The organism is Microbispora amethystogenes (genome assembly GCF_016863015.1).
Classification (GTDB): Bacteria; Actinomycetota; Actinomycetes; order Streptosporangiales; family Streptosporangiaceae; genus Microbispora; species Microbispora amethystogenes.
The window spans coordinates 1-112,113 of sequence record NZ_BOOB01000009.1; the positions used below are offsets into that span (position 1 = coordinate 1).

104 protein-coding genes, 3 tRNA genes and 2 pseudogenes (1 of these 109 only partly in view) are annotated in these 112,113 nt (G+C 71.9%); 61 read left to right on the plus strand and 48 right to left on the minus strand.

Features of this window, described 5'->3' with window-relative positions:
- On the minus strand, window positions 1-436 hold a 436-nt coding region (locus Mam01_RS05810; protein ID WP_204284395.1), incomplete at its 3' end, for an RNA-guided endonuclease InsQ/TnpB family protein.
- A 60-nt stretch (window positions 437-496) separates the two neighbouring features.
- On the opposite strand from Mam01_RS05810, the gene tnpA reads away from it, so the two are divergent.
- The 4 genes from tnpA to nhaA all read left to right on the plus strand — a co-directional run bounded on the left by tnpA (window position 497) and on the right by nhaA (window position 4,127).
- On the plus strand, window positions 497-1,012 hold the full coding sequence (gene tnpA, locus Mam01_RS05815; protein WP_204284396.1) for an IS200/IS605 family transposase: 516 nt from the start codon (window positions 497-499) through the stop codon (window positions 1,010-1,012).
- 863 nt (window positions 1,013-1,875) lie between these two features.
- A complete protein-coding gene (locus Mam01_RS05820; protein WP_204284397.1) occupies window positions 1,876-2,448 on the plus strand; it encodes a hypothetical protein in 573 nt (190 codons plus the stop codon).
- A 73-nt stretch (window positions 2,449-2,521) separates the two neighbouring features.
- A tRNA-Lys gene (locus Mam01_RS05825) sits at window positions 2,522-2,595 on the plus strand.
- A gap of 161 nt (window positions 2,596-2,756) precedes the next feature.
- Window positions 2,757-4,127, plus strand: coding sequence for a Na+/H+ antiporter NhaA (gene nhaA / locus Mam01_RS05830; protein WP_204284398.1), 1,371 nt, complete (start codon window positions 2,757-2,759; stop codon window positions 4,125-4,127).
- A gap of 38 nt (window positions 4,128-4,165) precedes the next feature.
- On the opposite strand, the gene Mam01_RS05835 is transcribed toward nhaA, so the two are convergent.
- Window positions 4,166-5,341, minus strand: a complete 1,176-nt coding sequence (locus Mam01_RS05835) for a cytochrome P450 (RefSeq protein ID WP_204284399.1) — start codon at window positions 5,339-5,341, stop codon at window positions 4,166-4,168.
- 476 nt (window positions 5,342-5,817) lie between these two features.
- Between Mam01_RS05835 and Mam01_RS37225 the strand changes: the two genes are divergently transcribed.
- The 3 genes from Mam01_RS37225 to Mam01_RS05845 all read left to right on the plus strand — a co-directional run bounded on the left by Mam01_RS37225 (window position 5,818) and on the right by Mam01_RS05845 (window position 7,914).
- Entirely contained in the window at window positions 5,818-5,952 is a 135-nt protein-coding gene (locus tag Mam01_RS37225; RefSeq protein ID WP_275408904.1) for a hypothetical protein, read from the plus strand.
- A gap of 153 nt (window positions 5,953-6,105) precedes the next feature.
- Window positions 6,106-7,104 (plus strand): aldose 1-epimerase family protein, encoded by a 999-nt coding sequence (locus Mam01_RS05840; protein ID WP_204284400.1) that lies wholly within the window; start codon window positions 6,106-6,108, stop codon window positions 7,102-7,104.
- 342 nt (window positions 7,105-7,446) lie between these two features.
- The gene (locus Mam01_RS05845; RefSeq protein WP_204284401.1) at window positions 7,447-7,914 is read left to right on the plus strand and encodes an ATP-binding protein; all 468 of its coding nucleotides are present in this window, start codon (window positions 7,447-7,449) and stop codon (window positions 7,912-7,914) included.
- Window positions 7,915-7,938: 24 nt separating this feature from the next.
- Here the strand turns inward: Mam01_RS05845 and Mam01_RS05850 are convergent, their stop codons facing one another.
- Entirely contained in the window at window positions 7,939-8,481 is a 543-nt protein-coding gene (locus Mam01_RS05850; RefSeq protein ID WP_204284402.1) for a shikimate kinase, read from the minus strand.
- Window positions 8,482-8,566: 85 nt separating this feature from the next.
- Here Mam01_RS05850 and Mam01_RS05855 point away from each other — a divergent pair, with 85 nt between their 5' ends.
- Together Mam01_RS05855 and Mam01_RS05860 are read left to right on the plus strand one after the other, a co-directional pair.
- Entirely contained in the window at window positions 8,567-8,824 is a 258-nt protein-coding gene (locus Mam01_RS05855) for a DUF6458 family protein (protein ID WP_150935397.1), read from the plus strand.
- 54 nt (window positions 8,825-8,878) lie between these two features.
- Window positions 8,879-9,271: a ChaB family protein gene (locus tag Mam01_RS05860; protein ID WP_150935396.1), complete on the plus strand. Its 393-nt coding sequence runs from the start codon at window positions 8,879-8,881 to the stop codon at window positions 9,269-9,271.
- Between the two features lie 203 nt (window positions 9,272-9,474).
- On the opposite strand, the gene Mam01_RS05865 is transcribed toward Mam01_RS05860, so the two are convergent.
- The 4 genes from Mam01_RS05865 to rfaE2 form a co-directional block, all read right to left on the minus strand.
- Complete coding sequence (locus Mam01_RS05865) at window positions 9,475-11,304, minus strand: transketolase (protein ID WP_204284403.1); 1,830 nt, start codon at window positions 11,302-11,304, stop codon at window positions 9,475-9,477.
- A 73-nt stretch (window positions 11,305-11,377) separates the two neighbouring features.
- Complete coding sequence (locus Mam01_RS05870) at window positions 11,378-12,370, minus strand: SDR family oxidoreductase (RefSeq protein WP_204284679.1); 993 nt, start codon at window positions 12,368-12,370, stop codon at window positions 11,378-11,380.
- Between the two features lie 10 nt (window positions 12,371-12,380).
- The gene (locus Mam01_RS05875) at window positions 12,381-12,629 is read right to left on the minus strand and encodes a hypothetical protein (RefSeq protein WP_204284404.1); all 249 of its coding nucleotides are present in this window, start codon (window positions 12,627-12,629) and stop codon (window positions 12,381-12,383) included.
- A gap of 10 nt (window positions 12,630-12,639) precedes the next feature.
- Window positions 12,640-14,085, minus strand: coding sequence for a D-glycero-beta-D-manno-heptose 1-phosphate adenylyltransferase (gene rfaE2, locus Mam01_RS05880; protein ID WP_204284405.1), 1,446 nt, complete (start codon window positions 14,083-14,085; stop codon window positions 12,640-12,642).
- A gap of 204 nt (window positions 14,086-14,289) precedes the next feature.
- On the opposite strand from rfaE2, the gene Mam01_RS05885 reads away from it, so the two are divergent.
- Window positions 14,290-15,339, plus strand: a complete 1,050-nt coding sequence (locus Mam01_RS05885; protein ID WP_204284406.1) for a glycosyltransferase family 9 protein — start codon at window positions 14,290-14,292, stop codon at window positions 15,337-15,339.
- The gene (locus Mam01_RS05890; RefSeq protein WP_204284407.1) at window positions 15,336-16,439 is read left to right on the plus strand and encodes a DNA topoisomerase IB; all 1,104 of its coding nucleotides are present in this window, start codon (window positions 15,336-15,338) and stop codon (window positions 16,437-16,439) included. Before Mam01_RS05885 ends, Mam01_RS05890 begins: the two co-directional genes overlap by 4 nt.
- A 121-nt stretch (window positions 16,440-16,560) precedes the next feature.
- Here Mam01_RS05890 and Mam01_RS05895 read toward each other — a convergent pair whose 3' ends face one another.
- Window positions 16,561-17,475, minus strand: a complete 915-nt coding sequence (locus Mam01_RS05895) for a glycosyltransferase family 9 protein (protein WP_204284408.1) — start codon at window positions 17,473-17,475, stop codon at window positions 16,561-16,563.
- Window positions 17,476-17,502: 27 nt separating this feature from the next.
- Window positions 17,503-18,726 (minus strand): glycosyltransferase, encoded by a 1,224-nt coding sequence (locus Mam01_RS05900; protein WP_239101061.1) that lies wholly within the window; start codon window positions 18,724-18,726, stop codon window positions 17,503-17,505.
- Window positions 18,727-19,208: 482 nt separating this feature from the next.
- Between Mam01_RS05900 and Mam01_RS05905 the strand changes: the two genes are divergently transcribed.
- Both Mam01_RS05905 and Mam01_RS05910 read left to right on the plus strand, forming a co-directional pair.
- Window positions 19,209-19,454 carry a BON domain-containing protein gene (locus Mam01_RS05905; protein WP_150935389.1) on the plus strand — a complete coding sequence of 82 codons (246 nt, stop codon included), beginning with the start codon at window positions 19,209-19,211 and terminating at the stop codon, window positions 19,452-19,454.
- Window positions 19,451-20,179, plus strand: a complete 729-nt coding sequence (locus Mam01_RS05910; RefSeq protein WP_204284409.1) for a metallophosphoesterase family protein — start codon at window positions 19,451-19,453, stop codon at window positions 20,177-20,179. The genes Mam01_RS05905 and Mam01_RS05910 overlap by 4 nt, the downstream gene beginning before the upstream one ends.
- Before the next feature lie 137 nt (window positions 20,180-20,316).
- Here the strand turns inward: Mam01_RS05910 and Mam01_RS05915 are convergent, their stop codons facing one another.
- Window positions 20,317-20,466 carry a GPGG-motif small membrane protein gene (locus tag Mam01_RS05915; RefSeq protein WP_165900798.1) on the minus strand — a complete coding sequence of 50 codons (150 nt, stop codon included), beginning with the start codon at window positions 20,464-20,466 and terminating at the stop codon, window positions 20,317-20,319.
- A gap of 120 nt (window positions 20,467-20,586) precedes the next feature.
- Between Mam01_RS05915 and Mam01_RS05920 the strand changes: the two are divergent.
- Window positions 20,587-20,960, plus strand: a pseudogene (locus Mam01_RS05920) (LLM class flavin-dependent oxidoreductase); the annotation flags it as partial.
- A 323-nt stretch (window positions 20,961-21,283) separates the two neighbouring features.
- On the opposite strand, the gene Mam01_RS05925 reads toward Mam01_RS05920, so the two are convergent.
- Together Mam01_RS05925 and Mam01_RS05930 are read right to left on the minus strand one after the other, a co-directional pair.
- Window positions 21,284-21,775, minus strand: coding sequence for a DUF6328 family protein (locus Mam01_RS05925; protein ID WP_204284410.1), 492 nt, complete (start codon window positions 21,773-21,775; stop codon window positions 21,284-21,286).
- A 79-nt stretch (window positions 21,776-21,854) separates the two neighbouring features.
- The gene (locus Mam01_RS05930) at window positions 21,855-22,355 is read right to left on the minus strand and encodes a DUF1360 domain-containing protein (RefSeq protein WP_150935387.1); all 501 of its coding nucleotides are present in this window, start codon (window positions 22,353-22,355) and stop codon (window positions 21,855-21,857) included.
- Between the two features lie 55 nt (window positions 22,356-22,410).
- Between Mam01_RS05930 and Mam01_RS05935 the strand changes: the two genes are divergently transcribed.
- Window positions 22,411-23,007 (plus strand): nucleotidyltransferase, encoded by a 597-nt coding sequence (locus Mam01_RS05935; protein WP_150935386.1) that lies wholly within the window; start codon window positions 22,411-22,413, stop codon window positions 23,005-23,007.
- 128 nt (window positions 23,008-23,135) lie between these two features.
- On the opposite strand, the gene Mam01_RS05940 is transcribed toward Mam01_RS05935, so the two are convergent.
- The gene (locus Mam01_RS05940; protein WP_150935385.1) at window positions 23,136-23,498 is read right to left on the minus strand and encodes a PRC-barrel domain-containing protein; all 363 of its coding nucleotides are present in this window, start codon (window positions 23,496-23,498) and stop codon (window positions 23,136-23,138) included.
- Window positions 23,499-23,634: 136 nt separating this feature from the next.
- Here Mam01_RS05940 and Mam01_RS05945 point away from each other — a divergent pair.
- A tRNA-Lys gene (locus tag Mam01_RS05945) sits at window positions 23,635-23,711 on the plus strand.
- A 128-nt stretch (window positions 23,712-23,839) separates the two neighbouring features.
- Here Mam01_RS05945 and Mam01_RS05950 read toward each other — a convergent pair.
- Window positions 23,840-26,194 (minus strand): M48 family metalloprotease, encoded by a 2,355-nt coding sequence (locus tag Mam01_RS05950; protein WP_204284411.1) that lies wholly within the window; start codon window positions 26,192-26,194, stop codon window positions 23,840-23,842.
- Window positions 26,195-26,453: 259 nt separating this feature from the next.
- Between Mam01_RS05950 and Mam01_RS05955 the strand changes: the two genes are divergently transcribed.
- The 7 genes from Mam01_RS05955 to Mam01_RS05985 all read left to right on the plus strand — a co-directional run bounded on the left by Mam01_RS05955 (window position 26,454) and on the right by Mam01_RS05985 (window position 36,589).
- Window positions 26,454-27,101, plus strand: coding sequence for a Crp/Fnr family transcriptional regulator (locus tag Mam01_RS05955; protein WP_204284412.1), 648 nt, complete (start codon window positions 26,454-26,456; stop codon window positions 27,099-27,101).
- Window positions 27,102-27,141: 40 nt separating this feature from the next.
- Entirely contained in the window at window positions 27,142-27,699 is a 558-nt protein-coding gene (locus Mam01_RS05960; RefSeq protein WP_204284413.1) for a hypothetical protein, read from the plus strand.
- Window positions 27,696-30,635: a CHAT domain-containing protein gene (locus Mam01_RS05965; RefSeq protein ID WP_204284414.1), complete on the plus strand. Its 2,940-nt coding sequence runs from the start codon at window positions 27,696-27,698 to the stop codon at window positions 30,633-30,635. Before Mam01_RS05960 ends, Mam01_RS05965 begins: the two co-directional genes overlap by 4 nt.
- A complete protein-coding gene (locus tag Mam01_RS05970) occupies window positions 30,632-32,113 on the plus strand; it encodes a hypothetical protein (protein WP_204284415.1) in 1,482 nt (493 codons plus the stop codon). Before Mam01_RS05965 ends, Mam01_RS05970 begins: the two co-directional genes overlap by 4 nt.
- 151 nt (window positions 32,114-32,264) lie before the next feature.
- Complete coding sequence (locus Mam01_RS05975; RefSeq protein WP_204284416.1) at window positions 32,265-32,465, plus strand: hypothetical protein; 201 nt, start codon at window positions 32,265-32,267, stop codon at window positions 32,463-32,465.
- 299 nt (window positions 32,466-32,764) lie between these two features.
- Window positions 32,765-33,283, plus strand: a complete 519-nt coding sequence (locus Mam01_RS05980) for an RICIN domain-containing protein (protein ID WP_204284417.1) — start codon at window positions 32,765-32,767, stop codon at window positions 33,281-33,283.
- A 93-nt stretch (window positions 33,284-33,376) separates the two neighbouring features.
- On the plus strand, window positions 33,377-36,589 hold the full coding sequence (locus Mam01_RS05985) for an FG-GAP-like repeat-containing protein (RefSeq protein WP_204284418.1): 3,213 nt from the start codon (window positions 33,377-33,379) through the stop codon (window positions 36,587-36,589).
- 406 nt (window positions 36,590-36,995) lie between these two features.
- Here the strand turns inward: Mam01_RS05985 and Mam01_RS05990 are convergent, their stop codons facing one another.
- Genes Mam01_RS05990 through Mam01_RS06015 form a run of 6 tightly spaced genes read right to left on the minus strand, consistent with a single transcriptional unit; the run spans window position 36,996 to window position 42,066 of the window.
- A complete protein-coding gene (locus tag Mam01_RS05990) occupies window positions 36,996-37,616 on the minus strand; it encodes a hypothetical protein (protein ID WP_204284419.1) in 621 nt (206 codons plus the stop codon).
- A gap of 12 nt (window positions 37,617-37,628) precedes the next feature.
- On the minus strand, window positions 37,629-38,678 hold the full coding sequence (locus Mam01_RS05995) for a DUF475 domain-containing protein (RefSeq protein WP_204284420.1): 1,050 nt from the start codon (window positions 38,676-38,678) through the stop codon (window positions 37,629-37,631).
- On the minus strand, window positions 38,675-39,235 hold the full coding sequence (locus Mam01_RS06000) for a TerD family protein (protein ID WP_204284421.1): 561 nt from the start codon (window positions 39,233-39,235) through the stop codon (window positions 38,675-38,677). Before Mam01_RS06000 ends, Mam01_RS05995 begins: the two co-directional genes overlap by 4 nt.
- Window positions 39,236-39,245: 10 nt before the next feature.
- The gene (locus Mam01_RS06005) at window positions 39,246-40,511 is read right to left on the minus strand and encodes a hypothetical protein (RefSeq protein WP_204284422.1); all 1,266 of its coding nucleotides are present in this window, start codon (window positions 40,509-40,511) and stop codon (window positions 39,246-39,248) included.
- 32 nt (window positions 40,512-40,543) lie between these two features.
- Window positions 40,544-41,266: a hypothetical protein gene (locus Mam01_RS06010; protein WP_204284423.1), complete on the minus strand. Its 723-nt coding sequence runs from the start codon at window positions 41,264-41,266 to the stop codon at window positions 40,544-40,546.
- Window positions 41,267-41,271: 5 nt separating this feature from the next.
- Window positions 41,272-42,066 carry a hypothetical protein gene (locus tag Mam01_RS06015; protein ID WP_204284424.1) on the minus strand — a complete coding sequence of 265 codons (795 nt, stop codon included), beginning with the start codon at window positions 42,064-42,066 and terminating at the stop codon, window positions 41,272-41,274.
- Window positions 42,067-42,333: 267 nt separating this feature from the next.
- Between Mam01_RS06015 and Mam01_RS06020 the strand changes: the two genes are divergently transcribed.
- On the plus strand, window positions 42,334-43,092 hold the full coding sequence (locus Mam01_RS06020; protein WP_204284425.1) for a hypothetical protein: 759 nt from the start codon (window positions 42,334-42,336) through the stop codon (window positions 43,090-43,092).
- 54 nt (window positions 43,093-43,146) lie between these two features.
- On the opposite strand, the gene Mam01_RS06025 is transcribed toward Mam01_RS06020, so the two are convergent.
- Together Mam01_RS06025 and Mam01_RS06030 are read right to left on the minus strand one after the other, a co-directional pair.
- A complete protein-coding gene (locus Mam01_RS06025; RefSeq protein WP_150935369.1) occupies window positions 43,147-43,344 on the minus strand; it encodes a hypothetical protein in 198 nt (65 codons plus the stop codon).
- Between the two features lie 128 nt (window positions 43,345-43,472).
- Window positions 43,473-43,850, minus strand: coding sequence for a hypothetical protein (locus Mam01_RS06030; protein ID WP_204284426.1), 378 nt, complete (start codon window positions 43,848-43,850; stop codon window positions 43,473-43,475).
- Window positions 43,851-44,365: 515 nt separating this feature from the next.
- Here Mam01_RS06030 and Mam01_RS06035 point away from each other — a divergent pair.
- The gene (locus Mam01_RS06035; protein WP_204284427.1) at window positions 44,366-45,019 is read left to right on the plus strand and encodes an HAD family hydrolase; all 654 of its coding nucleotides are present in this window, start codon (window positions 44,366-44,368) and stop codon (window positions 45,017-45,019) included.
- A gap of 4 nt (window positions 45,020-45,023) precedes the next feature.
- On the opposite strand, the gene Mam01_RS06040 is transcribed toward Mam01_RS06035, so the two are convergent.
- Window positions 45,024-45,926, minus strand: a complete 903-nt coding sequence (locus Mam01_RS06040) for a LysR family transcriptional regulator (RefSeq protein WP_204284428.1) — start codon at window positions 45,924-45,926, stop codon at window positions 45,024-45,026.
- Between the two features lie 98 nt (window positions 45,927-46,024).
- Between Mam01_RS06040 and Mam01_RS06045 the strand changes: the two genes are divergently transcribed.
- Window positions 46,025-46,873 (plus strand): oxidoreductase, encoded by an 849-nt coding sequence (locus tag Mam01_RS06045; protein ID WP_204284429.1) that lies wholly within the window; start codon window positions 46,025-46,027, stop codon window positions 46,871-46,873.
- Between the two features lie 22 nt (window positions 46,874-46,895).
- On the opposite strand, the gene Mam01_RS06050 is transcribed toward Mam01_RS06045, so the two are convergent.
- Window positions 46,896-48,236: a helix-turn-helix domain-containing protein gene (locus tag Mam01_RS06050; protein ID WP_204284430.1), complete on the minus strand. Its 1,341-nt coding sequence runs from the start codon at window positions 48,234-48,236 to the stop codon at window positions 46,896-46,898.
- 196 nt (window positions 48,237-48,432) lie between these two features.
- Here Mam01_RS06050 and Mam01_RS06055 point away from each other — a divergent pair, with 196 nt between their 5' ends.
- The 5 genes from Mam01_RS06055 (at window position 48,433) to mgrA (ending at window position 52,372) form a co-directional block, all read left to right on the plus strand.
- A complete protein-coding gene (locus Mam01_RS06055; protein WP_204284431.1) occupies window positions 48,433-48,681 on the plus strand; it encodes a hypothetical protein in 249 nt (82 codons plus the stop codon).
- Between the two features lie 470 nt (window positions 48,682-49,151).
- Window positions 49,152-49,784, plus strand: coding sequence for a hypothetical protein (locus Mam01_RS06060; RefSeq protein WP_204284432.1), 633 nt, complete (start codon window positions 49,152-49,154; stop codon window positions 49,782-49,784).
- Between the two features lie 29 nt (window positions 49,785-49,813).
- On the plus strand, window positions 49,814-50,440 hold the full coding sequence (locus Mam01_RS06065) for an alpha-ketoglutarate-dependent dioxygenase AlkB (protein ID WP_204284433.1): 627 nt from the start codon (window positions 49,814-49,816) through the stop codon (window positions 50,438-50,440).
- Window positions 50,441-50,486: 46 nt separating this feature from the next.
- Window positions 50,487-51,263, plus strand: coding sequence for an aminotransferase class IV (locus Mam01_RS06070; protein WP_204284434.1), 777 nt, complete (start codon window positions 50,487-50,489; stop codon window positions 51,261-51,263).
- A gap of 110 nt (window positions 51,264-51,373) precedes the next feature.
- Window positions 51,374-52,372, plus strand: coding sequence for an L-glyceraldehyde 3-phosphate reductase (mgrA, locus tag Mam01_RS06075; RefSeq protein WP_204284435.1), 999 nt, complete (start codon window positions 51,374-51,376; stop codon window positions 52,370-52,372).
- Here the strand turns inward: mgrA and Mam01_RS06080 are convergent.
- The 3 genes from Mam01_RS06080 to Mam01_RS06090 are packed head-to-tail and all read right to left on the minus strand — an operon-like array spanning window position 52,369 to window position 56,410.
- The gene (locus Mam01_RS06080; RefSeq protein WP_191910251.1) at window positions 52,369-53,232 is read right to left on the minus strand and encodes an NAD(+)/NADH kinase; all 864 of its coding nucleotides are present in this window, start codon (window positions 53,230-53,232) and stop codon (window positions 52,369-52,371) included. The genes mgrA and Mam01_RS06080 overlap by 4 nt on opposite strands.
- A 29-nt stretch (window positions 53,233-53,261) precedes the next feature.
- Entirely contained in the window at window positions 53,262-54,755 is a 1,494-nt protein-coding gene (locus Mam01_RS06085; protein ID WP_239101063.1) for an ATP-binding protein, read from the minus strand.
- A complete protein-coding gene (locus Mam01_RS06090) occupies window positions 54,752-56,410 on the minus strand; it encodes an NAD(P)/FAD-dependent oxidoreductase (RefSeq protein WP_239101064.1) in 1,659 nt (552 codons plus the stop codon). Before Mam01_RS06090 ends, Mam01_RS06085 begins: the two co-directional genes overlap by 4 nt.
- A gap of 136 nt (window positions 56,411-56,546) precedes the next feature.
- On the opposite strand from Mam01_RS06090, the gene Mam01_RS06095 reads away from it, so the two are divergent.
- Window positions 56,547-57,212, plus strand: a complete 666-nt coding sequence (locus tag Mam01_RS06095) for a CBS domain-containing protein (RefSeq protein ID WP_204284437.1) — start codon at window positions 56,547-56,549, stop codon at window positions 57,210-57,212.
- Here Mam01_RS06095 and Mam01_RS06100 read toward each other — a convergent pair.
- The gene (locus tag Mam01_RS06100; RefSeq protein WP_204284438.1) at window positions 57,199-58,203 is read right to left on the minus strand and encodes a zinc-dependent alcohol dehydrogenase family protein; all 1,005 of its coding nucleotides are present in this window, start codon (window positions 58,201-58,203) and stop codon (window positions 57,199-57,201) included. The two genes, Mam01_RS06095 and Mam01_RS06100, sit on opposite strands and share 14 nt — an antisense overlap.
- Window positions 58,204-58,205: 2 nt before the next feature.
- Window positions 58,206-58,631: a pyridoxamine 5'-phosphate oxidase family protein gene (locus Mam01_RS06105; protein ID WP_204284439.1), complete on the minus strand. Its 426-nt coding sequence runs from the start codon at window positions 58,629-58,631 to the stop codon at window positions 58,206-58,208.
- A gap of 333 nt (window positions 58,632-58,964) precedes the next feature.
- Between Mam01_RS06105 and Mam01_RS06110 the strand changes: the two genes are divergently transcribed.
- Both Mam01_RS06110 and Mam01_RS06115 read left to right on the plus strand, forming a co-directional pair.
- On the plus strand, window positions 58,965-59,369 hold the full coding sequence (locus Mam01_RS06110) for a VOC family protein (protein ID WP_204284440.1): 405 nt from the start codon (window positions 58,965-58,967) through the stop codon (window positions 59,367-59,369).
- A gap of 94 nt (window positions 59,370-59,463) precedes the next feature.
- A complete protein-coding gene (locus Mam01_RS06115; protein ID WP_204284441.1) occupies window positions 59,464-60,843 on the plus strand; it encodes a lanthionine synthetase LanC family protein in 1,380 nt (459 codons plus the stop codon).
- Between the two features lie 2 nt (window positions 60,844-60,845).
- On the opposite strand, the gene Mam01_RS06120 is transcribed toward Mam01_RS06115, so the two are convergent.
- Entirely contained in the window at window positions 60,846-61,730 is an 885-nt protein-coding gene (locus Mam01_RS06120) for a fructosamine kinase family protein (protein ID WP_204284442.1), read from the minus strand.
- Between the two features lie 420 nt (window positions 61,731-62,150).
- On the opposite strand from Mam01_RS06120, the pseudogene Mam01_RS36370 reads away from it, so the two are divergent.
- From Mam01_RS36370 to Mam01_RS36380, 3 genes and pseudogenes are all read left to right on the plus strand, one after another.
- A pseudogene (locus Mam01_RS36370) lies at window positions 62,151-62,351 on the plus strand (cellulose binding domain-containing protein); the annotation flags it as partial.
- A 252-nt stretch (window positions 62,352-62,603) separates the two neighbouring features.
- On the plus strand, window positions 62,604-63,614 hold the full coding sequence (locus tag Mam01_RS36375) for a glycoside hydrolase family 5 protein (RefSeq protein WP_239101116.1): 1,011 nt from the start codon (window positions 62,604-62,606) through the stop codon (window positions 63,612-63,614).
- A gap of 329 nt (window positions 63,615-63,943) precedes the next feature.
- A complete protein-coding gene (locus tag Mam01_RS36380; protein WP_239101065.1) occupies window positions 63,944-64,819 on the plus strand; it encodes a hypothetical protein in 876 nt (291 codons plus the stop codon).
- 24 nt (window positions 64,820-64,843) lie between these two features.
- On the opposite strand, the gene secA2 is transcribed toward Mam01_RS36380, so the two are convergent.
- Entirely contained in the window at window positions 64,844-67,126 is a 2,283-nt protein-coding gene (secA2, locus tag Mam01_RS06135; protein WP_239101066.1) for an accessory Sec system translocase SecA2, read from the minus strand.
- Window positions 67,127-67,251: 125 nt separating this feature from the next.
- Between secA2 and Mam01_RS06140 the strand changes: the two genes are divergently transcribed.
- The 3 genes from Mam01_RS06140 (at window position 67,252) to Mam01_RS06150 (ending at window position 69,624) form a co-directional block, all read left to right on the plus strand.
- The gene (locus tag Mam01_RS06140; protein ID WP_204284445.1) at window positions 67,252-67,608 is read left to right on the plus strand and encodes a VOC family protein; all 357 of its coding nucleotides are present in this window, start codon (window positions 67,252-67,254) and stop codon (window positions 67,606-67,608) included.
- 149 nt (window positions 67,609-67,757) lie between these two features.
- Window positions 67,758-68,567 carry a hypothetical protein gene (locus Mam01_RS06145; protein ID WP_204284446.1) on the plus strand — a complete coding sequence of 270 codons (810 nt, stop codon included), beginning with the start codon at window positions 67,758-67,760 and terminating at the stop codon, window positions 68,565-68,567.
- A gap of 163 nt (window positions 68,568-68,730) precedes the next feature.
- The gene (locus tag Mam01_RS06150; protein WP_239101067.1) at window positions 68,731-69,624 is read left to right on the plus strand and encodes a DMT family transporter; all 894 of its coding nucleotides are present in this window, start codon (window positions 68,731-68,733) and stop codon (window positions 69,622-69,624) included.
- 17 nt (window positions 69,625-69,641) lie between these two features.
- Here Mam01_RS06150 and Mam01_RS06155 read toward each other — a convergent pair whose 3' ends face one another.
- Window positions 69,642-70,805, minus strand: coding sequence for an FAD-dependent monooxygenase (locus Mam01_RS06155; protein WP_204284447.1), 1,164 nt, complete (start codon window positions 70,803-70,805; stop codon window positions 69,642-69,644).
- A gap of 70 nt (window positions 70,806-70,875) precedes the next feature.
- Between Mam01_RS06155 and Mam01_RS06160 the strand changes: the two genes are divergently transcribed.
- Window positions 70,876-71,451 carry a TetR/AcrR family transcriptional regulator gene (locus Mam01_RS06160; RefSeq protein ID WP_204284448.1) on the plus strand — a complete coding sequence of 192 codons (576 nt, stop codon included), beginning with the start codon at window positions 70,876-70,878 and terminating at the stop codon, window positions 71,449-71,451.
- Here Mam01_RS06160 and Mam01_RS06165 read toward each other — a convergent pair.
- Window positions 71,426-72,133, minus strand: a complete 708-nt coding sequence (locus tag Mam01_RS06165) for a GNAT family N-acetyltransferase (RefSeq protein WP_239101068.1) — start codon at window positions 72,131-72,133, stop codon at window positions 71,426-71,428. The two genes, Mam01_RS06160 and Mam01_RS06165, sit on opposite strands and share 26 nt — an antisense overlap.
- Window positions 72,134-72,158: 25 nt before the next feature.
- On the opposite strand from Mam01_RS06165, the gene Mam01_RS06170 reads away from it, so the two are divergent.
- Genes Mam01_RS06170 through Mam01_RS06185 form a run of 4 tightly spaced genes read left to right on the plus strand, consistent with a single transcriptional unit; the run spans window position 72,159 to window position 76,727 of the window.
- Window positions 72,159-73,154: a phosphotransferase family protein gene (locus tag Mam01_RS06170; protein WP_239101069.1), complete on the plus strand. Its 996-nt coding sequence runs from the start codon at window positions 72,159-72,161 to the stop codon at window positions 73,152-73,154.
- Window positions 73,155-74,372, plus strand: a complete 1,218-nt coding sequence (locus Mam01_RS06175) for an acyl-CoA dehydrogenase family protein (protein ID WP_204284451.1) — start codon at window positions 73,155-73,157, stop codon at window positions 74,370-74,372.
- A gap of 7 nt (window positions 74,373-74,379) precedes the next feature.
- A complete protein-coding gene (locus Mam01_RS06180) occupies window positions 74,380-75,552 on the plus strand; it encodes an acyl-CoA dehydrogenase family protein (protein ID WP_204284452.1) in 1,173 nt (390 codons plus the stop codon).
- On the plus strand, window positions 75,549-76,727 hold the full coding sequence (locus Mam01_RS06185; RefSeq protein ID WP_204284682.1) for an acyl-CoA dehydrogenase family protein: 1,179 nt from the start codon (window positions 75,549-75,551) through the stop codon (window positions 76,725-76,727). The genes Mam01_RS06180 and Mam01_RS06185 overlap by 4 nt, the downstream gene beginning before the upstream one ends.
- Window positions 76,728-76,768: 41 nt before the next feature.
- Here Mam01_RS06185 and Mam01_RS06190 read toward each other — a convergent pair whose 3' ends face one another.
- Window positions 76,769-77,392: a TetR/AcrR family transcriptional regulator gene (locus tag Mam01_RS06190; protein ID WP_150935567.1), complete on the minus strand. Its 624-nt coding sequence runs from the start codon at window positions 77,390-77,392 to the stop codon at window positions 76,769-76,771.
- Between the two features lie 206 nt (window positions 77,393-77,598).
- Between Mam01_RS06190 and Mam01_RS06195 the strand changes: the two genes are divergently transcribed.
- The 3 genes from Mam01_RS06195 (at window position 77,599) to Mam01_RS06205 (ending at window position 79,997) form a co-directional block, all read left to right on the plus strand.
- Window positions 77,599-78,345, plus strand: a complete 747-nt coding sequence (locus Mam01_RS06195) for a nuclease-related domain-containing protein (RefSeq protein ID WP_239101070.1) — start codon at window positions 77,599-77,601, stop codon at window positions 78,343-78,345.
- A gap of 82 nt (window positions 78,346-78,427) precedes the next feature.
- Window positions 78,428-78,501: transfer RNA gene (locus tag Mam01_RS06200), tRNA-Lys, on the plus strand.
- 191 nt (window positions 78,502-78,692) lie between these two features.
- Window positions 78,693-79,997 carry an alpha/beta hydrolase family protein gene (locus Mam01_RS06205; RefSeq protein WP_204284454.1) on the plus strand — a complete coding sequence of 435 codons (1,305 nt, stop codon included), beginning with the start codon at window positions 78,693-78,695 and terminating at the stop codon, window positions 79,995-79,997.
- Window positions 79,998-80,043: 46 nt separating this feature from the next.
- Here Mam01_RS06205 and Mam01_RS06210 read toward each other — a convergent pair whose 3' ends face one another.
- Together Mam01_RS06210 and Mam01_RS06215 are read right to left on the minus strand one after the other, a co-directional pair.
- A complete protein-coding gene (locus tag Mam01_RS06210; RefSeq protein ID WP_239101071.1) occupies window positions 80,044-81,309 on the minus strand; it encodes an RNA-guided endonuclease InsQ/TnpB family protein in 1,266 nt (421 codons plus the stop codon).
- Between the two features lie 452 nt (window positions 81,310-81,761).
- The gene (locus tag Mam01_RS06215; RefSeq protein ID WP_204284455.1) at window positions 81,762-82,649 is read right to left on the minus strand and encodes a helix-turn-helix transcriptional regulator; all 888 of its coding nucleotides are present in this window, start codon (window positions 82,647-82,649) and stop codon (window positions 81,762-81,764) included.
- A 101-nt stretch (window positions 82,650-82,750) separates the two neighbouring features.
- On the opposite strand from Mam01_RS06215, the gene Mam01_RS06220 reads away from it, so the two are divergent.
- Window positions 82,751-83,671 carry an oxidoreductase gene (locus Mam01_RS06220; protein ID WP_204284456.1) on the plus strand — a complete coding sequence of 307 codons (921 nt, stop codon included), beginning with the start codon at window positions 82,751-82,753 and terminating at the stop codon, window positions 83,669-83,671.
- Window positions 83,672-83,819: 148 nt separating this feature from the next.
- Here the strand turns inward: Mam01_RS06220 and Mam01_RS37845 are convergent, their stop codons facing one another.
- Complete coding sequence (locus Mam01_RS37845) at window positions 83,820-84,161, minus strand: hypothetical protein (RefSeq protein WP_425563115.1); 342 nt, start codon at window positions 84,159-84,161, stop codon at window positions 83,820-83,822.
- A 38-nt stretch (window positions 84,162-84,199) separates the two neighbouring features.
- Here Mam01_RS37845 and Mam01_RS06230 point away from each other — a divergent pair, with 38 nt between their 5' ends.
- Complete coding sequence (locus Mam01_RS06230) at window positions 84,200-84,508, plus strand: helix-turn-helix domain-containing protein (protein ID WP_204284457.1); 309 nt, start codon at window positions 84,200-84,202, stop codon at window positions 84,506-84,508.
- A gap of 141 nt (window positions 84,509-84,649) precedes the next feature.
- Here the strand turns inward: Mam01_RS06230 and Mam01_RS06235 are convergent, their stop codons facing one another.
- The 3 genes from Mam01_RS06235 to Mam01_RS06245 form a co-directional block, all read right to left on the minus strand.
- Complete coding sequence (locus Mam01_RS06235) at window positions 84,650-84,790, minus strand: hypothetical protein (RefSeq protein WP_191910249.1); 141 nt, start codon at window positions 84,788-84,790, stop codon at window positions 84,650-84,652.
- 8 nt (window positions 84,791-84,798) lie between these two features.
- Entirely contained in the window at window positions 84,799-85,059 is a 261-nt protein-coding gene (locus Mam01_RS06240; protein ID WP_204284458.1) for a hypothetical protein, read from the minus strand.
- A 276-nt stretch (window positions 85,060-85,335) separates the two neighbouring features.
- Window positions 85,336-86,586, minus strand: a complete 1,251-nt coding sequence (locus tag Mam01_RS06245; protein WP_204284459.1) for an endonuclease Q family protein — start codon at window positions 86,584-86,586, stop codon at window positions 85,336-85,338.
- Window positions 86,587-86,742: 156 nt separating this feature from the next.
- Here Mam01_RS06245 and Mam01_RS06250 point away from each other — a divergent pair, with 156 nt between their 5' ends.
- Together Mam01_RS06250 and Mam01_RS06255 are read left to right on the plus strand one after the other, a co-directional pair.
- A complete protein-coding gene (locus tag Mam01_RS06250) occupies window positions 86,743-87,771 on the plus strand; it encodes an SIS domain-containing protein (protein ID WP_204284460.1) in 1,029 nt (342 codons plus the stop codon).
- A 48-nt stretch (window positions 87,772-87,819) separates the two neighbouring features.
- Window positions 87,820-88,938 carry a LacI family DNA-binding transcriptional regulator gene (locus Mam01_RS06255; protein WP_204284461.1) on the plus strand — a complete coding sequence of 373 codons (1,119 nt, stop codon included), beginning with the start codon at window positions 87,820-87,822 and terminating at the stop codon, window positions 88,936-88,938.
- Between the two features lie 45 nt (window positions 88,939-88,983).
- Here the strand turns inward: Mam01_RS06255 and Mam01_RS06260 are convergent, their stop codons facing one another.
- Entirely contained in the window at window positions 88,984-89,943 is a 960-nt protein-coding gene (locus tag Mam01_RS06260; protein ID WP_204284462.1) for an SMI1/KNR4 family protein, read from the minus strand.
- A gap of 100 nt (window positions 89,944-90,043) precedes the next feature.
- Here Mam01_RS06260 and Mam01_RS06265 point away from each other — a divergent pair, with 100 nt between their 5' ends.
- Together Mam01_RS06265 and Mam01_RS06270 are read left to right on the plus strand one after the other, a co-directional pair.
- The gene (locus Mam01_RS06265; RefSeq protein ID WP_204284463.1) at window positions 90,044-91,027 is read left to right on the plus strand and encodes a DUF2332 domain-containing protein; all 984 of its coding nucleotides are present in this window, start codon (window positions 90,044-90,046) and stop codon (window positions 91,025-91,027) included.
- Between the two features lie 36 nt (window positions 91,028-91,063).
- On the plus strand, window positions 91,064-91,804 hold the full coding sequence (locus tag Mam01_RS06270) for a class I SAM-dependent methyltransferase (protein WP_204284464.1): 741 nt from the start codon (window positions 91,064-91,066) through the stop codon (window positions 91,802-91,804).
- Between the two features lie 63 nt (window positions 91,805-91,867).
- Here Mam01_RS06270 and Mam01_RS06275 read toward each other — a convergent pair whose 3' ends face one another.
- Window positions 91,868-97,402, minus strand: a complete 5,535-nt coding sequence (locus Mam01_RS06275) for a non-ribosomal peptide synthetase/MFS transporter (protein WP_204284465.1) — start codon at window positions 97,400-97,402, stop codon at window positions 91,868-91,870.
- 500 nt (window positions 97,403-97,902) lie between these two features.
- Between Mam01_RS06275 and Mam01_RS06280 the strand changes: the two genes are divergently transcribed.
- From Mam01_RS06280 to Mam01_RS06295, 4 genes are all read left to right on the plus strand, one after another.
- A complete protein-coding gene (locus Mam01_RS06280; protein WP_150935327.1) occupies window positions 97,903-98,826 on the plus strand; it encodes a TauD/TfdA family dioxygenase in 924 nt (307 codons plus the stop codon).
- 103 nt (window positions 98,827-98,929) lie between these two features.
- Window positions 98,930-101,056, plus strand: a complete 2,127-nt coding sequence (locus Mam01_RS06285) for an HAD-IIIC family phosphatase (protein ID WP_204284466.1) — start codon at window positions 98,930-98,932, stop codon at window positions 101,054-101,056.
- A gap of 5 nt (window positions 101,057-101,061) precedes the next feature.
- Window positions 101,062-102,336, plus strand: a complete 1,275-nt coding sequence (locus Mam01_RS06290) for a glycosyltransferase (RefSeq protein ID WP_150935325.1) — start codon at window positions 101,062-101,064, stop codon at window positions 102,334-102,336.
- Window positions 102,337-102,415: 79 nt separating this feature from the next.
- Window positions 102,416-103,240: an SDR family oxidoreductase gene (locus tag Mam01_RS06295; RefSeq protein ID WP_204284467.1), complete on the plus strand. Its 825-nt coding sequence runs from the start codon at window positions 102,416-102,418 to the stop codon at window positions 103,238-103,240.
- A gap of 10 nt (window positions 103,241-103,250) precedes the next feature.
- On the opposite strand, the gene Mam01_RS06300 is transcribed toward Mam01_RS06295, so the two are convergent.
- Together Mam01_RS06300 and Mam01_RS06305 are read right to left on the minus strand one after the other, a co-directional pair.
- On the minus strand, window positions 103,251-104,405 hold the full coding sequence (locus tag Mam01_RS06300) for a geranylgeranyl reductase family protein (protein WP_239101073.1): 1,155 nt from the start codon (window positions 104,403-104,405) through the stop codon (window positions 103,251-103,253).
- A gap of 2 nt (window positions 104,406-104,407) precedes the next feature.
- A complete protein-coding gene (locus tag Mam01_RS06305; RefSeq protein ID WP_204284469.1) occupies window positions 104,408-105,673 on the minus strand; it encodes a serine hydrolase domain-containing protein in 1,266 nt (421 codons plus the stop codon).
- Between the two features lie 259 nt (window positions 105,674-105,932).
- Here Mam01_RS06305 and Mam01_RS06310 point away from each other — a divergent pair, with 259 nt between their 5' ends.
- Window positions 105,933-106,928 carry a Fic family protein gene (locus Mam01_RS06310; protein WP_239101074.1) on the plus strand — a complete coding sequence of 332 codons (996 nt, stop codon included), beginning with the start codon at window positions 105,933-105,935 and terminating at the stop codon, window positions 106,926-106,928.
- A gap of 60 nt (window positions 106,929-106,988) precedes the next feature.
- On the opposite strand, the gene Mam01_RS06315 is transcribed toward Mam01_RS06310, so the two are convergent.
- Window positions 106,989-108,545 (minus strand): pectate lyase family protein, encoded by a 1,557-nt coding sequence (locus Mam01_RS06315; protein WP_239101075.1) that lies wholly within the window; start codon window positions 108,543-108,545, stop codon window positions 106,989-106,991.
- Window positions 108,546-108,783: 238 nt separating this feature from the next.
- On the opposite strand from Mam01_RS06315, the gene Mam01_RS06320 reads away from it, so the two are divergent.
- The gene (locus tag Mam01_RS06320) at window positions 108,784-109,422 is read left to right on the plus strand and encodes a TenA family protein (RefSeq protein ID WP_239101076.1); all 639 of its coding nucleotides are present in this window, start codon (window positions 108,784-108,786) and stop codon (window positions 109,420-109,422) included.
- Window positions 109,423-109,462: 40 nt separating this feature from the next.
- On the opposite strand, the gene Mam01_RS06325 is transcribed toward Mam01_RS06320, so the two are convergent.
- The 3 genes from Mam01_RS06325 to Mam01_RS06335 all read right to left on the minus strand — a co-directional run bounded on the left by Mam01_RS06325 (window position 109,463) and on the right by Mam01_RS06335 (window position 111,766).
- Window positions 109,463-109,906: an SRPBCC family protein gene (locus Mam01_RS06325; RefSeq protein ID WP_150935320.1), complete on the minus strand. Its 444-nt coding sequence runs from the start codon at window positions 109,904-109,906 to the stop codon at window positions 109,463-109,465.
- An 8-nt stretch (window positions 109,907-109,914) separates the two neighbouring features.
- Complete coding sequence (locus Mam01_RS06330; protein ID WP_239101077.1) at window positions 109,915-111,072, minus strand: winged helix DNA-binding domain-containing protein; 1,158 nt, start codon at window positions 111,070-111,072, stop codon at window positions 109,915-109,917.
- A gap of 109 nt (window positions 111,073-111,181) precedes the next feature.
- Window positions 111,182-111,766, minus strand: coding sequence for a Dps family protein (locus tag Mam01_RS06335; protein ID WP_150935319.1), 585 nt, complete (start codon window positions 111,764-111,766; stop codon window positions 111,182-111,184).
- Window positions 111,767-111,893: 127 nt separating this feature from the next.
- Here Mam01_RS06335 and Mam01_RS06340 point away from each other — a divergent pair, with 127 nt between their 5' ends.
- On the plus strand, window positions 111,894-112,113 hold the 5' portion of the coding sequence (locus Mam01_RS06340) for a hypothetical protein (RefSeq protein WP_204284472.1). It continues 191 nt past the right edge of the window; only the first 220 of its 411 coding nucleotides appear in the window; its start codon is at window positions 111,894-111,896; its stop codon lies beyond the right edge, outside the window.

The window sequence follows — 112,113 nt, forward strand, 5'->3', positions numbered from 1 at the left end:
CCGGCACGTCACCGATCTTCGGCAGGCGAAGCCTCCTACGCTCGGTGATGGAGAACCGGGCGTTCTTGGTGAAGCGGATCGCCTGCCGGTTGTCCTTCTTCGACCGGAACCGGGGCGGGGCGACCTTCGGCCCCTTCCGCTTGCCCGTGACCGAGTCGAAGAAGTTCCGGTACGCCTTGTTCAGGTCGGCGAGCGCCTGCTGTAACACCACGGCGGACACCTCGCCAAGCCAGGAACGCTCGGGGGTCTTCTTCGCGTCAGTGATGACCCGCTTGGACAACTCGCCATCGGAGACGTATGGCAGCCCGGCCGCCTGGGCGTCGGTTCGTGCGCGCAGGCCGTCGTTGTAAACGACCCGTGCGCACCCGAACGCCCGTGCCAGCGCGGCACGCTGACCCGGCGTCGGGTGGAGACGGAAGTTGTACCTGAGCTGCACACCATGCTATTACCGAAAGTGCATGAATGATTACAGCGAGACATCGGAACGCTTGGTTTCGTGACAGAGTTCCGGCATCGGGTGTTCACCGGTGCTCACCTGGAGTGCATGGAGCAGACCATGCGGGGCGTCTGCGCCGACTTCGAGTGCGAACTGGCGCAGTTCAACGGCGCGGCCACCAATGTGCATCTGCTGGTGAACTTCCCGCCCAAGGTCGCCCTTTCCCGGTTCGTCAACAGTATCGAAGGCGTCTCCGCCCGCCGGATGCGAACCGAGTTCCCCGAGGCTGGCCCGCCCCATTGCAGGGCGAACAAGCTACGGTCGGGCTCCTACTTCGCCGGGAGTGGGGGCGGCGCACCGATCAGCGTCCTGTGCCGGTTACATCGACCAACACAACCGCCCTGGCTGATCTGCCAAGGCACCGATCCGCCTGGCGGCGGGATCGGCTTTCCCTGCCCCGCTACCCGGGAGAGCCCGCTTCACGCCCGGCCTGAAGCCGGAGCACTGCGGACGAATCCGGTAGCACGGGCGGGCGGGGCCCGCCCGGATGCAGGCCGAAAGCCGACCTGCTTATGACGACTTCATGGCAAGCGGGCTTGTACTGTTGAAGCAGGTCCTCGGGAGAGGGCGAGAGACTTTTTCGATAAGGACGCGGATGGGGGAACCGCGTCCGGAAAGCGGGGGACCCGCCGGTGCCTTTGGGGAGGGCATTCCTGGCGGAACCGCTTTGATCCGGAGCCGGGCAGTTGGGGGACTGCCCGGCTCCGGCATGTTCCGGCCCAGTCTGTCCGGCCTGTCCGACGGAAGACCGCCCCTTCCCCGCACGCCTCCGCCGCGACCCTCCGCGTACGCCGCCGACCGCTTCGCCGACGGGTCGGGCCGCCTCACCTGTGGGTCCGCCCGGTCGTTCGTCGTGCGGACTGTCGCCTGCCCTCCATGACCGTCGGCTCGTGCGCGCCTGCGCTCCTCCGCTCCGCCGCCTCGCGACGGGCGCGCCTCGCCGGGCGGGGATCGCGGCGCTTTACCTTCATGAAGAAGCGCCCGCGGCGGATCGCCCGGGATGCCCGGCGTCGCCGACGTCGCCGCCGACTAAACAAGCGGACACGTAGATCTTCCGCGTGGTATGCCGGGTTTACTTTGCTTCGTCCTGACTCGTCCTGTAGTGTCCTATTTGTTGCCGCCGACCGGTGGCTGGATTGGACTTGGGGAGGAGATCACGGTGGGCGACCCCGCCCGGATCTCCGGCCCAGGACGCTTCGGATCCCACGTCTGACTCACGACGGCCTTCCGGCCGATCGCCATAGCTTCAGCGCACACGCCTCCGGGTGGTCGATCTGTCCCGCCCGGACACGTGGCCCGTCACCGTGACCCGCCGTAGCGCGGCTCCCTTGATGACGCTTGGCCATCCACTGTCGTCTCACGAAAGATCCCCAGCCTTGATGAAGACTCTGTCCGACCTGCGTGGCAAGCGACGGGTCACCGCCGTGGCCACGCTCGCCGGCGCCGCGGTGCTGGTCACGTCCCTCGTGGCCGCCGCCCCCGCGCCCGCGGAGCCGCCGGTCGGGGAAGCCGTCAACCTCTCCAGCATCGTCCCCATGCACGAGGAGGTCCTGTACGCGGGGGCCACCACGGGTTCGTACTTCTGGGACGACGCGTCGGGCCGCCAGGGAGACACCGGATTGCCGGCGATCGGCAAGCCGATGCAGAAGGGCCTGTTCGCCAGCCCGAGCTGGCCGCTCGGCACCGAGGGCTACATCATGTACAAGGGCCGCAAGGCCAAGTTCTTCATCGGCGACCGCGGGCCGGGCATCCCCTCCGAGAGCGGCGTTATGCTGGACATCGACGGCAAGACCTTCGCCGAGCTCACCGGCACCACCTGGAACGAGAACACGCTGACCGTCAGCGGCAGCGCGGGCCACATCCCGATCCAGTACGTCATCACGAAGTGGGGCGACGGGCCCGGCCTGCGCGGCGAGCCCGCTCCCTTCTCCAGCGGCGCCTGGCGGGGCTGAGCGGCCCGGGTGATCCCCGCATCCGGCGATGTGCGCGACCTGCGCGGGACTGCTAAGGTTACGGACATCGCGGGCGCCGCTAGCTCAGTTGGTTAGAGCAGCTGACTCTTAATCAGCGGGTCCGGGGTTCGAGTCCCTGGCGGCGCACAAGATGTGATCAGGCCCGGCATCCGGTATGGATGCCGGGCCTGATTCGTTCCGCGCTCCGGGCCGGTGTCCGCACGGGTTGCCCGGTTTGTCTAAGATGCGTATGGGGTGCCGGGAAGTCTGGTCGGCTGTCGCCGACCCGACCCCGGAAACGGAGCCTCATGAGCGCGCCCCGCCGTACCCCTCTCCGCCGCACCCCTCTCCGCCGCACCCCTCTTCTCGGCCCCGGGTCCTGGACCGAGACCCGCCGGATCGCCGACATCCTGCGGCAGGAGACCATCGGCGGCGCGCTGCTGCTGGTGGCCGCGCTCGCGGCCCTCGTGTGGGCCAACTCGCCCTGGTCGGCCGGATACGAGACGCTGCGGTCGGTCCGGGTGGGGCCCGGGGCGCTGCACCTCGACCTCAGCCTCGCGACCTGGGCCGCCGACGGGCTCCTGGCGATCTTCTTCTTCGTCGCCGGGCTGGAACTGAAGCGCGAGTTCGTCGCGGGCGACCTGCGCGATCCCCGGCGGGCCGCGGTGCCGGTCGTGGCGGCGGTCGGCGGCGTGGTCGTGCCCGCGTTGCTGTACCTGCTGGTGAACACGCTGCTCAACCCCGGCATGGATGGCGCGCTGCGGGGCTGGGCGGTGCCGACCGCCACCGACATCGCCTTCGCGTTGGCGGTGCTCGCCGTGGTGGGCAGGAACCTCCCGTCGGCCCTGCGCACGTTCCTCCTCACCCTCGCGGTCGTCGACGACCTGCTCGCCATCGCGATCATCGCGGTCTTCTACACCTCGCACCTGGCGCCGCTCCCGCTGCTCGCGGCGCTGCTCCCGCTGGGCCTGTTCGCCGTGCTCGTACGGCGCGGGGTGCGCGCGTGGTGGCTGCTGGCGCCGCTCGCCGCGGTCACCTGGGCCCTGGTGCACGCGTCGGGCGTACACGCCACGGTGGCCGGCGTGCTGCTCGCCTTCACCGTCCCCGTCCATCGGGCCACCGGAGATGCCACCGGCAAGGGTCCCGGGGAAGGCGCAGGGGAGAGCTCGGGGGAGGGCGCGGGCCCGGCCGAGCACTTCGAGCACCGGTTCCGGCCGCTCTCCGCCGGAGTGGCGGTGCCGCTGTTCGCCTTCCTGTCGGCCGGGGTGGCGCTCGGAGGCCCCGGCGGCCTGCCGGGACTGCTCACCGACGGCGTGCCTCTCGGCGTCGTCGCCGGGCTCGTCGCCGGCAAGCCGCTCGGCATCACGGCGGCCACGTGGCTCGTCGCGCGGTTCACCCGGGCCGACATCGACGACGGTCTGGCCTGGGTGGACATCGTGGGCGTGGCGATCCTGTCCGGCATCGGGTTCACGGTGTCGCTGCTCATCGGCGAGCTCGCGTTCGGCGCCGGACCCACGTGGGACGGCCAGGTCAAGGTCGCGGTGCTGACCGGGTCCCTGGCCGCGGCGCTGCTGGCCACGGTGATCCTTCGCCTGCGCGACCGCGTCTACCGCCGGATCGCCGAAACCGAAGCCCGGGCCGAGGCGGAGGCACGGGCCGCCGCCGCGCCCACCGGGTGACGGGTCACCACACGAAACGGCTCACCAGGTGCAACGGGTCACCAGGTGACGGGGAGCGCCTCGATCCCTCCGGTCAGTGTGCCGCTCCGCGCCTCCAGTTCCTCGTACGGCGCGGCGAGCGCGAGTGTGGGGAAGCGCGCGAACAGGGCGCCGAAGACGGCGTTGAGCTCGATCCGCGCCAGGCCCGACCCCAGGCAGTGGTGCGGGCCGTGGCCGAAGCCGATGTGCGGCCGCGGATCACGCCGGCGGATGTCGAACTTCTCCGGGTCGGGGTAGACGCGCTCGTCCCGGTTGGCCGCGTGGATCGCCAGCGCCACCAGCTCACCCTCGCGGATGCGCACCCCGCCGACCTCGACGTCCGCGTGCGCGTAACGGATCAGGCCGTGCTGGCTCGGCGCGCCGAACCGCATGATCTCCTCGACGGCGGCGTCGAGGAGGGAGGGATCCCGTAGCAGCGCGTCGCGCTCGGCGGGGTTGCGCAGGAACAGCAGGACGCCGTAGTCGATCTGGTTGACCGTGGTCTCGTGGCCGGCGAACAGCAGGCCGCCCGCGATCCTGGCGATGTCCTCCTCCGGCAGCGAGGCGTTCGCCAGGTCGGTGTAGACGTCCTCGCCGGGGTTCTCGCGCTTGGCCTTCACGATCTCGTAGGTGTAGGCGTTCAGCTCCATCTGCGCGTCGGCGGAGCGGGCGAGGTCGGTGAGGTCGGTCATCGCCTCGGCCACGGCCCGGAACCTGTCCCGATCCTCGTACGGCACGCCGAGAAGCTCGCAGATCACCTGGATGGGGAGCGGGAGCGACAGCCCCGCGTGCAGGTCGGCCGGCGGACCCTGCTCGGCGAGCGCGTCGAGGAGGTTCCCGACGAGCGCCCGCACGCCGTCCGACAGGGCGCGCATGCGCCGGGCCGAGAACGCGGGGGACAGCAGGCGCCGCATCTCCTTGTGGATGATCCGCTCGGTGGCGTAGTCGCCGGTCGGGCCGCCGAGCAGGACGTTGTTGGACATCCGGGCCGCCGTCTCGGGGGCGGGGTGGGAGCGGCCGAGCCTGTCGTCGCCGAACACCTGCCGGATCTCGTCGTAGCCGGTGACGAGCCACGCCTCGTCCCCGGTGTGGGTTCGGACCCTGGCGATCGGCGCGCTGGCGCGCAGCTCGCCGAAATACGGAGAAATATCCAGTATGTCCGGCCGATCGAACGGCAGTCGTGGCAGTTCGGGCATGGGCGGCCTTCCCTTCGGCATGGGCGTGGACCACTCGAATCTCCCCCCTGACCGCATGATTGACAAGGTAGTAAAAGCGTGTCCGGTGTGACAGGAGAGCGGACGTTTGCCTCAGGCCACATCCCGTTCCTCCGGGTTCCGCCGCAGAACGTCAGCGCGGAACGTCAGCGTCGCGCCCGGGCGAGGCATGGGACGGATGGGACGGGAGGAACCGGGATCAGGTGGTGGTGAAGTCACCGCAGCCCGGGGGGAGATCTTCGCCCGGGCCGCGGTGGCGGGCCCTCCGGATGGGGGAGATGGCCTCTCACTACCAATCGTGTCCGGATGAGCACATCGTTGTCTCCCGGCACCGAGCCTGGAGGTGGTGACGAGTGCGGTTCTCCGCCGAGGACGCTGCGTACAGACAACTGAGCAGCGAGTACGCCGGCCGCTGGTCGGTCTGGAGAAGCGACGCCGGCCGTTGGTACGCGACCCGCATGACGCGGTCGCTGTCCAGAATCGAGATGGACCGCGGCCTGATCATGACCGCCTGCGGAGAGAGCGCGGAGGAACTGCGCGCGCTTCTCATGGTCCAGGAAGGACTGGCGGGCCAGCCGCTCCCCTCCTCCTGACAGCCGCGACAGCCGCGCCGCCGGCGATGGACCGGGCGCGGTGCGGGCAGGGCGCGGGGCGGGGGTGGGCAGGGGGTGGGCAGGGTGCGGACGCGCGCGGGCAGGTGCCGGTAAGGCGGGATTAGCGGGAAAACAGGTGGGAAGATCGGGTTCATGACTGAACCGGAGGCCCGCCGACCCGTCCCCCCGACCGGTGCGGAGCACGTCATCGCCGCGCACGGCTACCGGGCGGTCGTCACCGAGGTGGGCGCGGGCATGCGTGCTCTCACGTTTCGGGACCGGCCGCTGGTCATGTCGTACCCGGAGGGCAAGCCACCCGTGGGCGGCGCCGGGCAGTTGCTGCTCCCGTGGCCGAACCGGGTCAGGAACGGCCGGTACGACGCGGACGGCGAGACGAGGCAGCTCGCGATCACCGAGCCGCGGACCGGCAACGCCGCGCACGGCTTCACCCGCGTGCTGCCCTGGACGGTCCTGGACGCCGCCGACGATTCGGTCAGGCTCGGGCTGCGGCTGTTCCCCCAGCCCGGCTATCCGCACGTGCTCGACCTCACGGCGTCGTACGCGCTGGGCGAGGCGGGCCTGGAGGTCGAGGTGTCGGCGGTCAACGTGGGGGAGGGCGTCGCGCCGTACGGCATGGGCGCGCATCCCTACCTCACGCTCGGCGAGGACGCCGCGCCGGAAACCGGGCACGGCACCGAGCACGGCACCGGACACGGCGCCGTGGACGAGGCGGTGCTGGAACTGCCCGCGGCCGAGTGGGCGCCGGTGGACGAGCAGCAGATCCCGGTCGGCCGCCGGACGGTCGAGGGCACCGAGTACGACTTCCGGGCGGGACGCCGCATCGGCGGCGTCGTGCTCGACACCCCCTTCACGAACCTGGAGCGCGACTCCGGAGGCCGGGTGCGGGCGCGTCTCAGGACCGCCGACGGCTCCCGGGGCGTGGAGCTGTGGGGCGGGCCGGGCATCGAGTGGCTCCAGGTCTTCACCGGAGACACGCTCGCCGCGCCGTACCGGCGTTCGGGGGTCGCGGTCGAGCCGATGAGCTGCCCGCCGAACGCCTTCGCGACCGGGGAGTGCCTGCTGCGCCTGGCGCCGGGCGAGCGGGCCGCGCACCGGTGGGGGATCACCGCCCTGCCCGCGGACGGGGCCTGACCAGCCGTCCGGAGAGGCCCTGCGCTTTCCAAGTGGGCACGGCGGATTCCGGTCCGCGCCAAACGGAAGAGACGGATGTGGTTGATTTCAGCTACTTTCATGGCCACTCGTGCGGCCGGTGAGGACGCCGGCGCGGCGCCGGGCCGCCCCGCGTTCCTGTGATCCACACCCCTAGCTGCGGCGACGGCGTCCGGAGGCCGGTCGTGCCGCCGCCGCGATCTCCGTGCGCATCACAGATCGGGCATTGACCGGAAACAATCTTGTTTCTTTGAATTCACATGACCACGTTGCGTACCGTATCTTGAGTCGTGGGAGCGCTCCCATAGCCTTAAGGAGGCGCGCGTGTCTCTCCCCTTCGGTGCCGCGCCGGTTGACCCGGCCCCCGTCTGGACCGCCGAGTGCCTCCTGCCCGCCGTCGGCGCGAGTGTGGCGACCGCGCGTTCCCTCGTACGTCGTGAGCTCGGCCGATGGGGCCTGGACGCGCTGGTCGACGACTGCTGCCTGATCGTGAGCGAGCTCGCCTCCAACGTCGTACGGCACGGCGGCAACGTCTTCACTCTCCGGCTCGGCAGCAACGGCTGCTGGGTGTACGGCGAGGTGTTCGACCAGGGCGACGGAGTGCCGTCCCAGCGCGACGCCGACCCCGAGTCGGTGAGCGGCCGCGGGCTGCTCATCGTGGACGAGCTCGCCGACGACTGGGGCGTGGCCGCCTCGGGCCGGGGCGGCAAGACCGTCTGGTTCCTGGCCGGGACGGGCAGCCGGTCGCTGCTGCCCGTCGTTCCGCACCAGTCGCGCATCGCCGTCTGCTGACGAGCGGCCGCCTCGCCGCCCTCCTCACCGTCCCTCGGGCGCTCCTCCGGAGACCCGCGCCCCGTCCAGGTGGGCCAGCACCGCGTTCGTGAGCTCCTCCGGGGTGTGCGCCGCGGGGTCCAGGGTCAGGTCCGCCACCTCCTGGAAGCCCGGCAGCCGCAGGTCGCGCTGCTCGGTCAGCATGCGCACCAGGTCGGGCTTGAAATGCGGCCGGTGGGGGCTCGACTTCATCCGCTCGGCGAGGACCTCCGGCGGGCCGTCGAGGAACACCACGAACGCTGGGGCCAGCGCCTTGCGCGTCTCGGGGTCCTCGACCGTGCTGGCCGCGGCGGCGATCACCGGCGAGCGGTCGTCCGTCAGCGCGTCGCGCAGCACCAGTGCCTCGCGCGCGTGCAACTCGTCGGGGCCCAGATCCGCCGCGATCACGGCGGCGGTCGTGCCGTACCTGGCTTCGAGATCGGCGTCGCTGTCGCGCATGGGGCGGTCGAGGGCGGCGGCGAGCAGCCGTGCGACGGTGCTTTTGCCCGCGCCCATGAGTCCCATGACCACGACGGGGGTATCGGTCATGTTCGCCATGCTGCCCCATACTCCCGCTGGCATGCGACGTTTGGAATCCGTGGAGAGGATAGAGCAGAAGGCGAAGGAGGAAGCCATGACCATCGCCGGAAGCATCATCCTCATCATGTTGGGGGCCATCCTCACCTGGGCGGTCGACTTCACGCTCGCGGGTCTCGACATCCAGGTCATCGGAGTGATCCTGATGGTGGGCGGCCTCGCCGGGCTGCTCTTCGGGATCTGGCGCATGACGACGCTGCGCCGCCGGACCACCGTCACCGCCGCCGCCCCCGTCGACGTCACCGCCACCCATCGCCGGGTGTACGAGGAGCGGCGCTACGACGACCCCATCTAAGACTCCATCTGACCCCTCCGCCCGACTTCTGCTGGTCTGAAGGGAGGCCTGGACATGCCGGGACGTAAGGAACTGCCCTCGACCCTGGAGCGCTCGCCGAAGGAGGCCCAGGAGACCTGGATCAAGGCGCACGACTCCGCCGTCGAGACGTATGGCGAGGGCGAGCGTGCCCACCGCACGGCGTTCTCCGCGCTCAAGCACTCCTTCGAGAAGGTGGGCGACCACTGGGAGAAGAAGAAGGGGCGCGGGCCGTCGGACGAGCAGGCGAAGAAGAGCACCCCCAAGCCGGGCAAGACGGCCGAGGGCGTCGACGCGAACGCCTCCAAGCAGCACCTGTACGACGTCGCCACCCGTCTCGGCATCCCGGGCCGCTCCAAGATGACCAAGGACGAACTCGTGGACGCCATCAAGAAGGCCAACCGCAGGGCGACCGCCAAGGCGCGCTGACCTCTGCCGTGCGCCGCCGGCCGCCCCTGGGAAGGGGCCGCCGGCGGCGCTCTCACGTGTACGGCGCCAGGTCGGGGTCGCGTTCCCCGCGGGGGTGATGTGCCGGCCCGTCTCCGGGCTCGCCCGCGACACGGCAGGCGCGTCGCGGACCACCCGCCCGGACGCCGACGGCCCGCGCCCTCGCCGCCCACCGCTGACGTCGTTCAGGGGAGCAGGGCGAGAACGGCATCCCGGATGGCGGTCCTGTCGATGCCCGCGTCCCGGAGCTGGTCGGCGAAGCCCGCGCTTCCGGGCATCCGCGCCACGGCCAGCTTGCGCACCGGCACCGGGTTCTCCGCGAGGGCCGAGAGCACGGCGTCGCCCAGGCCGCCCTCCGGCCAGTGGTCCTCCACCGTGACGACCCTGCCCGTGGCGGTGGCCATCGCGACGAGTTCGGGCGAGTCGAGCGGCTTGACGGAGTAGGCGTCGATGACGGTGACGGAGACGCCGTCCCCGGCGAGCAGGTCGGCCGCGGCCAGGGCCTCGTGCACGGTGACGCCCGCGGCCACGATCGTCGCCTGGCCGCCGGTGCGCAGGACCTTGCACCCGCCCACGGGGAACTCCTCGTCGGGGCCGTAGATCACCGGGGTCTCACCCCTGGTGGTGCGCAGGTAGCGGATGCCCTCCAGACCGGCCATGTCCGCGACCAGCCGGGCCGTCTGGTTCGCGTCGCACGGATACAGCACGGTGCTGCCGTGCACCGCGCGGAAGGCCGCGAGGTCCTCCAGGCCCATCTGGGAGGGGCCGTCCTCGCCGATGGACACGCCGCCGTGCGAGCCGACGAGGCAGAGCCCGGCCCGGCTCACCGCGGCCATCCGGACGAAGTCGTACGCTCTGGTCAGAAAGGCGGCGAAGGTCGCGACGTACGGGGTCCAGCCGCGTGCCTGCATGCCCGTCGCGGCGGCCACCATCTGCTGCTCGGCGATGTAGAACTCGAAGAAGCGCTCCGGATGCGCCTTGGCGAACGTCTCCAGCTTCGTCGAGTCGGCCACCTCGCCGTCGAGCGCGACCACGTCACCCCGGGCCGTGCCGAGCGCGGCCAGGGCCTCGCCGAAGGCGGTCCGCGTCGCCACCTCGTCGCCGAGCTCGTACTTCGGCAGGACGAGCGGGCCGCCGGCGTACCGGTACGGCGCGCCCTGGGAGGCGGGCGGGGTCATCGGCACGGTCAGCGGCGAGCGGGGGCCGCCGAGCTCGCCGAGCGCCTGCTCGGCGTCGGCCAGCGGCTTGCCGTGCTTGCCCTCGCGGTCCTCGACGGCCGACACCCCGCGGCCCTTGCAGGTCCTGGCGATGATCGCCGTGGGGCGGCGCCGGGTGGCCCGGGCGTCCGCGAGCGCGTAGTCGATCTGGCCGGGGTCGTGGCCGTCGATCTCGATGGTGTGCCAGCCGAAGGCGCCGAGCCTGGCGGCGTACGCGCCGAGGTCCCAGCCGTGCCGGGTGGGACCGCGCTGGCCGAGCCGGTTCACGTCGACGATCACGGTGAGGTTGTTCAGCCCCTCGTGCCCGGCGTGCTCGAAGGCCTCCCACATCGATCCCTCGGCGAGCTCGCTGTCGCCGCACAGCACCCACACGTGGTTCGGGAGGCGGTCCAGCCGGCGCGCGGTCAGCGCCAGCCCCACGCCGACGGGCAGGCCGAATCCCAGCGAACCGGTGGCCACGTCGACGAACGGCACATCCGGCGTCGGATGCCCCTCCAGACGGCTGCCGCGCCTGCGGAAGGTCAGCAGCTCCTCGTCGGACACGACGCCCATGGCCTTGAGCATGGCGTACAGGAGGGGGGAGGCGTGCCCCTTGGAGAAGACCAGGTGGTCGTTGGCCGGATCGGCCGGGTTCTCGACGTTCACGCGGAGCTGCCGCGCGAGCAGCACGGCCATCAGCTCGGCGGCCGACATCGAGGACGTGGGGTGCCCCGAGCCGGCGGCAGCGGCGGCCCGCACCGAGTCCACCCGGAGCTGGGACGCGAGTTCGCACAGGAACCGGTAGTCAAGCTCGTCCATCGTCCTCGACTACCCGGGTACGCCCCTTCATATCGCCAGAAATGGGGCGTACCCGATATATCAGTGCTTCCCGTCAGCGGCGGCTCAGGCCGACACCGGCGACGGCGGCGGCCCCGAGGGCGGCGACCGCGACCAGGCCGCGGTGCTGCGACATCCACACCTGGACGCTCCGGCTGTGCGAACGCCGGTCGAAACCGCCGTGCGCACCGTAGTCCTTGTCCTCGTCGGCGGGCTCCCACAGGTTGGAGATGCCGGTCGGCGCCTTGTCGGAGGTGAGCTGCGACTTCACGCCGGTCCTGGCGAGGTAGCGGTCGAGCAGGGCGGGCACCGCCCGCTGCCCCATGATCGTGGCCGCGGTCATCCCGCCGACCCAGTACTCCTTCCGCTCCGGGTGCTCGGCGGCGTGGACGATCGCCCGCGCCGCCACCTCCGGCTGGTAGATCGGCGGCACCGGCTGGGCGTGGCGCCGCATGCGGTTCAGCCCCCAGTCGAACTGCGGGGTGTTCAGCGCCGGCAGCTGCACCATCGTGATCTTCACGCCGGAGTCCTCGGCGAGCAGCTCCGTCCGCACCGACTCGGTGAAGCCGCTGATGGCGTGCTTGGCCCCGCAGTACGCCGACTGCAGCGGGATCGACCGGTAGGCGAGGGCCGAACCCGCCTGCACGATCGCGCCCTTGTCCCGCGGCTTCATCAGCTCCAGAGCCACCCGGGTGCCCCACACGTAGCCGAGATAGGTCACCTTGGTCTCGCGTTCGTACTCCTCCGGGGTGATCTGGAGGAACGGCGCGAAGACCGTCGTGAAGGCGATGTTGATCCAGACGTCGATCGGCCCGAGCTCGGCCTCGGCCTGCTGGGCGGCCGCGCGGACCTGGTCGTAGTCGGAGACGTCGGCGGCGAAGACCTTCCCGGTTCCGCCCTCGGCTCCGACGTCGACGGCGGCGCCCGCCAGGCCCGCCTCCCCGCGCGCGATGAGGGCCACCTTCGCGCCCTCGGCTCCGAGCTCCCTGACCACGGCGCGGCCCACCCCGCCGCTCGCCCCGGTCACCACCACGACCTTGTCCCGCAGGCTCACCTCGTCATCCTCTCGATTGCGGCCCGCCGCCGAGTTTCCTCTGCCTGCGCACGGCGAAGAGCATGACGGCCCCGGTGGCCGCCATGATCGCCAGGACGACCCCCGTCAGCCACCACAGGCGGCCGACGAAGGAGAGCACCAGTACGGCGAAGCAGAAGACCAGAGCGAACGACCCGATGCGGACGTAGATGACGTCCATCGGGGTCGCCTCGACCATGGGCTTTCCGGTCGGCGAACGTTGTTCTTCGGTCATGAACGGCCCCCTACCCTCGAATCCTGTTCACTATCGCGGTCGTCGACCTGTCCGGGACGTACCCGAGCACCCGCACCTCGCCGCCGAGCTCCCTGACCAGGTCGGCCTCGGGCAGCAGGTCGGGGTGGTAGTCGCCGCCCTTGACGTACACGTCGGGCCGGACCATCCGCAGCAGCTCGACCGGGCTGTCCTCGTCGAAGACGGTGATGTAGTCGACGCAGCCCATCGCGGCGAGCACCGCGACCCGGTCCTCGCAGCGGTTGATCGGCCGTCCCGGCCCTTTCAGCCGGGCCACCCCGGCGTCGCCGTTGACCGCCACGACCAGCACGTCGCCCAGCCGGGCGGCCTCCTCCAGGCAGGCCACGTGGCCGCGGTGCAGCACGTCGAAGCAGCCGTTGGTGAACACGACGCGCCGGCCCTCGGCTCGGTCGCGCTCCAGGCAGGCGGCCAGCCGCCCGGGCGGCAGCGCGACGTCGGGCCGCAGCGCCTGGGCCAGGTCCTCGCGGGTGCACACGGCCGTGCCCGGACGGCGCACCACCACGCTCGCGGCCGCCTGCGCGATGTCCGCGGCCCGCTCCGGGACGGCGCCGGCCGCGAGGCCCAGGGAGAACGCGGCGGTGAACGTGTCGCCCGCGCCGATGCTCATCGTGTCGGGCGCGGGGCTCGCGAACGTGCGGTGCGGCTCGCGGCCGCGCCGGTGCAGGAGCGTCCCCTGGCCGTCCAGAGTGGTGACCACCAGTTCCGCGCCGGTGGCCTCGACGATCTCCTCCGACCGCGCGGACAGGAAGGCGACCCGGTCGTGGTCACCGCCCTCGCCGAGCAGCCGCACGACCTCGCCGTAGTTGGGCAGCACGGCCTTCGGGCGGCACTCCCGCCAGGCCGCGACGTCGTGGGCGTCCACCACGAGGACCGGCGCCCCCCGGGAGCCGTCGCTCTGCTCGACGCTGAGGTCGCACAGCAGCCGGCGTACGGCCGGGGTGCAGACGCCGCCGCCGTAGTCGCAGGCGACGATGACGTCCGCGTGCGCCGCCAGCCGGGTGATCTGGTCGAGGAGCTCGCGCTCGGCCGCCTCGGGCAGCGGCGCGTCGTCCTCCTCGTCGTACCGGGCCACGATCTGGCCGTCGGTCAGCACCCGGCGCTTGACGGGCGTGCGCAGGCTCCGCACGATGACCAGGCCCTCGATGTCGAGCCGTCCCAGGGTCGCGTTGAGCGTCGCTCCCGCGGGGTCGGCTCCGGTGACGCCGACCATGTGGACCCGTGCGCCGAGAGCGGCGAGGTTCACGGCCGTGTTGGCGGCGCCGCCCGGCTGGTCCTCGATCCGCTCGATGGTCACGACCGGGACCGGGGCCTCCTGGGCCATCCGCTTGGTGCGCCCCCGCAGCCACGAGTCGAGCATCACGTCCCCGACGACGACGGCTGTGACTTCACCGAAGCGGCCCAGCGTCTCTTCCGTCATACCAGGGCGGCTACCCCGGCGGACGCAGGGAAAACAACAGTCACGCCAGGCCCGGCCGGCCGGTTTGGCAGGCCGGCACGAGGGTAACCGGGAGCAGACCGCTCCACACGAGCGCCCCGCCGGTGGTCAGCCGGCGGGCCGGACGGAACGGGGGTGTCTTATGGACGAGGAGAGGACGCGGGAAACCAGAGGCGGTCCGTGCCCATGAGCGCGTTGCTCGTCGAAGGCGTCGAGCGGATCGCCGTGCTGCGGGCCAACGCGCTCGGCGACCTGCTGCTGGCCCTGCCCGCGATCGGGGCGCTGCGCCGGGCGTACCCGGCGGCGAAGATCACCCTGCTGGGGCGCGAGTGGCACGCGAAGTTCCTCCGGGGCCGCCCCGGCCCGGTGGACGAGGTCGTGCCCCTGCCGCCCATCTCCGGCGTCTCCTCCCCGGCGGACGGGACCGCCGCCCCCGAGGAGCTGTACGAGGACCTCCGCGAGCGCAGGTTCGACCTGGCCGTCCAGATGCACGGCGGCGGACGCAACTCCAACCCGTTCATCCGCCGCCTCGGCGCGCGGCTGACGGCCGGGCTGCGCACCCCCGACGCCGAACCGCTCGACCGCTGGGTGCCGTACGTCCACTACCAGCACGAGACGCTGCGCTACCTGGAGGTCGCGGGCCTGCTCGGCGCGGCGACCAGCGAGATCGAACCGACGGTCGAGGTCGTCAGGGAGGACTGGGCCGAGCTCAACCGCACGCTGGGAAAGGTGCCGCGGGGCCTGGTGGCGATCCATCCCGGCGCGCGCGACCGGCGCAGGCGCTGGCCGCCGGAGAGGTTCGCGGAGGTCGCCGACCGGCTCGGGCGGCCCGTGGTGGTGACGGGCGTCGAGGAGGAGCGCGAGCTCGTCGAGAAGGTCGTCGCCCAGATGCAGGCGCCGGCGAGAGCCGTGATCGGGGAGCTGTCCCTCGGCGGGCTCACCGCGTTGTACGCCGCCTGCGACCTGCTCGTCTCCAACGACACCGGGCCACGGCACCTGGCCGCGGCGACCGGCACGCCCACGGTCGGCGTCTACTGGTGCGGCAACATGATCAACTGGGGTCCGCTGAGCAGGGGCCATCACCGGCCGCTCATCTCCTGGACGTCGCGTTGCCCGGTCTGCGGCGCGGGCGCGACCAAGGACGGCATGCGGGAATGCGGCCACCGGGACGTCTCCTGGGTCGCCGACGTCGGCGTCGACGACGTGCTCGAACAGGCTTGGGACCTGCTGCGATGAGCACGGCCGCGGCCGAGGTGCTCCAGGCGCCGCCCGTCGAGCTGCGGCCCAGCGACCCGGCCGAGCCGGGCATCAGGCGCCGTCGCCGGGGGCGCGGGTTCAGCTACATCTGGGCCTCCGGCCGGCCCGTGCGCGACCGCGCCGCGCTGCTCCGGATCAGGGCCCTCGCGATACCGCCGGCCTGGACCGACGTCTGGATCTGCGCCCGTCCGGACGGCCACCTGCAGGCGGTGGGGACCGACTCCGCCGGCCGGCGGCAGTACCGCTACCACGACGAGTGGCGCAGGCAGCAGGACGAGGCCAAGTTCGACCACGTGCTGGAGATCGCCGAGCGGCTCCCCGAGTTCCGGGAACGGGTCGCGCGGGACCTGCGCGGCGAGGGGCTGGGCCGCGAACGGGTGCTGGCCACGGCCGCCCGGATGCTCGACATCGGCTTCTTCCGGGTCGGCGGCGAGGAGTACACCGACTCCTACGGCCTGGCCACGCTCAAGACCTCGCACGTGAAGTGCGGAGACGGCAGGGTCGTGTGCCGCTATCTCGCCAAGGGCCGCAAGGAGCGGGAACAGGTGCTCGACGACGCCGAGGTCTGCGGGGTCCTGACCGCGCTGTCGAAGGGACACCGTGGCGAACTGCTGCGCTACCGGGCCGGCGAGACGGGCGGTGAGGCGGGCGGGGGAGCCTGGGTCGACGTGCGCAGCGCCGACATCAACGCCTATCTCAAGGACGCCTTCGGCACCGACGTGTCGGCCAAGGACTTCCGCACCTGGCACGCCACCGTGCTCGCGGCCGTGGGGCTCGCCGTCTCCCGGCCGGTGCGCAGCGGCGCCGGTCGCAAGCGCGCGGTGTCCAGGGTCATGAAGGAGGTGTCGGAGTATCTCGGCAACACCCCGTCGGTGTGCCGCGCCTCCTACGTGGACCCGCGTCTCGTCGCGCTGTACGAGAGGGGCCGGACCATCCCGCTCGAACGGCTGGCCGAGGACGCCGAAGGCGGGCTCGCCACCCACGGACCGGTCGAGCGGGCCGTCATCGAGCTCCTGCGCAAGGCGCCGTCCCGGCGGTCGGCCCGGCGCCGGCGCCGTACGGGCCGCCGGGCCGCCTGATCGCCGGTCACTTCGCGGAGCGGCCTCGGACAGGGCCGCCTCGACAGGGCCGCCTCCACCGTTCTGTTCGGGGCCGCCTCGCACGTCGTCGGGCGAGGCGGCACGTCGAGCGGGGCGGCGGTCAGCGGACCCCCGCCCCGAGGGCTCGTACGGCGGCGTCGATGACCTGGCCGGCCGAGATCACGCCGGCGTCGCCGGATTCATGCAGCACCGGGTGCCGGCGGCCGTCCGGAGGCGACACCAGCACCGAGGGCGTCCGGTAGGCCGCGGCGAGCCGCGTCAGCGCGACGTCGCCGCTGATCACCAGCCGGGCCCCGGCGACCAGGGCGCACAGCTGCCGCAGCGACGTGCGGCCCGCCAGCACGATCTGCGGCGGCAGCACCGCCCGGGTCGCCACGAGCAGCGCCATCGGCCGCTCGCGCAGGCTCCCCGTGATGACGACGGGCAGGCCGTCCTCCGACAGTCGCCGCGCCACCGTGGCGAAGCGCTCCGCGGGCCAGCGCAGCGACGTGCCGCCCGCTCCCGGATGGATCACGACGGCCCCCGGCGCCGGGCTGGCCGTCAGCGGCGTGGGCAGGGTCGTGTCCTCCGGGTCGGCCGGCACGCCGTACCACCGCAGCAGACGGCACCAGCGCAGCACCTCGTGCTCGCCCGGTTGCCACCACGGCCCCCTGACCCAGGGCACGTCCCGGTTCGCGTACGCCCACAGGCGGTCGACGCCCCTGCCCTCGTGCCGCAGGTTCAGCAGGACGCGGTGACTGCGCGGTCCCCGGCCGTGCAGGTTCACGGCGAGGTCGGGCAGGAGCGGGGGATGCGCGGCGTCCTCCTCGCCCGGCCCGGGCCACGTCAGCGGCGCGAGCCCGCGGGCGGGCAGGATGCGGTCCACGGCGCCGGTGAGCGCCGCCAGCTCGCTCAGCTCCGGCGGGCAGGCGAGGACGACCCGCAGCCCGTGCCGGCGCAGGGCGCGCAGCGCCGGCACCACGCTGAGCAGACCTTCGATCCCGTCCGAGCGCAGCACGAGGGCCGTGGACGTCACCGGCTCACCTCCGGGGGGCGACGCGGCTCACGACGCGCTCCGGTCGAGGTGACGGGCGGGCAGCACCTGGTCGTAGGCGGCCAGCGTCTCTCCGGCGATCCGGCTCCAGTTGTACCTGGCCCGGGCGCGGTCCGCCCCGGCGATGCCGTACGCCGTGCGCCGCACCGGGTCGTCGATCAGCCGGCGCAGCGCCCTGGCCAGCACGGTGGGGCGGCGGGGCGGCACGAGGACGCCGGTCACGTTGTTGACGACGGTCTCCCGCTGCCCGCCGACGGCCGAGGCGACGACCGGGACGCCGCAGGCCATGGCCTCCAGCGCCACCATGCCGAACGGCTCGTACCACGGGACGGACACGACCGCGGTGGCCGAGCGCATCAGCGCGGGAAGCTTCTCCCGCTCGACCCGGCCGAGGAAGCGGACCCGGTCGGAGACCCCCGCCTGGGCGGCGAGCCAGCGCAGCCGGGTGACCTCGGGGTCGCGGTGCAGTTCGGCCGCCGGCGGGCCGCCCGCGACGACCAGTTCGGCGTCCCTGAGGTACTGCAGGGCGAGGATCGTCGTCTCCACACCCTTGCGCGGCACCAGCCTGCCCACCGACAGCAGGCGCGGGCGGCCCGGCCGCTCCAGCGGCCGCACGTGGGGGTTGAAGGCGGTCACGTCGACGCCGCAGGGGACCACCCGGGCGGTCCGGCGCGGCACCCGCAGGCGGATCAGCTCGTCCACCTCGTCGCCGCAGGTCGCGATGACGGCGTCCACGCGCCGCCCGATCTCGGCCTCCGCTTCCACGCGGTCGCGCGGGCTCGTGTCGGCGGGGCCCTGGTGGCGCCGCTTGACGCTGCCGAGCGCGTGGTAGGTGTGCACGACGGGGATCCGCAGCTTCTCCGCCGCCGCGAGCGCGGCGAGGCCGCTCATCCAGAAGTGGCTGTGCACGACGTCGGGCCGGTCGAACAGCCACCGGTCGTGCAGCCATTTTCCGAAGTGGGGAACCCACGGAAGGATCTCGTCCTTCGGGAGCTCGGAGGCGGGGCCGGCGGGAACGTGGACGACGTCCACACCGGGGGCGAAGGCGACGGTCTCCGCGAGGTCCTCGCGGTCCCTGCGCGTGTAGACGGTGACCTCGTGGCCGGCTCGGGCGAGCTCGCGGGCGAGCGCGGCGACGTGCACGTTCTGGCCGCCCGCGTCGACCCCGCCGAGCGTGGCGAGTGGGCTGGCATGCTCCGAGACCATGGCGATCTTCACTGGGGGTTCCTCCATGAGCGGCAGTGGCGGGTACCCGGCTCGGGAGTCAAGGAGTCCAGGTGAACGGGCCCGGCGACCGGCGGCGCGTCAGGAAGCGGTCGCGTACGGCGGGCCCTTGCGGGCGAGGGGCGGAGGGCGGGCCCTGGGCCCGTGAGCGGCAGAGCGCACGCTGGATGTGCGGCGCCGGGGGCGGCCGTCAGGAAGGCCGCGGCGTGGGAGCCGTCGGAGAGGCGGGGGAGCCAGGTGCCGACACCGATGTGTTCCGTGCCCGCGGCGGTTCTTTCAGGGCGGGGGGAAGACGGGTCGCACGGTCCCAAGACGGTCCTCCAACATGGCATGCTCACGCCAAGGAGGTACCTGCGTCTTAGGCACCAGGAATATCGACAACCATAACCCCTCGGGGGCCCGCCAAACCAGTGCTTGCGCCGAGGAAGGCCAGTGGGTTTCGCCGGAGGAGGCCAGGGCAGCGCTCATCTAAAAGGCTTAGGGGGTCGGAAATGGAGACGCCGCACTACGTCGCGGCCCGCGTGCAGCGGGCTCTCGCGGAGGACGAACGGACCACCGAGCTGGGCATCCGGGTCGACGTCCGGGGAGAGCAGGTCTACCTGCGCGGGCAGGTGTCCTGCGACGAGCGGCGGCACCAGATCGAGAACGTCGCCCGCGAAGCGGCTCCGGGCCTGCACGTCCACAACGAGATCACTCTGGTGGAGGTGCGGGAGCCGGGAGAGGAGGAACACCTGTGAGGGAGTTGCGCATCGCCGCCGTGGCGGACATCCACCTGGGCGAGGACCTGCGCGGCCACTACCGCAAGAAGATCGAGGGCATCGAGCGCCGGGCCGACGTGCTGCTCGTGGGGGGCGACCTCACCAGGCACGGCACGATCGCCGAGGGCCGGGTCGTCGCGGAGGAGCTGAGCGGCCTGCCGATTCCGGTCGTCGCCGTGCTCGGCAACCACGACTACCACTCCGACCACAACCAGGAGATCGTCGACGTCCTGCGGGACGCGGGCATCACCGTGCTGGACGACGAGGGCGCCGTCGTCCCCGTCGACGGCGTACGGCTGGGCGTCGCCGGCGGCAAGGGCTTCGGCGGCGGCTTCGCCGGGAAGTGCGCCAGCGAGTTCGGGGAGCCGGAGACGAAGGCGTTCGTCCGGCACACCAAGGACATCGCCGAGAGATGGCGGCGGGCGCTGAAGGAGCTGGACGCCGACCACAAGATCGTGCTCAGCCACTACTCCCCGGTCAAGGACACACTGATGGGCGAGCCTCCGGAGATCTATCCGTTCCTCGGCAGCTACATGCTGGCCGAGGCGGCGGACGCGGAGGGCGCCGACCTGTTCATCCACGGGCACGCGCACGCGGGCACGGAGAAGGGCGTCACCCCGGGAGGCATCCGGGTGCGCAACGTCGCCCTGCCGGTCATCAAGCACGCCTACACCGTCTACTGCCTCAACGGCGACGACTGCTGAGCGGCCGCCGCCGAGTCACCGCCGGGCGAGTGGACGGCGGGCCCGGCGGACGTCCGCCGGACACGGAACGGCGACCGGTTTCGCAACCGGTCGCCGTTCCGTGTCAGGTCGAATACGCCAGATCAGGGTGTACGCGGCTAGGGATTGAAGATGCTGACACCCCCGGGGCCGATGAGGAACCCGAGGACGATGAGGACGATCCCCCAGAGGATGTCCCGACGGGCCAGGATGACGTAGATCCCGGCGATGACCAGTACCACGGCGATGATCCAAAGCAGAGTAGCCATGGCCCTCCACTGCCCTCGCGAGGGGGCACGTAACATCATCCAGTCCTGGGCCCCATTGAATTTGCGGCCATAGCGCACATTGTTACGTTTGCTTGACCTGATTCGGGCATGTGGTGATAAATGACCACTTTCGGATATTTTCTGTCGAGTGAGGAACACGATCCCAAGGAGCTCGTACGGCAGGCGAAAATGGCCGAGGAGGCCGGTTTCGAGGCCCTGTGGATCTCCGACCACTATCACCCCTGGCTGGACGAGCAGGGGGAGAGCTCATTCGTGTGGTCCGTCATCGGGGCCGTCTCGCAGGCCACCTCACTGCCGGTGACGACCGCGGTCACCTGCCCGATCACCCGCATCCATCCGCCGGCGAGGCGCTCAACGAGCACATCCTCGGCGACCAGTGGCCCCCGGCCGAGGAACGGCAGCGGATGCTGGAGGAGGCCGTCGACGTCATCCGGGAGCTGTGGACGGGTGAGCTGGTGACGTACCACGGGGAAGCGGGGCAGGAACGGAACTTGCGGGTTCGAAAGCCTGTGGAGACCAGGTAAAACCACTTCGGTGGCACAGGTCGCTGAAGCGGGAAGCAACAGAAGTGCCGCGCCCGCGGCACAGACTGAATCTCTGGCATTCCATGCCGGGGAGCGCGTCAAATCTCGGGCTTCGGGCCTAAGTCGGTCGAGCTCGCCGGCCGGCTGGGCGACGGATACATCCGCACCGCTCGGGCGGGCGACATGATGGGCTGAAGGACGGGCGGTAGGCCGCCCGTACGACGTGGAGCGCGACCGCGGCGGACCGCCGGCCGCGCTCCATCAGCCCGTCTTCAGGCGTCGTTCCTGACCAGGCGCAGCGACAGCAGCGGCTGGACGAACCACAGCCAGGCGCAGAGCAGCGCCACTCCCGTCCCGACCACCGCGGCGGGCCAGGCGCTGGTCAGCGCGTCCACGACCAGAGCGGTGGCGCAGGCCATGGCGACGGCCAGGGACAGCGCCCCGGCCACGCCCAGCCGGTTGGCGCGGCGCAGCAGCAGTTCCTTGAGCCCCGACCGGAACAGGATGCGGTGCTGGGTCGCCGGAGCGATCGTGCAGATCGATGCGAAGGCCGCGCTGATGACGGCGATGTAGAACAACCAGTTCCCGGTCGTGTCGATCTTGTTGAAACCGGAGGAGAACGGCAGCGTCAGCAGGAACGCGAACAGCACCTGCACGCCCGTCGCGGCGACCCGGAGACCCTGCAGCAGCTCGCCGAGCTCGCGGTCGACCCGCTCCTTCGGGCTTTCGTCGGCGTTCTCCAGCGGTTCGAGCACTTCGCTCATCAGAATCCTCCGGGGGAACCCCTGCCTTCAGGCGGGGGAGGATTGGATGGAGTCCCCACCCTTCAGGGAGGGGAGGATGTCAGTCGGCGGCTTTCATGAGCCGGACGTAGGCGAACTGGAGCCAGTCGGAGATCGCCACGGCCGCCATGGTCGCGCCCGCGAGCCGGGTCAGCCGGGGAAAGAACACCGTGCCCGCGGCGTAGCCGGTCGCCACCCACTGGGACAGGCAGAACGGGCAGGTCAGCAGCTCGCCCACGGCGTGCTGCAGCCCGTGGCCGCGGACCTTCTCGCTCAGCTCGGCCGGGCCGGAGACGCCCTCGTAGCGGGTGAAGGGGGCGCGTATCGGGCTGGTCACCGGGTCTTTGGCCAGTGTCCGTGAGAGCCGGTGCGTGAACAGCCCCATAAGCGCGAGGTCCATCGGGCTGATCTTCTCGGGCGGCTTCCGGCCGGTCAGCCTGGCCGTGGCCAGCAACGCGGAAACGGCCCCGCCGTACACCGCGAGAACCCGTGTGTACGAGGAGAGCGGACGGTTCTCCCCGCCCTCGTAGGCGCGCTTGATCTCCTGCAGGGTCTCGGTCATGAGCGCGCCCTACCCCCGATTGTTTGCGGCGAACATTGCTGGGCAAGCGACGTGAGTGGGTAGTCACAGTCACGAAGTCACCGACGCGATTCTCGAAACGCTCAAGCGCGCCGGCTCCGGGCTCAAGGAGGCCGGGGTGCGTTTCGCCCTGGCCGGGGGCTGCGCCGGGTACGCGAGGGGCGCCGCGCCATCGTTGCACGACGTCGACTTCGCTCTGCTGGAGGAAGACGTCCCGCTCGCGCTGAAGACCCTGGAGAGCCTGGGTTTCCGGACCGCGAGACCACCGGAGGACTGGCTGGTCAAGGCGTTCGACGAGGAGGGTGTGCTCGTCGATCTGATCTTCTCGCTCGCCGAACGGCCCGTCACCGAGGCCATGCTGGCCCGGGCCGAGCCGATCAACGTCGCCGCGCTGAGCCTTCCCGTCCTCGAAGCCACCGACCTGGTGATCTCCTGGATCATGCCGCTGTCCGAGCACGCCTGCGACTACGGCTCGCTGCTGCCGATGGTCCGGGCGATGCGCGAACAGGTGGACTGGGACAGGGTCGCGTCGGTCGTGGCCCCGTCGCCGTACGCCTCGACGTTCGTCACGCTGCTGGAGAAACTGCGCATCGTCGCACCTACGAATCCGACATCCGACACCACCTGGCCATGAAGTCGGCCGTACCGATCTGACGTGCGGGTCCGCCCGGCCAGGCGGAGGGGCCGGGCGCACACGTGGTGAGGGGCCACGCCGTAGCGGCGCGGCCCCTCATTCCGTGACGCGGTCACTCGGTCATGCCGTCACAGGGTCTCGCTGTGGGGGAAGCGCCCGTAGTAGTCGGCCAGGCGGTCCCGGTACTCGGGCTGCATCACCGCCGCCTCGTCGTACTCCGGTGCGTTCTTGATCTCCTGCTTGGTCCTGCTGACGAAGACCTTGCGATCCTCGCGGTCGATGCTCTTCACCACGCTCGCGGGGAGCATGACCTTCTTGCCGAAGATCCAGGGGCCCGTGTCGACGACGATGTAGCTTTGGCCGGCCTCGTAGGTGGCCTCGTCCACGGACCCGATCTTGCCGTCCACGGCCTGGACGTCGTACCCGACGATGTCCATCTGCCCTCCGGTGCCGTAAACGGTGTCGGGATACGACCAGAGATCCGGTGTCATGGGTGAGTCTCCCTTCGTCGTCACTCACCTATCCCGGAGTGCGGAATGGGAATACCCCGACGACGTAAGAGCAGGACAGGGCCCCGCCGCGCCGTGGCACGGGACGCCTCCGGATGCCGCTACTCTTGTGGTGCGGGCGCCGCTAGCTCAGTTGGTTAGAGCAGCTGACTCTTAATCAGCGGGTCCGGGGTTCGAGTCCCTGGCGGCGCACCACCACCGCGGTTCACCAGCACGGTTCACCACCGCGGTCGACGTGATCGGATCAGCGCGTCCCAGCTCCGGCCGGGGCGCGCTGATCCGTTTCGCGCCCGCTCTCCCGTACGGCCCGACGACCTCGCGCGTCAGGGCGCGGTGGAGACGTCGAGGAGGGCGGTGAGCTCCAGCGCGGTGAAGGAGCCCAGGTCCGCCGCGGAGCCGTCGAGCTTGCGCGCCCACAGCGCGTCCATGACCGCCTGGCCACCGCTGAGGTCGATGGTCCCGTTGATCTCCATGATCATCGTCTCGCCTGCCGCGTCCCGCTCGACGGGCAGCCAGAAGGTCACCGTGTCGCCGGTCCGCAGCCAGGCGCCCTCCGCCGGCCGCAGGCCGGGCCGCCTCGCCAGGTCGGAGAAGGCGAGCCGACCGTCCCGCTCGGCCCGCCAGACGCCCGCGCCGAGCCACCCCGCCGCGACGCTCCGCCACTCCGGGTCGTCGCCGTGCTGTTCGAGTTTCCGGTACGCCTGGACGCGCAGGTCGACGGGAAGCTCCTGGCCCGCCCACGGCCGGTCGTCGACGAGGCCGGTCCGTTCCGCCGTCGCCTGCGGCGCGGTGGCGGTCACCACGGCTGCCCCCACGGCAGTCGTGGTGGCGGTGGGAAGCGGACCGGCCGGTCCGGAGCCGATCTCCTTCGGCGGGCCGGCCCCGAGACCTCCCGTGGCGAGCAGGCCGGGGACGAGGGCCGAGACCAGGTAGGGCGCGAAGCGCTGCCGGGACGCGCGGACCGGCGTCCAGACGCGCAGCCAGAGCGGGGCGATCAGGGGCCAGGCGACGAGGAGGGCGGTGACCTCGGTGAGCTGGGTCCGGGCCGACGACAACTGCTCGGGCAGCGATCCGATCACCGTCCGCGCCGACTCGCCGAAGGAGAACCCGGTGAGGTTCAGGGCGACCAGCTCGAAGACCACGATCGCGGCGATGCGTACCACGACCGCCAAGGGCCAGAGAGCGGCCAGGGCCGCCGTGCCGCCGGGCCACAGGCGCGCGGCCCACAGGCGGAGCCGTAGCGGAGGATGGCTCAGCAGCGCGAGGGCACGCCGGACGGCGTGCGCCCGCGGGCGGGCGGGGCCGAGGGCGCGGGCCAGCGCGGCGGGCCCGGCGGCGCTCATCGCGTAACGGTCCGCGCTGAGCTCGGCGGCCCAGAGCCCCGCCACGGGCAGGATCAGGGTGATCGGGAGCGCGGCGACGACCTTCAGGACGGCCGTGAGCAGCGACGACCCTCCGACGCCGCCCGCGACGAGGTACACCGCCGACACCGGCGTGAGCACGGCGAGGGCCACGCCCCACATCCTGACGACCCAGGCGAACGGACCGGCGAGACCGACGATCAGGTGGTCTCCCTGGCGCAGGTGGGCGACCTCGTGGAGCAGCACGGCCCGGGCCGCCTCCCGGTCCCGGCTCCACAGGCTCACCAGCGGGGGGTAGACCGCGACGCGGGCCTCCCGCCAGCCGACCGGATAGATCCGGGCCAGGCGGTCGTGCCGTTCGCCGAGGCGGACATCGGCGGCGGGGGCGTGGCTCCGGACGAAGGCCGTCATCGCCTCGATCACCGGGTCGTCGCTGGGCCGCAGCCGGTGCCGGCGTTCGGCCCATCGCCCGCGCGCCCCGGGAAACAGCACTCCGGCGATCCCGGTCAGCAGGAGGAGCGTGGGGAGGAACTCCAGGGCTCCGGTCGCGGTGAGGAGTGCCATCGCCCCGCGCTGGACGTTGGTCAGCAGGGAACCGACGAGCACCGTCATGCCGTCGGCGTCCTGCCGGAGGCCGTCCAGCGCCCCGGGCACGCCCGGGGCGAGGACCCCGAGGAAGTAGAACCAGAGCCACGGCGGCAGCAGCCAGTCGGAGGCGCCGCCGCCACTTCGGGCGAGCGCCCGCGTGGTCGCGGGCCCGGCCGGAGGCCCCGCGGGAGGGCTGCCGGAAAGCGCCCGGAGGAACGCCTCGATCTCGGCGGGCTCGCGGTCCTGCTGGAAGACCAGCTTGAGGGTGTCGTAGGTGAGCGACTCCGCGCGGTCCCCGGCGACACCCTGCGCCAGCAGCCGGTTCCGGAGCCCGGCGATGGCCTGGTCGAGCACGGGAGCAGGGTCGGATGCGGAAGTGGGGCCGGGTGTGGAAGCGGGGCCGGGCTGGGGAGCTCGCGGAGGGACGCCGAAGCCGGCGGCCGGCCGCCCCGAGCGGAGAGCCAGGAGCATGAGCAGGTTGACCAGCGGATGAGAGGCCAGCAGGCCGAGCAGGTCGCCGGAGACGACGCGGAGCGCGTCGAGGATGATCGGCAGTTCCCCGGCGCCGCCGCCGCCGAAGCCCCCGGGTTCGGCGGCGGAAGCGCGCAGGAGGTCGCGGCGCCGTCGGCCACCGGCCACATAGGCCTCGCCCACACGTCCTGCCGAGGCGGCCTCGGCGGGAACGAGATGTTCGGCGAGGCGTTTGGACCAGAATGCGACCGTGTCCACGGGTCCTCCACGGGATCGAGGCGACGCGGACAGATCGTGACATTGTTTCTTGGGAACGATCCAGCCTTTTCGCGGAATTTGCGCTATAAATCGAAAAACTCTGATCCCGTGGTGAATCCAGGGAGCGTAAATGGCCGCATCGACGCCAGAACCTCCACACGGCCCCCGGCGGGTGGGGTCATGGCCTCCCAATACCTTTCTCGGTTCTCTCGACCCGGGCACGCGAGACGAGATGCTCTCGGCCGGGGATCCGCTCCAGGTGGCCAGCGGAGAGACGATCGTCATGGAGGGGGACAGGAGGACCAGGCACGTCTTCCTCATCATCCAGGGCTACGTGAAAGTCGTCAGCAACAGCGCGGACGGCAAGGTGGCCCTCCTCGCGATCCGCGCGGGGGGAGACCTCGTCGGGGAACTCGCCGCGCTCGACGGCAGCCCCCGGGTGGCGTCCGTGGTGACGGTCGGCGCCTGTTTCGTGCGCAGGATCGGGCAGCGCGACTTCCTCGATTTCCTCGCCCGGCATCCCGGCGCGGCACTCGCGGTCAACGCCACCGTGGCGGGAAAACTGCGCCACGCCACCTGGCAGCGCATCGAGTTCGGGACCTCCCCCGTGCCCGTCCGCGCGGTGCGGATGCTGCTCTACCTCGCCACCCGGTACGGCGAGGCGACGCGCGAGGGCGTGCTGATCGGATCCCTGACGCAGCAGGAGTTGGCCGCCATGATCGGCTCCCGGGAGAACAGCGTGCACAAGATCCTGCGGGAGCTCAAGGCCCGCAAGGTGATCGAGACGCGGTACGGGAGGATCCTGATCAGGGACAGGCAGGCTCTGTGCGACGCGGCGGGAATCAGCGAAATCCCGTCTGAATACGGAGTCTGGCCGCCGCCGGGACCGCACAGTGAGGAGGACTGACGAGGGCGGCTGTTTGGGCGGCTGTGGGGGCGGAGGACGAATGGACGGGTCGGACCCGGTGCGGCGGTTGTGCGCGGTGGTGGAGGCCGAAGGCCCGGTGGACCATCCGTACTCCCCGGTCGCCGACGTCGTCGAGAGCGCGAGCGCCGCGGCCGGGGTCGACCAGATCACTCTTCAGGTCCTGTCGTCAGGTCTGCTCCTCGTGCTGAGCTCGGGGGTCAACGAGGCGCGCGTGGTCTCCGACCTGAGCCGGGAGCTGCGCAACGCGCTGTGGCGGCGGAACCGGCGGCTGACCGGCGCGCACCGCCTGCGCTGCCGGATCTCCTTCCACCAGGGGCTGGTCCGGCTGACCGACGAGGGGTTCGACGGACAGGCCGTGCGGGTCGCCCGCGACCTGTGCGGCAGCGACGACCTGCGTACGGCCCTGCTGGAAAGCGCCGAGCACGATCTGGCGTTGATCCTCAGCGCCCGGCTCCTCGACGAACTGGCCTATCCGGAGTCCACCGGCCTGCACCGGGAGCAGTTCCGCAGGGTCACCGCGACCACACAGGGCAGGCACGTCCCGGCGTACGTCTACGCGTACGGCGAGGCGACGTGAGCGGGGACGTGGGCGGGGACGTGGGCGGGGACGTGGGCGGGGGCGGAGCGGTGCTCGCCGGCGAGCCCGCCACGGTCCTGCTCGCCGAGCCCGTGTACCGGACGGACGGGCGGCTCGCCGAGTGGCGAGAGGTGCAGCCGCGACCGCGGGACTCCTTCCTGCGCCGGCTGTTCGCCCATGGTGAGCTGTGGCTGCGTCCCGGCGGCGCGGCCGAGGTGCGCCTGGCGTCGGAGGAGCCGCTGACCGGCTCCTGGCGGGCGGACGGGCCCTTCCCGCTGGTGTCGGCCTCGTGGCCGGACGGGACGGGGACCCTGGACGGATACCTCTCGGAGGACGCCGGCGGCTGGTGGTTCGACGCCGTCTACACGGGCCCCGGCCGGGTGGGAAGTGCCGTCGTCGCCCGCGTGAGACAGCGCTTCACGCCCCGGGGCCACCGCCGCGTGCCGGGGCCCGGCGCCGTGGCGGCTCCCGACGTCGCGTCCGGTCCGGTTTCCGGTGTCGCGTCCGCTCGGGCTATCGGTGTCGCGTCCGCTCCGGCCCGCGAGCTCCGCCCCGGCGCGGCGGAGCCGGTCACGCTCCCGCGGCCTGCCTCGGTGGAGGACCTCCGTACGCTGCTCGACGCCGCGTCGCTCCGGGGCCGGTGGCGGGTCGTCGCGGGCCCGGCGTACGGCACGACCGTGACCGTCTCCTCCGCGAGCGCGTTCGCGGAGCACGGGGGAGGGTTCCTCCGGCTGGCGCGCGGCCCGGAGGTCGCCGTCGGCCTGGCCCCGGCCGCTCCGGGCGCCGGGTGGGAGGTCGTGGTCCTCGCGAGAGAGGACGCGCCCCCATTGACACTCTTCGGGGCGGGAGACGGGGCGGCGCTGCGCCGTCTCGGCATCGAGTTGCTGGCCGCCGGGAGGTTCGGTCAGGCCGCGCCGATCCTCGACCGCGCGGCCGAGCTCCACGCGGGCGGCGAGGCGTCCACGAGCACCGGCCGCGTGATCGACCTGCTCGGGCTGTGCGACGCGCGGATCCGCTGCGCGTTCGCCGGATCCCGCTTCGCCGTCCTGCCCGAGGCGCTGGTCGCCGCGGCGGACGTGCGGCGTCAGGTCACGCTCGGGCCCGGTGCCTTCACGCCCTGGCTCGACACGCTCCGTTTCCTCCGCGAGACGGTCGAACCGCTGCGTGAGTCGTCGCGCCGGATCGCGGATCTGGCGGGCGCGGGCCCGTCGCCCTCCGGCCTCGCCGCCGCGGCGGCCGAGTGCGCGGTGGCGGCCGAGACCGTGTACGGCGTGCTGCGCTCGACGGGATCGCCGTCGGACGACCCGGAGACGATCGAGTCGTCGGCGGAGCGCGTGGACCGCGCCCTGGCCGCCGGTCAGGACGCGCTGCGGGAGACGGCGGACAGGCTGGCCGCCCAGGGGGCGCCCGAGCCCGGGTCGGCGGGCGAACTGGTGCTGCTGTCCGCACGCGGCGGCGCCGACGTGCTCGCCCTCATGCGTGACCGACTCGCCCGGTCCGCCCCCGCGGCCGCGGCGCGGTTCATCCGGGACCAGGCCCGCGAGGCGGCCGGCCTCACCGCCGGCTACGTCGAGATATGGCGTGCCCTGCTCGACTCCCACTGGGACAAGATCATCTCAACCGACCAGGCCCTGCCGTTCTACGAGCGGATGGTGACGCTGCTGCTCGATCTCGACGCCTCCGAGGACGCCCTGGTGGCCTCCGAGATGGCCCGGGCCCGCGCCTTCGCCGACACGCTGCGCGCGAACCGGGCCACACCGGGCGACCCGGCACGGGGGCTGGGCGGCGCCCCGCCGGTGAGCCGGGAGGGGCTGCGGAGCAGCCTCGCTGGCCACGACGCCGTCGTCGTCGAGTATTTCCTCGCGGGCGACCTGCTCACCGTCTGGGTCTGGCCGCGCGGCGGCCCGCTCACGCGGGTCACCCGCCGGGTCGACCGGGCCGGGCTGAAGGAGACGGTGAAGGAGTTCGGCCGGCTCGCGCGGATGTCGCGGCACGACGCGGCGTCGCGTGCGGCGATGGCCGCCGCGCTGCGCCGGCTCGGCGAGGTGCTGTGGGACGTCGTCCCGGCCGGCCTGTTGCCCGCCGATCCGGACGAACCGGTCACGGTCGTTCCGCACCTCGAGTTGTTCCACGTGCCGTTCGCCGCGCTCCGCGACGCGTCCGGGACGTACCTCGTCCAGCGCCACGCGATCCGGGTGCTGCCCGCGCTGGCCATGATCCCCGATCTGACCGCGCCGCGCCCGGGACGGCCCGCGAACGCCCCTCCCGAACTGGTGGCGCTGGTCAATCCGCGCCCGCTTCCCGAGGGGGCACAACTCGACTGGACGCAGGAACGCTTCGGCGAGATCACCGGCGTGTACGGAGAAGCCGTCCGGCTGTACACGGGGGAGAAGGCCACCGCCGCGACCCTGCGCGAGGTCGCGGGCACCGGGACGGTCCTGTACTTCGGCACCCACGGACGCGCGGTCACCGAGGGGGACAGTGACCCGATGATGTCGTACCTCGTGGTCGCGCCCTCCGCCGGTCACGACGGGTACCTGCGCGCCCTGGAGGTGCCCGGGCTCGGCCTCGCGGCCGACCTGGTGATCCTCGCGGCCTGTGAGACCGGTGGCGGAACGACGACCGCGGACGGCGTCATCGGACTGAGCCGCGCGTTCCTCACCTCCGGGCCCACGGGGCTGATCACGACCCTCTATCCGGTCGGCGAGCAGGCCGGCCTTTACCTGATGACCGACTTCCACGAGTCCTGGCTGCTCGACGGGCTGGAGCCGGTGAGCGCTCTCCGGCACGCGCAGGCCCGGGCCGCCTCGGCTCAGCCGGTCACCGCGCAGGAGCCGCACCTGTGGGCGGCGTTCACGTTCTTCGGCTTGGGCTCCGTCACGCGCGCCGCGGGCGAGGCTTCCACGGCGCAGGCAAGAGAGGCGACACCGAGATGACCGACCAGACAGCCGCCCTTCCCGGTTCGTACGGGCAGGCCGGCGACGCTCCGTCCGACGCGCTGTCCGAGGCGCCTGCCGACGCTCCGGACGGCTTCCCCTCCGATGAACTGCTCGCCCGCTCCGACCTGTACGGGGCGGAGCACCTGCTCGGCCACGGGACGCAGCGCCCGCGCGAGTCCGGGGTGGACATCGCCCGGCCCTTCGTCTACCGGGTGCCGGACGAGTGGCTCTCCCCGGTGCTGCGCGACCGCGCCGAGACCATGGGCGTACGGCACTGCGAGGCGTTGTTCGCGTTCGACCTGGAGGAGCTGCCTCCCGACCGCCATTACACGGGAGTGCGGTTCGAGGTGCGCCTCGTCGACGACGACGCGGTCGCGTTGCGTCTCGCGGTGAGCGAGACGGTGCCGGAGGATGTCGTGGGCCCATGGCCGGGCACCGGGGCGCCGGCCGTGTCGACGGCCGCGCCGCCGGGCACGTCGACGGGCGTGGAAGGGCGGTACCGGCGGCTGCTCAACCGGCTGCGCGACGTGCCGGGCGACCCGGCGCCGCGCGTCTTCGGCGAGCGGCGCCCGTCCTTCGGGTTCACCCTCTCGGCCGAGCCCGGGCGTCCACTGACCCGCCGGTCGTACGGCCTGCGCGTGCTGCTCGAACTGCCCGGCGACGTTCCGGACCTCGCGGGCAGCCTCGTCGTCGGCACCACGATCAGCCGGGTCCGCCGTACGCGCTCGGATCTCCTGGACGCCGCGCTGGCGACGGCCGAGACCTTCGGCGAGCCGCTTCCCGCGCCGGAGAGGCCGCAGGCGGGGGCGAATGCGGGGACGAATGAGGGGGCGCGGCAGAGGACCGGCGGGGCCGCCACCTCCGTCGCCACCACCTCTGCCGCCACTGTGCGGCTGTGCGTGGCGACGGACATCGAGAAGTACAGCAGGTTCACCGACGACGAGGCCGCTCTGCGGGCGCAGGAGCGGCTGGTGACCGTGCTGGCGGCGGCCCGGCGCCGGGCGGGCATCGACGAGTCGCGCGTCGACCTGCAGGAGCAGGGCGACGGTCAGTTCGCGATGCTGCCGCCGGACATCGAGGAGAGGCGGGTCATCCCCGACCTCGTGCGGGCGCTGCGACTGGAGTTGCACGACGTGAACGCCGAGCTGAACAGGGAGGCGATGCTCCGGCTCCGGGTCGCCATGTGCCGGGGCACCGTCCGGCGCGGCGCGAACGGCTACGTCGGCCGCACGGTCATCGCGGTCCACCGCGTGCTCGACGCGCCGTCCGTACGCGCCGCGCTCGCGAACGAGGAGACGGCGACGATGGTCGTCGCCGTCTCGGACTCCGTCTTCATGGAGGTCGTCGCCCAGGGGAGCGGCGACCTGGACCCCGACGACTTCCAGCAGGTCAGTGCGAAACTCCCGGAGAAGGGCTTCGAGGAGACCGCGTGGATCCTGGTGCCGCCTCCCGTTCGCAGGGCCAGGGACTCCTGACGCGCTCCCGGCCCGGCCAAACGTTGCTTGCAGAGGCACCGATCGAGGAGGCGGAACGGTGTCCCGCCGCAGGGTCGGGGCCGGGCAGTCGCCACAGCGCAGCACCGGAATGAGACGGCGCACGGACTGCCGTTCACCTGGACGACCTCAGATGAACGAAATTCTGGTCGACCTGCGCGAATCCGAAGACCTGCTTATGAAATTTGGTTGCTTATTAACGGCCGGTTTTAGACGGGGCGCATTTAACTTGCCTTTCAATCTGATGCCCATTTCGGACGATCCTGCCGAGCAGTTGCCCGAGATGTCGGCGTGGTCCAACGGGCGCCGGAATCCGCAGGTGAGAGCACTGTAAGAAGTTCGTAAGATCGCGAGTGTTGACATCATGAAGCCCGTCAATTATCGCACTGCGCGCTGCGGGCCATTCTCACGTTGACAGACGGCGATTTATGCGGCGCTCGACGGGTTCTTCGATGAAATGTGATCACCGAGGGCAATTGGAGTATGACTGATTGTGGAATCCGATTTACTGTCATGATTTCATGGGGATTCGTTCATCTGTCGTACATCGCATGGCGCTCCCGTTCCGGTTGTATGCGCGCTTAGGAGGAAGCGTCCACCGGGCGCCCCCCCGCGAACGACAACGGAGGAACGATGTCTGGCACCGCTTTCCGGAAGACCGGCGCGGCCGCGATGGCCGCCGCGGCCGTGATGGCCGTGAGCGTCACCCTGCCCGCGCCCGCCCAGGCCTATGTCGGCAAGCACAACCTGAAGAACTACGCGACCGGTCGCTGCCTCGACAGCAACTGGGACGGCGCCGTGTACACGCTTCCGTGCGCCCCCAACGGCACCAACGCGCACCAGATGTGGGAGCCGCTGCTCCAGTATCGCGACGGCGTCAATCCCGACATCGTCGTCCTCAGGAACGACGCGACGGGGCGCTGCCTCGCCCGTATCAACAGCACGGGTGAGCTCCGGACGATCGTGGAGTGCGACGACAACGACAGCTACGCCACCGTGGAGTGGTACGCGCAGGGTTCGAGCTGGAAGAGGGTCATCTTCTCTCACTGGTACGGCAACACCAGCTACGCGGTCGACAGCAACTTCACCGGCGGCGCCTACGCGCAGGCGTGGAACGGCGGCCTCCGCCAGCAGTGGAACTTCAAGTCGTAACCGCCTCACCGAGGTTTTCATGATCTCCGCGGGCCGATGGGCACGCGGGGGTCGCGGTGTTGATCAAACAGCTGACGAACAGGTGGAGGGGCCGTGCGCGCATCCCGGAGCAGAACGTTCACCCGATTAAGAAGAGGCAGGGTCCTGACGGCTCTGCTGGTCACCCTGTCACTGCTGCTCCAGGTGGGCTTGCAGCCCGCCGCGAAGGCCGCGACCACGGTCACGCTCGACTTCGAGCTCCCCGAGGAGTACGCGCGGACCGAGATCGGCGAGTGGATCGCCGAGATGAACGGCCGCAACGACCTGCTGAGTGACACCATCCGAGAGGAGATGCAGGCGATCCCGGGCGGCATACCCGGAGGGCTGGACGACTGGGTCGACTTCGACGGCACCCTCGCCCTGCGGGGCGCCACTTTGACGGTCACGGTGGAGAGCGACGAGGTCCTCACCAATCTCGACTGGTGGCAGACCCTCCTGATCGACATCGCGGCAACCGCGATCTACCTGGTCATCCGGGTCATCTGCACGGCGGCCCTCCTGCCCGAGTCAGGTCCGCTGGCGCCGCTCGCCAACGCGGGATGCTCGGCGCTGGCGTCGTTCTTCGGCACGTTCTCCAGGGGCGCGATCAAGAACGCGGTCGAGGAGAACCCCGATCCGAACAGGTGGAGCAACCTCCTCATCGACTCCTTCGTCGACGCCGCCAAGGGGGCCATGTGGGACGGCGTCCTCGGGCCGGTCACCAACCAGTTCGGGGCGAAGATGTTCTCGTGGGTAGCCCGGAAGCTGGTGGAGGTCGGAGGGAAGATCAAGGCCTGGTGGTGGGCGGGCAACCTCGGCCTCACCATGGAATCCGTTGCGGGCAACGTGACGTCCCACACCCCCCAGTACCTGGAGGAGATCGAGCTCGCCGCCAGGCGGAGCGGCAGCCGGGCGCTGAGGGTGATGCCGCTCGGTGACTCCATCACCCACGGCGTCGGCGGGAATCCCGGCGGCGTCGGCTACCGAGCCCGCCTGTGGGACCTGTTGCAGGACGACACGGACTCGCTCGACTTCGTCGGCTCCGTCGACTCCGGTCAGGGCCACATACCCGACACCGACCACGAGGGGCATCCCCGCTGGTGGGTCAGCCAGATCGACGCCTTGGCCGCCGAGTGTGCCATCGCCCGCTATCGGCCCAACGTGGTCATCCTGCACATCGGGACCAACGACCTGGCGAACGGCCAGGATCATCTGACGACGCTCGCCCGCTACAGCAAGCTGATCAACGACCTCCACGACGTCGCGCCGCTCACCACGATCATTGTCTCCAGCCTCGTGCCGTCGACGACCGCAGCGACCAACTCGCGGATCGCGCTGTTCAACGCCTACCTCGCGACCGCCGTCAACACCTGGCTCGCCGAGGGCAAGCGCGTCCGGCTGGTCAGCAACGGCGAACTCGGGGTGACCACGGCCGACCTGGCCGACACGCTGCATCCCAACAACAACGGCTACCGCAAGATGGCCGACGCCTACCACAACGAGATCAAGGCCGCGCTGGCCGCAGGCCAGATCATGCCCGCGCTCCCCGGTGACAACCGGCCGTGCACCCCGGCACCCGGCAATCCGACGCCGCCGCCTCCCCCGGGCCCCGGCCCGGCCGGGTGGGACTACGTCGGCAAGATCGCCTCGGTCCCGGGTGCCACCCGGGCGCAGGTGCGCTTCGCGGACCTGAACGGCGACGGCCGTGACGACTACCTCCTGGTCGGCGACCAGGGCCAGGTCAAGGCCTGGCTGAACAATCGTGCGGGTCAGGGCGGCGGCTGGAACTACGCCGGCGAGGTCGCCTCCGGCGCTGCGTCACGTGACCGGGTCAGATTCGCCGACATCAACGGCGACGGCCGCGACGACTACCTGTCGGTCGGCGACGGCGGCGAGGTCACGGCCTGGCTCAACGTCGGCACCGGCGACGCGGTGAGCTGGGCGGCCAAGGGCGTGGTCGCCACCGGTGTCGGCGCGACCCGCGACCAGGTGCGGTTCGCCGACGTCGACGTCGACGGCCGCGACGACTACCTCGTCGTCGACGGCCAGGGCAAGGTGCGCGCCTGGCTGAACGGCTACACCGCCGCCGGTGGGGCGTGGACGTCACGCGGCGAGATCGCCTCGGGCGTCGGCGCCAGCGGTGACCAGGTGCGGTTCCACGACCTCGACGGTGACGGCGACGACGACTATTCGGTGTTCGACAGCTCGGGTTACGTCCGGGCCTGGCTGAACAATGTCGGCGGCAACCGGCCGTGGATCTACCAGGGCACCGTCGTCGGCGGCGCCGGGGTCGGCCCGGCCGGGCTGCTCATGGCCGACATCGACGGGAACGGCCGCGACGACTTCCTGACCGTCAACGACGCCGGTGAGGTCGCCGCCTGGCTGAACGACCGCTGGGGCCGCCCCGACCCGTGGGACTACCAGGGCCAGATCGCCTCCACCGACGCGCCCCGCCAGGAGGTCCGGTTCGCCGACCTGAACGGCGACGGCCGCGACGACTACCTGCTGGTCAAGGACAACGGCAGGGTGCAGGCCTGGCTCAACGTCCGCGAGGCCGACCGGGTCGGCTGGAACTACCTCGGTGACGTCGCGTCCGGCAGCGGACCACGTGACCAGATCCGGTTCGCCGACCTGAACGGCGACGGCCGCGACGACTACCTCGTCGTCGGCGACCAGGGCCAGGTCAACGCCTGGTTCAACACCGGCACCGGCGACGGCGTCGCCTGGACCAGCAAGGGCCAGATCGCCTCGGGTTCGGCTCCCCGCGACCAGATCCGGTTCGCGGACGTCGACGGCGACAACCGCGACGACTATCTCGTGGTCGACAGCCTGGGCAAGGTCCGGCTGTGGCGTAACACCGGCACCGCGACGGCCGTCTCCTGGCAGAGTCAGGGGGAGATCGCCTCCGGTGTCGGCGCGGCCGGCGCCACGGTGACCTTCGCCGACGTCAACGGCGACCGCAAGGACGACTACCTGGTCGTCGGCGACTACGGTCAGCTCCGCGCCTGGATCAACAACCGGGGCGGCTCCGGCTCGGCCTGGATCGCGGCCGGTGAGATCGCCTCAGGCGTCGGCGTGGCCCGGGCCAACGTCGGCCTGGCCGAGATCAACGGCGACCGCCGGGCCGACTACCTCGCCCACGACAGCCTGGGCGGCGTCAAGGCGTGGTTCAACAACGGCGCCGGGGGGACCGGGTCGACCGGCGGCACGACCCCGCCCATGCAGGACGACCCCCAGCCGCCCCCTCCGGACGGTCTGCCGCTCTGCGTGGCCAACCGATGCCGGTGACCTGACCAGCGAACGGCTCCGCCGGAACCCTTCCGGCGGAGCCGTTATGCCCACCGTCCCAGCTCCGCCGCCGGCATTTGGCGAGCCAACCGCTCCACAGCCTTATCCGCAAGCTTGCGGTTCTCTGAACGCGACCGGGATTCACCCCCGCGATCACCAGCTCCGTACAGGTATGACCCGAGGGCCTGTCGCGAGAGCGGTTGAGAACCAAGACACCCAGATGATCGGGCCGCAGCCAGGTCGACACGCTCTCAGATGACGGCGGTGACGGCCTCGCACGCGATCAGCGCGAAGAGCCTGCCCCAGGCGTTCCAGTCGGCCGTTCCCCGGCTCTGACCAGGATGACCGCGCCCATGATGCTCTTGGTCACGACGATCTGCAGGGTCGCGCACAGGTCAGAGGCTCCCTAGTGGTACGTCTTGCGTCCGGCCCGGTAGGTGAGGCCCCACTGGTAGGCCGCGTCCATGCCCCGGTGCCCCCGGCTGAAGTAGCGCATCTCGCGGCGGATGCCGAGCTCCTCGCCCACCCTGTGCAGCATGAAGACCGCGCACACCCGGGCCCGCGGGTTGGCGTCGTCCAGCGCGACCTCGATGGGCGGGCCGCTGACCGGGAACACGGTGGTGACCGCCCCGGCAGCGGCCCAGTTGGGCACCCCGTCGAAGATGTGCGCGAAGACGAGGATCCGGCGGATCTGATGGACCTGCGCCATGTCGACGATCATGTTCTCGCCGCCGCTGCCGCCCCACCGCTCGTCCCGGTCCAGCATGATCACCGGATCGGCACCGTCCTTCGGCACCCGGAACTTGTCACCGAGCGCCTGGACGCAGCCCCGGCTGCCGTCCGTCAGCTCCCACAGGCAGCACAGGTCCAGGTCGACGGGGAACGTCTCCGACGATCTCCAGTCGAGGTTGATCCGCATCTGGCCGCCCCCGCGCGGGATCGATATCCTCGGCGCTTCCTTGGTGAGGACCACCCTGTAGTCGTCCGGCTCTGTGTAGGCGTCTGGCCCTCTGTAGGCGTCCGGCATCGTCTTCACCTCTCATCTGTGGGTGACGTTCCTCAGGACGGCGTTCTCGCGCCGGTTGCGCAGGGCCGAGGACGCCGTCGCCGTACCGATGAAGGCGAGCCCGACCAGGCCGGTGACGATCTCCGGCACGGAACGGCCGAGGCCGATCAGCATGATCGCGGCCAGCGCCCCGATCGCCCAGTGGGCGCCGTGCTCCAGGTAGACGTACTCGTCCAGCGTGCCCCGGCGGACCAGGAAGATCGTGAGGGAACGGATGTACATCGCGCCGATCCCCAGGCCGAGGGCGATGACCAGGAGGTCGTCGCTGATCGCGAAGGCGCCCACGACCCCGTCGAAGGAGAACGAGGCGTCCAGCACCTCCAGGTAGAGGAAGAGGGACAGGCCGGCCCGGCCCGCGGCGGCGGCCGGGCCCGGCCGCCGCCGCGGGTCCTCCTCCCGCTGTTCCGCCTCGAACAGCTTCCCCAGGCTGTTGACCAGCAGGTACGTGACGATTCCCAGAGCTCCGGCGACGAGCGCCGGCCCGGGTTCCGGGGCGAGGTAGGTGGTGGTCACGACCAGCACGACCAGGGCGACCACGACGGACAGCTGGTCGAGCTTGCCGATCTTCGCGAGTGGCCGCTCCAGCCAGGCCAGCCACGCGAACTCGCGCTCCTCGAAGATGAAGTCCAGGAAGATCATGAGAAGGAACACGCCGCCGAACGCCGCGATGAGCGGGTGCGCCTCGTGCAGGCGCCTGCCGTACTCGGCGGCGTCGTTCAGCGCCAGCCCGATCGCCTCGCCCGGGCTCATCCGGGCGGTGATCCCGACGACCAGCAGCGGGAACGCCAGGCGCATCCCGAACACCGCGATCACGATGCCGGCCGTGAGGAACATCCGCTGCCAGAGCGGGCTCATCCGTTCGATCACCCGCGCGTTCACCACCGCGTTGTCGAACGACAGCGAAATCTCCAGGATCGCCAGGACGGCCACCAGCACGAACGCCTTCGGCCCGCCGAGCACGAGCGCGACCAGCAGGCCGAACGCCGTCACGCCGAACGGCCAGCGGAAGATGTGGAGGATCACGAGGCCACGTCCACACCGAAGACGGTCGCGATGGCGCGAAGCCCGCCGCTGTAGCTCTCGCCGATCGCCCGGAAGCGCCACCCCGTGCTGTGCAGGAAGAGCTCACCGAAGACCACGGCGGGGTACGCCGACGCCTCCTCGGTGAGGTCGTAGCGGATCAGCTCGGCGGAGGTCGTCTCGTCGACCACCCGGATGTACGCGTCGCGCACCTGGCCGAAGGTCTGCCCGCGGACCTCGCCCTCGTAGATCGACACGGCGAAGACGATCCGCGCGCAGCGGCCGGGGACCTCCGCGAGGTCGACCCGGATGACCTCGCAGTCTCCGCCGCTCGATCCGGTCCGGTCGTCGCCGGTGTGCTCGACCGAGCCGTCCGGGCTCGTCAGGTTGTGGTAGAAGACGAAGTGCTTGTCGCTCAGCACCCGGCCGACTCCGCTCACCAGCAGCGCCGAGGCGTCGAGGTCGGCGTCCTCGCCCGCGGCCTTCCAGCCGAGACCGACGAGGATCCTGGTCAGGTCGCGGATCGGGGCGTCGGCGCCCTTCGAGAGGTTCACACTCATCTGACGTCCTTCAGGAATCCGCCTGGGTGTAATGACGGCGCTGGTGCCGGTCGAGGATCGCCGGCCCGTACCGCGAGGCGTCCGGGTCGTCGAGCGCGCCGATGAGCGCGTCCATGTAGATGGTCTCCACGTGGTCGAAGCCGCCGTCGATCTGCGCCGTGTACATGTCCCGCTTCTGCTTGAGGGTCGCCAGGTAGTCGCCGAGCTCGGCGCCGTACCTGTCGGACTCCTCCTGACGTGCCTGCGCGATCTCCAGGGCCTGCGCGGCGCGCTGCAGCTTCATCCGCTGCTCCTTCAGATCCCGGTCGTTCGGGTTGCCCGTACGGCGGCCCAGCTCCGTGGCGATCAGCGCCGTGAAGATCATCAGGGCCAGGAACAGGACGACGGTGGCGAACAGCTTCCAGCCCTCGGTCGCCGGAGGGATCGTGATGGTCGTACCCGACAGCGTGATCTCGGTGGTCCCGGCGATCGCCACCAGCCGGAGCGACACGACCGCGCCGATGGCGGCGAGCCAGATCACCGGGATGAGGAACAGGACGACGGGACGGCCGGCGAGGCCACGCCGGCGTCCGCGGCCGTCTTCTCCCTCCTCGTCGTCCTCGGCCCGGCGCCTGCGCCGCCCGCGGTGTTCCTGCCACTCGCGGAAGCTGCGGCCGTACATGTGCGGTCCGAAGACGAAGACGAAGATCGCACCCACCGCCAGCGCGTACGTCATGATCGTCGTGTCGCCCCAGGCGAGGAAGGTCGCGTAGTAGATGGGGACCTCGATGGTGAGCAGCACGAGCAGCAGGAGCGCCGGCACCCCCCACAGGCGGAGCATCTCCCGCCAGCCGCCGCCGAGCGCGATCGAGCTGGGTCTGCCGTCTCCCACCCACTGGGACGGCCCGAGCTCCAGGCGTTCCACCCGCCCGAGCGCCATCTCGTAGGCGGTGCGGTCGCGGACGTACTGCTCCCTGACGGCCTCGGAGCGCTTCACGTGGGCCGCCTGCGCGGACCGTGCGGCCAGCTCCTGCTCCTGGAACTGCGCGTTGAGATCCTCGAGGGCCAGCTGCCGCTCGGCGTCGAGGACGAGGAGGTGCTGCGGTTCGAAGCCCTGCGTCTTGATCGTGACCGTGTCTAGAGCCTTGCTTCCGGCGTCCGCCGCGCCCCTGGACTCCGCCCGGCTCCGCAGCGCGGCCCAGTCGGGCAGCCGGACCCGGGCGGGCCGCCACCAGGTAGGGGGAACGGTCATGTCGTGCACGTCCTGTCGGGTGAGGGTGAGAGATTTCACGGCCATGGAGGCTCCTCCGGGGAGGGATGCGGGGATCGCTAGTGGATGGTCAGGCTCGACGCGTCGACGCCGGCCGTGGCGAAGATCGATTTCCACAGGGACTCGAGCGGGGGGACGCATTCCGGCCGGCGCTCGGACAGCAGGTTGAAGCCGTAGACGTCGATCGCCGAGCCCCCGAGATCGGCGATCAGCTCCTTGTTCTTCAACCCGGTCACGATGCTCGTACGGGCCGACTCGCCGCCGACGTCGCACGCGCTCAGGTCGAGACCCCCCGTGTTGCTCATCAGGTCGCTGAACACGGCGATCCTGCGTCTCCCGCCGGAGTCGGGCGCGGCGGCCAGCCGGTCGGCCATCACGCGGAGCCCGCCCAGGACGTCGGACCCCTTGGCGTCGTCCTGGCCGCAGGTCCGCAGGCGTTCGGCGCGCGCCGCGGCCTCCTGGAGCAGCTTCTGGTGGACTCTCTTGTCGGTGAGTTCGTTCTTCGTGTCGGCGTAGAGCGGTATCGGCGCCTCCTGGCACGGGGAGCCCTCGGAGTTTCCGGTGATCGCGGCGTAGGCCACCCATCCGCAGCCGTCCAGGAACCCGGGCAGGTTCCGGTCGACGATGGACTTCGAGACCTGGTAGCCGCGGAATCCGGTGATGTCCATGACGACGCCGCAGGACGCCGTCTGCCTGTCGTCGGAGGAACAGCCCGCGGCCGGCAGGGTGACGAGGGCGAGGGCCGCGAGTGCCGCGCGGGCGCGCCGGGGACGAGTGTTCATGGTGCTCACCGATCCGGGTGGTGGTGGTCGCCGCTCTCGATCGAGCGGGGGTTCATGTCACGCCGCCACAGGTCGAGCCACTGCTCCCAGGCCTGGTCGGCGGTGTCGCGAACGCCTCTCGGGATCGCGGCCCGGAGCCGGGCCCGCGGGTCCTCGAACCAGTCGTCGCGCAGTTCGAACCGCCGGGGCCGCCACCTCCGGGCGATCTCACCGGCGTTCTCGTGGGTGCTCAGGAGGCCGCCCAGATAGCAGCTGACCAGGGTCTCGGCCGCGTGCAGCGCCTTGCGCGCCTCCTCCTGGTACCGCGACCACGTCTGCAGCCAGTTGTTGTCCGCGGTGGTCAGCAGGGTCACGTGACCCTCGATGTCCGCGTTGTGTTTCCGGATCTTCTGCTCCAGCCGCATCCGGACGGCCTCCTCCGGCGTCAGGAACCTCACCTCGTCCCACGACTCGCCTCGGTGGGGCACGCTGGCGCGTTCCAACGCGAGGATGTCGGGGTTGAGACCGGCGCTGATCGCCTGAACCTCGCTGACCTGCTGGCTCAGGGTCACCAGCGCACCCTGCGCCTGCCGTTCGATCAGCCCCAGGGCCTTCGCCCGCTCGTTCAGAAGCTCCGACTGCCGAAAGTCGAACTGCTTGTAAATGCGCTGAACGGCGGGAGGCTCGAACGCGGGGTCCTCGATGAAGATCTTGTAGTACGCCTTCTTCTCTCCGTCGGCCACGCCGGCTCGCCGGGCCTTCTCACAGGTGATGGCCTCGCCGGTCTCCCCGGCCTGACCCGGGTCCGCTTCATTCGCCATTTGGCCGTGACCCCTCCCTTCACGGTGCCGTCTGGCTCGATCAGGTCTCAGGGTGCGGGAGGCAGGCGTGCGAGACACCCCATAAATCCGGTTTTCGGTTCCGGCGGTCCCGGGACAGCCCGATGCGCGGCCCGCCGGCTCCGCACGGGCGACAACCCGCCTTTATCAGGGGTCCTCCGATCTCGGCCGCCGCATGCTGGAGGACCGATCCGGCCGATAGGACCGACCGGCCGTCGGACGGCACATGTGAACGAGGAGGCCCCGGTCATGACCTGTGCTCGGAACGGACGAGGAGGAGCGACATCGGCCCGAGGGGCCATCGCTCTCGTCCTCACCCTTGTGTTGTCCTCCTGCGCCTCGGAGGAGCACGGCCCGTCGCCCGCCGCGTCGGCGTCCGCGGTGGCCTTACCCGAGATCACAGTCCCGGCGACCGGCGAATCGGAGACCACGGAATCGGAGGCCACGGAGACGGAGACGCCCGAGGACGACGAGACCGAGGACGACGACAGCGAGGACGGCGAGACCGGGGAGACGAGCCTGGCGGGTGGCAGTTACGAGGTGACGATCACGGGCGCCGCCGGGCAGGCGGACTTCGAGCGCGAGGGGACGGTGCGCGTGCTGGACACGATCTCCGAGGTCGGCACGACGAACGAGGTCAACGTCGTGGACGTCTGCCTGGTCTCGGGCTTCCCGGCGGCTCAGCCGGAGGCCGGCGCCATCTGGCTCGGCAGCAACTCCGGGTGCGATCCGGATGCCTCCGCCGCCCACATCGACCTGGCGTACGTCGAGACGGACGGCCGGACGGTCACCGTACGGCCGGACGAGCGGGTGGCCGCCACGCTCGGCAACAACTTCACGGCGGGATCCGGCCTGGCGGCGGGGCTCTACGCCCCGGTGTCGGGGCAGATGTCGATCACGATCGACGACGACGGCGACCTCTCGGGCACCGTCGACATCGTGGGGTACGGCGGTGCGGGCTTCGGAGAGATCCGCTACCAGGCGGAGATCAGCGGCCACCGCGCCTGACCGCCCGTCGCGGTGCTTCCGCGCCCGGCCACCGGCGCGCCGGGACGGCCCGCGTCAGTGTTGGGAGGCCTCGTACCAGAGGTAGGGGATCGACCAGTCCCAGTGCTCGGCCTCGCTCATCTCCCGTACCGGGTCGGGCTCGTGCGACCACAGTACGGCGCCGGGGACGCCGAACTGGGCGGCCCAGTATCGCCCGAGCCGTACGAATCCCCGGCCGAGAGCGCAGGCCATCCGCTTCACCAGTGCGAGCATCACCGGGCACCACTCCTCGTACGCTCTGGCACGCCACTGCTTGTTACCCAGACCACCATGGATCCGGAAATAAAGATTTAATCTGGTCGATTCCTCGAAGTAAATGGTCAGACGACCTCATGGTGGTCTCAGGCGCCGAGCAGTTCGTGCAGGCCCCAGCCGTCGGCGTCCTCCACCACCCGCAGCGCCAGCTCCGCGCGACCGGCCATGTCGAGCGGTGTGACACCGGCGACCGCGTGGCCGTGCGCGAGCCGGTCGAGCGCGGCCCCGACGAGTGGCCCCGCCGTCCGTACGGTCGATGGCAGCGCGATCGAACGCGTCGATCCGCCATGCAGCACGATGGTGCGCTGCCGGTAGAGACGACGGAAGCAGCCGCGCAGGTAACGTTCAACGCGGCCCAGCGTCACGGACGGCGCGGCCGTCAGTTCGCGCATCCGCCCGAGGGCCGCTGCTGTGACCGGGTCGTCCACGTGGACGACCGGATCGGCGGCCAGCCACCGCACCATACGCCGTACCCGTTCCCGGTTGTTGCCGCCGATCGCGTCGAGGTCGCGTTCCCAGCCGGTGACTGACCTCCTCCCTCGACAACCAATGGGGCGACTTGCTCGCCACTTGTGCGGCGGGTAGTGCACTGTCGGTCTTGAGCCTCCGCAGCAGCGACTCGCGTGTTTACCAGGCCAGGGAGCCCTGCGAGAGCACGTGGCTTCCCACCCAGTCGGCCGCCTCCACGGCTTCGCGCAGCGCGAGTACGGTGCCCACGTCCCACAGCCGCCGATGCCAGGGCGGAGTCGCCCGGAAGGGCCTCTCCCCATCGCCTTTTCTGGGGGTTGTGCGGCATCCAGTTCGGCTGATCAAGGGCCTGTCGTCACAGTTTCCGCACAACTCGCCCACTCTCTGTGATCGAATCTGCTTCGGCACTTCGTACGGCTGTGTCCCTGCGATGCTTCCGGTTCTCGTCCGAGGGCAGTGAAGCCCCGGCGTCCGCGTATCGTTCTCGAAACGCGAGTGACTGGAGGTGCCGATGCGGCTGGAGGCCGTCTTCTTCGACGTCGGGGAGACCCTCGTGGACGAGACCCGGGAGTACGGCACCTGGGCTGACTGGCTCGGGGTGCCACGCCACACCTTCTCCGCCGTGTTCGGCGCCGTCATCGCCCGCGGCGGGGACTACCGGGAGACCTTCCAGCACTTCCGGCCAGGGTTCGACCTCCACGCCGAGCGGGAGCGCCGGGCCAGGGAGGGGCACGCCGAGACGTTCGGCGAGGAGAACCTCTACCCCGACGCGCGGCCGTGCCTCGCCGAACTGCGGGAGATGGGGTTGCGCGTCGGGCTCGCCGGCAACCAGACCTCCCGCGCCGAAAGCATCCTGCGTACCCTCGGCCTGCCCGTGGACGTGATCGGCACCTCCGACGGCTGGGGCGTGGAGAAGCCCGCCCCGGCCTTCTTCGAGCGCGTGGTGGCGGAGGCCGGCTGCCCCGCGGAGTCGGTTCTCTACGTGGGCGACCGGCTCGACAACGACATCCGGCCCGCCCAGCGGGCCGGGCTGCCCACCGCCCTCGTACGGCGGGGCCCCTGGGGCCACGTCCTCCGGGACGAGGCGGTGACCCGGGCGTGCCTGTTCCAGGTCGACTCGCTCGACGAGTTACCCGCCCTGGTCCGCAAGCACAACGGCGACTGACGGCTCAGCCCGCCTCGGTGAGGTCGATCGAAGAGGCCAGTTCGGCGGCCACGGCGCGGAGGTTGCGGACGACCTGCCGGTCACGCGTGGCGGGCCAGGCGACGACGGTCTCGGCCCGGTCGCCGGCCAGGGGCACGAACACCACACCCGTACGCCTGAGGCTGTGCGCCGACCGGGCGAGCCGGGTCACGCCCACTCCGGCGGCGACCAGGCCGAGCAGGCTCGGCACGCCGTCGGCCCGCTGCGCCACCCTGGGCTCGAAGCCGGCCGCGCGGAAGTCGTCGTCGTACTTGCGGTGCCAGGGCGGCCAGGACTCGCGCGACGTGAGCACCCAGGGTTCGGCGGCCAGATCGGCGAGCCGTAGCCCGGCCCGTCCGGCGAGCGGGTGGCCGGTCGGCAGGACCGCGCAGACGGGCTCGGAGACCAGCGCCTCGGTCTCCAGATCGTCCACGAGCGGCGGACGGGTGAACGCCGCGTCGTACCGGTCCTCGCGCAGGCCCGCCACGAGGTCGGCGATGCCGACGGCCTCGGCGGTGAGCTCGACGTCCGGGTACCGCTTCCGGAACGCGCGGACGACCGGCGGCATCATGTAGTTCGCGGTGGAGGCGAGGAAGGCCAGGCGGAGCCTGCCGGTCTCCCCCCGCACGGCGCGGCGGGCGGCCTGCAGCGCGGTGTCGGCCCGGTCCAGGACCGCGCGTGCCTCGGGCAGGAAGACGCGGCCGATCTCGGTCAGGCGGGTGCCGCGGGTGTCGCGGTCGAACAGGCGTGCGCCGAGGGCGTGTTCGAGCGCCGCGATCTGCTGTGACAGCGACTGCTGCGCGATGTGCAGCTCCCGCGCGGCGACGGTGAAGCTCAGATGCTCGGCCACGGCGACGAAGTACCGCAGATGGCGCAGCTCGGGGGTCACAGGCTCTGACTGTAACCGCCGCAGGGAACCTGTGTTGGCCGTGCCGGTCCCGCGCGGCCCAGAGTGGTCCCACTGATCACGACACGAGGAGTGGGACCATGACCGGACGGGTGTGGCTGATCACCGGATGCTCGGCGGGTTTCGGCCGGGAGCTGGCCCAAGCCGCCCTGGCGGCGGGGGACCGGGTGATGGCGACCGCCCGGCGCGTCGAGACGCTGGCAAAACTGGTGGAGACGGGCGGCGACCGTGTGCGCGTCGCCGGGCTGGACGTCACCGACGCGGCGTCGATCGGCGCGGCGGTGGCCGACGCCCTGTCCGCCTTCGGCCGGATCGACGTGGTGGTGAACAACGCCGGTCATGGCTCGGTGGGAGCCGTGGAGGAACTGTCGATGAGCGACCTGCGCGCGCTGATGGAGGTCATGTTCTTCGGGGCGACGGCCGTGACCAAGGAGGTCCTGCCGCATCTGCGCCGGCAGGGGAGCGGCACGATCGTGCAGATGAGCTCGATGGGCGGGCAGCTCAGCATGCCGGGGTTCGGCGCCTACTGCGCCGCCAAGTTCGCCCTGGAAGGGCTGTCGGAGGCGCTCGCCGCCGAGGTCGCGCCCTTCGGCGTACGGGTGCTCATCGTGGAACCGGGGGCGTTCCGCACCGAGTTCGGCGGACACCGCATGCACCGCTCGGAGCCCATCGACGCCTACCGGGTGTCCACGGGGGCGACCAGGGCCTCCGTGGACGGGATGGACGGCACCCAGCCGGGAGATCCGGCCAGGGCCGCGCAGGCGATCCTCGAGGTCCTCGGCCACGACGATCCTCCGCTGCGGCTCGCCCTCGGCGACGACGCGGTGGATGCCATCCGGGCCCACCACGAGATGCTGCGCGGCGACCTGGACCGCTGGGAGAAGCTCAGCCGGGCGACGAGCCTCGAAGGTTCCCGGGGCGACGGCTGATCCTGGCCGGCGCGGGCCATGGTCACATCGTGAGCTCGGGGAGCCTGGCGCGGCCGAGGTCCGTGAGCCGTTCGCCGAGTTGCCGCGTCGCCGCCGCGGGCGGCAGCGCGTCCAGCACCCCGCGGACGCGCTCGTGGCCGACGGCGTACCAGCATTCCTCCAGCGCGTCGACGGCCCGCCTGAGGTGCTCGGTGGCCTGGTCGCCGTCGGCCGGGGCGTGTGCGGCGGCGAGGTCGGCGAACAGCACCGAGCGTTGTTTGCCGCCGTTCGGGCCGAGGTGGTCGAGAGCGGTGCGCAACCGGCGGGCCGCCTCCTCGTACTGGCCGGCGGTGAGCGCGCTGTATCCGGCGAAGCCGTCGAGCCGGGCGCGCTCGAAGAAGTCGAGCCAGGGAGGGTCTTCCCCCCTCGTGTCGATCATCTGGTCGGCCCGGTCGATGTGCTTCATGCACTCCTTGGGCTCGCCGCACCGGGCGGTGATCTCCGAGGCGACGCAGTGGAGCCACGCCCTGGTCAGCGGGCCGACGCCGTGCCAGGCGTGCGCGAACGCCGCGTCGAGTAACCCCAGGGCGTCGGAGCGGCGGCCGCCGAAGCCGGGGACGAACGCCGCGTGGGCGAGCACGGCGGCGGCGAGCGGATGGTCTCCGCACTCCCGCGTCGCCGACAGGGCCAGCCGGAACAGCCGCGCGGCCGTATGGCATTCCTCCAGATCGAAGAAGGCCACCCTGCCGGACAGCAGGGCCGAGCGCGCGGCCGCCTCGGCGAGCGTCTGCCGCACCGCTCCCTCCGGGGCGGCGCGCAGCAGGCTCGTGCCGAGCCGGGTGTGGGCGACCGACGCCTGGAAGATCTCCTCCGGGGGCGAGGTCCAGTAGAGCGCGGCCTGCCGGTCGACGACCCGGGCGAACGCCTCGGCCGACTCGGCGTCGACCCCGCGCCCGCGTTCCACCGCCGCCGGGAGACGTTCGCCGCCCTCGCCGAGGAGCGGGGCGAGCACGCCCGCGCCGAAGAGGTTCCGCAGGAACGTGGAACGGTCGATGCCGTCTGCGGTGATCATGCTCAGCAGCCTCCCAATCTCGTCCACCACCTCCGTCACCGGCCGCATGGCCATCTCGTCGGGGGTGAGCAGTCCCAGTTCGCTCGCGGACATACCGAAAATCGTCACGAGATGCTTGCGGTAGCGCGGGTCCGGCCACCGCTCGCCGGTCTCCCACCGGCGGACGGTGTTCGCCGTCAGGCCCGTGTCCTTCTCCCCGCACGACCGCATGGCCGTACGGATGCGTTCGCACACTTCCTCGTAGGACCACCCGCGCTGCAGGCGTTCCCATGCGAGCCGGCGATTCGGCGGATGACGGTGGCTGGCCGGCATGTCGCACCCCTCCTCGCATGACCGCTTCTCGCGCGACCACGTGCACGCTGCGTCGGCGTGACACGCTGACACTACGGGAGTTTCCGTGTTCGCGCGGCTACTGGCTGTGATTGGACGTCCCCTGGCTGATACCGCCGCCCTCGCGGACGCGCTTGACTTGGCCCACTTCCGCGAGCAGCCGTTGGAGATGGGTGACATGACCACGTTGGAGGACATCGCGCGGGTCCACACCGGCTGGATCATCTGGCGGTCGGACGCCGGCCGCTGGTGGGCCACCAGGCGCGGGGCGGTCGACCTGGAAGCCATCCGGAGGGGGTGCGCGATGACGCTCGACGCCGACGACCCCGAGGGCCTCGCCGCCGCCCTGACCGCCCAGGAGGAGGTGACCGCCGAAATCGTCGCAGACCTCGCCCCCATCCCCGCGGACTCCGCCCCCACCGGGTGATCACAAGGCGCGGTCAGCGGCCGTGCCGGAGGCGGTCCCTTATGTAGTCGACGACGTGGGCCGCGCAGGCGCCGTTGTTGGCGCCTGCACGATCGGTGACGGTGAACTCCGCCGGCGACGGGCACGACGACCCGCCCCAACTGCACCGGCGTTCTCCCCCTTCGTGCCCGGGCGGTAGTCGCCCGCCTCCCAGAACTTGATCTGCAACAGGTCCATCCGCCCAGTCCTCCGCTTGTCCTGACACCTTTGCTCAGACAAGGAGATCGGAGCGAAGGGCCTCTGCCTGGAGGATGCGCTCGATCTCCTTCTCGTCCGCATTGTGTCCCGTCTGCCGACGCAGTTCCTTCCGTACGGCGCCGAGGAGTGGAAGGTGAGAGCGGGGGGCTTTGTTGACATCGGTAGTCGTAAGAGAGAGCATTGCTCTCGAAACGGAGCGATGTCTCTAACTCTGCTTGCCGATGGAGCCCCCCATGAACGCGGTCCTGCCTGCTCGTGCCCGGTTGACTGGGCTGTCCTTTCTCGTGGCCGGAATTCTGTTCCTCCTCTATCCGCTGGTGCGGCCGTACGGGGACGAGACGGCGCTGTCCGGGGCCGCGACGATGGCGTCGCCCGCCTGGGTCGCGGCGCACCTGTTCGGAATGGTCGGTTTCGTCCTGCTCGCGCTGGGGACTCTCGGCCTCTACCTGGTGCTCGACCGGCCCCTCGCCCTGCGGGCGGCGGTGGTGACCTGGATCGGGGCCGGGCTCACCCTGCCGTACTACGGCGCGGAGGACTTCGGGCTGCACGTCATCGGCGCGCGGGCCGTGCGGGACGGCGACGTCACGCTGCTGGCGCTGGTGGACGAGTTCCGCTTCGGTCCGGTGGCGATCACGATGTTCGCGGCCGGGCTCGTGCTGCTCGGCGCCGGCGCCGTCCTGGCCGCCGTCGCCGCCGGACGGTCAGGCGTCCTGCCCCGGTGGAGCGGCGCCCCGATGGCCGTGGGGATGGCGCTGTTCATCCCCCAGTTCTTCGGTTCGCCGGCGGTGCGGATCGCCCACGGCCTGCTGCTGGCGATCGGGGGCGTCTGGCTCGCGGTCGCCCTGCGGCGGGCGAGCCGATCATGATCGAATGGTTGTTCTAATACAATGGAGTCATGACGGCTTTTCAGGCCTCACTGCTGGACTGGGGCGAGGATGTTCACATGGGACCGCTCGGCGCCTCGGTGCGGCGCACTCCGCTGGAGCGCGGCGCCTGGGTCGACGTGCGGCGGCACTGGGTCCAGGGCGCAGACGCGCTCTTCGAGCGGCTGCGCGACGGGGTCCCGTGGCACGCCGAGCGCGTCCACATGTACGACAGGGTCGTGGACGTGCCCCGGCTGCTGAAGTTCTACGACGAGGGCGAGGAGCTGCCCGACCCGGTGCTGGCCGAGGCCAGGGATCTGCTCAACGCCCACTACGAGCAGGAACTCGGTGAGCGGTTCGTGACAGCGGGCATGTGCCTCTACCGCGACGGCCGGGACAGCGTCGCCTGGCACGGCGACACGATCGGGCGCGGGAGCGTGGAGGACACGATGGTCGCGATCCTGTCGTTCGGCACGCCGCGCCCGCTGCTGCTGCGCCCGCGCGGCGGGGGCACCGCGCTGCGTCACGAACTGGGCCACGGCGACCTCATCGTCATGGGCGGAAGCTGCCAGCGCACCTGGGAGCACGCGGTCCCGAAGTCGGCCACGGTGACCGGCGCCCGGATCAGCGTGCAGTTCCGCCCCCGGGGCGTCCGCTGACGGGTGCCCCCTTCCCCGCCGGCGGCGGCCCTGTAGCGTGGAGATCGTGTTCCTCCGGGTCGAGATCGACGGCCGCCCACCCACGGCCGAGGCGCTATGGCATCCCGCACTCGTCAACTACGGCCACTTCACCGCCCTGCAGGTCAGGAACGGCCGCACCCGGGGGCTCGGCCTGCACCTCGCCCGGCTCGACGCCGCGAACCGTGAGCTCTTCGGCGCCGGCCTCGACGGCGACCTGGTGCGCGAGCGTGTCCGGCACGCCCTGGCCGACGACACGCGCGACGCCTCGGTGCGGGTGGTGGCCTACTGCCCGGAGGACCGGGGTGCGGTGAGCCTCCTCGTCGCCGTGCTGCCGCCCGCGCCCCCGCCGTCCGGGTGGCAGAGCCTGAAGCCGGTGCCGTACGAGCGGCCCGTCGCGCACGTCAAGCACGTCGGTGGGTTCGGCCAGCTCTACCACCGGAAGGTCGCCGAGCGCGAGGGCTTCGACGACGTCCTGCTCACCGGTCCGGACGGCACCGTCGCCGAGGGCGGCGTCACCAACATCGGCTTCTTCGACGGCTCGTCCGTCCTGTGGCCCGACGCGCCCAGCCTCGGCGGCGTCACCATGGCACTGCTGGAGGACCGCCTCCCGGCGGCCGGAATCGGGTCGCGGCGCGGGCCGGTGCGGCTGGCCGACCTGCCGGCGTACCGGTCGGTCTTCGTGGCCAACTCCCGCGGCGTCGCGCCCGTCGGGCGGATCGGCGACGTCACCCTCCCCGTGGACGACGACTTCGCCCGGACGCTGTCCGAGGTGTACGAGTCGGTTCCCTGGGACCCGATCTAGGGCGGGCGGCCCCCAGGGGTGGGCGGCCGTCGACACGTGCGGTTTCCTGGTAGTCCTGGAGAAGGCGCCGGTGAAGGACCGGTCCCGGCCGCACGAGCGAAAGGTCACGGATGATCCCGCACCCCTACGTCCCCGCCCCCGCCCGGTACGACGACATGCCGTACCGGCGCAGCGGAAGGAGCGGCGTGCTGCTTCCCGAGATCTCCCTCGGCCTGTGGCACAACTTCGGCGACGGACACGCGTTCGACGTGCAGCGCGCCGTCCTGCGCCGCGCCTTCGACCTCGGCGTCACCCACTTCGACCTGGCCAACAACTACGGCCCGCCGTACGGCTCGGCGGAGGAGAACTTCGGCCGCCACCTGCGGGCCGACTTCCGGCCCTACCGCGACGAGCTGTTCGTCTCGACCAAGGCGGGCTACGACATGTGGCCGGGCCCGTACGGCGAGTGGGGGTCGCGCAAGTATCTGCTGGCGAGCCTCGACCGGTCGCTGAGCCGGATGGGCCTCGACTACGTCGACGTGTTCTACTCCCACCGCCCCGACCCGGACACGCCGATCGAGGAGACGATGGGCGCCCTCGACACGGCGGTGCGCTCGGGCAAGGCGCTCTACGTGGGCATCTCGAACTACTCGGCGGAGGAGACCGAGCGGGCCGCCGCCGTGCTGCGCGACCTCGGCACCCCGCTCCTGATCCACCAGCCGCGCTACTCGATGCTCGACCGCTGGGTGGAGGACGGGCTGCTCGACGTCCTGGAGCGGTCCGGGGCGGGCTGCATCGCCTACTCGCCGCTGGCGCAGGGCCTGCTGACCGGGCGCTACCTCGACGGTGAGGTGCCGGCGGACTCGCGGATGGCGATCGGCCACTTCCTCACCCGCGACCGGCTCACCCCCAGGCTGCTGGACACCCTGCGCGGCCTCGACAAGATCGCCCAGGCGCGCGGCCAGTCGCTCGCGCAGCTCGCGCTGTCGTGGATCCTGCGCGACCGGCGGGTCACGTCCGTGCTGGTCGGAGCCAGCTCGGTGGAGCAGTTCGAGCAGAACGCCGCCGCCCTGGCCGCGCCGCCGCTCACCCCGGAGGAGCTGGCCGACATCGAGAACCTGCTGCGCTAGTCGACCTCGGCGCTGCCGTTCACCCGGAGCTTGCGGCGGGCCCGGTCGTAGAAGGTCGTCGTCCCGAGCCGCACCACGCGGGCCGCGGCGCGCAGCGCCGTCACGGTGAGCCGGTCGCCCGGGCACAGGTGGCCGCCGATGGTGCCGTCGACCTCCATCGCGAGCTGTCCGCTCGTGGGGAGCACGTCGAGCGTCACCTCCTCGTCGGCGGACAGCACGAGCGCCCGGTTGAACGCCGTGTGCGCGGCGGCCGGGACGACGATGAAGCCCTCGACGGTGGGGGAGACGATCGGGCCGCCGGCCGAGAAGCTGTACGCCGTCGACCCGGTGGCGGTGGAGACGATCACCGCGTCGGCGGCGTACCGGACGAACGGCTCGCCGTAGACCGAGACGGACACGGCCGCGAGCCCGTCGCCGGGGATGCGGACGAGGGCGATGTCGTTGAAGGCGGTCACGGTCCGGCCGTCGGGGAGGGCCGCCCGGACCGCCATGCGCGGCTCGACCGTGTACCTGTGCTCGTCGATCGCCGACAGCGCGGGCGCGAGGTCAGCGACGTCGATCTCGGCGAGGAAGCCGAGCCGGCCCAGGTTGACGCCGAGGACGGGCGTCGGCCGCCCGGCGATCAGGCGCATGGTGCGCAGCATCGTCCCGTCGCCGCCGAGGCTGACCAGCAGGTCGGCCTGCCGCACCAGCGTCTGGGCGTCCACCGCGACCGCGCTGCAGTCGATGCGCCCGACCTCGTCGGGCAGGCCCAGCACCGGGCAGCCCCGGTTGCGCGCCCACTCGACGATGGTGTCGATGGCCTCCTTCGAGTCACGCTCGGGGTGCAGGACGAGACCGACGGTGCTGACCATGCCCATGCCCCTCACTGTACGGGGCGTGCGGGCCCTTACCGCCCGTCGTCCCGGGGCGCCTGGGTGATGGGCAGGACGACCCGGAACCGGGTGTCCCCGGGCGCGGACTCCACCCGGATGTCCCCGTGGTGCTTGTTCACGACGATCCGATAGGAGATGTCCAGGCCCAGGCCGGTGCCCTCGCCGACGGGCTTGGTGGTGAAGAACGGCTCGAAGATGCGGGGCCGGACCTCCGGCGGGATGCCGGGCCCGGTGTCGCCGATCTCGGCGATCAGGTGCCCGTCCTTCCGCCAGGTGCGGATGGTGAGCGTGCCCTCGCCGTCCATCGCGCAGAGCGCGTTGTCGATCAGGTTCGTCCACACCTGGTTCAGCTCCGCCGCGTACGCCGGGATCGGCGGCAGCGACCGGTCGTACTCCTTGACCGTGCGCACGCCCTGCGGGATCTTGCCGTGGAGCATGGTCAGCGTGGCGTCGAGCAGGTCGTGCACGTCGACCGTCTGGTACGGGGCCCGGTCGAGCTGGGAGTACTGCTTCGCCGCGCCGACCAGGCTGGAGATCCGGTTCACCGCGTCGTCGATCTCGCCCATCAGCAGCTCGGTGTCGATGGTGTAGGTGAGCCACCGCACCGCCGGCTCCCGGTTCTCCTCGCCCACCGCGCCAGCGATCTGGTCGAGCCACTCCACGTCGACGCCCCCGGCCACCAGCGTGGCCGCGAGGTCCCAGCCGCCGACGATGTCGTGGTCGTCCAGCCAGTCGGCGATGGCGTCCTCGGCGTCGGAGCGCGCCAGCGGGGACAGCTCGGGGGCGGACGCGGCGCGCTTCACCGCGTCCTCCTGGAGCTCCACCAGATCGTGCAACTGGCTGCCGTCCAGCCGCCCGTCGGCGATCATGGCGAGCTTCTGCCGCATGCCCGCCACCCGCCCGCGCAGCGCGGACGTGGCCCGCACGGCGGCGGCAGCAGGGTTGTTCAGCTCGTGCGTCAGCCCGGCCGACAGCGAGCCGAGCGCGAGCAGCCGCTCCCGCTCGCCCACGACCGTCTGGGTGGCGCGCATGCCGATGAAGAGCCCCTCCAGCAGGTGCATCGCCATCGGGAACCACTCGCGCACGCACTCGGCGATCACCTCGGCCGGCAGCACGAAGAACCCGGCGTCGGTGACCGCGCGCAGCGAGTTCAGGTAGAGCTGGTGCTGCTCGCCGCTGAGGTACGCCTGGGTGGCGCCGCCGTACACACCGCGCTGGGAGGTGCGGCTCACCTCGACCTCGTCGCCCTGCACCCGCCTGCTCATCGCGACCGTGCCGCTGAGCAGTACGAAGAAGCAGGTGGCGGGCTCGCCCTCGCCGTAGACGAGAGTGCCGGCGGCGCGCGTCTCCACCCGGCCCGCCGCCGACAGGGCGGAGAGCTGGCCGTCGTCCAGCGACTCGAAGAGGAACAGCGTGCGCAACTCCTGCAGCGGCAGCGTCTCTGTCATCTGCGTCTCTGTCATCTGCGTCTCTGTCATCTGCGTCCCGGTCGTCGGCGTCTCTGTCATCGGCCCTCCAGGTAGCGGTGGACGAGCGAGACCGCCATCGCGCCCTCGCCCACGGCTGAGGCGACGCGCTTGACCGAGCCCGCCCGCACGTCGCCGGCGGCGAAGACGCCCGGCATGCTCGACTCCAGGTGATAGGGGTCTCTGGACGGCGCCCACCCGGCCGGGCGGAGTCCGTCGGCGAGCAGGTCGGAGCCGGTCAGCACGTATCCGTTGCCGTCGCGGGCCACCACGTCGCCGAGCCAGTCGGTGCGCGGCTCGGCGCCGATGAAGACGAACAGCCACGACGTCGGCACCGTGGCGACCCGGCCGGACCTCCGGTCGCACAGGGTCAGCCGCTCCAGGTGGTCGCGTCCCTCGCCGCCCACGACCTCGGTGTTCGGGTGGACCTCGATGTTCGCGATCCCCTCGATCTGGTCGATGAGATAGCGCGACATCGACCGGGTGAGGTCGTCGCCCCGGATAAGGATGTGCACCCTCCGGGCGAAGCGGGAGAAGTACACCGCCCCCTGGCCCGCGGAGTTGGCCCCGCCGACGATGTAGATCTCCTCGCCGGAGCAGTTCGGGGCCTCGATGGCGGCCGAGCCGTAGAAGACGCCGCGGCCGGTCAGGTCGGCGAGGCCGGGGGCGTCCAGGAGGCGGTACGACACGCCCGTGGCCAGCACCACCGTGTGCGCCGCGACGGCAGTGTCGTCGGAGAACCGGAGCAGCGTGACCGGGTCCTGCCGTTCGAGGCCGACGACCTCGCGGGTGGTGAGCATCTCGGCGTTGAACTTCTGGGCCTGCCGGCGGGCGCGGTCGGTGAGCTGGGCGCCCGAGACGCCGTCGGGGAAGCCCAGGTAGTTCTCGATCCGGCTGCTCTGCCCGGCCTGGCCGCCGGTCGCCCGCTGCTCCACCAGCAGGGTCCGCAGGCCCTCGGAGGCGCCGTACACCGCCGCGCCGAGCCCGGCCGGGCCCCCGCCGATCACGGCGAGGTCGTAGAGGTCGGAGGCGGGGGTGGTGGCCATGCCGACGTGCGCGGCGAGGTCGGTCTCCGTGGGCCGGGCCAGGGCCTTGCCGTCCGTGGTGATCACGACCGGCACGTCGGCCTCGCCCAGGCCGGCCGCGGCGAGCAGCCGCGCGCCCTCGGCCTCGTCCGCCCGCAGCCAGCGGTACGGCACGAGGTTGCGGGCCAGGAAGTCGCGCACCGCGAACGACCGCGCCGACCAGCGGTGCCCGACGACCTTGGTCTCCGGCATCGTCACGGCGGGAGTGGTGAGCCACGCCTCCAGCAGCGCGTCCAGCACCGGGTAGAGCTTCTCCTCCGGCGGGTTCCACGGCTTGAGCAGGTAGTGGTCGAGATCCACGATGTTGATCGCGTTGATGGCCGCGTCCGTGTCGGCGTACGCGGTGAGCAACACGCGACGGGCCAGCGGGAAGACGTCCATGGCGGCCTCGAGGAACTCGATGCCGTTCATCCCGGGCATCCGGTAGTCGGCCAGGAGCACGGCGACCTGCTCGCCGCGCAGTTTGATCTCCCGCAGCGCGTCCAGCGCGGTGGACCCGGACTCCGCCCGGATCACGCGGTAGCGGTCGCCGTACCGGCGGCGTAGGTCGCGCGCCACCGAACGCGAGACAGAGGGATCGTCGTCGACGGTGAGGATCGCGGCGTTCTGCACCTCTCCACGGTACTGGCGATGGGCAAAATCCGGTTCGTCCCCGGTGGGCCATAGGTCCCATGCCGCGAGGACGTTCGCCGCTCGCCCCGTTCGGTGGGTATGACGAAGTCTGAGGAGGGACGGGAAGGAATACACCATGCCCATGACCGTCCGGGACGTCATGAACAGGTTCGTGGTCGCGGTCGAGGCGGACGCCTCGTTCGGCGAGGTGGTGACTGCGATGTGCCGGTTCCACGTCGGAGCGGTCCCCGTCGTGGACGGCGACCGGCGGGTGCTCGGCATGGTCAGCGAGGACGACCTGCTGCTCAAGGACATGGACCGGCGGATGGGCGACCTGCTCTTCGAGGGGCCCTCGCGCCACCGGGAGCGGAGGAAGGCGGCCGGCCGGCGGGTCCGCGATCTCATGAGCACTCCCGCGATCACGGTCACCGAGGACACCCCGGTGCGGCAGGCGGCCTGGCTCATGCACCGGAACCGGATCAAGGACCTCCCGGTGGTGGACGCGGTCACGGGGCGGATCACCGGGCTGGTCCGCAAGTCCGACCTGATCAGGGTGTTCTGCCGCTCCTCGGAGGACATCCGCGAGGATGTCCTCGACGTGATCGGGCCCTGCACGGGGCGGTGCTCCCTGCGGGTCGAGGACGGGATCGTCTACCTGGAGGGCAGCGTGGAGCGGCGGTCCCAGCTGAGGGCGCTGCTGGAGGCCGTCTGGCGTGTCGACGGCGTGGTCGACGTCGACTCCGAGGTCTCGTACGAGGTCGACGACCTGGGCCGGGTGATCCCGCCCGTCACCCGTCCATGAGCAGGACGGCCGCCCCCTCCACCCGGTCGGCGGCGAGGTCGGCCAGCGCCCGGCCGGCGGCCGCGAAGGGGTAGGGCGTGGTCGTGACCCGGGGGTGGTGGAGGGACGCCAGCCGGAGGAACTCCCGGCCGTCCTCGCGGGTGTTGGCCGTGACGCTGCGCAGCGTGCGCTCCTGGAACAGATGGCGCTGGTAGTTCAGCACCGGGATGTCGGTCAGGTGGATCCCGGCGACCGCGAGCGTCCCGCCCCGGTCGAGCGCGGCGAGGGCGACCGGCACGAGGTCGCCCACCGGCGCGAAAAGGATGGCCGCGTCCAGGGGCTCCGGCGGCGGGTCGGCGCTGCCCCCGGCGGAGGCCGCGCCCAGCCGGAGCGCGAGGTCGCGGGCCGCCGCCGACCTCGTCATCACGTGCACCGTCGCGCCCTCGGCGATCGCGATCTGCGCGGTCAGGTGCGCCGAGGCGCCGAAGCCGTAGATCCCGAGCCGGCCGCCCGGCGGCAGATCGGCGCGGGCCAGCGCCCGGTATCCGATGATCCCCGCGCACAGCAGCGGCGCCAGCGTCTCGGCCGGGACGTCCTCCGGCAACGGGTAGACGTACGCGGCGGGGGCGGTCAGCAGTTCGGCGTAGCCGCCGTCGGCGTCCCAGCCCGTGTAGGCGGACGCGGGACACAGGTTCTCCGCGCCCCGCAGGCAGTAGCGGCACCGGCCGCAGGTCGAGCGCAGCCACGCCACGCCCACCCGCGAACCGGGCGGCGGTCCCGCCGTGTCCGGGCCCAGGGCCGCGACCCGCCCCACCACCTCGTGCCCGGGCACCGTACGGGGGCGTCTCGGGGGGAGATCGCCCTCGGCGAGGTGCAGGTCGGTGCGGCAGACCGCGCACACCTCGACGCGGATCAGCAGTTCCCCCGATCTGGGCACGGGGTCCGGCAGTTCGGCCCGCTCCAGGGGCCGCGTCGCGACCGGCCCCGGCCGGGCCACCACCCAGGCGTCCATGGCTATCCGTGCTGGATACGCCGGCCGCTGATCTCGACCGGCTCGATCCGGATGTAGAGGGCGCGTTCGCCGCCCGCCCAGGTCTCGACCTCCTTGTGCACGTCGCCGGTCACGTGGTGGGCCCCGCCGCGGACGAGCACGCTCCAGCCCTCCCGCGTCCTCTCGTCGATGCGGTCGACCTCGAAGGCGACCATGAAGTCGGCCCCGTTGACGCCCGTGCGCAGGTCGGCGTCCATCGGGCCGCCGAGCGCCGTGCGGAACAGCACCGCGCCCTGCTCCACCGTGTAGTTGACCGGCAGGATCACCGGGCCGCCGGGGTGGGTGAAGGCGATCCTGCCCACGCCCCCGGGGGAGATCAGCCGCAGGCAGTCGTCGCGGTCCAGCTTCTCCAGGTGCGGCAGGCCGGCGGGTGCGGTGTTCTCACTCATGCGTTCCTCTTCTTCACAGTCGGTTCGTACTGCCTCGTTCGGCGCGCGACCGGCAACGCGATCAGCAACGCGGCCGGCACCAGACCAGCATTCCGCACCGGGGGCCGGCGGCGGCACCGCCGTCCGTCACGTTCCGGGGGACGAAAGGCCCTTGGCCGCGTCTCCTCCCTTGGCCGTCGTTTGCCGTAATCCCTCCTTTAGTCGCATGCCCCAGATGGGCACCACCGTCACGTGGCTCCCGCCGGGGGAGTGCCACGGAGAGAGGCCCCACGGAAAGGACACTGTGATGAGACCGGACGGACGACCGCACGCCGATCGCCTGGCGAGGCCCTGATGGAGGTGCTGAGCGGCCGCGTGCTCCTGCGCTCCGCCGACCGGGCCGCGAGCCGCCGCTTCTACCGGGACGTCCTGGGCCTGGCGGTGAGCCGGGAGTTCGGGCCGGCCGAGGACCCCGGGGTGGTGTTCTTCCTCGGGGCCGGATTCCTGGAGATCTCCCCGCACGGCGGCGGCGGGCGGGAGAGCCCGGCGCTGTGGCTGCAGGTCCGCGACGTCCGGGCGGAGCACGACCGGCTGGCCGCCGCGGGGGTGCGGGTGTCGCACCCGCCACGGCTGGAACCGTGGGGGCTGGTGGAGATGTGGATCGAGGATCCCGACGGTCTGCCGATCGTGCTCGTCGAGATCCCCGAGGGTCATCCGCTGCGGCGCGATCCCCGTTCCTTCACCCCGCATCCCACCTGACCAGGATGAGTGTGATCGGGTCTCACCTCGCCGTAGGCTTCTACTGGGAGACGGTAGCCTTAATTTCCTACCGGATTCGTGGGAGAATCGGGCGATGAGTACCTGGCCATGTGAGACGCCGACCACCGCCGCCGTCATGGCCGCGCGCTGGGTGAGGTCGGCGGCCGTCGACGACGCCCTCGGACGGCACTGGCTGGCCAATCCCGACCCCCGGGGCCGGTCGGCGGGCGCGGGGAGCACCTCCTCCCTGTACGCGGGGGCGGCCGGCGTCGTGCTGTTCTTCCTGGAGGCCGCCGCCGCCACGGGTGACCGGACGTACCTGGACGACGCGCTCGCGGGGGCGCGCCGGCTCGCCGCGACGTGGCGGGAGCAGCGCGACCCGACCTTCTACCACGGCCGGGCGGGGATGCTCTTCGCGATGGCCGAGACCGGCTGGGCGACCGGCGACGAGGAGGTCCACGAGGCGGCCCACGCCGTCGCCGACGGCCTGGTGCGCGATGTCCGCCGGTTCGACGACGGCGCCGGCTGGACCGGGGACCCGGCGCTGCGCGGCGACGGGGGCATCGTGCTCGCGCTGCTGCACGCCTCGGGCCTTCTCGGGGTGTCGGCGTACGAGGAGGTGGCCGTCGAGGCGGGCGGGCGCGTCGCGGCCCTCGCCGTGCCCGGTCACCGCTTCGGCGGGAACGCCTTCCCCGACCTGCCCGTGGACGCCGTCACGCCGGGGTTCCTGTCGGGGACGGCGGGCGCCGCGTTCCTGCTCGCCCGGCTGCACGGTGTGACCCGCGACGCGCGGTTCCTCACGGCGGCCCGCCGGGGGGCCGACTTCGTCCGCACGGTCAGCGTGGTCACCGACAGGTGCGCCCGCGTCCCGCACCACCTGCCGCAGGGGCGCCGCCTCCACTACCTCGGCTTTTGCTCCGGCGCGGCCGGGGTGGCCCGGATGTTCCACGAGCTGCACCGCGTCACCGGCGACCCCGGCGACCTGGACTGGGTGGAGCGTCTCGCCCACGGGATCGTGCAGAGCGGGCTGCCGGAGCACACCCCACCGGGTCACTGGGACGTGGCCTGCCTGTGCTGCGGTACGGCCGGGCTGCTGGAGCTGTTCACCGGCCTGTACGCCGCCACCGGGCGGGAGCCGTACCTCGCCTTCGCCCGCACCCTCGCCGCCGACCTCATCGGACGCGCGGCCGGGGACGAGGAGGACGGCTTCCGCTGGTACCAGGCGTACCGCCGGCTGCGTCCGGAGGAGTTCACCGCCGACACCGGCTACATGGTCGGCGCCGCCGGGATCGGGACCGCGCTCCTGCACCTCGCCGCCACCGAGGACGCCGCCCGGGACGCCGCCTCGGGCACAACGGGGGGTTCGGCAGAGTATTCGGCAGGGGGCGGCCCGCGCCGTCTGATCCTCCTGCCGGACAACCCGTTCCCGGCGATCCCGGTCCCCGCCGCCGTCCTGCGCGAGGGCGACGCCTGATCTCAGGGCCGCCGCCGGAACGGGGCGAGCGTGGCGCGCACGAGATCGGCGGCGCCCCAGTCGGGGTCGAACTGGGCGATCACGGCCAGGTGCTGGCGCAGCTGGAGGATCGGCATGCGTTCGCGCCAGTCGCGGTCGAGCCCGGTCAGCTCGGCGTACAGCTCGAAGAACACGTGCGCCTCGGGCGGCGGCGCCGTCGTCCACAGGTGGGCCAGGTCGACCTCGGCCCACGTGTACGACACGGCCGGGTCGATCAGCGCGGGCCGCCCGCCGGGGGTGGCCATGACGTTCTGCGCCCACAGGTCGCCGTGCGTCAGGCACGCGGGCCCGGCCGGCAGCAGCTCGGGCAGCCGGTCGCACAGCCGCTCCAGCGCCGCCCGGTCCGCGGCGCCGAGCGCCTCCTGGACGCGACGCTCGCCGAGCCAGCGCAGCAGACGGTGCCGGGCGAAGAACTCGTGCCCGTCGTCGTCCCAGGTGTTGACCTGCCGGCGACGGCCGAGCCAGTTGTCCCGATGCCACCCGAACCGGGAGTGCCGCGTGGTGGTGTGCAGGTGGGCGAGCGCGTGCGCGAGCTGCTCCCAGAAGGCCTCCGTGCCCGGCCGGGGCCGCAGCACGGACAGGACGAGCAGGTCGCGGTCCGCGAGGATGATCTCGGGCGTGGCGACGCCGCCCGTCTCGCGGAGCACGGTGAGCCCTTCGGCCTCCGCGGCGAAGGCGTCGTCCGACGGCGGCTCGCCGAACGCCTTGACGAACACCGGCGTGCCGTCACCGCGGCGCGCGAGCCCCGCGATCGCGGCGAGACCTCCGGTGGCCGGCTCGACCGCGACGACGTCGGTCAGACCGGCCGCGTGCAGGCGTTCGAGCAGGAGGGACGTCGCGTCTGTCACGGGTGTGCTCCTGTCTGCCGGCCGGCGCGGACGAGAGGACTTTCATCCCGGCCCGCCGTTCAGGTGAAATTTTCACCCACGTGGTCCGTGTCCACGCAGGTCGGCAGAGCGGCCCCTCCGCCACCTTTGACTGAACCGGTCGAGTTCACGACGCTTCGCTGCGGTCTTCTCACTCCGCGCGCCGGAGGGGCGCGCCGCCGGTCCGGACCCGTTCGACGGGTGGGGAGGCACGACCGGTGACGCGAGCGCCCCGACGGCGGAGCGGGCGACACGGAAGGACGGACCATGCGACGCAGAGGCGTCATCCTCACCGTTCTCGGCCTCGTGGCCGCGGGCGGGCTCGCCTTGGGACACACGACGGCGGCCGAGGCCGCCGTGGCGTGCAAGGTGACCTACACAGCCAGCGAGTGGCAGGGCGGCATGTCCGCCAATCTCAGCATCCAGAACCTGGGTGATCCGGTTAACAACTGGACGCTCACGTTCACGTTCCCGAACAGCGGCCAGAAGGTCACGCAGGGCTGGTCGGCGACCTGGAGCCAGTCGGGCAGCGCCGTGACGGCGACCGCGCTCGACTGGAACAGGTCCCTGGCCGCCGGCGCGTCGACGAGCGCCGGCTTCAACGGCACCTGGTCCGGGAGCAACCCGGCGCCGTCCGACTTCAAGCTGAACGGCGTCTCCTGCAACGGCACCCCGCAGTCGCCCTCGGCGTCCCCGTCGGCGTCCCCCTCGGCTTCGCCCACGCGGTCGCCCAGCCCCTCACCGAGTCCGTCACCGAGTCCGTCACCGAGTCCGTCACCGAGTCCGTCACCGAGTCCGTCACCCAGTCCGTCGCCCTCCGCCAGCCCCTCGGCGTCGCCCAGCCCGCAGACGGGCGTGGCGCCGAAGCTGAAGGTGTCGGGCAACACGATCGTGAACGCCTCGACCGGAGCGGCATACCGGCTGCTGGGGGTCAACCGCTCGGGCGGCGAGTTCATGTGCGTCCAGGGGCGCGGCATCTGGGACGGCCCGGTCGACAACGCGGCGATCGACGTGATGAAGACCTGGAAGGTCAGGGCCGTCCGCATCCCGCTGAACGAGGAGTGCTGGCTCGGCCTGAGCAACATCCAGGCGTCGTACGGCGGCGCCGCCTACCAGAACGAGGTCAGGTCGTACGTCGACCGGCTCGTGGCCAAGGGCATCACCCCGATCGTCGAGATGCACTGGAACTACGGCCAGTACACCGGCAACTCCTCCGGCTGCTCCGACGTGCACGCCTCCTGCCAGAAGCCGATGCCGGACGCGCAGTACGCGCCGCAGTTCTGGACCGGGGTCGCCAACGCCTTCAAGGGCCGGGACGAGGTCGTGTTCGACCTGTTCAACGAGCCGTACCCGGAGCGGGCGACCGGTGGCGCGACGTCCGGATGGACCTGCTGGCGGGACGGCGGCACCTGCCCCGGCATCTCCTACCAGGTCGCGGGGTTCCAGTCGCTGGTGAACACCGTCCGGGCCACCGGCGCGACGAACATCATCCTGCTGGGCGGCCTGGCCTACTCCAACGACCTGACGCAGTGGCTGCAGTACAAGCCCACGGACTCCCGCAACAACCTGGCCGCCGCGTGGCACGTGTACAACTTCAACTCCTGCGTCAGCGCCTCGTGCTGGGACAGCCAGCTCGCGCCGGTGGCCGCCCAGGTTCCGCTGGTCGCCGGGGAGATCGGGGAGAACACGTGCTCCCACGGGTTCATCGACCAGGTCATGAACTGGTTCGACGCCAAGGGACTGTCCTACCTCGGCTGGACCTGGAACACCTGGGACTGCTCCACCGGGCCGTCCCTGATCAGTGACTACAACGGGACCCCGACCGGGTTCGGGGCCGGACTGCGATCCCGCCTGCTGTCGTCCTGATCTTCTCTCGTAACTCGCGTGCCCTCCTCCCGCTCCGGCCCCCTGGGAGGAGGGCACGTCCATGTCTGACTTTGCCACGTAATGGGGTGTTCATCCAGAAGGTAAAACTTTCGTCCTTAATGTCGAGACTTGGGGTCTTCCTGGTTTAGTGTCCGGTTACCCAACCGTGACCAGTCAGGAGATCCCCCATTTCCAGCTACGCGGACCCCCATGAGCAGCACGCGACCGCCGTCTCCCTCGCGGCGGTCTCCCTCCCCGCCCACGCCGCCGAGGCGGCCGAAGCTCCGGCCGTTCCCGAGGTCGGCTGTCCCACGGCCGACGGCCGGACGGTGCTCTACACCGGCAAGACGACCGCGTCCTACTTCTGGGACGACGGCTCGGGCATCAACGGCGACACCGGAGCCCCCGCGTCGGGCGAGCCGATGCAGAAGGGCCTCGCGGCCAGCCCGAGCTGGCCCATGGGCACCAAGGGCTATGTGATCTACCAGGGCAAGAAGGCCGACTTCTTCGTCGGCGACCGCGGCCCCGGCGTTCCCTCCAGCAACGGGGTCATGCTCGACCTCGACGGCAAGACGTTCGCCGACCTCACCGGCGGCACCTGGGACAGCGGCTCGCTCACCGTCGAGGGCGCGGGCGGGCTCGGCCACATCCCCGTGAAGTACGTCATCACCGAGTGGGGCGAGGGGCGCGGCAAGACGGGCGCGCCCAAGCCGTTCTCCACCGGCGCGTACGGCGTGCGGGACAAGGCGGCGCCGCCGCCGCCCTGCCCGACCGCGGCCCCCGCCCCCTCCGATGCGTCCAATGCCGCCTCCGGGGCCTCCGAGGAGTCGCAGACCACCGCCTCCACGCAGGCTGCCAAGGAGGCCCCGGCACAGAAGTCGGCTCAGGAGTCGGCTTCTCCCGCCGCCCAGGCCGAGGCCGCTGCGGCGGCCATGGCCCCCTTCGCCGGCGGGCAGGACGCCGCGGGTGGCGCGCCCCCGGCCGCGCGGGCGGACGGAGCCGAGACCCCGGCGGCCGCCGCCACGACCGGTACGGCGTCGGTCCAGGCGGTCACCCCCGTGTCCGCCACCGGCGATCCGTCCGGCCGCGACGACGCCGCTCCGGCTGTCTCCGCCGCGATCGTCGTGTGCGCGCTCGTCGCGGTGAGCGCGAAAGTGGTGCACAGCCGGGTCACCCGCCGTTCGAGCGGCGACGAGGCCCGATAGAGACTGGGGCGGGAGGGGCGGGGTCTACCTTTTACGGCCCCGGAGCGCTCCCGCGACCCGGTTGAACACCCGGTCCCACTCGGAGCCGAACGGGTTGTCCTGCACGAGATAGGTCCAGGTCGCCGTGGGCCGCTTCAGGCCCTGGTCAGCGAGATCCCGGGTGACGTCGGCCTTCTCGAAGGTCTCCCGGGAACGCCGTTCGACCTCGTCCAGCATCGCCCGGTAGGCGGGGACGGCCTCGCGGTTGAACTCGTCGAGCGGGTTGAGCCGCCCGAGCGCGCGCAGGTGGATGCCCTCGCGCAGGTCGGACAGGAAGCCGAGGTGCTCGGTCCAGCACTGGTCGAGGTGGTAGAGCACGATCTGCCGGGCGGCCCGCTCGACCACCTCCTCGCCCGCCGTCTCGCACAGCTCGCGGTAGCGCTCCGGGCAGGCCGACTCCAGCGCCCGCGCCCCGGTGTCGCCGCGCAGGACCCGGTCGCGCTGTTCGAGCACCTCCGCCCGCTGGCGCTCCAGCAGCCGGGTGTACCGCCACGTGTTGCGGTGGATCTCCAGGTTCACGCCCTCGGCCACCCGCTGGGCGTGCGCCACGAGCGCGTGCGCCTCCGGTTTCCGTACGGCGCCGTCGGCGTCGGCGGGCGGCAGCGACTGGTCCGGCGCGTAGACCGTCAGGAGCGGGTCCTGGCCGCTGACGAAGAACACCGAGCCGCCCGGGTCGCCCTGCCGCCCGGCCCGGCCCCGGAGCTGGTCGTCCAGCCTGCTGCTGTCGTGCCTGCCGGTGCCGATGACGTAGAGGCCGCCCAGCGAGGCGACCTCTTCCTCATCGCCGGGCTCCTCCTCGCCGGGGCCGCCCGCGCCGAGCCGGATGTCGGTGCCGCGCCCGGCCATCTGGGTGGAGACCGTGAGGGCCCAGCGCCGTCCGGCCCGCGCGATGATCTGCGCCTCCTCGGCGTCGTTCTTCGCGTTCAGGACGGTCGCGGAGAGACCTCTGGCCGCGAGGGCCTCGGCCAGGCGCTCGGACTCGGCGACGTCGAGCGTGCCGACGAGGATCGGCTGCCCGGTGGCGTGCCGGGTCTCGATCTCGTCCAGCAGCGCCCCCTCCTTGTCCTCCGCGGTCGCGAAGATCCGGTCGGGCTCGTCCACCCGTACGCAGGGCCGGTTGGGCGGGACGACCACGACGGAGAGGTCGTAGAACTCGCGGAGCTGCTCGCCCACGGCGACGGCGGTGCCGGTCATGCCGCACACGCGGGGATAGCGGTGGACGAGACCCTGCACGGTGATCGAGTCGAGGATCTCGCCGGTCTCCGACGCCTGCAGGTGCTCCTTGGCCTCCACGGCGGCCTGCAGCCCGTCCGGCCAGCGCTGCAGCGCCGCGACCCGGCCGCGTGAGGTGTTGACGAGCTCGACCTTGCCGTCCCTGACGATGTAGTCGACGTCCCGGGTGAGCAGCGTGTGGGCGTGCAGCGCGAGGTTGACCTGCGTCACCACGCCGGGGTGTTCGTAGATGTCGACGCCGAGGGCCTTCTCGACCGTGTCGATGCCCTTGGGGGTGAGGAAGACGGCCCGGCCCTCCTCGTCGATCGTGTAGTGGTAGCCGCGCGACAGCCGCCGTACGAGGGCCGCCATCTCGGGCAGGGCCGTGCCCGCGTCGGCCGCGCCGGCCAGCACCAGGGGCACCCGGGCCTCGTCCACCAGCACCGAGTCGGCCTCGTCGACGAGCGCGACCTCCGGGGCCGGCACGACCAGCTCGGCCGGGTCGGTGCACAGCCGGTCGCGCAGCACGTCGAAGCCGAGCTCGCTCACCGCCGCGTACGTGACGTCGCACGCGTACGCCTTCCTGCGCTCCTCCGGCGTGGAGGTCTCGGCGACCCATCCGGCCGTCAGGCCCAGCGTCTCGTACAGCGGGCCCATCCACTCGGCGTCGCGGCGGGCGAGGTAGTCGTTGACCGAGACCACGTGGACCCGGGCGCCGCGCAGCGCGTACCCGGCCGCCGCCATGGCCCCGACCAGCGTCTTGCCCTCGCCGGTGGCCATCTGCGCGACGTGGCCCTCCAGCAGCGCCAGCATGCCCGCGAGCTGCACGTCGTACGGCCGCTGGCCGAGCGCGCGGCGGGCCGCCTCCCGCATCACCGCGCAGAAGTCGGCGGTGCCGACCCAGGCCGGGTCGACGACGGCGGGGCGCAGCTCGTCGCGCCGGCCGGCCTCGGCCTCACGCCCGGCCGCCTCCGCCGCGATCCGCTGGAAGGGGGCGAGATCGACGCTTCCCGGCTTCTCCAGGAACCGCCTGATCCATCGACCTACCCGCGTCACATCCGCTCCAACGACTCTTGGGTCCGACTGGTTCCACATGCCCGGTTCATGGTCCCACTATCGGGGCGCGCGACAGGTGAGCGTACCTGACACTCCCTGACAGGTACGCGCGGCAGCATGGCCGTATGACAACGATCGCGAAGCTCATCGCCGTGACCATGGACTGCGCCGAGCCGAAGAGGCTCGCCGACTTCTACTCCCAGATCACCGGGATGCCGGTGCAGTATGCCGAAGACGAGTACGCCGGCATCGGCGACGACACGACGGCCATCTACTTCCAGCGGGTGCCCGACTGGAAGGCGCCGTCCTGGCCCGGCGCGGACAAGCAGTTCCACCTCGACTTCCGGGTGCCCGACGTGGCCAGGGCCGTGGAGGAGTACGTCGCGCTCGGAGCGTCCAAGCCGGAGTTCCAGCCAGGCGACTGGGTCGTGCTCGCCGACCCCGAGGGTCACCTTTTCTGCGTCTGTCCCGAGAGGTCCTGAAGCGGGCCCAGTGGTCCTGAAGCGGGCGCAGTGTGGCCGACTCTCCTGACGATGCAAGAAGCGTGATTACATCGCGTGATCGTATCTAGTCTCTCCGTGATCGATTCCTGGCGGGCGAGGGGCCCGCCCGATGCGATGCGGAGGCATTCATGACAACTCGTTCGGCGACCCGGCCCGGCCTGGTTCTCCTCGGGGCGACTCTCGCCTGTGCGGCGGGCCTGCTACCGGCGGGATTGGGCACGACCGCGGCGAGTGCGCAGTCGCGCGCGGCCGGCGCCCTGCCCCGGATCGGCGTGCTCAGGGGCGGCGGCGAGGCCCTGGTCAAGGAGGGTGGCCTGTCGGCGAGCTGGGTGCTGGAACACGACGGAGTCGTCCAGATCGCGCTCGCGGGTGACCGTATCGGCGTCCTCACCGGGGACGGGAGGGCCTGGGTGAAGGAGGGGGGCCTGTCGACCAACTGGGTGCTGGAGCACGACGACGTCAAGCAGCTCGCGCTGTCGGGCGACCGTATCGGCGTCCTGAGGGGCGATGGGAGGGCCTGGGTGAAGGAGGGCGGTCTGTCGGCGAGCTGGGTGCTGGAGCACGACAACGTCAAGCAGCTCGCGCTGTCGGGCGACCGCATCGGCGTGGTCCGGGCGGGCGGTGTCGCGCTGGTCAAGGCGGGCGGGCTGTCCGCCACCTGGGTGATCGAGAACACGGCTGTGAAGCAGCTCGTCCTGGCCGGCGACCGCATCGGCGTCGTCCGCGGTGACGGCACGGCGCTGGTGAAGGAGGGGGGCCTGTCGGCGACCTGGGTCACCGAGAACCTGGACGTCCTCGAACTCGCGCTCGCGGGCAATCGGATCGGAGTCCTCAAGGCCACCGGCGAGGCTCTGGTCAAGGAGGGAGGGCTGTCCGCCACCTGGGTGACCGAGAACACCGAGGTCGTCGACCTCGCCCTGTCCAGCGGCACCGACTGAGCGGACACCGCGCCTTCCCGGGGTCCGCACGTACGGGGGCTTGAAGAGTGGGCCCGGCGCGGTCCTGAGAGTCGCGGGTTCCCGTGGCGCGGACCCACTCCCCCTAAACTTGCGTGGTGATATCTGGACACACCGTCGGCTCCCGGCACCCCGGCCGGCACGCATGATCTGGGCGGGAGTGGCGATCGCCCTCGTCGGGGCGCTCGGGTACGCGCTGGGCGCGGCGCTGCAGCAGTTCGAAGCCGTGCGCGACGGGGCGACGCTCGCGCTCGTGCGAAGGCCCCGCTGGCTGATCGGCGGGGTGATCGGCCTCGTCGGCGCGTCCCTGCACGCCGTGGCGCTCAGCGTGGCCCCGCTCGTCGTCGTGCAGCCGGTGAGCGTGGCGACGCTGGTCTTCGCGGTGCCGCTCGCCGCCACGCTGCACGGCAGGCGCCCCCGGCGGGCCGAGATCGCCGGGTCGATCGCGGTGGCGGTGGGCCTGCTCGGCCTGATGCTGCTGGTCCCGGCGCACAACGTGACCCCCGTGCTGTCGGACGGAGGTGCCCTCGCGCTGATCGGCTGCGTCGCCCTGGTCGCCGCCGTCACCTTCACCGCCGCGCGCCTTCTGCGGGGACCGCTGAAGGCGCTGCTGATGTCGGTCGGCGCCGGCGCGGTGACCGCGACCGTGTCCACGTTCGTCCGGGTCGTCGGCGGCGGGCTCCACGGGGACCTCGGGCGGCTGGTCCACTGGTTCACCCTGGCCATCCCGGTGCTGCTGGTCTGCGCCATCGTGCTGCTGCAGAAGTCCTACGCCGTGGGCTACTTCGGGATCGCCTACGCCGGAGTGCAGGTGGTCGATCCCCTCACGTCGGTGGCGGCGGGGGCCCTGCTGCTGGGCGAGTCGCTGCCGACCGGACCCGACAAGGTGGTTCCCGCGCTGCTGGCCGCCGCCCTGCTGATCGCCGGGACGGTCACCCTGGGCCGCCTGGCCCCCGACCACTCCAAACCCGCCGTCGTACGCGGCGAGCCGGGCCCGCGCGAGGAGCCGGTGAGCGCGGTGACGCCCGAGGCGGCCTGACCCCTCGGGAAACCCTCTCAGCCCGGCCAGCGGAAGACGCTGTCGAACTGGCGCACCGCGACGGCGGGCCCGAGTAGGCCCGCCGCGCGCATCGCGCCGTCGCGCAGGGAGACCGCCAGCGGATCGCGCCAGCCGCTGATCCGCCCGACCAGCCGCGACCGCCGCACGATCGGCGTCGTGCGGGCCAGCCGCTCCCGGCTGTACGCGGCAAGTCCGGGGGCGGGATTCTCGGCGGGGCGACCGCCCGGCGAGACGTGCCGGGCGAGCACGACCGCGTCCTCGATCGCCTGGCAGGCGCCCTGCCCGAGGTTGGGCGTCATCGGATGCGCCGCGTCGCCCAGCAGCGCGATCCGCCCGGAGTGGAACGCGGGCAGCGGGGTGTCGAGCGAGTAGATGTCGTGGCGCAGCACCGCGCCGGGGTCGGCGGCGGCCAGCAGCGCGGGGATCGGGTCGTGCCAGCGGCCGAACAGGCGGATCAGCTCGTCCTTCTCGCTCTCCGCGCGCAGGCCCGCGGCGACCGGCGCGGTGGCGTAGCAGTAGACCTGGCCGCCCGCCAGCGGCATGACCCCGAAGACCAGGCCCGCCCCCCAGGTCTCCGAGGCGCCGACCTGTTCGGCGCAGGGGACGATCGCCCGCCAGCTCGTCACGCCCGCGTAGACGGGCTCGGGGTGGCCGGGGAACAGCGCCGCGCGGGTCCGCGACCGGATCCCGTCCGCCGCCACGACGAGATCGGCCTGAATGGTCTCCGTGCCTGCCGGGGTGGCGAGGGTGACCAGGCCTGTGCCGGGGTCGGCCGGCTCGGGCTCGGCCCTGGTGCCCAGTCGCAGGGCGCCTTCTGGCAGGCGCGCGGCGAGGATGCCGACCAGCGCCGACCGGGTGAGCAGCACGATCGAGTCGCCGTAGCGGGCGGCGGCGTCCTCGGCGGTGGTCCGCGACAGCCAGCGGCCCGACGGCCGCCGGAGGCCCGCCTCGCCCTGGATCGCCGACAGCTTCCTGACCTCGTCCCCGAAGCCGATCATGTCCAGCGCCCGCAGCGCGTTGGGCGCGACCGCGAGCCCCGCGCCGACCGGCTCGATCGAGGCCGCCTGCTCCAGCACGGTCACCTGCCAGCCGTTCCGCGCCAGGGCCAGTGCCGCCGTCAGCCCGCCGATGCCCGCCCCGACCACCACCGCGTGCGCCATGTCCGGCCTCCTTCACTACAGATGTAGTTAGAGGCTACTACGCCTGTAGTGCGCCCGTACGATGGGGGCCGTGAACAGTCAGCGGGCGGTCCTCGTCGCGGACGCGGCCATCGCGATCCTGGCCGAGCGCGGCATGCGGGGGCTGACGCACCGGGCGGTCGACGAGGCCGCCGGTCTCCCTCCCGGGTCCACGTCGAACTGCGCCCGCACGCGTGCGGCGCTGCTGGAGCTGACGCTGGCCCGGCTGTCCGAGCGCGAGGCGGCGGCGCTCTCCACGGTCGTGTCCGGCCTCCCGTTCGGCGAGGGGGGCGCCGGTGACCTGACGGACCTGCTCGCCGCCTTCGCGTACGCGGCGATGACCGAGCACCGGGAGACCACCGTCGCCCGGTACGAACTGGCGCTGGAGGCGACCCGCCGGCCGGAGCTGCGCGGGCTGTACGACGAGCTGGGCCGCCGCATCCGCGAGCCCGCCGTCGCCATGCTGGCCGCCGCGGGCTCGCCCGACCCCGTACGCCGGGGCGGGCAGATGGTGGCCTACGTCGAGGGCCTGCTGTTCGACGCGGTGGCGGGCGCGGGCGGCACCCCGTCCCCGGAGGACCTGCGCGCGGCCTGCGAGGACCTCATGAGCCTGTTCCTCCGGAGCTGAGCAACGCCGCGAACCGGCCCTCCAGGCGGGCGCGATGGGCCGGCCACTCGTCGTCCAGGACGGAGTAGAGCGGGCTGTCGCGCCAGGTCCCGTCGGGGCGGCGCAACTGCCGGCGGAGCACGCCCTCCCGCACCCCGCCGATGCGCTCGATGGCGGCCTGCGACCGCAGGTTGCGGATGTCGGTCCGCAGCACGACGCGATTGAACCCGAGAGCGAAGGCGTGGTCGAGCAGCAGGATCTTGCAGTCGGTGTTCACGCCCGTGCGCCAGTGGGCCCTGGCGTACCAGGTGGACCCCACCTCCACGCTCTCGTCGAAGCCCGCGACGTCCCAGTAGGCGGTCGAGCCGATCGCCCGCCCGGTCTCCTTGAGGATCACGGCGAACTGGGTGGTCAGCGGCCTGGCGAGGAGGCCCGCCACGTGGCGGTGCATCCCCTCCTCGGCAGCCGGGAAGAGCCGCGGACTGAAGCGCCACACCTCCGCGTCGTCCCGGCCGGCCGCGTACAGGTCGGGGACGTGGCCGAGGGTGAGGGGCTCCAGCCGTACGACGCGGCCGTCGAGCACGACGGGCGCGGGCATCTTCGCGGTCATGCGGCCGACGCTACCGAGCGCGTACGGCGCGGAGAACGGCCACTTCGGCGGCGTCGGCGAGGACCACTTGCGCGGCGCCGTGTCGACACGCATACCGGCTGGTCGGTACGCTCACGGGGTGGACGCCGACCCGCCCGGCCTCGATCTCGCCCGCCTCGCCGGGCATCTCCAGCGCGCGGGCCTGACCGAGGGGCCGCTCACCGCCGAGCTGATCGTCGGCGGAAGATCCAACCTCACGTACGTGGTCCGCGACGCCGAGCGGACGTACGTCGTGCGCCGACCGCCGCTCGGCCACGTTCTGGCCACGGCCCACGACATGGCGCGGGAGCACCAGGTGATGAGCGCACTGCGCGACACCGCGGTCCCCGTGCCGCGCATGTTCCATCTGTGCCGGGACGCCGAGGTGATCGGCGCGCCCTTCTTCGTGATGGAGCACGTCGAGGGCGGGCAGCCGCCGCTGACCCCCGCCCTCGCCCACGCGCTGGTGGACGTGCTGGCCGCGCTGCACTCGATCGCTCCCGGGAGCGTGGGGCTCGGCGACTTCGGCAGGCCGGAGGGCTTCCTGGAGCGGCAGGCCGCCCGGTGGAAACGGCAGCTCGACGCCTCCCGCAGCCGGGACGTCCCCGGCTTCGACGACCTGTACGAACGCCTCATCCGCGACGTACCCCCTCAGGGCGGCTCGGCGATCCTGCACGGCGACTTCAAGCTCGGCAACACGCTGGTCGCCGGCGGCGAGGTGCGGGCCGTGCTCGACTGGGAGATGTCCACACTCGGCGACCCGCTCACCGACCTGGCGCTGTTCCTCCTGTACGGCGAGGTCGCCGCGCTCGACCCCGCCGCGGGCCGCGCCGTCGGCGCGGTGGTCGAGGCCGGGGGTGAGGCGCCACCCCTGCCGATCGAAGCGGGGGCGGACCTCGCCGCACGCTACGGGGAGGCGTCCGGGCGCGACCTGTCCCGGTTCGGCTGGTACACCGGCCTCGCCTGCTTCAAGCTCGCGGTGATCGCCGAGGGCATCCACTTCCGGCATGCGATGGGCCTCACGGTGGGGGAGGGCTTCGCCGGGATCGGCGAGCAGGTCGCCCCGCTCGTCGCCCGCGGGCTCATGGAGGTCTGAATGCACTTCGCGTTCGACGAGAGGACGGAGGAGCTGCGGGCGCGGCTGCTCGCCTTCATGGACGAGTGCGTCCACCCGGCCGAGCACGCCTTCCACGAGCAGGCGGCCCAGGTCCGGGCGGCGGGCGGCTGGGGTCCGCCGCCGCTGCTGGAGGACCTGAAGGCCGAGGCCCGCGCGCGCGGCCTGTGGAACCTCTTCCTGCCCGGAGAGCGGGGCGCGGGCCTGACCAACCTCCAGTACGCGCCGCTCGCCGAGATCATGGGCAGGTCGCCGGCCATCGCGCCGCCCGCGACCAACTGCGCCGCCCCCGACACCGGCAACATGGAACTGCTGGCGGAGTTCGGCAGCGAGCGGCAGCGCGCGGAGTACCTGGAGCCGCTGCTGGCCGGGGAGATCAGGTCGGCCTTCGCGATGACCGAGCCCGAGGTGGCCTCCTCCGACGCGACGAACATCGCGACCTCCATCAGGAGGGACGGCGACGAGTACGTCATCAACGGCCGCAAGTGGTACATCACCGGCGCGATGGACCCGAACTGCCGGGTCTTCGTCGTGATGGGCAAGACCGACCCCGAGGCGCCCCGGCACCGGCAGCAGAGCATGGTGCTCGTCCCGCGCGACACCCCCGGTCTCACCGTGCGGCGCGGCATGACCGTCTTCGGGTACGACGACGCCGACCACGGCGGCCACGCCGAGGTGGTGTTCGAGGACGTACGCGTGCCCGTGGGCAACCTGGTCGGCGAGGAGGGCGGCGGCTTCGCCATCGCCCAGGCGCGGCTCGGGCCGGGCCGGATCCACCACTGCATGCGGCTCGTCGGCATGGCCGAGCGGGCGGTGGAGCTGACCTGCCGCCGGGTGCTGTCGCGCGAGGCGTTCGGCGGGCCGCTGGCCCGGCAGGGGGTGGTCCAGGACTGGATCGCCGAGTCGCGGGTGCGCATCGAGCAACTGCGCCTGCTGGTGCTCAAGACCGCCTGGCTGATGGACACCGCCGGCAACCGGGGCGCGCACACCGAGATCCAGGCCATCAAGATCGCCGCACCCGCGACCGTGGAGTGGATCCTGGACAAGGCGATCCAGGCCCACGGCGCCGCCGGGCTGAGCCAGGACTATCCCCTCGCCGCGCTGTGGGCGGGCGCACGGGCCCTGCGGTTCGCCGACGGCCCCGACGAGGTCCACAAGCGGTCGCTGGCCCGCCGCGAGCTCAAGAGACACATGGGGTGATCTTCTGGTGACATGGGATGAGGCGTCGGTCGCCCGGCGCGCCGCGGCCTTCCTCGCGGAGCATGACCCGGCGACGGTGGACCGCCTGGAGTTCCTGCGCGCCCGGTTCGACGCGGGGCTCGCCTGGGTGCACTTCCCCGAGGGGCTCGGCGGCCTCGGCGCGCCCCGGGAGCTGCAGGCGGTGGCCGACCGGGAGCTGAGGGGCACGCCCGACAACCAGCCGGGCCGCATCGGCATCGGCCTCGGCATGGCCGCCCCGACGATCCTCGCCTTCGGCACCGAGGAGCAGAAGAGGCGCTTCCTGCGTCCCCTCTGGACCGGCGAGGAGGTGTGGTGCCAGCTCTTCAGCGAGCCGGGCGCCGGTTCCGACCTCGCCACCCTGGCCACCCGCGCCGTACGCGAGGGTGACGAGTGGGTGGTGGACGGCCAGAAGGTGTGGACGTCGAGCGCGCACACCGCCCGCTGGGGTCTCCTGCTGGCCCGCACCGACCCCGGCGTGCCCAAGCACCGCGGGCTGACCTACTTCGTCTGCGACATGCACGCGCCAGGCGTCGAGGTGCGCCCGCTGCGCCAGATCACCGGCGAGGCCGAGTTCAACGAGGTCTTCCTCACCGGGGTCCGCCTGCCCGAGGCGCTGCGGCTGGGCGAGGCCGGAGACGGCTGGCGGGTCGCGCAGGCCACGCTGATGAACGAGCGGGTCGCCATCGGCGGCATGCCGGTCCGCCGCACCATGATGGAGGTCGTCGCCGACACCTGGCGCTCCCGGCCCGAGCTCCGCACCCACGACCTGCACCAGCGGCTGCTGCGGCTCTGGGTGGAGTCGGAGGTCATGCGCCTGACGGCCGCGCGGCTGCGCGAGCAGCTCGCCGCCGGGCACCCGGGGCCGGAGGGCTCGGGGATGAAGCTCGCCTTCGCCCGGCTGCACCAGGAGCTCTCCGGCCTGGAGGTCGAGCTGCTCCGCGAGGACGGCCTCGCCTACGACGACTGGACCTTCCGCCGCCCCGAGGCGGTCGACTTCCTCGGCCGGGAGGCGGGCTACCGCTACCTGCGGGCCAAGGGCAACTCGATCGAGGGCGGCACCTCGGAGATCCTGCGGAACATCATCGCCGAACGCGTGCTCGGGCTGCCCGCCGAGCCGCGTGCCGACAAGGACGTCGCGTGGAAGGACCTCCCCCGATGACCCTGCTCTACACGGAGGTGGAGGAGGAGCTGCGGGCCGCCGTGCGCGACCTGCTCGCCGACAGGTGCTCTTCGTCCGCCGTGCTCGGCCGCGTGGAATCCGGTGTCGAGTCCGGCATGCCGTACGACGCGGAGCTGTGGAAGACGCTGGCCCGCGACATCGGCGTGGCCGGGTTGCTGGTGCCCGAGGAACTCGGGGGCGCCGCTTCCGGTGCGGGCGGGGCGTCGGCCCGCGAGGCCGCCGTCGTGCTGGAGGAGCTGGGCCGCGCCGTGGCGCCGGTGCCGTACCTCTCCAGCGCCGTCCTCGCGACCCAGGCGCTCCTGACTGCGTGGGGAGCGGCGGGGGGAGAGGTGGCCGGGGAGCTGCTGGGCCGTCTGGCGGCGGGGGAGGCCACCGCCGCGCTCGCGGTGCCGTTCGCCGCCTCGCCGTACGCTCCGCCGGCCCCCGCGGTGAGCCTCAGTGAGGACGGCACGGTGACCGGCACCGTCGGCGGCGTGATCGGCGCGGAGATCGCCGACGTGCTGCTCGTCCCGGTACGGCTGACGCGGGGCACCGCCTTGTGCGCGGTGGAGACGTCCCCGGCCGGCACCGTGCAGGGGGCCGTACGGGTGGCCCCGGTCACCTCGCTCGACCTGACCCGGCCGATCGCGACGGTGTCGTTCGCCTCGGCCCCCGCGCGGGTCGTCGCCACAGCCGGCGGCCCGGAGACGCCGTGGGTGCGGGAGGCCCTGCTGCGCGGCGCGGGGCTGCTCGCCTCCGAGCAGCTCGGGATCGCCGAGTGGTGCCTCGCCACGACGGTCGCGTACGTCAGGGAGCGCAGGCAGTTCGCCCGGCCGGTGGGGTCGTTCCAGGCGGTCAAGCACCGGCTGGCCGACCTGTGGCTGGAGATCGCCGGGGCCAGGGCGGCGGCCCGGAACGCGGCCGCCCGGCTGGCGGAGGCGCCGGTCGCCGGGGACATCACGGTGGCCGTCGCCGTGGCGCAGGCGCACTGCGGAGCGGTCGCCGTCCACGCCGCCGAAGAGTGCGTGCAGCTTCACGGCGGCATCGGGATGACCTGGGAGCATCCCGCGCACCTGTATCTCAAGCGGGCCAAGGCCGACCAGATCGCGCTCGGCACCCCCGGCGACCACCGCGAGGCCCTCGCCGGTCCGGCGGACCTCCCCGCGCCGGTCTGACCGCTCGGGGCCGCTCCTCAGGGGGCTCTTCAGGGGGCTCTTCAGGGGCGCAGTGAGCCGAGCAGGAGGTCGGCGAAGTGGCGGCCGACCTCCTTGCCGGTCAGCGGGCCGTCGGGGTGATACCAGGTGCCGAGGTGGTGGACCGAGCCGAAGAAGAAGTCGACCACCATCTCGGCCGGGATGTCGTCGCGGAAGACGCCGTCGCGCTGTCCCTCGGCGACGAGGCCGCGGAACCGCTCGTGGTAGCGGCGCCGCTCGGCCCGCACGCTCCGGTAGGTCTCGGGGGCCAGCTGGTGCATCGACCTGAAGAAGATCTTGGAGTCGTCCAGGTTGTCGACCGTGGTCACGACGACGTCGGTCGCCGCCGCGTGGAGCCGCTCGGCCACCGGGCCCCCGGCGTCGGCGAAGCGGTTGAGCCGCTCCATCTGCAGGCGCAGCACCCGGGCGTAGATCTCGTGCAGCAGGTCGTCCTTGGACCCGAAGTAGTGGTACATCGCGCCCTTGGTGACCCCGGCCGCCGCGACGATCTCCTGGACCGAGGTGCTCTCGAAGCCCCGCTCGGCGAACAGCCGGGTCGCCTCGGCGAGCAGGCGCCGCCGTACGGGCTCCTCCGCGGGTGCGCCGCGATCGGCGGGTGCGGGGAGATTCGATGCACGCCGGGACATCCCGACCTCCTTCGTCATCCGGCCCAAGCATACCGACTGGTCGGTCGCCGCCTGGGGACCGCGCTGCCCGGGTAATGCGTTGTCCAAGGACTGGCGGAATCGCATTACTTCCCTCACCTTAGGAGGGTTGGGATTCCCGCTCGGGTATCCCGGGAGAAAGCCGCATGCAGACTGTGGGGGTTGGCGTGCCAAACGGTTCCATCTATGTGCCGAAAGACGAGAAGTTCACCGGCGCGTCGCCGCAGAACCTGTACGTGACGTTCTGGTTCGCCGGGCGCAAGAACCGGCTCCGGATTCGGGCCGCCATCGCGGTCGCGGGCTTCGTCGCGGGCAACATGCTGGGCTCGCGGCTCGGGCTAAATGCGTTCGTCGCGGGGGTCGTGCTGGGCGCGCTGGCGGGTGGCGTCGACTGGTTCGTCGCCTGGCGCCTGTACGAGCGCACGGCGGTGTGGCGGGGCAAGCGCCGCGGTGAGGTGCGCACCGGGCGGCTGCTGCGCCTCATGCTGCGCCGGCACGGCTACCGGGTCATGGACGGCCGGGCCGTCCCCGGAGAGGCGTCGATCGACCACCTCGTCATCGGCCCCGGCGGCGTGTGGATCGTGGACAACGAGGCGTGGTCGCCCGACACCCTCATCGCGCGGTACGGCGAGCGGCTGTTCTTCGACGAGAAGTTCGGCACCTCGGTCGCCAAGGGCCTGATCTCCGCCGCCGAGTCGATGGCCGCGCTGCTGACCAAGGAGACCGGGATCGCGGTGACGATCGTCCCGGTGCTCGCCGTACACGGCGGGAAGATCAAGTCCTGGGGCGGCGTCCTGACCGGCGAGGGGCTGACGGTCGCCTATCCCCGCCGGGTCGCGGGCTGGATCCGCGCCAACGGCACGACGGCGTACACGGAGGAGCAGATCGACCTGCTGGCGCGCACGGCCGCCCGCATCCTGCGCCGCATGAGCTGATCGAAGCCGCCCCAGCCGACCGGGCCGTCGCTCCGATCCGATTTTGACTGCTCCGAGGGGTGCGATAACCTCTAAGAGCTCTGCGCCGCTAGCTCAGTTGGTTAGAGCAGCTGACTCTTAATCAGCGGGTCCGGGGTTCGAGTCCCTGGCGGCGCACCCATTCGAAAGCCCAGGTCGTCATCGGCCTGGGCTTTCGTCGTTCACGAGCGTCGTGGTCGGTGCCGGTGGAACGAGGCCGTGGGCCTGTCCCGGCGCGCACCCGGGATCGGCCCGAAGTGCTACTCGAACGGCGCCGGCCGTACCTTCGGCCGATACCGCGCCGCGTTCGGGCCCCGCAGGATCAGGCCATGCCATCTGAAGATCAGTATGTGGCGCTGAGCGCCGAGGGCCCCACCAGGGATGAGAAGGCTCGTCCGGCTGTGACCGAGCGTCGGCCGGGCGGCGGAGATCCGACGCTCCGGACTCCGATCCTGCGGGCCGGTCTGGCCGCGGTCGCGGGACTGCTCACTCTGGTGATCCCCGCCTCCTGGACGCCGGCGTCCGCCTCGTCCGCACACACCTCCGGCGGCTCTTCCGTCACGTCGAGCGGCACGCCGTATCTGCCCGAGCCGACCGGTCCCCATCCGGTCGGCACGACGTCCCTGCGTCTGGAGGACACCTCGCGCCCTGATCCCTGGGTCCCTCAGGCCAGGTCGAGGGAGCTCATGGTCTCCCTCTGGTATCCGGCGAAGTCCCGGAACGGACGGCGCGCGCCCTACGTGACGCCCAAGGAGTCGGAGCTCATCCTGAAGGGCAAGGGGGTGACGGGCGTGCCGCCCGACGTGCTGAGCAGAACGCGGACCCACGCGTTCCGCGGCGCGGAACCGGCGGGACGCGGGCACACCCTGCCCCTCGTCGTGCTCTCTCCCGGCTTCACCGACCCCCGCAGCTCGCTCACCGCCCTGGCCGAGGAACTGGCGAGCAGAGGCTACGTGGTGGCCGGTGTCGACCACACGTACGAGACCTTCGCCACCACGTTCCCCGGCGGACGGCTGACCACCTGCGCCGCGTGCGAACTCGAAGGCGTCGACGTCTTCGGTGAGAAAGCGGTGAAGAACCGGGCGGTCGACGTCTCCTTCGTGATCGATCAGCTGACCGGTCCACACGTCAGGTGGACGGGCGCCCCACTGATCGACGCGTCCCGGATCGCGATGGCGGGCACGTCCCTCGGAGGCGCGAGCGCCGCCGAGACGATGCTGAAGGACTCCCGGGTGCGCGCCGGGATCAACATGGACGGCCTCATGTTCGCCCCGATCCCCGCGAGCGGGGTGGCGCGCCCGTTCCTGTTCCTGGGCCAGCCGTTGCACAGCCCGGGCGGCGAAGACGCCACTTGGGACCGCGACTGGGCACACCTGACCGGGTGGAAGCGCTGGCTCGTGGTGGCCGGAGCCGTACACCCGTCCTTCAGCGACTACGACCTGCTGGCCCAGCAGATCGGCGTCGACCTCGGCAGCGAGCTCCGCGGAAGCCGCTCCGTGGACATCACCCGCAGGTACGTCCGGGCCTTCCTCGACCTGCACCTGCGCGGTAGGCCACAACCCCTGCTGGACAGGCCGTCGGCGCGCTATCCCGAGGTCCGGTTCTGCTCGCCGGAACGCAAGACCTGCACTTGAACTCCTCCCCGGCCTGAAGGCCGGAGATTCTCCCGTCGTGTCGCGGTCAGGCGGCGCGCGGGGGTTGACGCTTCGCGGACCGGGCAGCCCCGAGGTCTCCACGTCCTGACACCGCAGTTCCTGCGGCGTTGCGTATGTTGATCGCGGCGTTGGTGTCGGCGTGCCCGGTCCACCCGCAGGCGGGGTTGACGCAGGCGTACCTGATCCCGTTCCGGGCCGCCGGGTGGCGGTGCCCGCATTGGTGGCAGGTCTGTGACGTGCCCGGGGCGGGGACCTTCACCACAAGGCCGCCGCGGTCACGGGTTTTGTATTCCAGCAGGGTGACGGTGCGGCCCCACGCCTGCCCGGTGATGGCGCGGTTCAGTCCGGCCTTCTGCCGCACGTTCCGGCCGGGTCGTTCGATCGTGCCGGTAGCGGAGCGGACCATGGTCGTAATCCGCAGGTCCTCCACCACGACCACGCCGAAGGTGCGCGCGAGTTCGGTGGTGGTCTGGTGCTGCCAGTTCACGGCTCGGCGCTTGGCTGTCGCGCGGAGCCGGGCGATCCGGTCGTAGGTGCGGGCCAGCCGTGTGGACGCAGGCCGGCCGGGAGCGCGAGCGCGGCGCTGGCGGGCGGACTTCTTCTCCAAGCGGCGAAGGTGTTCCTTCTCACCGCCGGTGAGCCAGTCCCCATGTGCACGCGTGGTGCCGTCCGACAGGGCCAGGGCGACGGTGACTCCCCGGTCGATCCCCACCACAGGGCCGGGGCGGGCGGCCGGGGCAGGCACCTGGCGTTCGGTCCGGAACACGATGTACCAGCCGTCGGCTTCTTTGACCAGCCGGGCGCCGGTGATCCGTCCGGCGGGGCCGCCCCTGGTGGCGCCGGGCAGGTCCTTGGTCCACCGGAAGCGCACCCGCCCGGCCTTGGGCAGGTTGACCGCGCCCCACCGCCGGTTCAGCCGGGCGATGTTCAGGTCCCGCCCCTGGGGGACGTCCACGGCCGGCCGGGATCGGGCCCGGCTCTTGAAGCCGGGCCGTCCGGCGGGGTGGGCGGGGTTGAAGTAGTTCGCCCACGCCTGCCGGTAGGTTTTCAGCACCGCTTGGGCCGCCTGGGCGGGCAGTCGCCCCATCCAGTCGATCTCGCGGCGGGCCTGCCGGATCGCGGTGTCGCAGTCCTTGACCGTCGCCAACCGGCCCTGCCGGAAGGTGCAGTACTCGTGCAGCAGGTTCCACAGCGCGCGGGCGGTGTGGGCCTGACCGTCCAGCACCGCCACCTGGGCGGCGGTGAGGTCGAGTCGCGCCACGTGCGCCCGCGCCTGCCTGGCCACCTCCACACCCGGATCGTACCCCCGGGTTTACACCACCGTGATGGAATCCACACGGTGAGTGACCCGATCTGCGGCGCGGACGCCAACCGCACTGAAGGGCGTCTCGGAGCGGATCCCAGCGAGATATACACCGCTCCCGTCCGCTGGTACCCCGTGGAGCGAGCACTTCTGGGTGCGGCTGCCCCCTTGCCGGAAGCGTGGGCAACGCCCGCTCACGGTCCTCAAGCACTACATCGACCAGCAGAAACGACCCATGTGAGCGGACAGTGTGAGCATCTCTCCCGCCAGGGCTTGACCCATGAGCTGACCTGTTCACGGGCGGAGGGCCAGGGCACGCTCGCGCCCTTGCGGGCACTCCCGCGTGGGCCTTCACCCCCGGCGTGAACGCCGGAGCACTGGCCCACAGGTCGGTAGAGAGGTTCGGCGGCCGGGGCCGCAGGGGCTGGAAAGACTCCCGTTCAGAGCGGCCGGGGTTCCAGTCCCTGGTGCCGCGCTTCGCGCGTGGCGTGCAGGGACGCGAGCAGCTGGATGCGTTCGGCGTCGGCGGTGCCGGGCTCCGCCGTGTAGACGAGCAGGACCGGCCCGGGGTTGCCGGGCAGGGGATAGACGTCCCAGGTGAGGGTGATCTCGCCCACCTGGGGATGCCGGAACAGCTTCGTCCCGTGGACCGTCTCACGCACCTCGTGCCGGGCCCAGAGCCGGCGGAAGTCCGCGCTGCGGATGCTCAGCTCACCGATGATCGTGGTGGCGCGCGGATGGGTCGGGTCGGTCGCGACGGCGGCCCGCAACATGCCGATGTACTGCAGGGCGGTCGCCTCCCAGTCGGGGCAGCGCGCCCGTGCCCCTGAATCCTCGAACAGCGCCATGAGCAGGTTCCGCCGCCCCGGCGGCAGGGTGGCCGGATCGCCGAGCAGCGCCTCGGCGAGCGTGTTCCACGCGAGCACGTCGAGGTGCCGGCCGAGCACGACGGCGGGAGCGCCCATGACGTGCAGCAGCCGCCTCGTGCTGTCCGGCACGCGTTCGGGGGCGCGGCGCGTGCGGACGGCCGCCGGCCGCCGTGCCGCCCGGGCGAGGGTGAACAGGTGCCGCCGTTCCTCGTCGTCGAGGTCGAGCGCGGAGGCGAGGGCGTCGAGCACCTCGTCGGAGGGCCGCACCTCGCGGCCCTGCTCCATGCGCTGGTAGTAGTCGGTGCTCAGCCCGGCCAGCAACGCGACCTCCTCGCGCCGCAGTCCGGCCACCTTGCGCCGGAGCCCCGGCTCCAGGCCGACGTCCCGTGGGCGCAGCCGGCCGCGCCGGGCACGCAGGAAGTCACCGAGCTCACGGGCGTACGGGTGGTCGACGGCCATGCAGACAGTCTGCCGCCGCGATCCGCGCCGAAGGTAGGTCTGGCGTTCCCAGGCAGACGCGTACGACCGAGATCCGGAGCTCCCGTCCTAGCGTCGTCGCCATGACCGAATGGAACGCCAGTCACATCCCCGACCAGCACGGCCGGGTCGCCGTCGTCACCGGCGCGAACTCAGGACTCGGCCTGGTCACCGCGACCGAGCTCGCCCGCCACGGGGCACACGTCGTGATGGCCGTACGGGACACCGCCGCGGGTGAGCGGGCGGCCGAAGCGATCCGAGGCTCCGTGCCACGGGCCGAGGTCGAGGTGCGTGAGCTCGACCTGGCCTCACTCGCCTCGGTGCGCGCCTTCGCGAAGAGAATGACCGGCGACTTCCCGGCGATCGATCTGCTGGTCAACAACGCCGGGCTGGTCCTCCTCGGCCCGGCCCGCACGACGGCCGACGGGTTCGAGCTCCAGCTCGGCACCAACATGCTGGGCCACTTCGCCCTCACCGGTCTGCTACTCGACAGCCTCGGCCAGGCGGACGCCGCACGGGTGGTCAGCCTCAGCTCGATCACCCACAAGAACGCCCGCCTCGACTTCGACGACCTGATGTCGCGGCGCGACTTCACCGCCAGTCGCGCGTACGGCCGCTCCAAGCTCGCCACCACCGCCTTCGGCCTCGAACTCGACCGTCGCCTGCGGGCCGCCGGATCACCGATCGTCAGCGTCGTCGCCCACCCTGGGCTGTCCAGAAGCAATCTCACTCCCCGGGCCTGGGAGCACCGCCCCCGGGCCGGGCGGATCATCGCGCGGCTGTCCGTGGTGACGACCCAGCCGGTCGAGCGGGGGGCGCTGCCCCAGCTCTTCGCCGCGACCGCGCCCGGCGTGCGCGGCGGCCAGTTCTTCGGGCCGTCCGGCCTCTTCGAGATGCGCGGCCGGGTCGTGGAGGTCCGCCCCAGCGCGCACGCGGCCGACCCCACCGTCGGGCGCCGCCTCTGGACCGCCGCCGAAGCCCTGACCGGCGTCACCTACCTCTGACCCGACCCGCTGCAGCGAATGGGCCGCTACGCCGTCGAGAAACAAGAGGACTTTCTTCGCGGTTCACCACGATTCGGTCGGCCGGCAGCCCGGGAGGAGAGGAAGGGAAAGGCCGGCGTCGATACAGGCCGCTTGACTAGCCTCGGCATCACCTGAAGAGGAGGTGCGTGAGCTGTACGGCTTTTAAATCGAGCCGGAAGTCCGGAAGTGGCTCGACAACCTCGGTGACAGCGATTTCAAGCGAGTCGACGAGGTGGCCGGCCTTCTTGCGGAGAAGGGCACCGAGCTCGGCGGGCCCTGGTCGGATCACCTGGAAGGTCCTGTCTGGGAACTGCGCGTCCGGCTTCGGGATGGTGCGGCACGGGTAACGTACTGGTGTACTCCACGAAGGACCATCGTGTTGCTCACTGTCTTTCACAAGACGAGGCAGCACGATCAGCGGTAGATCGATCGGGCGGTCCGGGCGCAGAAGGTCTGCGAACGCGATCACCGGGGACCGGTGTCCGAGACCTATGAGAGGCAGGTGTGATGGTCGGCTACCACACCCGCTGGGTGCGACCGGAGGCGTCGGCTGAGGATCCTGAGCGTGTCGCCATCCGCGAGGCGCTGGCATTCGGCAAGGCCCTGTATGACCGGCGCACCGCACTTAATCTGAGCGTGGCGCAACTGGCCGACCGCGCGGGGATGACCGAGGACGACATCGAGTGCATCGAGGAAGGCGTTACGGCGCCGACGGTACCGCTACTCCGGCTTCTGGCCGCCGCTCTCGACGCCGACGTCCGCCTGACCCCCGGCCATGATGTGGGTTCCCTGTGGTTCGAGGCGCACGCCGCGTAGCTCACGCGCCGGTGCGCCGCCGCCTTCCACGTCACCGGGCCGCCGCTGCTCGTTCGAAGCTGCCGACAAGCCGCCCACACCGGCGCGATGGCGCACGCAACGCGCACGGCGTGGTCGTCAACTGCAGCCGTTCTACACGTCTCACCCCGTGACGAGGTGCAGGGTCGCCTCCGCACTGTCATGCTTGACGCTCATCTGCGGGCGGCGCGTGGCGTTGTACCCGACTTCCTGATCAGGACGTTCGGCACCGAGCGCCGTGTAGCGGTAGAACTGCGGCTCCACCTCGTTGGTCAGGACGTCTCCCGGATGCTCTGGAGGAACCTACCGGAGCCGTCGTCGAGCATCCAGAAAGCCCAGCCGTTGCGGTTCGGGCTGACACCGGGCTTGTAGTGCGCCACCACGGCTCGGGCCGCACCGGTCGGCGTCTTGAAGCTCCGCCCCGCGAGCGGTCCCGAGATGATGTCTATGCGTGTGGTCGCCCTGTCGTATATGCCCTGCGTGCGGTGTCCCTCGTAGTCGACGTAAACCGCCACGCCGCTGGCCACCTCCATTTGCTCCGATTCCTCCTTTTTCGGCGGCGGCATACTCGCCGCGGCGACCAGTCGAGCACTGAGATCCGTCTCAGGTGTCGACTCGGCCTGGCTTGAGTGGTGAGTGGACTGGGGACCTCGGCCGGAGGACAAGCAGTTGGTCCTGACACCCAGGGCGCGCTCTTCGCGAAGACTGTCGCTGCCCGTCGTTTGACGGAAGTAAGAGCCTGACAAGGCCCACCTGGCCGAGACGGCTCGTACACCAGCCTGTGAGTTTCCCGTCAGTCGTACGGCGGGCTACGGACGCATCGGGGCGAGGGTGTGGATGCGGCCGAACTCGCCGTCGTAGCCGGGGTCCTTGGTCACTTCGCCGTTTCGCAGGCGGCCGACGGCCTCGGCGAGGCGCGGGGAGCAGGCGGCGATGTCACCGAGGGGGAGATCGCCCAGGATCGCGAGTTCCGGGCCGAGCGCGGCCACGAGCCGGTCGGTCTCGGCGGCCACCTTCTTGCTCTTCGGGCCGACGCCGAGGATCTCCGCCACGACGTCCGGCAGCGGGAGGAGGTTGCGGAAGCCCGCCGCGCCGCGCGGGCTCCTGCCCGCCGGGCGGTCGGCGAGGTCCTCGACCCTGCTCTGCACGCCGACCGTGAGCGTACGGCCGCACACCGGGCAGACCCCGCCGAGCTTGCGGGTCTCCTCGGGGTCGAGTCGCACGCCGCACTTGCGGTGACCGTCGACGTGGTACTTGCCCGCCTCGGGGAAGAACTCGGTCGTGCCGGCCAGCCCGTCACCGCTGCGCAGGGCCCGCAGTACGGCGAAGTAGTCGAGGTAGGTGTCGAACACCGTCGTCTCGCGGCCGACGATGGGCGGCGAGTGCGCGTCGGAGTAGCTCACCAGCCGATAGCCGTCCAGCCCGGAGACCTGCCACATCATCCCGGGGTCGGCCGACAGCCCCGTCTCCAGCGCGAACACGTGCTCGGTGAGGTCGCCGAAGCACTCCTCCAGCGTGTCGAACCCCGACTTCGAGCCGAAGACGCCGAACCAGGGGGTCCAGACGTGCGCCGGCACCAGGTAGGCGCCCTCGCCCTGGGCCAGCGTCGTCTCCAGCAGGTCGCGTGCGCTCATGCGCACGGTGGGCCGCCCGTCCACGCCGAGGTCGGCGATCCCGGCGAGGACCCGGTTGAACGCCTCCACCTGCTCGAAGCCGGGCAGGTGGACGAGATGGTGGATCTTGCGGGACCGGCCGCCCTGGGAGTAGACCGTGGAGACCTCCACGGTCAGCATCCACCGCACGGGCGCGGACGCGACGCTGCCGGGGAGGGTGCGGGAGACCTCCCGGTCGAGGTCATCGCGGAGCCGGAACAGCCCCGGCTCGGCCGGCACGAGCGCGGTGCGCAGCCGGTCCAGCCAGGCCGGATGGGTGAAGTCGCCGGTGCCCATCAGCGTGACGCCCTTGCGCCGCGCCCACCAGGTCAGCTGCTCCAGGTCGCTGTTCTTGCTGCACGCGTAGGCGTACCTGGAGTGCATGTGCAGGTCGGCGTGGAAACGCACGGCGAACCTCCCCTCGCTTGACCAACGATCTACCACGTTGCCGACGCCGCCAGGTCGAAACACGGCAAAAAGCTCCGCCCTCCCCTTGACCGCTCCCAGGATGGGTTGAGAACCTTCTCATCATCCCGGTGAGAACGTTCTACATGCGGAGTGCCCATGACTGCGAACCCCGGCCTGCGACCCATCGACCCCCAGCTCAGGGAGGTCATCGGGGGAGCGGTCGACCAGCGTGGCATCGCGGCCAAGGTGGCGGCGGAGGCGGCCGCGCGCGGGGTGACGGACGTGTTCTTCGTCGGCTGCGGCGGCTCCTGGGCCTCCTCGGTGCCGGCGCACGCCTCGCTGTCCGCCTCGGCGGCGGGCCTGGCCAGCCACAACGTCAACGCCGCGGAGTTCCTGGCCGCGCCGCCGCCCCGGCTGTCGGAGCGCGCGCTGGTCGTGGCCTCGTCCCACTCGGGCGCGACCCCGGAGACGGTGGCCGCCGCGCGCCTGGCCAGGGAGGCGGGCGCGTACGTCGTGTCGGTGGCGACCGACGCCGACAACCCCCTCGGCGAGCTGGGCGACGCCGCCTTCACCTACCACAGCGAGAAGACGATCACGGCGGCCAAGCACGTCCTGCTCGGCCAGCTCGTCCAGGAACTGCTCCGGGCCGGTGGCGCGGACTTGGACTACGACACGCTGACCCGCGGCTACGAGGCCCTGCCGGACGCGCTCGCCGACGCCACCGAGGCGCACGAGGAGGTCTCCGCGACGATCGCGCGGGAGACCGCGGACGCCGACCTGACCTTCGTGGTCGGCGGCGGCAACGCGTACGGCGTCGCCTTCCTGCTCTCGGTCTGCTACCTGATGGAGATGCAGTGGAAGAAGTCGGTGTGCGTGGCGTCCGGCGACTTCTTCCACGGCGCGTTCGAGATGGTGGTCGGCGACGCGCCGCTGATCCTGCTGCGGAGTGAGGACGGCACGCGGGCGATGGCCGACCGGGTCGCCGCGTTCGCCCCCAAGGCGACCTCCCGGCTGTACACACTCGACTCGGCCGCCCTCGAACTGCCGGGCGTGCCCGCGGCGGCCCGGGCGGAGCTGTCGGCCCCGGTGCTGGCCAACCTCGCCACCCGCCTGGCCGACCACTTCGAGTCCGTCACCGGCCACTCGCTCGACGAGCGGCGCTACATGCACAAGATGGCGTACTGACATGCGCCTCTGCGCGCGCGGTGACCGGTGGCGAGAGAGGGAGGATCGGTGACCCCATCCGGCAGGCCACGCCGGGCGACGCTCCCGGACGTGGCGGCGCTGGCCGGCGTCTCCACGGCCGCCGCCGGGCGCGCGCTGGGAGGGTACGGAAGCGTCAGCGAGGACGTGCGGCGGCGGGTGGCGGAGGCGGCGCGGCAGCTCGACTACCGCGCCAACCGCCTCGCCGCCAGCGTCCGCACCGGCCGGACCGACACCATCGGGGTCGTGTGCGCCGACATCGAGAGCCCCTTCTTCGCCCGCGCGCTGCGGGGGATCTCCGACGTCGCGCGCGAGAAGGGCTTCAGCACCCTCGTCACCAACAGCGACGAGGACCTCGCCAGCGAGCGTGAGGCGGTCCAGCTGCTCCTGCACAAGCAGGTGGACGGGATCATCTGCGCGCCCGCCGACGTCACGCGGGTCGACCATCTGGCCCGGGCGCAGAGCGACGGCACACCCGTCGTCCTGTTCGACCGCGTGAGCGACCGCCTGGAGGCCGACGCCGTCGTCGTGGACGGCATGAAGGCCGCCTACCAGGCCGTACGGCGCCTGCTCGACCTCGGTCACCGGCGCGTCGCGATCGTCACGGAGCTGCGCCAGCCGCGGGAGCAGGACTGGGCGCGGCTGCTCGACCCGGAGATCGCGGCGTCGCCGGGCGAGCTCAGCCCGAGCGAGGCCCGGCTCCTCGGCTATCTCCGGGCCCACTGGGACGCCGGGGTGCCGGTGCGCCGCGAACTGGTGCGGCGCACCGGCACCTACGCCGCCGACGCGGCCTACCAGCAGACGCGGCGGGTCCTCGCGCTCAAGAACCCGCCGACGGCGATCTTCACCGTGGACAACCTGATGACGGTCGGCGCCTACCGCGCGATCCGCGAGCTGGGCATCGCCGTGCCCGACCGGCTCTCGGTGGTGGCGTTCGACGACCTGGACTGGACCGTGCTGGTCTCCCCGGCGCTGACCGTCATCGCGCAGCCCGTCTACGAGATGGGCGCGGAGGCCGCCCGGCGGTTGATCCGGCGCCTGCGTGACCCGCAGCCGGAGCCGCCCGCCACTCTGTTCATGGACGTCGCCCTGATCGAGCGGGAGTCCGTAGCCCCGGTCGGCGGACAGACCCCCGCGACGCCGCGGTGACGGACGTCCGGTCCGGAGCCGCCACGGGCTGCGATCGGCCCGCCGTCACCCAGTAGGGCTGGGGGACGGCCGGGGGCCGCCGGCGCAGCCCGGCCGCAGGGGAGCGGGGTGCTCGGCCCAGCGCAGCTCGCAGCCCACCGTGACGACCGGATACCAGCGGCGCAGCGCCCCACCGGGCTCCAGCGCGCCGGCCAGCGCCTCCAGCATCGCGACGTACGACGGCCAGCCCATCGGGCCGTCGTACGCCAGCCTCTCCCGCCGCGAGGCCTCACCCACGCGGCCCGTACGCGGCTCGACGAACAGGTTCCGGCCGCGGCTGTCGCTGCCGACGGCCAGGAGGCTGCCGTGCCATTTTCCGTGCTCGGGGTCGGCGCCCTCCCGATCCCCCCACAGCACTAGGGGGAGGCAGCGGCCGCTGTTGACCTGGTCGATGTCGTACAGGCCGAGCAGGCCGTACGACATGGGGAGCTGGAAGCCCGACCCGAGGTTGCCGTCGGCGCCGTTGTGCCGCAGGTAAGAGGCGTACAGGTCGTCGGGCAGGCGGCGGCCTCGCGTGGCCTCCCAGCGGGCGAGGTCCTGCGGGCCGGTGCCGAACTCGAGCCGGCGCAGCGTGGCCGAGGCGTGCGCGCCCAGCCACCGCTCGATCCGGTCCCACGCCTGGTTCACCCGCGTGGCGACCGCCTGACCGGGCGCGCGCAGGGGGTACGTGGGCGGGTCGCCCGTGGAGACCTGTTGCTGTGCCTCACGCTCAAGCGCGGCCAGGTCGTGGTCGTCCTCCCACAGGACCGGCGGGCAGCCGATGGCCTTCGCCTCATCCGGGGTGAGCGCGTGTGCCTTGATCCTCGCTTCGAGCCCGGGGTCGCCGCAGGACAGCGACAGCAGGCCACCGTAGGAGACGAAGCACCTCACGGACCCACCGGCATCCGGCTCACCCACGGCTCCCGCGATCAGGAGCGCGACCGCGAGCGCCGGCCCCGCGACGCGTGTCCACCGGGATGCGATCACCCGCGCACCTTATCGATCTTGCGCCCCGCCATACCGGGAAATTCGCATATATGTGCGGTCGGTCGTGCCACGCGGTGATCCGGGTTGATTTGATGAGGACATGGAGACGGCGGAGTGGTACCGGTTCTTCGCGGAGCGCGAGGCCAGGGGACACAGCCCGGTCTACGAGGCGCTGGGCCTCGCCGTCGCCGCCGACCCCGGGCTGCTCGAACTGATCGACGGCCTGCCGGAGCCGAAGCGGCAGCCCAACCTGCTGCTCGCCGCGGTGCGCTTCATCGGCGGGCCGTACGACGACTTCGGCCGCTTCCGCGCCTGGACCGTACGGCACTGGGACCGGGTGCGGGAGACCGTGCTCGCCCGGCGGACGCAGACCAACGAGACGGGCCGGTGCGCGAGCCTGCTGCCCGTGCTGGCGGCGCTGCCGCGGCCGCTGGCCCTGATCGAGGTGGGCGCGTCGGCGGGGCTGTGCCTCTACCCGGACCGCTACCGCTACCGGTACGACGACCCCGCCGGCCGTGGGCGGGAGATCGGACCGGCCGCGAGCCCGGTCCTGCTCACCTGCCGGACGAACGGCAGGGTGCCGGTGCCGGACCACCCGCCGGAGATCGTGTGGCGGGCTGGGATCGACCTCGACCCCGTCGACGTACGCGACGACGAGGCCGTGCGCTGGCTGGAGTGCCTGGTCTGGCCGGGACAGGACGACCGGCTGGCGCGGCTGCGCGGGGCGGTGCGGATGGCGAGGGCCGACCCGCCGCGCCTGGTGCGCGGGGACGCCTCCGCCGCCCTGCCCGGCCTCGTCGCCGCCGCGCCCGCCGGGACGACGGTCGTCGTCTTCCACAGCGCGGTGATGCCGTACCTGGACGCCGGCGCGCGGAACCGGTTCGTGGCACTGGTCCGCGGCCTGCGGGCCCACGACATGCCGGTGCGGTGGATCTCCAACGAGGGCGCGCCCCGGCTGCCCTTGGTGCTCGCGGGGCTGACGACCGGCCTGCCGGAGGGCCGGCTGACGTTCCTGACCGCGCTCGACGGCCGCCCGCTCGCCATGACCGGCCCGCACGGCGAGTGGCTGGACTGGCTCGCCTGACCGAGGGCCGGCACCGGGGATGCCGATACTGGGATCATGACGCTTTACGACGAGATCGGCACGACGTACAGCGCGGTCCGCCGGCCGGACCCGAGGGTGGCGGCCCGGATCACCGCCGCGATCGGGGACGCCGCCACGGTCGTCAACGTGGGGGCGGGCGCGGGGTCGTACGAGCCGCCGTGGACCCTGCTCGCGGTCGAGCCGAGCGCGGTGATGATCGCGCAGCGGCCGCCGGGGGCGGCCCCCGTGGTGCGGGCCCGGGCCGAGGCCCTGCCCCTCGCCGACGGCGTGGCCGACGCCGCGATGGCGATCCTGACCGTGCACCACTGGTCGGACCTCGCGGCCGGGATCGCCGAGATGCGCCGGGTCGCGCGGCGCCGGGTGGTGATCCTCACCTGGGACCAGGAGGTCACCAGGGACTACTGGTTCCTCGCCGAATATCTGCCCGAGGGCGCGGCGCTGGACGAGGGCCGCGCCCCCTCGCTCGCCGATCTCGGCCGGATGCTCGGCGGCGCCAGGGTGGAGGCCGTGCCGATCCCGCACGACTGCGCCGACGGGTTCGGCGCCGCCTACTGGCGCCGCCCGGAGGTCTATCTCGACCCCGTCGCCCAGTCGGGCATGTCCGTGATCACCCAGCTCGGCCCGGAGGTCGTACGGCCGGCCCTCGACCGGCTCGCGGCCGACCTGGAGTCGGGCCGCTGGCACGAGTTGCACCGCGACCTGCTCGGCCTGGAGGAGTACGACGCCGGCTACCGGCTGCTCGTCGCGGACCTGTGAGAGGACCTGTGAGCCGCCGGCCGCCGCGAGCCGCGGCGGCCGGCGAGCCACTTGTCCTACTCGTCAGGCCTTGACCTTGACCGCCTCGACCGCTTCGACGGCCTGCGGCGCCTCGCCGCGGCTGCGCAGCGTCTTCAGGCCGACCAGGTCGTCGGCCTCGGCGTCCGGGGTCTCCTCGTCGAACCGCGCCAGCGCCGGGTGACGAAGGGCGATCGTGATCGTGAGGGCGATGGCCAGCCCGCAGACCACGTACAGCAGGCCGATCCCGCGCCCCTCGCCGACTCCGAGGACCTTGCCGACCGAGCCGGCCAGCGCGCCGCCCGGCCGCATCAGCGGCTCGAAGACCAGCCCCACCAGCCAGGCCTGTACGGCCAGCCCGACCGGCTGGGTCGACAGCGCGAGCATCCGGTTGATCGAGATGACGCGGGCGTGGTAGCGCTGCGGCACCTTCGAGTGGATGATCGTCAGCCAGATGCTGTCGCTGATCGTCATCATCAGCGACATGCCGAACGCGCCGAGCGTGATCAGGATGAGCGACGGCCGCAGACCGGCGATGGCGCAGAAGATGCCGAGCACTCCGGCGGCCGCCAGCATGCCGAACATCCGGCGGTCGCGCGGGCCGCCCCACAGCGTGATGATCAGGCCGCCGCAGACCGCCCCGATGCCCGCGAGCACCGCGACCCGCCCGGTGTCGGCCAGCTCGCCGACCGACAGCACCAGCGGCGGGATCATGATGAACCCGGTGAACAGGAAGAAGTTCACGATGAACATCGTGAAGGCCATCGCCCGCAGGCCCCGCCGCCGGAGCAGGTAGCGGAAGCCGTTGCGGATCTCGGCGGAGACGGTCTCCCGGCGCCGCCAGGCCATCGTGGCGGGGAAGCGGACCAGCAGCGTCACCGTGAACGCGACCGCGTAGCACACCACGTTGGCCGTGAGGATGCCCTCGATGCCGATCAGCGCCAGTACGGCGACGGAGAAGAGCGGCACCATCAGCTGGGCCACGGCGTTGCCGAGCTGGACGACCCCGCCGACGTGGTGCAGGTAGGCCTTGGGCGCCAGTTGCGGGCCGGCCGACTGCCAGGCCACCCGTTGCAGGGTCACCGACAGCGAGAGCAGCACCAGCAGGGCGTAGAGCAGCGGCATGTTCAGGGAGTCGGAGACCATCAGCGCGAGCAGCCCGGCCTGAACGCCGAGCGACATCCCGTCGGCCACCAGCATCGCCCGTTTGCGGTCGTACCGGTCGACCAGCGCGCCGATCAGCGGCGCGAGGATCAGCCCCGGCACCAACCCGACGATGGCGAACAGGCCGAACTGCACCAGCGAGCCGCTCTTCAGGTACGCCCAGATCGGCACGGCGAACTCGGTCATCACCGCGCCGATCATGGAGACGATCTGGCCCGTCGCCACCGTGAAGAACCGGCCGAGGCTGGGCTGCGGCCCGTCCGTGTCGGCCTTCCGGTCGGACGAGACGGCCTCCCGCCACCAGGTGGCAGTGTCGCCGGGCGCCGGGACGTGCCACTCCTCGGGACGGTCCACGGAGGTGTGCGCGGTGGTGACGATCGCGGCCAGCTCCTCGGTGCGGTACCGGAGGAAGTAGTGCCCGGCCTCGGCCATCACCACCAGCGCGGTGGTCTCGGAGACGCAGTGCCAGTCGCGGTAGCGCTCCTCGTAGAAGTCGGTCAGCGCGTCGCGGTCGCCCACGATGGAGATCACCGGGGCGCGCAGCTGCGGGCTCTGCTGCTCGACCAGCTCGCTGAAGTAGTCCTCACCGGCCCGCGCGTCCACCCGCATCGTGCTGATGATGTGGTCGACCTGCTCGGGGTCGAGGTCCTGCAGGTCGGCGCCCATCGCGCGCAGCCAGTTGGCGTGCGCGTTGGCGTTGTCCAGCGCCTTGCTGCGGAAGATCCGGCCGAGCAGGCCGTTCAGGCCCTTCGTGGGGGTGGCGAACGGGAAGCTGCCGCCCGTGTAGACGGCCTCGACGCGCCGGCCCGCCGCCTCCAGCCTCCGGGCGATCTCGGCGGTGAGCGCGCTGCCGACGCAGTGGCCGTAGAGCGCGACCGGGCCGCGCACGCGCTCGACGACCTCGTCGCAGACCCGCTGGGCGGCCTCGTGGAACGGGATCGTGCTCTCCTCGACCCCGAGCTCGTGGCCCGGCAGGGCGACCGAGAACAGCGAGTGCCCGGCCGGCAGCGCGTCGGCCAGCGGCTGGTAGACCATCGCGCTGGCCCCGCCGTACGGGATGCAGACCAGTGACAGCGTCGGCGTCTTCACCGGCCGGGTCAGCTCGACCAGCAGGCCGCGCGCGCCCTCGTCCGCGGCGCCCTCCGGGGCGCCGTTGGCCCTGTCGATCAGCGCGGCCAGGTCCCGTACGGTGCGGTTGGCGATCGCGTCGAGCACGGTCACCTGGTAGCCGTCGGAGGGCAGCGCCTGGCGCAGCTTGGCGACCATGCGGATGAGCAGCAGCGAGTGGCCGCCCAGCGCGTTGAAGTCGCTGTCGATCGAGATCGCCTCGATGCCGAGGACCTCCCGCCAGACCCCGGCCACCACGATCTCGGTCTCGGTCTCCGGCTCCGCCAGGTCCTCGGTCGCCCGGACGACCGGGTCGGGCAGCGCCTTGCGGTCCACCTTGCCGTTGGCGTTGAGCGGGATGCTCTCCAGCGGCACGAACATCGACGGGACCATGTACTCCGGCAGCCGCGCCGCGCAGTGCTCCGCCAAATCACGGGACGCCGGTTCCGCGGGCTCCCGAGCCTCGGGCACGTAGTAGGCGACGAGCCGCTTGTCCTCGGGCGTGAACGCGTGCACGACGACGACCGCGTCGCGTACGCCCAGGTGGTCGAGCACCGCCGCCCTGACCTCGTCCAGCTCGATGCGGTAGCCGCGGATCTTGACCTGGTCGTCGAAGCGGCCGAGGAAGACCACGTTCCCGTCGCGGGCCCAGGCCACGCGGTCGCCGGTGCGGTACATCCGCCCGCCCGGCACGAACGGATCGGCCAGGAACCGCTCCTCGGTGAGGTCGGGCCGGTTCAGGTAGCCGCGGGTGACGCCCACGCCGCCGACGTAGAGCTCGCCCGGCACGCCGACCGGCTGCAGCCGCCGGTTCGCGTCGAGGACGTACATCCGCATGTTGGGCAGCGGACGGCCGATCGGCACGACCTCCACGAGCTGGGCGTCGCGCACCGGGTAGATGCACGTGCCGACCGACGCCTCGGTGGGGCCGTACTCGTTGACGAGCCGCCCCGGGCCGAGCATCTCCATCCAGCGGTTGGCCATCGACCCGGGCAGCGCCTCGCCCGCCACGACGATCACGCCGGCGAGCGCCTCGGCCTGCCGGGCGTCGATCTGGTGACCGAGCACCTCCAGGTGTCCGGGGGTGCACTTGATGAAGCTGTACGGCCCGCCCGCGACGAGCAGCGCGCCCAGCTCACCCATGTCGAAGTCCTGCTCCAGCACCGTGACCCGCTGCCCGGTGACGAGCGGCGCCCAGAGGTTCGGGACCACCAGGTCGAAGGCCACCGAGCCGAACAGCGGCGCTCCGCCGTCGCCCTGGCTCGCCAGGTCCTCCACGGCCCACCACACGTGGTTCACCAGGCCGCGGTGGGTGACCTGCACGCCCTTCGGCTTCCCGGTCGACCCCGAGGTGAAGATCACGTACGCCAGCCGGTCGATGTCGTACGGCACGCCCACCGGCTCGGCGGGCCGGCCGTCGAGCACGCCGCTCCCCACGTCGACCACGTCGACCGGGTCGTCCGGCACGCCGACGCCGTCGAACAGGTGCGCGTACCCCGCTGAGGTCAGGACCAGCGGGGTCGCGGCGATCGACAGCATGTCCGAGACGCGCTGCGCGGGAAACTTGGGATCCATCGGCAGGTAGGCCGCGCCGGCCTTCCACACGCCGAGCAGGCAGGCGATCAGCTCCGGGCTCCGGTCGAGCAGCACGCCCACCGTGTCCTCGGGCCCGATGCCCCGCTCGCGCAGCAGGTGCGCGACCTGGTTGGCGCGGGCGTGCAGCTCGGCGTACGTCGTGGTGCGGCCCTCGAACGCGACCGCGACCGCGTCGGAGTCCGCGTGCCGCTCCAGCAGTTCGGGCAGGGCCACGTCCGGGTACGGCCGGGCCGAGTCGTTCCAGGCGTCCAGCGCGAGGTCGCGTTCGGCGTCGGTCAGCAGGTCCAGGTCGGCGAGCGGGGTGTCCGGGGCGGCGGCGATCCGCTCGGCCAGCGCGCGGTAGTGCCCGGCGAGCCGGGCGACCGCGTCCGCGTCGAACCGGTCCTTCTGGTAGGTCAGGTAGAGCTCGGGGTCGCCGCCGCCGTTCAGGTGCACCAGCAGCGCGAGGTCGTAGGTGAAGTCGTCGACCTCGTGCGCCCAGACCGACGCCTCCAGCCCGGGCCAGCGCCCGCGCTGGTCGCGGAAGACCCGCAGCGAGAAGCCCACCGTCGACAGCGAGAAGTTGCGGGCGTCCCGGTCGCGCAGCGCCCCCGCCAGCTCGGAGAACGGCAGGTGGTTGGTGAGCGCCTCGCCGAGCCGCCGCCGCACCCCCGCCGCGGCCTCGCGGAACGAGGGGTTGCCCGACAGGTCGGCGCGCAGCGGCAGGGCGTTGACGAAGCAGCCGAGCACGGGCTCCAGCTCCACCCGGCGGCGCCCGCCGTCGACCGTGGCGATCGTCAGGTCGTCCTGCCCGGTGTAGCGCGCCAGCGCCATCGAGAAGACCGTGAGCAGGGCCACGAACGGCGTGGTCCCGGGGCCGCCCGCCTCCCGCAGCGCCCGCAGGACATCCTCCGGCAGCGTGAACAGGTGGCAGTCGCTCCGCCTGCCCTCGGGAACGGGCTGGTCGTTCCTGGCGATCGGCAGTTCGACCGAGGCGGCGCCGTCGAGCCGGTCGCGCCAGTACGCGAGCCGCCGCTCCCGCCGCTCGCCGGTCAGCTCACGCCGCGACCAGGCCGCGTAGTCGGCGTACTGGAGCGGGGGAGGGGTGACCCCGGCGGGGCGGCCCTCGTGGGCGGCGGCGTACACGGTGGTGAGCTCGTCCACGATGATGCCGACCGACCACCCGTCACAGGCGATGTGGTGGCAGACGAACATCAGCACGTGGTCCTCGTCGCCCAGCCGGACCAGCGTCGTACGGTGGACCGGCCCGGTCTCCAGGTCGAAGCGCTCGACCGCGGCCCGGGACGTGAGCTCCCGGGCCCGCTCCTCCCGTTCGGACTCGGGCAGGTCGCGCAGGTCGACGACGTCGAGAGGCGCGGGCCCGGGGTCAAGGATGACCTGCCGGGGCTCGGGCCCGTCGCCCTCGTAGACCGTGCGCAGGATCTCGTGGCGTTCGACCAGGGTGTCCAGGGCGACGGTCAGCGCCCGGACGTCGAGCGGGCCGGTGAGCCGCAGGCCGATCGTGGCGTTCGGCGCCGGAGCGCCTTCGGCGAAACGGGCGCCGAGCCACATCTGGGCCTGCTCGTAGGAGCAGGGGGCGGGCCCCGCGCCGCGCGGGGTGATCGCGTCCGCGGCGGCCGCCCGGGCGGCGAGCAGCCGGCGCAGCGCCTCCTGCCTGCGTGGGGAAAGCGACGCTATTAGATGCTCGTTGTCAGTCGTCGGCGTTATCGTCACCGAGCGTTCTCCTCTCTGCGCACTAATGCGCAGGCGCCAACTGACCAGACGGAAAAGTGGTTGATCGAGAAACGCTTGAACGTTGAATTCCGCAGGGGTCGCCGCGTATCTCGCCGCTTTCGGCGACGGGACGCATGGGAGCGCTCCCACGAAAGGATTATTACGATACGTGATACACCCTGGTAACGCAAGCCTTACATTGACCTGCCCTCAGCCACATTCGGTAAGAGGAAATCGACCTTCCGTGATCAAGCGCAGACGAGGGAAGGTTCGGCCGCACAGGCATTGCCGGGTGTTACAGCAAGGTGTCGAATCGGCTGACTGACGTGGTCGGAGAAGGGGTGGAACTTGTTTCTTGCGCGGCACCCTATCCGGGTTCTATGTTGGCCGCCGGAATGAATTTCCGCAGGGGCGCCGCCTATTCGAGGGCCCGCCTGCCTCCTCAATTCGACTCGTCGTCGTGGCCGAATACGGCCGGATATCGCTCAGCAGGAGGACGCATGAACGACGGCTGGACGCCCCTGGAGATAACCCCGGACGGCCCCGCCACTCCGGAAGGACTGGTCGAGCGCCTGCGCGGGCTCGACGTGGGCGATCTGCTCGTACGGGAGAAGGCCCTCGTCTTCCGGGGGTTCGGCGTCACGCCCGAGACGCTGGACCCGGTCATGGACATGCTCCTGCCCAACCGGCTGGCGTACGTCCACGGCAACTCGCCCCGCACCAAGGTCGGCGGCAACGTCTACACCTCCACCGAGTACCCGCCCGAGTACACGATCTCGATGCACAACGAGCTGTCGTACTCCGCCGCCTGGCCCTCCCGGCTGCTGTTCTTCTGCGAGAAGGCGGCCGAGACCGGCGGGGCCACCCCGGTGGTGGACGGCGTGCGCTGGCTGGAGTCGCTCGACGACGAGGTCAGGGAGGCCTTCGCCAAGGGTGTGCGCTACACCCAGAACCTGCACGCCGGCCGGGGGCTCGGCAAGAGCTGGCAGGAGACGTTCGAGACCGAGGACCGCGACCAGGTGGCCGAGTTCCTCGACGGCATCGGGGCCGACTGGCAGTGGCGGCCCGACGGCGGCGTGCGGGTCTCGCAGATCAGGCCGTCCACCACCCGGCACCCGGTGACCGGGGCCGAGGTGTGGTTCAACCAGGCCGACCAGTGGCACCCCGCCTCGCTCGGCGACGAGACCGCCGCGATGCTCGCCGAGCTCATGCCGCCGGAGGAGCTGCCGCAGTCCGTGACGTTCCCGGACGGCGCGCCGATCCCCGGCGACTACGTCATCCAGGCGCGCGACCGCGGCCTGGACAACGCGGTGGACGTCGACTGGCGGAGCGGCGACCTGCTGCTGATCGACAACGTGCTCGTCGGTCACGGCCGCCGGCCCTTCACCGGCTCCCGCCGCGTCCTCGTCGCGATGTCCGACTGAGCATGTCCGACTGAGCGCACGCCCGACCGCAAGCACGCAAGCCTCGCCCGACTGAACGCCGTCTCCGACTTCCAAGCCGTCTCCGGCTGAAAGGGGATCCGCAGTGAGCAAGATCGCTTTGGGGGTCGCCGCGACCTTCACCGCCGAGCCGCTCGGGGACGCCCTGAGATTCTGGCTCGCCGAGCTGGGGACCGAGGGGGACGTCGCCTTCGCTCCGTACGACCAGGTCTTCCCCTCGCTGCTCGACCCGGGCAGCGTGCTCGGCCGGGCCGGCGCCGTGGTCGTCCTCGTCCGCGCCGAAGACCTCGCCGGGAACGTCACGGCCGGTGCCGCCGACAAGGATACGGCCGCTCTCGACGCCGCCGCGGACGACCTCGCCACCGCGCTCCGGACGTCGGCGGCCGCGGCGGGCACCCCCCATCTCGTCGCCGTCTGCCCCGCCTCGCCCGGGCACGGCTCGCCCGAAGCCCATGCGCGCCTGACCGGCGGGCTGGTCGAGGCGCTGAAGGACGACCGGTCGGTCGGCGTGCTCACCTCCGCCGAGCCGTACGAGCCGGCGGACCCGGAGGCCGTCCACGACGCGTTCGCCGACCGGACCGGCAACGTCCCGTACACCGACCACTACTTCGCCGCGCTCGCCGCGGCGGTCGTACGCCGCCTCCAGGCCGTGACCACCCCGCGTCCCAAGGTCGTCGTCGCCGACTGCGACGGCACGCTGTGGGACGGCGTGGTCGGCGAGGACGGCCCGGACGGCGTCGTGATCGGCCCCGAGCGCGAGGAGATCTGGCGCGAGCTGGCCCGGCAGGTCGCGGCGGGGCGGCTGCTGTGCCTGTGCAGCAAGAACGAGGAGAAGGACGTCCGCGAGGTCTTCGCCCGGCATCCCGGGCTGCCGTTCGGCCTGGACGACGTCACGGCGATGCGCGTCGGCTGGGAGGCCAAGTCGCAGGCCCTGCGCTCGCTGGCCGACGAGCTGAACCTCGGGCTCGACTCCTTCGTCTTCCTCGACGACAGCCCGGTCGAGTGCGCCGAGGTCCGGGCCGGTTGCCCCGAGGTGCTGACCCTTCAGATGCCAACCGCCGCCGCGGACGCGGCGGCGTTCCTGCGGCACTGCTGGCCGCTCGACCTCGCCGCCGTCACCGATGCCGACCGCGAGCGCACCCGGCGCTACCAGGAGGAACGGCGGCGCGAGCAGGCCAGGGGCGAGATGTCCCTCGCCGACTTCTACGCCACGCTCGACCTGCGGGTGACGATCACCCCGGCGGGCCCCGAGCACGAGGCGCGGGCGGCCCAGCTCGCCGAGCGGACCAACCAGTTCAACCTGTCGGGGACGCGGCGCCTGGACGGCGACGAGACGTTCGTCGTGGACGTGCGCGACCGGTTCGGCGACTACGGCGTCGTCGGCCTCACCGACGTGCGGACGGACGGGGACACGCTGCGCGCCGGCGCGTTCCTGCTGAGCTGCCGCACCCTCGGGCGCGGGGTCGAGCATCGCATGCTCGCCCACCTGGGCGCGCTCGCGCGCGACCGCGGGCTGGCCCGGGTCGCGCTGGCGTTCCGGCCGACCGAGCGCAACCAGCCCGCCAGGGACTTCCTGGCCACCCTGCCCGCCACCATCGAGCCGTACGGCGAGGAGGCGGCGGAGACGGCGTGGCACGTCCTCACCGCCGCCGACGCCGCGGCCGTCGTCCACTCACCCGCCCACACACCCGTCCACTCATCGGGCCCTGCTGAGGAGAGGGCAGCGGGGCCCGCCCGGATCGGTTCGGCGGCCGCGCCCGCCGGATGGGCGGCCGTCGAGCGGATCGCGACCCGGCTCACCGGCCCCGAGGCGATCCTGGACGCGATGCGGGCCGCCCGCCCGGCGACAGCGGTGGCCGCCGAGGTGGCCGGGGCGACCCCCGTCGAGGCGACCGTCATGCGGTGGTGGGCGGAGCTGCTCGACAAGCCGCCCACCTCGGTGAACGACGGGTTCTTCGAGCTGGGCGGCCACTCGCTGCGGCTGGTGCAGTTCATGGCGCGGGTGCGTGCCGAGTTCGGGGTCGAGCTGCCCTTCGACACCCTCTACACCACCTCGTTCACCATCGCCGAGGTCGCCAAGGTGATCGAGGAGCGGCAGCTCGCCGAGACCGGCGACGAGGAGCTGGCCGGGCTGCTCGACGAGCTCGCGGGCCTGTCGGACGAGGAGATCGACGCCCTGCTCGAATCAGGGCTCGAATCAGGGAACGGCTGATCCGCATGGCCACGATGCTGCTGAGCACCCACGGCACGAACGGCGACGTGCTCCCGTTCATACGGATCGGGCGCGAGCTGGCGGAGCGCGGCCACGAGGTCACCGTGCTCACGCACTCCTGGTTCGCCGACCGGATAGCGGCCGCGGGCCTGCGGCACCTCCCGATCGACACCGACGAGGGCTACGACCGGCACCTTGACGACGCGCGGCGCTACATGCTCGACCCGCTGAAGGACCCGGACGGCGTGCTCCGGCTCTACCGGCGCAACGGCCTGTTCGAGCTGCTGGCCGAGGAGGTGCGCATGATCGAGGCGCACTACCGGCCGGGGGAGACGGTGGTGGTGGCCCGGCACACCTCGGGCATCGCCGCGCTGATGGCCGCCGAGATGCACGGGGTCCCCGTGGCGCTGGCGTCCGTCACACCCCACCAGTACGTCTCGCTGCCGGTCCTCGCCGACCTCTTCCGGCGCGTGCTCGGGGAGGGGTACGACGAGGTCTACCGGTCGTTCGGCCTGCGCCCGGTCCGCGACTGGGCCGCCTACCTCAACAACGCCCCGGTGCAGCTGGTGCTGTGGCCGGAGTGGTTCGACGCCGCGGGCCAGCGGGCGCCCGCGAACGCCGTGCGCTGCGGGTTCGTGCTCGGCGACACGGCGGAGGGGCCGGTCCCCGACTGGGCCGAGCCCCCCGTCCTGATCACCGGAGGCACCGGCCAGGTGCTGCACGACCGGTTCTACGAGGTGGCGGCCGCCGCGTGCCAGAGGATCGGCAGGCGGGCCCTGCTGGTGAACCGGCACCCGGCGTTCCAGCCCGAGTCGCTGCCCGACGGGGTGGAGTGGCTGCCCTCGGCGCCGTTCGCCTCGTTCATGCCTCGTGTCGCCGCGGTCGTCCACCATGGCGGGATCGGCACGCTCGCCCGGGCGCTGTCGTCGTCGACCCGGCAGGTGCTGCTCGCCCACGGCGTCGACCGTCCCGACAACGCCGAGCGGCTCGACCGCGCGGGCGTCGCGGAATGGCTCCCCGTGTCCCACTGGGACGAGGAACGGGCCGCCGCGCTGCTCGCCCGCACCCTCGCCGACGACGGGTACCACGAGCGGATCGCCCCGCTCGCCGCCGACGCCGCCTCGGAGGACGGCGTACGGATCGCCGCCGACCACGCCGAGGCTTTGATCGGCGCCGACGAGATCCTGCGGCGGCCGGTCCCGCGCGAGAGACTGGCCCGGCTCACCCCGGAGCAGAAGGTGCGCCTGGCCGCCCTGGCCCGCGCCCGCAGGGGCGGCTGACGCGACGGTTGAGGGAGGGCCTCCCGGGTACGCCGTACGGCCACCGTACGGGCATCGTATGGCCACGAGGGGGAGGCCCATGAGCGAGGTGACGGCGCCGATCTCGCGCTTCGACTACGACAAGGTGGCGATCGTCACCGGAGCCGACTCGGGGATCGGGCGGGCGACCGCGGTGGCGCTCGCCGCGCACGGGTTCGACGTCGGCGTCACCTACCACCGGGACGAGGAGGGCGCGCGGGAGACGGCCCGGCAGGTGGCGGAGCAGGGCCGCCGCGCGGCCGTCCGGCGGCACGACCTCACCGACCCCGTGACCGCCGCCGAGGTGATCGACGAGCTCGCCGACGAGCTGGGCGGCCTCGGCGTGCTGGTGAACAACGCGGGCACCGGAACGGCCGAGCCGCTGCTCGACATCGGCTACGACCGGTGGCGTGAGGTGGTCGCGGTCGACCTGGACGGGCCGTTCCTGTGCGCCCAGCGCGCCGCCCGCCGGATGATCGACCGCGGCGCGGGCGGGCGGATCGTCAACGTGACGAGCGTCCACGAGGAGTATCCCCGCCTGGGAGCGGGGCCGTACTGCGCGGCGAAGGGCGGCCTGCGGATGCTCAGCCGCACGCTCGCGCTGGAGCTGGCCAGGCACGGCATCACGGTCAACACCGTGGCCCCAGGAGAGATCGCTACTCCGATGACCGGCCAGGAGGACCGGCCGCCCAGGCCCGGCACCCGGCCCGGCTACCCGCTGGGCCGTCCCGGCGACGCCCGCGAGGTCGCCCAGGTGATCGCCTTCCTGGCCGGTCCCGCCTCGTCGTACGTCACCGGCGCGTCGGTCTTCGTGGACGGCGGGCTCGGTCTGATGGGTCCCCAGGCCGCCGGTGACGCGGAAAAGGACCTCTGGGCGTCCGCCTGAGCGAACCGGCTCAGGCGCGGTCGCGGAGCCAGCGGAGGGCGACCGCGCCGGCCAGGCGGGGTGGCACCGTCCCCGCGCCGAGCCCGACGTCCACGAGCAGGTCGAAGACCTCGGTACGCCGGGCGGCCACGGAGATCGCCGCGTCGATGAAGCCGGGGGAGCGGGCGGCCAGGGAGAGCGCGTCGGTGGTGCGCAGGTGCCGCCCGAGCGCCCGGCGCAGAGCCCGCCGGTAGGCCCGCAGCGGGTCCGCCGGCGAGCCGATCGCGGCCTCGGCGGCGAGCCGCCCCGACAGCAGCGCGTAGTAGATGCCCTCGCCGGTCAGCGGGTTGATCAGGCTCGCCGCGTCGCCCGCCAGCAGCACCCGGCCCGCCCCGGGCACCGGCCGTCCGCTCGACAGCGGCAGGTGATGGGCCCGCAGGTCGCGGACCGGCGACCTGATCTCGCCGAGCAGGGGCAGCAGCCGGGCCAGCCGCCCGTGCAGGATCTCGCGCCCGGGCCGGCCGGTCTGTCGCAGCATCGGCAGCAGCAGGCCGTAGCCGACGTTGGCCGTGCCGTCGCCCACCGGGAACGACCAGGCGTAGGCCGGCCAGCCCTCGCTCCGCATGACGATGACCTGCACGTCGTCGTCCGGCGGCACGTCGGCGTACCCGCGAACCGCGATGGCGGTGTGCCGGTCCGGGCTCGGCGGGACGCCGATCAGCCGCCGTACGGCGGAGTTGGCGCCGTCGGCGGCGACGACCACCCGGGCGGCCACCTCGCCGTCGAGCACGACGAGCCCGTCGCGGGTGGTCAGCGTGCGCACGCGGTGGCGGCGCACCTCCGCACCGCGCGCCGCGGCGGCCTCGACCAGCCGGGCGTCGAAGACCATGCGGGGGACCACGTGGTTGGGCCGCGCGACCGCGGCCGAGACCTCGATCCCGCCGGGCGACGTCACCGACAGGCGCGGCGTCGGCCGGTGGTCGTCGAGCAGGCCGGGCAGTCCGAGCAGCGCGAGCTCCTGCCGCGCGTGCGCCGCGATGCCGTCGCCGCAGGCCTTGTCCCGAGGGAAGGCCGCCCGGTCGAGCAGCAGCACCCGGCCGCCGGGGTCGAGCTGCCTGGCCCGCAGCGCGGCGGCGGCGCCGGCCGGTCCCGCGCCGACCACCACCAGGTCCCAGACGTCGTCCACATCTACAGACCGTACGTGGAGAAGAGGTTCGTGGTGGGCCACGACTTCACCGAGTTCGCGGCGGTGTGGAGCTGGGCGTCGATGTCCCCGTAGTTCAGCCCCGAGGCGTCGTCGCGCTGGTCGAACAGCACCACCCAGCTCAGCCCGTCGTAACGCCGGACCATGAGCGTGGAGGTGCCGGCCAGCGACCCCGTGTGCCAGGTGTTGCGGCCCCCGGTGACCGGGCGGACCTGCCAGCCGAGGCCGTAGTACCAGCCGTCGGAGTTGACCCCGATCGACGGCTTGGCGAACGCCTTGGAGATCGACGCCGAGGTCAGCACGCCGGCCGCGTCGAACAGGGTGGTGAACTTGGCCAGGTCGGCGGCCGTGGCGAGCCAGCCGCCGTGGGCGGCCATGTTCTCGAGGTTGAACCCGCCGTAGGGGAAGGGCACCACGGAGTCCGAGGTGTCGATCACGCTCTTGCCGGTGTACTGCGAGAAATAGGGAGCCTCACCCGATTTGCGGAGGCTCTTCGCGGTCCTGCCGAGCGTCATCCGCTTGATCTTGAGGGGTGTCAGCACCTTGCTCTGGACGTAGCTCGCGTACGAGACGCCGCTCACCTTCTCGATGATCTTCTGGAGGAGGAGGTATCCGTAGTTCGAGTACGCGTACGTCGTGCCGGGGGCGTGGTCGAGCCTGAGGCCGGACGTGTGCGTGATGATCTGCGCCTGAGTGATCGGCAGCGGCACGCCGAGCGCCGCCGCGATGACCCGGTCCCTGAACATCGGGTCGCCCGAGACCTCGGAGTCCCACCCGCCGAGGTGCTGGAGCAGGTGGGTCACGGTGACGGCGGCGAGGCGCGGATCGGCGGTCGTGCTCAGTCCCAGCAGCGACGCGACCTTGGCCGAGAGACTGAGCTTGCCGTCCTGCGCCAGCTTCAGCACCGCGGCGGCGGTGACCGGCTTGCTCAGGCTCGCGACGCGGAACAGCGAGGTGGGGCCGGCCGCGAACGAGGTGTCCGCGGTCCAGTTGTAGCCCCGCGCGAGCACCAGCTTGCCCTTGCGAACCACGGCGAGGGATGCGTGCGGGATCGTCCGCGCCTGCATGAAGCGCTTCAGCGTGTCGTCGAAGGGCTTCAGCGACGTCGCGCTACGGCCGGTGACGCTCCACACGCGGGCCGCCGCGCTCGCCGGCGACGCGGGCAGCCCGGCGGCGAGCCCCGACGCGGCGCCGCCCGCCAGCAGGCGCAGGGCGTTCCTCCGGGAAACGGAAAACCTGTCCGAAATCATGACGGCTGATCTTAGAGGAGCCCTGACCGGCCATGGCCGCGACCCTGACCGAGGCCCTGACCGCAACGGAGGCTGAGTGCGGAAGGCAGATCCCGGTGGCAATCCACTGCTGGTTTCCTGATCCGTGACCGGTCGTCACTTTCTGCAATCTTCCGCGACGATGAGTGGCTACTTGATAAGTTCAATTAGCTGCTGGTGAGGCTTATCAAAATGGAAGAGGTGGCGGGTGGCGGGCAGAGGCAGGCCGAGCCGTACCACGGTGTACGCACGTCTGGATATGGCGCTCACCGAACTCAACGACCGGCTCGGCGGCTTGCCCAATCCTCGGGAGGCCCAGGAGATCTGGGACGACATCTGGCACGAGGAGGCTCATCACTCTACGGCCCTCGAGGGGAACACGCTCGTGCTTCGCGAGGTTCGAGCACTTCTCGACCAAGGCAGGGCGGTGGGAGCGAAGGCTCTCCGCGAGTACAACGAGGTGCGTGGCTATGCCACGGCAGCGCAGTGGGTTTACGGGCAGGCGCTGGAGCCGGACGCCTGGCACGACGGGAACCTCATCACGGTCAATGAGGTCCGGAGGGTGCATCATGCGGCGATGACTCCGGTATGGGATGTCGCGCCACATCCGGACGCGACGGATCGAGAGGGGCCGGGAAACTTCCGCGAGCACGACATCATGCCCTTCTCCGAAGGGATGACGCCGCCGCCTTGGCCCTTGGTGCCGGAACAGGTCAGTCAATGGGTCATGGAGGTGTGCGCTCTGGGCAAACGGATCGAGGCGGGCGACGAGCTTGAACATCCCCTGCCTGAGGAACTGGCCAGATTGCACAACGGCTTCGAGCGCATCCACCCCTTCCTTGACGGCAACGGTCGTACGGGACGTCTCGTTGTGAACCTCGTTCTCGTCAGACTTCGCTACCCTCCGATCATCATTCTTAAGCGACAGCGTTCCTCTTACCTTGCGGCGCTGCGGCGAGCGGACAGCGGGGACTACGGTGCGCTGGGTGAGTTGATCGCGCGCGCGATGGAAGACAATCTCAACCGCTTCATCGTCCCGAACATCGCAGGGCCCGCCCGTCTGGTTCCGCTGGCGGCGCTTGCCGACGACGAGTTCAGCCTCGCGGCTCTCCGGCAGGCCGCTCAGCGTGGCCGTCTCAAGGCCGTCCAGGGGGCCGACGGGATCTGGAGGTCTTCACGCAAGTCCGTCGAGGCGTACCGGGCCTCGAAGCACCAGCGGCCGGTGGGGCGCGGATAGGTGTGAGGGAGGCCGCGGCGGGGTGGCCGCGGCCTCGTGTGTGTCTCTGGGCGTCCGGAACTAGATCTTGCCGGTGCCCGCGTTCGCGAGAACGTTCGCCTTCACGCCGCTCGGGTTGTCGACCGTGTACGAGTACGGGATGGAGGCGACGCTGCCGGAGGTCTGCGGTGTGCCGGAGTTCACGAGGTAGTTGTTGCGGGCGACGATCGAGCCGCCCGGCGAGGAGCCCTCGGAGGTGTGCGTGGGCTCGGCGACGTTCTCGAAGTAGTTGCCCTCGACGAGCACCCCGGCGCCGCAGGTGGAGGCGATGCCGTAGCTGTAGTCGGTGTACGACGGGTTCTTGTAGTAGTAGTTGCTGAACACGTGGACCGGGTTGCCGAAGCGCACCCTCGGGTTGCGCTGGGCGCAGGTCTGGAACGCGTTGTGGTGGTATGTCACCCGCAGGTGCCCGGTGTCCTCGGAGCTGTTGCTGTCGCTGTGGCCGACGAGCGAGCACTTGACGTGGTCGTGGAGCTTGTTCCAGGACACGGTGACGTAGTCGGAGCCGTGTGTGATGTCGAGCAGGCCGTCGTAGTAGTCCGTGCCGTGACTGGTGTCGCTCGACAGGTCGTTGTGGTCGAGCCACACCCGCTTGGCGTTGTCGAGGTGGATCGCGTCGCCGTTGCCGTTGCCGGCCGGGACCTTGGAGATCTTCAGGTTGCGCACGATGACGTTGGAGACGTCACGGATGTTGACGCCGCAACCGGTCAGCCCGGAGTTCGCGCCGACCCCGACGAGGGTGGTGTTGCCGCCCACCCGTACGTCGTCGGAGCAGGTGAAGTTGCCGTTGATCTGCACGGTCTTCGCGGTGTCGCCCTTCACGGCGGCGGTGAGCGCGCTCAGGGAGGTGACCGTCGTCGCCGGGCCGCCCGCGCCGCCGCTGGTGCCGCCGCCCTGCGTCGCCCAGCCGACCAGCCCGGTGGTGGGCGGAGTGGTCGGGCCGCCCGTCGGAGTGGAGCTCGGGGTGCTGGTGGGGGTCCTCGTGGGGGTGGAGGTGGGCGTGCCGGTGGAGCCGGTGGGCTGGAGGGTCCACTGTTTGGTGGCGACGGAGTCGCAGGAGTTCTGCTGGACGAGGGCGCCGGAGGAGGTGCTGTTGTCCTTGGTGTTCAGGCACTTGTCGCTGTTTGCGTTGACGACCTGGTAGTTGGCTCCGGAGGTGGTGAGTTCCCAGGTCTGGGAGGTGGCGCCGGTGCAGGTCTCCTGTTGGACGGCTTTGCCGGCGGAGGTGGAGGCGCCGGTGACGCCGGCGCATTTGCCGCTGTTGCCGGCGGTGAGGCGGACGCCGCTGCCCTGGGCGGCGAGGGTCCAGGTCTGGTTGCTCGCGCCGTTGCAGGCGGAGACGGTGAGTTGTACGCCGTCGGAGCCGCTGGCGCCGGGGACGGTCAGGCACAGGCCGCTGGCGCCGTTGACGATCCGGTAGGCGCCGCTGGTGGGCGCGCCGGTGGTGGGCGCGCCGGTGGTGGGCGCGCCGGTGGTGGGCGCGGCAGTGGAGACGCCGGTGAAGACGCCGCCGACCAGGGCGACGACCCCCGCCACGGCACCGGCCACCGCGGCTGCGGTTCTGGTTCTGGTTCTCACCCGAGCTCCTCGCGTGTCGTGCAGGACCCCTGACCGAGGGGGTGAATCCTGGTCCTGTGAGTGATTCATGAATGTGAACAGCATTCATGATGGGGAACACCCGCGCTCAAGGTACGGACCCGCACATCGGTGGTCAACGGTCACCGGCGGGGTCTCGTGCGTACGCAGCGCGTCATAGGAGATCATCGTGAAACGTTCACGCCGGACGTGCCGGAGAGGAATGGCGGATGATCGACGGATGACCGAGGAGCAGGTGTTCAGCGCGTGGCTGCGGGCCCGCAGCGAGCCCGACTGGACGGCGGTGGTCACGCATCCCTTCGCCGCGGAGATCAGCCGCGGCACCGCCGCCATGCGGCGTTATCTGGAGCAGGACTTCCAGTTCGTGGACGCCTTCACGGCGCTGCTCGGCGCCGCGGTCGCCGCCGCCGACTCCTTCGAGGCGCGGGTGGCCGTGGGCCGCTTCCTCGGGCAGACGGTGGCCGACACCGAGCGCGGCTACTTCCACCGCGCGCTCGCCGCGGTCGGCGGTGATCCGGCCCCGCCCACGCTGGAACCGGTGACGATCGAGTTCCGCGCGCTGATGGACGAGGTGCGGCGCAGCCAGGACTATCCGCTGATCCTGGCCGTGCTGTGCGTGGCCGAGTGGACCTATCTCGGCTGGGCCACCCGGATCCCCGTCATGGGCGAGAGCTTCGTCCACCGTGAGTGGGTCGACCTGCACAGCGGGCCGGAGTTCGAGGCGTGGGTCGGCTTCCTGCGCCGCGAGCTCGACCGGCTCGGCCCGGAGCTGGACGAGGGCGGCCGGGCCCGCGTGCTGGACGTCTTCCGTCACGCGACCACCCTGGAGCGCCGCTTCTTCGACATGGCGGCCGGCTGATCGACAGACCTAATCTGCGGGGCTGATCCGCAGGGCTCTGTCAGGGAGCGCGCAGGGCCAGCGCGGCGAGGCGGCGCAGGGACAGCCGGAGGAAGACGGCGCTCAGCGGCCCGGCGACCCGCCAGCCGATCCGGCCGGCCACCCCGAAGGGCAGGTGCAGGTGCTCCTCCCACAGGATCCTGCTCCCGCCACCGGGGCGGGGCAGCACCTGGAACCTCCCCGTCCCGCGGACGACCCGGCCGGTGTGGCGGACCTCCACCTCGTCCGGGGGCCGCCAGCCGGTGACGTCCATCGTGTCCAGGAACGACAGCGGGCCGATCCCGGTCGCCGCCGCGAGCCTGCTGCCCCTGCTGTGGCCGTCGCCCTCGACGACCCACGCCCGGGTCAGCAGCATCCACTCGCGGTGCCGGGGCCAGTCGGTCAGCACGGCGAAGACGCGCTCCGGGCTCGCCTGCGCGTCCACCGTCACCGTGAGAGTCTCCATGCCTGTCCCTACGTTCCGATCGTCGCCGCCGGACGCCTCCCGTCCAGGAAGCGGACCGCGTGCGACGCGGCGCGGTCCGCGGCGAACCCGAGCAGGCGCTCGCCCTCGTCGGCCAGCGCGTCGCGGGCCGCCGGGGCCAGCGGTGCGAACGGCTCGATCTCCAGGGTCGCCGTCTCCCCGGCCCGCTCGATCCGCCACAGCCCGGCCACGAAACCGTCGACCAGGATCGTCGCCCGGATGATCCCGTTGACCGTGAAGACCCGCCGCCGGTGCTCGTCGGCGATGATCCGCCTCCGGTCGGCGTGCGAGAGCAGCAGGTTGTCGAACTCGGGCAGGAACCGCACCGGCGCCTCGGCGTCCGGCTCCGGCGGCGCCGCGCCCGGCACGTCGAGAAGCTCCACCCCGTTCTCGTCCCGGTACGCCACCAGGTCCAGGCGCTTCACCACCGAGCGCAGCCCGGTCAGGCCGGACCAGACCCGCATGTCCGCGACCGACGCCGGCCCGAAGGCGCCGAGATACCGCAGCACCATGTGACCGGCCGCGTCACCGGCGGCCGGACCGTCGCCGAGCGGGCGGCCCAGCCACGACTCGGCCGGCACGTGGCGGGCCTGCGACGAGGCGCCCCACACGCCCCGGGGCGGCACCTGCACCAGCGGCACGATCGCGCGTACGGCCCTCGCCAGGGCCTCGCCGTCCGGCCACCGCTCGCCCAACTTCTCGCCCAGCCGTACGGCGAGCTCGGCGAACGTGAGGGGCCGCTCCTCCATCAGGGCGCGGGCGGCGGCGTCGACCTCCCGGAGGTCGGCCTCCGCCAGGCGTCCCGCGCCCGACGTGCGGAGCCAGCGGTCGATGACGGGCTGCACGACCGGGCGAAGGGCGAGGCAGTCGTCGGCGCTGACCAGGTGGATCGTGCTACGCATCAGCGCGATCCGCACGGCGGACCGGCCGGTGAGCAGATCGGCCAGGTCCTCGTGCCGGAAGCCGAGCAGCCGCGTCCACAGGCCGACGTACGGCGACAGGGGCGCCTGGGACTGCATGCCCACCAGGTGCTCGATCGCGGCCAGCGCCTTCATGTCGTGGCGGCGCAGCAGCATCTGGCGGTCGAGCAGGGCGCGGTTGAGCGCACGTGTGGTCAGCACGGGGGTCGGCACGCGTCGGGTGGGCACGCCGTCAAACTAGCGTCCCGGACCGACATTCTCCGGACCGGCCAATTACCGCCGAGCTCTGCCGCCGCGCCCTGTTCTCGCCCTGCAGTCGAGACCGTCGCCCCAGGGATCAGGTGCGCACGAGCGGCGTGTCGACGAGGTGCTCGGCGAGGAACCAGGCCTGCAGCTCACCCGTGCGGACGACCTCGGAGACGAGCAGGTCGTCGGTGCCGTCGTCGCCCATGTCGGCCGCGCGGGAGGCGGCGTCGTGCGCGGCGACCAGGATCGTCTCGTGGGCTTCGAGGAGCCTGGAGAGCATCGCGGGCACCTCCTCCACGCCGTCCGGCGGCCGTGGGATCACGGTCATCTCCGCCACCTGGCGCGGATCGCCGACCGCGACCCCGCCGAGCGTCTGGATGCGTTCGGCGATGGCGTCGATGATCGGCAGTTGCTCGCCCGCGTGCTTGTCGAGCAGCAGGTGCAACTGGTAGAAGGTCGGCCCCCGCATGAGCCAGTGGTGCTTCTTGTACAGGCTGTACAGGATCTGCGTGTCGGCCAGGATCTGGTTGAGCCGCTGGCAGGAGTATTCCCGGGTCTCCCTCGGCAGGCCGACGGGGAAGTCCCGGACCGTGCCGAACGACTGGATCTCCACGCCCCTCTGGTGCAGCCAGGGCTGGCTGCTCGCACGGACTCCGGAGGAAGGGTTGACAGCCAAGACGTCACTCCTCACTCAATCGGTTTGTATCCAATAGTGAGTCTTTCGCCTTTTATGTCCCTTAAACGCCTTATATGGCGATTTGCCCAAGGTGAACCCTCCGGGCCCGCGCCTGCGTACCTCGGAGGTGTCGAGACTTCCGCATCACCACGCTCTCGCGGTCGCCGCCGTCGCGGCGGCCGCCCTGGCGTCCGCTCTGACGTCCGCCTGCGCCGGCCCGGACGCGACTCCCGCGTACGGCCCGCCGCCCACCGTCGAGCAGCTCGCCGCGCGGGCGGGCTGCACCCCGAAGATCCAGATTGACGCGGCGGAACTCCGCCAGGGGCACTGCCACACGCCGATCGGGG

What these genes read in the sequence shown, in the direction of transcription:
- Mam01_RS05820 (WP_204284397.1), top strand. Translation starts at nt 1,876, where the DNA reads ATGAAGACTCTGTCCGACCTGCGTGGCAAGCGACGGGTCACCGCCGTG.
- nhaA (WP_204284398.1), top strand. Translation starts at nt 2,757, where the DNA reads ATGAGCGCGCCCCGCCGTACCCCTCTCCGCCGCACCCCTCTCCGCCGC.
- Mam01_RS05835 (WP_204284399.1), bottom strand. Translation starts at nt 5,341, where the DNA reads ATGCCCGAACTGCCACGACTGCCGTTCGATCGGCCGGACATACTGGAT.
- Mam01_RS37225 (WP_275408904.1), top strand. Translation starts at nt 5,818, where the DNA reads ATGACGCGGTCGCTGTCCAGAATCGAGATGGACCGCGGCCTGATCATG.
- Mam01_RS05840 (WP_204284400.1), top strand. Translation starts at nt 6,106, where the DNA reads ATGACTGAACCGGAGGCCCGCCGACCCGTCCCCCCGACCGGTGCGGAG.
- Mam01_RS05850 (WP_204284402.1), bottom strand. Translation starts at nt 8,481, where the DNA reads ATGACCGATACCCCCGTCGTGGTCATGGGACTCATGGGCGCGGGCAAA.
- Mam01_RS05855 (WP_150935397.1), top strand. Translation starts at nt 8,567, where the DNA reads ATGACCATCGCCGGAAGCATCATCCTCATCATGTTGGGGGCCATCCTC.
- Mam01_RS05860 (WP_150935396.1), top strand. Translation starts at nt 8,879, where the DNA reads ATGCCGGGACGTAAGGAACTGCCCTCGACCCTGGAGCGCTCGCCGAAG.
- Mam01_RS05865 (WP_204284403.1), bottom strand. Translation starts at nt 11,304, where the DNA reads ATGGACGAGCTTGACTACCGGTTCCTGTGCGAACTCGCGTCCCAGCTC.
- Mam01_RS05875 (WP_204284404.1), bottom strand. Translation starts at nt 12,629, where the DNA reads ATGACCGAAGAACAACGTTCGCCGACCGGAAAGCCCATGGTCGAGGCG.
- rfaE2 (WP_204284405.1), bottom strand. Translation starts at nt 14,085, where the DNA reads ATGACGGAAGAGACGCTGGGCCGCTTCGGTGAAGTCACAGCCGTCGTC.
- Mam01_RS05885 (WP_204284406.1), top strand. Translation starts at nt 14,290, where the DNA reads ATGAGCGCGTTGCTCGTCGAAGGCGTCGAGCGGATCGCCGTGCTGCGG.
- Mam01_RS05890 (WP_204284407.1), top strand. Translation starts at nt 15,336, where the DNA reads ATGAGCACGGCCGCGGCCGAGGTGCTCCAGGCGCCGCCCGTCGAGCTG.
- Mam01_RS05900 (WP_239101061.1), bottom strand. Translation starts at nt 18,726, where the DNA reads ATGGAGGAACCCCCAGTGAAGATCGCCATGGTCTCGGAGCATGCCAGC.
- Mam01_RS05905 (WP_150935389.1), top strand. Translation starts at nt 19,209, where the DNA reads ATGGAGACGCCGCACTACGTCGCGGCCCGCGTGCAGCGGGCTCTCGCG.
- Mam01_RS05915 (WP_165900798.1), bottom strand. Translation starts at nt 20,466, where the DNA reads ATGGCTACTCTGCTTTGGATCATCGCCGTGGTACTGGTCATCGCCGGG.
- Mam01_RS05925 (WP_204284410.1), bottom strand. Translation starts at nt 21,775, where the DNA reads ATGAGCGAAGTGCTCGAACCGCTGGAGAACGCCGACGAAAGCCCGAAG.
- Mam01_RS05930 (WP_150935387.1), bottom strand. Translation starts at nt 22,355, where the DNA reads ATGACCGAGACCCTGCAGGAGATCAAGCGCGCCTACGAGGGCGGGGAG.
- Mam01_RS05940 (WP_150935385.1), bottom strand. Translation starts at nt 23,498, where the DNA reads ATGACACCGGATCTCTGGTCGTATCCCGACACCGTTTACGGCACCGGA.
- Mam01_RS05960 (WP_204284413.1), top strand. Translation starts at nt 27,142, where the DNA reads ATGGACGGGTCGGACCCGGTGCGGCGGTTGTGCGCGGTGGTGGAGGCC.
- Mam01_RS05970 (WP_204284415.1), top strand. Translation starts at nt 30,632, where the DNA reads ATGACCGACCAGACAGCCGCCCTTCCCGGTTCGTACGGGCAGGCCGGC.
- Mam01_RS05975 (WP_204284416.1), top strand. Translation starts at nt 32,265, where the DNA reads ATGAACGAAATTCTGGTCGACCTGCGCGAATCCGAAGACCTGCTTATG.
- Mam01_RS05980 (WP_204284417.1), top strand. Translation starts at nt 32,765, where the DNA reads ATGTCTGGCACCGCTTTCCGGAAGACCGGCGCGGCCGCGATGGCCGCC.
- Mam01_RS05990 (WP_204284419.1), bottom strand. Translation starts at nt 37,616, where the DNA reads ATGCCGGACGCCTACAGAGGGCCAGACGCCTACACAGAGCCGGACGAC.
- Mam01_RS06000 (WP_204284421.1), bottom strand. Translation starts at nt 39,235, where the DNA reads ATGAGTGTGAACCTCTCGAAGGGCGCCGACGCCCCGATCCGCGACCTG.
- Mam01_RS06005 (WP_204284422.1), bottom strand. Translation starts at nt 40,511, where the DNA reads ATGGCCGTGAAATCTCTCACCCTCACCCGACAGGACGTGCACGACATG.
- Mam01_RS06010 (WP_204284423.1), bottom strand. Translation starts at nt 41,266, where the DNA reads ATGAACACTCGTCCCCGGCGCGCCCGCGCGGCACTCGCGGCCCTCGCC.
- Mam01_RS06015 (WP_204284424.1), bottom strand. Translation starts at nt 42,066, where the DNA reads ATGGCGAATGAAGCGGACCCGGGTCAGGCCGGGGAGACCGGCGAGGCC.
- Mam01_RS06020 (WP_204284425.1), top strand. Translation starts at nt 42,334, where the DNA reads ATGACCTGTGCTCGGAACGGACGAGGAGGAGCGACATCGGCCCGAGGG.
- Mam01_RS06025 (WP_150935369.1), bottom strand. Translation starts at nt 43,344, where the DNA reads ATGCTCGCACTGGTGAAGCGGATGGCCTGCGCTCTCGGCCGGGGATTC.
- Mam01_RS06030 (WP_204284426.1), bottom strand. Translation starts at nt 43,850, where the DNA reads ATGGTGCGGTGGCTGGCCGCCGATCCGGTCGTCCACGTGGACGACCCG.
- Mam01_RS06035 (WP_204284427.1), top strand. Translation starts at nt 44,366, where the DNA reads ATGCGGCTGGAGGCCGTCTTCTTCGACGTCGGGGAGACCCTCGTGGAC.
- Mam01_RS06045 (WP_204284429.1), top strand. Translation starts at nt 46,025, where the DNA reads ATGACCGGACGGGTGTGGCTGATCACCGGATGCTCGGCGGGTTTCGGC.
- Mam01_RS06050 (WP_204284430.1), bottom strand. Translation starts at nt 48,236, where the DNA reads ATGCCGGCCAGCCACCGTCATCCGCCGAATCGCCGGCTCGCATGGGAA.
- Mam01_RS06055 (WP_204284431.1), top strand. Translation starts at nt 48,433, where the DNA reads ATGACCACGTTGGAGGACATCGCGCGGGTCCACACCGGCTGGATCATC.
- Mam01_RS06060 (WP_204284432.1), top strand. Translation starts at nt 49,152, where the DNA reads ATGAACGCGGTCCTGCCTGCTCGTGCCCGGTTGACTGGGCTGTCCTTT.
- Mam01_RS06065 (WP_204284433.1), top strand. Translation starts at nt 49,814, where the DNA reads ATGACGGCTTTTCAGGCCTCACTGCTGGACTGGGGCGAGGATGTTCAC.
- mgrA (WP_204284435.1), top strand. Translation starts at nt 51,374, where the DNA reads ATGATCCCGCACCCCTACGTCCCCGCCCCCGCCCGGTACGACGACATG.
- Mam01_RS06080 (WP_191910251.1), bottom strand. Translation starts at nt 53,232, where the DNA reads ATGGGCATGGTCAGCACCGTCGGTCTCGTCCTGCACCCCGAGCGTGAC.
- Mam01_RS06085 (WP_239101063.1), bottom strand. Translation starts at nt 54,755, where the DNA reads ATGACAGAGACGCCGACGACCGGGACGCAGATGACAGAGACGCAGATG.
- Mam01_RS06095 (WP_204284437.1), top strand. Translation starts at nt 56,547, where the DNA reads ATGCCCATGACCGTCCGGGACGTCATGAACAGGTTCGTGGTCGCGGTC.
- Mam01_RS06100 (WP_204284438.1), bottom strand. Translation starts at nt 58,203, where the DNA reads ATGGACGCCTGGGTGGTGGCCCGGCCGGGGCCGGTCGCGACGCGGCCC.
- Mam01_RS06105 (WP_204284439.1), bottom strand. Translation starts at nt 58,631, where the DNA reads ATGAGTGAGAACACCGCACCCGCCGGCCTGCCGCACCTGGAGAAGCTG.
- Mam01_RS06110 (WP_204284440.1), top strand. Translation starts at nt 58,965, where the DNA reads ATGGAGGTGCTGAGCGGCCGCGTGCTCCTGCGCTCCGCCGACCGGGCC.
- Mam01_RS06115 (WP_204284441.1), top strand. Translation starts at nt 59,464, where the DNA reads ATGAGTACCTGGCCATGTGAGACGCCGACCACCGCCGCCGTCATGGCC.
- Mam01_RS06140 (WP_204284445.1), top strand. Translation starts at nt 67,252, where the DNA reads ATGACAACGATCGCGAAGCTCATCGCCGTGACCATGGACTGCGCCGAG.
- Mam01_RS06145 (WP_204284446.1), top strand. Translation starts at nt 67,758, where the DNA reads ATGACAACTCGTTCGGCGACCCGGCCCGGCCTGGTTCTCCTCGGGGCG.
- Mam01_RS06150 (WP_239101067.1), top strand. Translation starts at nt 68,731, where the DNA reads ATGATCTGGGCGGGAGTGGCGATCGCCCTCGTCGGGGCGCTCGGGTAC.
- Mam01_RS06155 (WP_204284447.1), bottom strand. Translation starts at nt 70,805, where the DNA reads ATGGCGCACGCGGTGGTGGTCGGGGCGGGCATCGGCGGGCTGACGGCG.
- Mam01_RS06165 (WP_239101068.1), bottom strand. Translation starts at nt 72,133, where the DNA reads ATGCGTGTCGACACGGCGCCGCGCAAGTGGTCCTCGCCGACGCCGCCG.
- Mam01_RS06175 (WP_204284451.1), top strand. Translation starts at nt 73,155, where the DNA reads ATGCACTTCGCGTTCGACGAGAGGACGGAGGAGCTGCGGGCGCGGCTG.
- Mam01_RS06185 (WP_204284682.1), top strand. Translation starts at nt 75,549, where the DNA reads ATGACCCTGCTCTACACGGAGGTGGAGGAGGAGCTGCGGGCCGCCGTG.
- Mam01_RS06190 (WP_150935567.1), bottom strand. Translation starts at nt 77,392, where the DNA reads ATGTCCCGGCGTGCATCGAATCTCCCCGCACCCGCCGATCGCGGCGCA.
- Mam01_RS06205 (WP_204284454.1), top strand. Translation starts at nt 78,693, where the DNA reads ATGCCATCTGAAGATCAGTATGTGGCGCTGAGCGCCGAGGGCCCCACC.
- Mam01_RS06215 (WP_204284455.1), bottom strand. Translation starts at nt 82,649, where the DNA reads ATGGCCGTCGACCACCCGTACGCCCGTGAGCTCGGTGACTTCCTGCGT.
- Mam01_RS06220 (WP_204284456.1), top strand. Translation starts at nt 82,751, where the DNA reads ATGACCGAATGGAACGCCAGTCACATCCCCGACCAGCACGGCCGGGTC.
- Mam01_RS06230 (WP_204284457.1), top strand. Translation starts at nt 84,200, where the DNA reads ATGGTCGGCTACCACACCCGCTGGGTGCGACCGGAGGCGTCGGCTGAG.
- Mam01_RS06240 (WP_204284458.1), bottom strand. Translation starts at nt 85,059, where the DNA reads ATGGAGGTGGCCAGCGGCGTGGCGGTTTACGTCGACTACGAGGGACAC.
- Mam01_RS06250 (WP_204284460.1), top strand. Translation starts at nt 86,743, where the DNA reads ATGACTGCGAACCCCGGCCTGCGACCCATCGACCCCCAGCTCAGGGAG.
- Mam01_RS06265 (WP_204284463.1), top strand. Translation starts at nt 90,044, where the DNA reads ATGGAGACGGCGGAGTGGTACCGGTTCTTCGCGGAGCGCGAGGCCAGG.
- Mam01_RS06270 (WP_204284464.1), top strand. Translation starts at nt 91,064, where the DNA reads ATGACGCTTTACGACGAGATCGGCACGACGTACAGCGCGGTCCGCCGG.
- Mam01_RS06280 (WP_150935327.1), top strand. Translation starts at nt 97,903, where the DNA reads ATGAACGACGGCTGGACGCCCCTGGAGATAACCCCGGACGGCCCCGCC.
- Mam01_RS06290 (WP_150935325.1), top strand. Translation starts at nt 101,062, where the DNA reads ATGGCCACGATGCTGCTGAGCACCCACGGCACGAACGGCGACGTGCTC.
- Mam01_RS06295 (WP_204284467.1), top strand. Translation starts at nt 102,416, where the DNA reads ATGAGCGAGGTGACGGCGCCGATCTCGCGCTTCGACTACGACAAGGTG.
- Mam01_RS06305 (WP_204284469.1), bottom strand. Translation starts at nt 105,673, where the DNA reads ATGATTTCGGACAGGTTTTCCGTTTCCCGGAGGAACGCCCTGCGCCTG.
- Mam01_RS06320 (WP_239101076.1), top strand. Translation starts at nt 108,784, where the DNA reads ATGACCGAGGAGCAGGTGTTCAGCGCGTGGCTGCGGGCCCGCAGCGAG.
- Mam01_RS06325 (WP_150935320.1), bottom strand. Translation starts at nt 109,906, where the DNA reads ATGGAGACTCTCACGGTGACGGTGGACGCGCAGGCGAGCCCGGAGCGC.